This window comes from Nocardiopsis sp. ATB16-24 (genome assembly GCF_030271535.1).
In the GTDB taxonomy this organism is placed as follows: domain Bacteria; phylum Actinomycetota; class Actinomycetes; order Streptosporangiales; family Streptosporangiaceae; genus Nocardiopsis.
This window is the reverse complement of the sequence record NZ_JASCXJ010000004.1, coordinates 1-115,343: the sequence shown is the minus strand read 5'-3', so window position 1 is coordinate 115,343 and position 115,343 is coordinate 1. Positions and strand designations below refer to the sequence as shown.

Below are 115,343 nucleotides of genomic sequence, written 5' to 3'. Positions count from 1 at the left end.
AGCATCAACGAATGCCCCGGAGAAGTTTCGACAGCAAGAGTTTTAGAGTTGACGCATGTCGGGCAACCCATTGACCGGGATGCAGCATGCTTTGATCAGGGGAAACGCATCCACAAGGGTGCACCCGTCATACGGGCTACCCGGCTGCTGCACCGCGCGACAGACCCACGGACCAACTCAGCTACTGGATCCGCACAGATCTGCGAATGAGAGTGATTACGCCGCACCCAGGACATCGCGCACTTCGGGAATGTTGCGGAACCGATCCAGAGCCCTTCTGACGACGCGAGCGCGTTCGTTGGTGCGCTCGCTGCCCAGACCATTGGCGATCTCCAGCATGCGACAGGCAACCTCGGCTGCCGCTTCGGGCTCGTTGGCGTCCGCGTACGCAACCGCGAGCCAAGCCAGATACAACGCCAGTTCCCGACCATGAGCGGTGTCGTACTGGGACAGCACGTCGTTGAGCAGCGGAACCGCACGCAAAGGCCGGTGAAGCTCGGTGTACGCGCGAGCCTCCATGATCTGGAGTTCGCCCTCATCGACCCAGTCCAACCAGGCCGGTTCCTCCTCATCACCCTGGTGGGCCAGGGCTTCAGCGGCTTCTCCCCGAGCACGCATCACCGCACGTGCCTTCTCGACCTTGGTGTGCGCCCAGGCGCCCCGGTGCCAGAACAACACACGATCCCGCGCAGGAACGCCTGGGCATTCCTTCGAAAAAGAATTCACTCGGCATCACCTCATAGTCGCTTATGAGGGAAAACGGCGAGTGCCCACAAGGGAAGCCCCTCCCAGCGGGGAACCGGTGGGAGGGGCTGGGCATCCGAGCCGTGCGAGGTCAGAGGTAGCGCTTGGGAAGATCGTCCCTCCGCAGCTCGGAGAAGGTGATCATCTTCTGGCCGGGGCGGATGAGGACTGCGCCGCCGTTGGCGAAGAAGAGCGTGCCACGCTTCTTGAGGTTGAGCAGGCCGACCGCCGAGCACAGGACCTGTCGGTAGGTGACTCGCTCAACCCCTTCGGTTTCTGCGAGGGTGTCGGCGACCTCGGGCGGGACCTCCGCGAGGTAGCGAGGGAACTCATGTGAGCTCATGTCACCTTCTCCCCCGCCTCGGCGATCTCCAGCACCGCCAGTACCCGGCGCACCATGTCCCGCTCCTGCCCCATGGGCAGACCCTTCTCCGTCTCCCACACGTCCTGCTCGGTACGGAACGGCTCCCAGAGCCAGAACCAGAACCAACCGCCCTCCGCCCTGGACAGGCGGACGTGCTGACTCTGCTTCCCCTTCTTCAACTCGACCACCTGGCCGGGGTGCGGCAGCGCCTTCAGGCCGCTCTCATCAGCCCAGTGGCACAACCGCTTGGCTGCTTCCCTCGTTTCCGACATGAGTGGTTCCTCCCTGGTTATCCCGGAACCCATTCAGGTGTCGTGGGTTAAGTTCTCCGGTGATCCCAGCTTGAGGAACCCATTTCTATCTGGGAAGTGATGTCACCAAGCCTCCCAACACTGATAGATCTGTGTGCAAAGAGGTTATGGCGAGGTTGTGAAGGGTGGTCTATCGGTGAAGAAGAAGGTGAAGCCGCACGCCAAGAAGTGGGGAACGGAGCTGAAAAAGTATCGGACCTCAGCCAGCAGGACACAGGCTCAAGTGGCTTCCAGGATCCAAGCGACAGGCACGCTGATCAGCGGTTTCGAGAGCGGAACCCACTGGCCCAGCCGAGACAAGGTCAACCTCATCGATGACTTCCTCGGCGCGGACGGAAAGCTCGTAGAGCTGTGGGTGAAGCTCAGCAACCGGGAGTCCTATCCCAGCTTCCTCTCCGAGTTGGTGAAAGCCGAACCGGCAGCGACGCACATCCGTGAGTTCCACCCCCTGGTCATCTCCGGGTTGCTCCAGACCAGGGCCTACGCACGGTCCCTGGCCAGGGCCTCCAACCGCTTCGCTCCACCCGAGGCGGTAGAAGAGATCGTCGAAGGACGGATGCGACGCCAGCGAATCTGGGACAGGCCGGATCCGCCCAGGGTCCACAGCATCGTCAATGAAGCCGTCCTGCTGGCTCCTACCGGAGGGGTGGAAGTCATGGTGGAGCAGCTCAACAAACTGATCGAACTGGTGGAATCCCATAGGCTGGGGTTGCAGATCGTTCCCTTGAAGACCGGCTTCCACCCCGGCCACACCGGCATGCTGGTCCTGATGTCCTTCGACGGCCAGCCGGACGCCCTGTACCTGGAGAACGCCCTATCAGGCAGCATGTACCACGGCCCGGAGGTCGAGGAGGCTCACGAGCTTTTCGGTGAACTACTCGGAGTAGCCTGGTCGCCAGAGGTCTCCTTGGAGCGTCTACGCACGATTAGGAAGGAGTTCCGCGATGGAACTCACCAAGGAATGGCGTAAGTCTTCCTACAGCGGAGGAAACGGCGGTCACTGTGTAGAGGCCAAGCGAACCTCTGACGGTGCCGCCATCCGAGACACCCAGAACCGTTCCCTCGGCCATGTCGAAGCATCGCGGCTGGAGTGGGGAGCACTCCTCACGGCCGTCAAGGGTCCGGCCGCATAGAGCCGCCTCCTCCCCCACACACCACCCCCGCCAGTGGCATAAGCGCCACGAATCTCCGTTCTTCTGCGGGCCCTGCCGCTTCTAGCGGCAGGGCCCGCAGTGCGTACGCACGCCTCCCGCCCCCCACCTGAACCCGATCAGGCCCCCCAATCGCGACCAGAAGGTGAAACCCACCCGCGAGAAGGGACCCCGGTGTGGAACACAAGGTCGCGTACTCCGTCCAGGAAACCGCCCATGCGCTGAGCCTGGGCACCACCGTCAAGAAGCTCATCGCCACCGGACAGCTCCCCTCCGTCCGCGTCGGCCGGCGACGCCTCGTCCCCCGCTCCGCCCTGGAGGCCTACATCAACCGCCTCGTAGAGGACCAGGCGCAGGCTTAGGCTGGACGGGACCGTTCCCGGGGAAGACGAGGAGTGGTGCCCAGAACACCACGCAAGCCCACCAGGGCAGACCTGGCCGACCGACCCGACGTGTCGGTCTACCTCGACAAGGCACGCCACCTCTGGCGCGCGGAGATCCGCCTCCGGCAGGACCCGCACACCGGCCGCTGTCAGGTCAAGAAGATCAGCAGCAAGAACAAGTACACCCTCTACGACAAACTCGCCCAGGTCCTGGAAGCACTGGACCAGGCGTCAACTCCCCCGCCCGCTACACCGTCGTCGACTGCGTGGCGGAGTTCCTGCGGGACCAGACCGCCGACCTGGCACCCACCACACGCGATAACTACACACGGTTCGCGCGTACGCACATCACCTCCTACCTCGGCCGATACCTTCTGGCTGAGTTGCGGGTGGTCGATGTGCTCGCCTGGCTCCGGGGCCGCGAACCGCACCTGTCCTCGCGGACGCTGCGGCTGGTGCTCAACCTGCTGGAACGCGCCATCCGCTACGCACAGGTCCAAGAGATGGTGGCCCGCAACGTCGCCGAACTCGCACGGCTGGACCAGCGCGGCAGGCTCAAGAGCGACAAACCCGGACGGCCCTCCAAGTCCATGACACTGGAACAGGCCGTGGCAGTGCTCAAGGCGGCGGAAGGCACGCGGTGGTACGCCTACCTGGTGCTCTCCATCGTCACCGGAGCCCGAACCGAGGAGATCCGGGCGTTGACGTGGGAGCAGATCGACACCAACGGCGGGGCCCCCACGATCCACGTGTGGACCTCGGTGCGAGGCGACGGGGACACCAAGACCCAACGGTCACGGCGCTCCCTGGAACTGCCCCGCATCGCCATCAAAGCGATCACCGCCCACAAGACGATGCAGGCCCGAGAACGTCTCGCGGCGGCCGGACTGTGGCAGGACAACGATCTGGTGTTCTGCACCAGGCACGGGACACCACTGGACCACCACAACGTCCTGCGGGACCTGCGCACCATCGTGAGAAAGGCAGGACTCGACCAGAACGAATGGACAGCGCGCGAGCTGCGCCACACCCTCGTGTCGCTGCTGTCGGACCACGGCGTGAGCATCGAAGAGATCTCACTCCTCGTGGGCCATGACGCCACCGACACCACCGAACGCGTCTACCGCCACCAACTGAGGCCGGTACTTCGCTCCGGAGCACGGGCGATGGACGCCATCCCGCACGACGTGGACCGACGGCACACCCGACCCCGGTTCAACCCCACCTGCACCCCACCGAGGACGCAGAAAAGGGCCCGTCTGACGACGAGCCCCTTCGTGAACCGCTACTGCTCTGTCGGGACGGCGGGATTTGAACCCACGACCCCTTGACCCCCAGTCAAGTGCGCTGCCAAACTGCGCTACGTCCCGTGTGTCGCGTGAACGCCTTCGCAGCGCCACCAACAGGTGAAACTGTATCGCATCCGGCGCACCACTCGGACCGCCCGTCCTCACCGGAACACTACGGGCGGAGGGGGTCCGACGCACCAGGGCCCTTCATCAGGTGCTCCTCGCGCCCCCCGCATGGAGACACCGGCGCAGGGAACCACGAGCACGGCGATGAGGGACCTTCCCTCCAGTGCGGTCCCCCCGCGCCTCCTTCCCGGGGGACCGGCCCCCGAAGAGCGTCACCGCCACCTCGAACCTCCCCCGGCGATGCCGAGAGCACGCGGGATCGGCACCGTGCGCCCAAGGCCGTCTCCAGGCGACCCGAGGCAGACTCGCAGGCGGGCGGGACGCCTGTCGCCGGGCCGGGAGGCGGGCAAGACTCCCTCACAGGCGCGGGGGCGCCGCTGCCATGGCAGCGGCGCCCCCACCGTTGACGCGCACCCATCGTCGCGCCGTGCCACCGGGCGTCAGATGATCCGGCGGCCTTCCTGGCGGGCCTCACGCCATTCCTTCAGGAAGCCGCGTGCGATGAAGAACAGCACCGCCGCCACGATGGCGGGCCACACGAGCACGTAGGCGGTCAGGGTCAGAGTCGTCATGGTCTCTCCTTCTCGTCAGTGCGTCGGAGCGGTGTCGTCGGTCTTCTGGTCCTCCTCAGGGTCGAAATCGCCGACGCGCTTGTCGATGAGGGCGAAGTCGAAGTTCTTGCTGTTGCGGAAGGACATCAGGTAGCAGACCAAGGTGCTCACCGAGTAGGCGACGAGCGAGCCGCTGAGCACGTGGTAGTCGTGCAGGAAACCGATCACGAACGGCGCGGAGACGACGATGGAGATGCCGCCGACCCACTTGGCGGTGCGTAGGCCGAAGAAACCGAAGGCCATGAGACCGAGGATCACACCGATACCGATGACCGAGAGGACGTCCACGCCGAGGTTGACGAGGAGGTTGTCCGGCAGCATCTCGAAGCGCACCGGAATGAACACGGCCATGGCCGCCAGGGTGCCCACGGTGAAGGCGGCGTTGGTGACCTTGCCCCAGTAGAAGGAGGCGATGACCGGGAAGACCAACGCGCCCCACAGCGCACCGACGAAGACCAGCAGGTCCAGAATGTTCATCTGGCCGCTGGCGAAGTACAGCGCGGCGCCGGTGGCGACGATCATCGTGACGCGGCCGACCAGGAGCATCGTCTTGGGGTCGGCCTTCTTGCGCCCGGCCACGTTCTGGCCGTAAACGTCGGCCATCATGATCGACGACAGCGCGGACAGGTCGGAGTCGGCGGTCGAGGACAGCGACCCGATGATCATGATGAAGAAGACGCACAGCAGGATGGGGCCGAGATAGGTGGTGGCCAACTGCGGGATGAGGTTGTTGGTGTCCCCACCCACAGGCTCAAGACCCAGGTAGAGGGCCATCACACCGAGCATGCCGATACCGATGACGGTGGCACCGTAGCCGATGGTGGCGGTGATGAAGGTGGGCTTGATGAGGTCCTCACGCACGGCGAAGAGGCGCTGGGCGATGGTCTGGTTGCCGATCGCGTAGGCCAGGACCGCGGCGATGTAGGGCGCACCCTGGTGCAGGAAGGCCTCGGAGGAGAAGAAGTTCGACTGCTGGGGGGTGAGGTTGGTCGCACCGGCCTCGAACATGTCCGGTCCGCCGGCGGCGAAGAAGACCACGGGAATGATGACGACCACGGCGCCCAGCATCGCCATGACCTGGGCGAAGTCGGTGAGCACCGACGCCCGGAAGCCTGACCAGAGCGTGTAGAGCAGTACGCCTGCGGCCATCACGAGGATGCCCTGGGTGAAGGTGAAGGGCGAGAGCATCGCCACCAGCGCTCCACCGGCGATGAAGTTCGAGGTCAGGGAGATGAGGCTGCCCACGACGTTGGAGCCCGCCAGCATCAGCTGGCTGGAGCGTCCGTGCCGGGCATACATGACCTCGGCGAGTGTGTGCGCACGAGGGGCGACCGCGCGGATGCGACGGCCGAAGGGGTAGATGAACAGGATCATCAGGGCACCCCAGAGCCCGTAGTGGATGGGCCCGGAGATCCCGTAGGTGTATCCGGAGGTGGCCGAGGCGTACATCGAGGACGCCCAGATCCATGTCGCCGTCATGGAAGCGGCCGATATTCCGAAACCGATATTGTTACCGGCGGTCATGTAACCGTCGGCGTTTTCCTTCTTCTTGCTGATGAGGATCGACATCAGCATCGTGCCGCCGAAGAACAGCACGAGCAGAAGAATAACGACGGAGGCGCTGAGCTGTTGGCCCTCCGAACCCATTGTGTTCCTTCCTTCGGGCGGGCGCCGGACGGCCCGCACCACCTTTCGGGCACGCACCGACCCCGGGGGGCACCAGCCTGCGAGATGTTCGTACGCAGGGCATCCGGCTGTGGTTCCACAGATGCGCGCAGCCCCGGCCGCTGACCAGCGGGGCCTTGACCGGATCCCCCGCCGGGCAGGCGTCGCCCTCCTGGATGTCACAGGAGTGGCTGGGGGTACCAGCAAGAAAGACCATAGCAAACAGGTCAAAATGCCCTAAAGGCGAGTGCCCCAGAACACAAAGTCAGGTCACAGAATGGCAAAAACGGGAGATGATCCTGTGATCTTCCCGTTGCAGAAGAACCTGAAGAAAGGCTCGAAAAACCGTTTCCAGGGATGCGGAAAACCGCCAGAATACGGGCGGTGCGCGCCTATTCTGACGCCTTCCTCCGGGCCCGAGGGCCTCGATGGGGGCGCGCCTTCGCGACGCCGTCCGAAGCGGGGGCGCTCTCGGCGGTGATCCCGTCGCGGGACACGGCATTACTACCCGTCATCCCCGAGGGCAACCCCCACTCAAGAGAGATCTCTGTCACATCAACGTCGTCCGCTGTCACCGCCGTCCTTCCCGGCGCGGAGTGCCGAACCGGTGACGGCCGGCTCACCTCTCCCGCTCCTCCAGGAGCTTCCTGAACCACTCGGCGGCGGCGTTGGCCACTTCCTCCAGGGCGCCCTTCTCCTCGAACAGGTGTGTGGCGTGGGGAACGACGTGGATCCGGGTCGGTCCGCTGATCCAGTCGGCCGCCTCCTCGTTCATCCTGAGCACCTCGGTGTCCTCCTCGCCCACGATCAACAACGTCGGGGCGCGCACCACTTGCAGCGCCGCCGTTCCGGCGAGGTCGGGACGCCCCCCACGCGAGACGACCGCCTCCACCGTGTCCGCGCGCTCGGCCGCGGTGCGCAGGGCCGCGGCGGCCCCGGTGCTGGCTCCGAAGAGACCGATGGGGGTCCCCCCGGTGTCCTCGTGGGCGGCCAGCCAGTCCACCGCGCCCGTGAGTCGGCGGGTGAGCAGGTCGATGTCGAAACGCTGCCGCGCGGTCGTGGCGTCGACGCGTTCCTCCTGGGGGGTCAACAGGTCGAAGAGGAGAGTCGCGATCCCCGACCGGTGGAGTTCGTCGGCCACCGCCTGGTTGCGCGGACTGTGCCGCGAACTTCCGCTACCGTGCGCGAAGGCCACCACCGCGGTCGCCCCGGGGAACATGGTCAGCCGACCGTCAAGCTGCGCGCCGGAGGTGCGCACCTTCACGTCGCGAGCGGTCATGGTGCTCTCCCTTCCTCGGAACCGGGGATCCGCGGGCTCGCGGATCACGGCGGCCCGGAGACCTCGGGCCGGTTGTCCCCGCGTGGAGCGTCGTTCCGGGCCCGCCGGGGGCACCGGCGAAGCCAGGACAACACCTCCTCGTCGGTGACCTGGGGAAACTCCTCATACCACAGGCTGACCGCACCGAAGTCCGGTGGTGCCTCCACACAGATGACCTGGTCGCACACGTCGGCGAGCGCGTGCACGGCGCTCGGCGCCCCGACGGGAACGGCCAGGGCGAGGGAGGCGGGATCCTGCCGACGCAGGGCGGTCAGCGCCGCCCGAGCGCTCATACCGGTGGCCAACCCGTCGTCGACCAGGACGACGTCGCATCCGCTGACCCGAGGGCCGGGTTCGCCTTCGCGATAGACCCGCACACGCCGCCGCGCCTCGGCCTGTTCGGCCCGGACCGACGCGGCCAGGTCCTCCTCGGAGAGCCCCAGCAGTCGCAGCGATTTGTGGTCGAACAGCGGCGGCCCCTCGGCCGTGGTCGCGCCGATCGCCGTTTCGGGGCTCCCGGGGATCGGGATCTTGCGTACGACCACCACGTCCAGGGGCAGATCGAGTCTTTGGGCGACACGCGCGGCGACGGGCACCCCACCACGTGGCAACGCCAGCACGAGCGGATACGGCCTGTTCTGCCCCTCCACCACGCGGGCCAGTCGCTCGCCCGCCTCTCGCCGGTCGTGGAACATCTCGCTCACCCCGCTCGGGCGGGTACGGGTCCGCCTCCGCAGGCCGACTCCCCCATGTCCTACGGCGCGGTGCGCCGCCTCCGCGGCACGGGGCCGGCCGTCTTCTCTCGTGGGTTGCGCTACCCGCGCAGAGCAGACGTACACCCTGCTTCCAGGGGTCCCCCGCCCGGCCGCCGCGGTGAGGCGTCCCAGCTCACCGGCTCCGATGGAGGAGACCGATGGGAGGCCTGGGGTGGTCGTGACCGGGGTCCTGCTAGCAGCCCCGCCGTACCGGGGACCGTCATGCCTCCGCGACCGGGCGGACGGGTCGGCTAACGCGCCACGCGGTAGCGGAGGTAGACGACTCGTGAATCGAAGGTGCGGGTCTCGACCGGTTCCAGGTCCACCCGGCGCTCGTGCGGGGAGAAGAACGCGATGCCACCGCCGACCAGCACCGGGTGGACCCTGAGCCGGTATTCGTCGATCAGACCCGACGCGGCTGCCTCGGCGGCGAGGGTCGCGCCACCAATCGCGATGTCGCCGTCCCCCGGTTCGGACCGCCACCGTCGGATCTCCTCCGCCAGGCCGGCGGAGGCCAAGCGGGCGTTGCCTCGCACCTTTGACAGCGATCTGGAGAACACCACCTTGGGCAACGCCCTCCAGAGCGCGGCGAACTCCAGCGTGGAGAAGCCGAGCGAGGGGTTCTGGTCGACGGATTCCCAGTACAGCATCGTCTCGTACAGCCGTCGTCCCATCAGGTGGACATCGGCCTTTCTCACCTCGTCGGTGGCCAGGCGAAAGACCTCCTCGTCGGGCGCCGCCCAGTCGAAGCGACTGTCCGGCCCGACGACGTAGCCGTCCAGGGAAACACCCATCGCATACGTCACGTTGCGCATCAGAAGTCCTCCTCGATGAAGATCTCGACGGTACGACCGCCCCGGAGGCAGAACTCATCGCGACACGGGATCCCCTGGACCGAGTCATTCCACGAGGTCATCTCGTTGAGAAGGCCTCCCCGCGCAGACGACGGGCGCCCCTCCACCGGTCTGCACAAGGGCAGAGGGCACGGTCGAAGCCGCGTGGGAGTCGCCTCGTCCTCGTGCGGGGTCGCCCTACGCCGGCCCGAGCACTCCCCTACCGGCCGTTCGGGCGCTTTCGACTCGCCCGCGCCGGTGTCTCATCGAGGAACCGGCGCGGTGATCGCGTGCGGCGCTCGGCGTCATGGTCATGGGCACCCTGCTCAGGGCCGTCTACCGGCTGCGGTCGGATCTTCCCCTGGACCTGCCCACCGACGTGCGCGTCGCGGCCTTCGAGGACGTCGGTTCTGCCAGAAACGCCGCCGAGCGCGTGGACCCCGAGTCGGCCCGAGTCGTCGTCGACACCGCGCGGGAGGCCTTCGCCACCGCGTTCAACACCGTGGGATACGTGTGCGCGGCCGTCGCCGTGGGGCCGGCCGTGCTCGCCGCCGTCGGCCTTCGGGGAGAGCGCACCGCACGGGCGGAGGAACCCTCCTGAGCACGGCGGTGCGCCGGGCCGGTTCCGTCCCTCACACGGAGGAGGGCTCCGCCACCGGTGAGCGCAGTTCGGCCACGACCTGGCGCGCGACCGTGCGGCCGGCGCGGTTGGCGCCGATCGTGCTCGCCTGGGGACCGAAACCCGCCAGGAACAGGCGGGGGTTGCGCGTGGACCGCCCCTTGTCGACACGGACACCGCCGCCGGGCTCACGCAGACGCAGCGGAGCCAGATGGGTGAGTTCGGCCCGAAACCCCGTCGCCCAGATGATGGCGTCCACCGGCGCGAAGGAGCCGTCGGACCAGCGGACACCGTCGGGCTCGATCTCGGAGAACATCGGCCGGGCGACCAGGACCCCGCGCTCCACCGCGGCCATGTTCTCGGGGGTGGCGGGCAGACCGGTGCCGCTGACGATGCTCGGAAGCGGTCGCCCCGCGCGGGCGGCCTCGTCCGCCTGACGTACCGCCTCGATGCCGCGCGCCTCCTCGACGAACTCCACGGGGCGGCGGGTCGTCCAGATCGTGTGCGCGGCCACGCCCTCCAGTTCCTTGAGGAACCCGACCGCGGAGGTTCCTCCGCCCACGACGAGCACCCGCATGCCGGCGAAGTCCTCGGCCGCGCGGTAGTCCGGTGTGGAGATCTGTACGCCGCGGAAGTCCGCCGCGCCGGGGAAGTAGGGACGGAACGGCCTGGTCCAGGTCCCACTGGCGTTGACCAGTACCCGCGTACCGATCTCACCTCGGTCGGTGGTGACGAGGAAGCCGCCGTCGTCGCTCTCCCGGACCTCGGTGACCTCGACCGGCCGCAGCACCTCCAACCCGAACTCGCGTTCGTAACGCTCGTAGTAGTCGCGTACGACGTCCCGTGCCGGGCGGGTGGAGTCGGCGGTGGCGAAGCTCAGCCCCAACTCCCTCATACCGGGCAGGTCGTCGACCTTGTGGGCGATGCCCAGACGCAGCGACTCCCAGCGGAACTGCCAGGCGCCGCCCGCCTCCGGGCCCCGGTCCAGGACCACGAAGTCGACCCCCGGTGTGAGGCCGAGGCGCCTCAGGTGCCAGGCCACCGACAACCCGGCCTGGCCCGCGCCCACGATGACCACGTCCGTGGTCTCCGGCGGTGTCGGGGCGGAGGAGCTCCCGCGTTCATGGGCCGTCGGTGCGTCGTCGCCCGCCTCCCTCGTGCCGTCGTGACCGTCCGGCCTCCGTGTGACCGTCCGCCCTGCTCGCACACCTTCCCCTTTCTTCGTCGGTCCTCATGGAGGAGGAACACCGCCGAGGCGGAGTTCATGCCTGTCCCCCACGGGCGCGGTGTGCGAGGGCTTCGACGGCGCGGGCGGAGGGCGGGCTATCTTCCGGTGAAGGTCGGCCTGACCCGGTCGAGGGATGCAGCGATGCCCACCTTGTTGTCCTCGGTCTTGAAAAGACGCACCTGCTCGGCGACCTCGCGTTCGAAGGCGCCCGGCAACGCGGCGAGCAGGTCGGCGCGCATCGTCGCCTTCATCGAACGCACCGCCAGCGGTGCGGCGGCCGCGATCCGGTGGGCGTGGTCCATGGCCGCCTCACGCACGGCCTCCTCCTCGACCAGGAAGTCGGCCAGACCGATCGCGTGGGCCTCGGTGCCGGTGACCCGGCGGGCGGTGTAGAGCATGTCGGCGGCCTTCTGTTCACCGACGATCCAGGGCAGGGAGACGCTCAGGCCGAACCCCTGGTGCAACCCCAGAAGACCGAAGTTGGCGTGGAACCGCGAGGAGGGCGCGGCGACCCGGAAGTCCGCGGCGCACGCCAGACCGAGTCCGCCGCCCACGGCGGTTCCCTGGACGGCGGCGATCACGGGCACCGGGAGCGAGAACAGGCGCAGCCCCTCACCGTAGATGGCGCTGAGCGTTCTGCTCGGATCGTCACCGACCCCGTCCGCCGCGAAGTCCACACCCGCACAGAAGTTCCGGCCCTCCGAGCACAACACCAGCGCCCGGCACCGATCGGCGAGCTCCTCGGCGGTGTCGGCCAGCTCCTTGAGGAGCCCGTGGTCGAAGTGGTTGTGGGGCGGCCGGTGGACCTCCACGACGCCGACGTGCCCGTCGACCCTGACGGACAGCTCCTCGCTCATGTGACGCCCTCCGGGTTGTTCGAGGTGATCGCCCTGAGGTTACCGCCCGGTACCGCACCGGTTCCGACCACCCCCGACGAGGTCGTACGGCACCGGCCCCCTCTACCGTCCACGTCCCTCCCCCGTGGTGGGCCTCCTCCGGGCGAGCGGGACCACGGCGATGGCGGCGGCGGAGAACATCGCGCTCACGGCGAAGACGGCGGGCAGACCGGCGAGGGTGATCACCGCCGCCATCAACACCGGGGTGAGGGTGGTGCTGACACCTTGGAGCCAGTTCTGCACGGCCAGGGCCCGGCCCGCCCACGACGCTCCGGCGATCTCGGCCACCGAGGTGAAGGTCAGGCCGTTGTGCCAACTGGTCAGGGACAGGCAGGCCAGGACCAGGGGCACCGCCGTCCAGGTCCAAACAGCGGGGAGCACGGCGAGCAGGAGCAGGCAACAGGTCGCGACCGCCGCGAGCCACCGGACCGGACGCATACGGTCCCCCATGCGGTCCGACCAGACACCGAACAACAGGCGCCCGCCCGCCCCCGGTATCTGGGCCAGCGCGACCACGGCACCGGCCGCGGGCGGATCCCACCCCTGTTGCTCGACCAGGTAGATCAGCGCATAGGTCATCATGGTGACCTGCGCCACCCCGAGGAGCATGCTGACTCCGTGGACCCGCCAGATGGTCCACCGCCGATAGGGCGATCCGGGCTCGGCCACGGCCTGACGAACCTCCCCCGTCACGGCCGGTCCGGCCCGGACAGGAGCGGAGGGAGCCGAGGGGATCGCGAGAATGAGCGGGGTCACCAGCAGGGCGAGCCCCGCGGGAAGAGACATCGCACCGGCGAAACCCCAGGCGTCGGCGGCGGTGGGCAGCACCAGGGAGGCGAGTCCGACCCCCAGAGGAAACGCGGACTGGCGAACCCCCATGGCCAGGCCGCGCTCGTGGGGAGCGAACCAGACGAGGACGAGCCGCCCGCTCGCCGCGTTGACCGGCCCCGCCACGGTCCCTACCAACAGCAGGACCGCACCCGCGGTCCACAGACCCGTGACGATCCACAGCACCCCCAGGGCGCCCGCGGTGAGCAGAAGGCTCAGCGCCATCGTCACCCGCTCGCCGACGCGATCGATCACCAACCCCCAGAGCAGCAGGGTCAGCAGGAGACCGAAGGAGGGGATTCCGGCCAGCAGGCCCGCCTGCGCGGTGGTGACGCCGAAGGCCTCCCGTAGTTGGGGCAGGACGATGGGGACCCCGAACATCGCGCCCACACTGGCCACCTGCGCAACCATGCCGATGGACAGGATGACCCAACGATTGCGAAGGAGCATCAGCTCAGCCTAGACACACCACTCTCTCCGCCGTACCGGCCCCTCTCAGGACGCGTCCTGAGAGGGGCCGCCACCAGGGTGGCGGAGCGGTTCGGGAGGTCGGCAGGGCCGAAACCCGGCCGACCTTCCCGGCAGACCCCTCACCCGTGACGGCGCGGCGTACGGCCTCCGCCCGAGAGCAGGGAGAACAGTTCCGCCGTGCGATCCCTGCGTCCCCAGGCGATGAGGGCGAACAGAACGACGAGGACGAGCGGGGTGTACCAGAAGCCCGCGCCGATCACGGTGACCTCGTAGACGAACGCGCCGATCATCAGGGCGATGAAGGCGAGCGCGGTGAGGCCCGACAGCACGGGGATCAGCAGGCCGATGGCGCCCGCCAGCTCCAGGGCGCCCACCAGGTACATGAACCAGTCGCCGTAGCCGATCACGTCGAAGGTCGCGGCGGCGGACGGGTGGCCGGTGAGCTTGGGGTAGGCGCTGGCGACGGCGAAGAACAGCGCGAGCAGGACCTGGAGCGTCCACAGGGCGACGTTCAGGACGCGCCGGGAGGTCGCGGTCTTCGTTGCGGGTTCGTGTCGCGTGGTCATGGTCTGCTCCCACCGTGTGTGCCGTTCTCACCCGTACCGACCCTCGCTCGGCCTCGAAGTCATCGGGCGCGCCGGAAGTTTCCTCGCATGTGCCGCCCTCTTCCGCCTCCTTCGCCCCGGCGGGACCCTCCTTCTCCTTCGAAGGGACGCCTCCCTCAGACGTGGAACGGCACCGTCGTGACGACGACCTTGGGAAGTGGACGGAACGCCTTCCGAAGCCGGGCGGCGGTGTGTCCATGCAGGAGGCGGTGCGACCAACGTCGGACGACGATCTCCGGAAGGATGACGGTCAGGGTCAGGTCCGGGCGTTGGCGGTGCAGGCCCTCGATGTAGTCGACCAAAGGTGCGACGACCACCCGGTAGGGGGAGACCAGCACCTCCAGGGGCAGGTGACCGCCCCACTGCCTCCAGTACTCGCCGAAGCGGCCGTACCTCCGCTTCTCTCGCTCCGCACTTTTGCAGTGTGGGCACTCTTTCACACTCGCCTTTACGACGTAGATCAAGAAGTGAACCTCACAGGCGCCCCCGGGACGGACCACAGACGCCACCCGAACCCCACCGGAGACGAAGAAAGAGGCCCGCCATCCGGCGAACCTCTCTCTGAACTGCTACTTCTCCGTCGGGACGGCGGGATTTGAACCCACGACCCCTTGACCCCCAGTCAAGTGCGCTGCCAAACTGCGCTACGTCCCGTGTGCGATGGCCGCCCTCCGGGCGCCGCCGACGGCAAGACTCTACCGCATCCGCGCGACCGTCCGCACCACGGCCGACCTTCCTCGGCCCGGACCGTGGAGCGAGGAACCCCTCCCCTCTCCACCACGTGTCCGCTCGGTGACCCACCGTACGGGAGCGGTCCGCAGGACTCACCACGGGAGTGGGCAAGAACGGTCAGGCGCGCACCGTCCCGCGCCGAACATACTGTTGCCATGAGCGAGCCCACCCCGGGACGGGACCGCCTGCGCGAGCTGCTCGACGCGGTCCTGGACGAGGAGAACACCCACCTCACCGACATGGCGGACCAGGCCTTCACCTCGCCGTTCCACTTCACCCGCCGGCTCAGGCGTGACATCGGCGAACCGCCGGTCGCGCTGCGCCGACGGGTGCTGCTGGAGCGCGCGGCCTGGCAGATCAGCCAGGGCAGTAGTGTCACCGACGCCGCGTTCGCGGCCGGGTACGCATCGGTCGAGGGGTTCACGCGTGCCTTCGGACGCGCCTTCGGGCGCCCTCCCAGTTCCACCACACCGGGCAGCGGCACCTGGCTGCCCGCACCCAACGGCATCCACTTCCACCCGCCGATCCACCTGTGGGTCGAGGAGAACCCCAAGGAGCGGCCCGGCATGGACATGATCGCCCTCCAGGTCCACCACGACGTGGACGACACCGCCCACCTGCTCGACCTGGCCGCGGAACTGCCGGAGGAGTCCTACCGACGAACGCTCGCCCCCGGGCAGAAGGTCCTGACGTGGGACGGGCCGGAGGAGTCGATCGCGGCCGTGCTCGAACACCTGGTGTGGAGCAAGGAGACCTGGCTCGCCTCGATCGACGGCGCGGACCTTCCCGACCGGGGCGCGGACGACGTCAAAAGCCTGCGCGAACGGCACGCGCGCGTGGGACCGCGCTGGATCGCCGTGGTCGACGACATCGGACGGCGCGGGGCCTGGGGCGACCGGCTGATCGACGCTCTGTGCGATCCGCCCGAGAGCTTCGTGCTGGGCAGCGTCGTCGCGCACGTGTTGACCTTCTCCGCGCACCGCAGGCAGCTCGTCCGCCACATGCTGCGCACGGAGGGCGTGGAGGCGGACCACGGCGACCCCATCTCCTGGTTGCAGGAACGACACCACGACGGAGGCACACGATGAGCAGGACGGTCTACAACACGGCGACGAGCCTGGACGGCTTCCTCGCCACCGAGGACCACTCCCTGGAGTGGCTCTTCGCCACCGACGACGAGGAGGCCCTGGACGAACAGGCGGAGTTCATGAAGGGCATCGGATCGATGGTGATGGGCGCGAGCACCTACGAGTGGATCCTGCGCCATGAGGGTGACAAGCCCTGGCCCTATCAGATCCCCGCGTGGGTGCTCACGCACAGGAAACTGCCACGGGTGGAGGGCGACGTCCGTTTCGCCGCCGCGGACACCGACCAGGAGCTGCGCGACCTGCACGGGGAGATGGCCGAGGCCGCGAAGGGCCGTGGCGTATGGGTGGTCGGCGGGGGCGGGATCGCCGCGGACCTGGCCCGGCTCGGCCTCCTGGACGAGGTGGTGGTGTCCATCGCCCCGGTCACCCTGGGGTCGGGGCGTCCGCTGCTGCCGGAGCGGGTGGACCTGCGGGTGCTGGAGGCGCGCCGCTCCGGGGACTTCGCCTGCGCCCGCTACGAGGTCGTCCGCCCCTGAACCGGCCGTTCGGGCCGGGCGGTCCTTCGGTCTTCCTCCAGCTCGCGCAGGCGTGCGGCGACCGCGGGGATCTCGTTCTCGGTGAAGACGGCGATGCCGTGGTCCGCCAGCAGGCGCGCGGTCACCCCTTCACCGGGCCTCTTGTGCCCGGTGAAGGTCCCGTCGTAGACCTCGTGCAGCCCGCAGGAGGGACTGGACTCCTTGAGCAGGGCCACACCAACCCCGTGCGCCCGCGCGGTGGCCAGCGCGGCGTGGGCGCCGTCCACGAAGTGCCCTGTGACGTCCCGCCCGTCGGGGGTGAGGATCCGCGCCCGTCCGGCGAGTACGTCGGCGGCGGTCGCGCCCGGCTCGATCTCGGCGGGCGGGCGGGGCACCGGCAGGCCGCCGGCGACCTCGGGACAGTGCACTACCAGGCGCCCTTCCCTCCGCCATTCCTCCACCAGTGCGTCCTCAACTGCCTTGGCCCGCCCGTCGTAACGGACTCTGCGCCCCATCAGGCAGGCGCTCACCAGGATCCTGTGCACGGTCTCCCCCTCACCGGCCCACGGCCCGGACGTTGTGTCCCGCCGGGGCCCGGCCCTCGCAGGCGAGCCCCGGACCACGCCCTACCGGCGGCGCTGCTTGCGGTCCTGCCGGACACTGCCCTTGGAGGCGCGCCCCGGAGCGGCGCCCTTCTTCTCACGGATCCGCATGCTCAGATGCACCGGGGAGCCCTCGAACCCGAAGTCCTCCCGCAGGCGCCGCTCGATGAAACGTCGGTAGTTCTCCTCCAGGAATCCGGTGGTGAACAGGATGAAGTGCGGTGGCCGGGTGTCCGCCTGGGTCGCGAACAGGATCTTGGGCTGTTTGCCGCCGCGCGCCGGTGGCGGGGTGGCGGCCACCAGTTCCTTGAGCCAGTTGTTGAGCTGACCGGTCGGAACACGCTGGTTCCATCCGTTCAGGCTGGTCTCGATCGCCGGAACCAGCCTTTCCATGTGGCGTCCGGTCTTGGCCGAGACGTTCACCCTCGGAGCCCAGGAGACCCGCGAGAGCTGGCGGTCGATCTCCTTCTCCAGGTAGATGCGGCGCTCCTCGTCCAGGATGTCCCACTTGTTGAAGGCCAGGACCAGTCCGCGGCCGGCCTCCACCACCTGCTCGACGACGCGGATGTCCTGCTCGGCGAGGGGTTCGCTGACGTCCATCAGCACCACGGCGACCTCCGCCCTCTCCAGGGCCGTTCCCGTGCGCATGGTGGCGTAGTAGTCCGCGCCCTGCAAGGCGCGGAACCGGCGCCGGATACCGGCGGTGTCGATGAACTTCCAGGTCTTGCCGCCCAGTTCGATCAACTCGTCCACCGCGTCACGGGTCGTGCCCGCCACCGAGTCCACGACCACCCGGTCCTCACCGGCCAGGCGGTTGAGCAGGCTGGACTTGCCCACGTTGGGACGGCCCAGCAACGCGATACGGGGCGTGTCGTCCTCGTCCTCGTCGCTTTCTCCGACGGGCTGTTCGGGAAAGAGTGCCACCAGCGCGTCCAACAGATCGCCGGTGCCTCGCCCGTGCAGGGCGCTGATCGGATAGGGCTCCCCCACTCCGAGCTGCCACAGGTCGAGCGCGTCCGCCTCCTGGAAGCCGCCGTCGACCTTGTTGGCGGCCAGCACGACGGGGCGCTTGGTCGAGCGCAGTACACGGGTGACCGCGGCGTCGGCGTCGGTGATACCGACCGTGGCGTCCACCACGAACAGGATGACGTCGGCGGTCTGGGCGGCGTACTCGGCCTGCCGGGCGACCATGGCGGCCAGGCCGCTGACACTGGTCTCCCATCCCCCGGTGTCCACCAGGGTGAACCTGGTGTTCTGCCACTCGGCGTCGTAGGCGACACGGTCACGGGTCACGCCCGGCACGTCCTCCACCACGGCCTCACGGCGGCCGATGATGCGGTTGACGAGGCTGGACTTGCCCACGTTGGGTCGTCCGACCACGGCCACCACGGGCTGGGGCGCGGCCTCGGCCGCGGCGACGCCGTCATGGCCGACGTCGGAGATGTCGAAGTCACTCATGTACCACTCCCGGTGCTTGGTCCCCGCGCGCCCAGGATGCGTGCCGCGAGGATGCGAGACGCCGACCGGCGCCGAGGAACGGCGCGGGCCGGCCACGGGCGCCCACGACGCCCGTGTACGGACCACGGAGGGAGGGCCTCCGTGGGTGTTCGTGTGCTCCCCGCCGGGGAGCCTCCGTCATCGTTGACGGACCTCGTCGGCCAGCTTGACGATGAGCGCGACGACCTCGTCCAGGGTCAGGCCGGTGGTGTCGAGCTCGGTGGCGTCGGCGGTCTGCTTCAGCGGGGAGTGCGCCCGGCTGGAGTCCAGTTCGTCGCGCCGGACCAGGTCGGCCTGGGTCGCGGCCACGTCGGTGTCGCGGATCTCCTTGCTGCGTCGCTGGGCGCGAGCCTCGGCGCTGGCGGTCAGGAACAGCTTGACCGGTGCCTCTGGGGCGACGACGGTGGTGATGTCCCGGCCTTCGACCACGATACCCGTGCTCTCGGCCCTGGCGGCGGCGATGATCTCACGTTGAACGCGCACCATGCGCTCGCGTACCGCGGGAACGGCCGAGACCGCGCTCACGTTGGCGGTGACGTCCTTGCTCCGGATCTCGGTGGCCACGTCGCGGCCGTCCACCCTCACCGTGGGCGCCTCCGGGTCGGTCCCCATGACGATCTCGGGTCGTTCGACCAGGGCGGTGACGGCCTCGGCGTCGTCGACGTCGACCCCGTGCTCCAGCATCCACCAGGTCATCGCCCGGTACATGGCTCCGGTGTCGAGATAACGCAGTTCACGCGCTTTGGCCGCACCTTTGGAGGTACTCGACTTGCCCGACCCGGAGGGGCCGTCGATCGCGATGACGATGCCCTCGGTGTTGCCCTGCCCGTTCACTGCCCCTGCTTTCCACTGCACCGCGGCCCGTCCGCGCCGCCTGCCTGCCGTTGCCGACGCTCAAGCCTACCGGTGCGTACTGGACGCAAAGTACGCAACCGGATCCGGTCGAGGGCGTACACGCGTTCCGACCCGTCGAGGGTTTCGTCTCCGTCCCGGGCCGGTCCTCACACCCCCGGGTGGACCGACCAGCCGTCGGCGGCCAGCGCGCGCGCGAGCGTGTCCACGGCCGCGGGCAGCACGTACACCTGCGCCACACCCAGCGGCAGCCCCGGGGTGTGTTCGATGCGTACGTCCTCGATGTTGACCCCGGCCTCGGAGGCGGCCGCGAACAGCCGTCCCAAAGAGCCCGGCTTGTCGGGGATGACCACGGGGATGACCGTGTAGTCGGGTCTGCTGACCGTGCCGTGCTTGCCGGGGATCCGGTCGTGCCCGGAGCGCCCGCGCTCCAGCAGGTCGCACACCGGTTCCCGCGTCCGGTCGTCGGCGGTCCGCGCCACTCGGCTCAGGGCGTCGGCGGTCCGCGCCAGGTCGGCCGCCATGGCGTGCAGCACCTCCGCGACCGGAGCCGCGTTGTGCGTGAGGATCTCGGTCCACATGGCGGGGTCGCCACCGGCCACCCGGGTGACGTCGCGCACCCCTTGTCCCGCGAGGGCCAGTGCGGTCTCGTCCCCGTGGAGCAGGCGAGCCGCCACCGCAGAGGACGCCACGTGGGGGGCGTGGGAGACCAATGCCACGGCGCGGTCGTGCGCCCGCGCCTCCAGTAGCAGGGGATCGGCGCCGCACATCCGTGCCGTCTCGGCCACCACGGCCACGGCCTGGGGGTCGGCCTTGTCGGTGGGGCACAGTGCCCACGAACGTCCCAGGAACAGGTCGGCGCGGGCGGCGCCGGGGCCCTGTTTCTCCCGCCCTCCCATCGGATGACCGGGGACGAACGTGGCCATGTCACAGCCCAGGCGTTCGGCCTCGGCCAGCACACTGGCCTTCACGCTGGCCACGTCCGTGTACACGTGTGCCAGCCCCCGTTGCTGTGCCTCGTGCAGCACCGCCGGGACGACCGCGGGAGGGGCGGCGATGACCGCGAGGTCGGCGGGGGGCGAGGGGAGCCCTGTGGTCTTTGGCAGGGGGCGTCCGGCGCCCAGGTCGCAGGCCAACCGCAGGCAGGCGTCGTCGGGGTCGGACAGGGTGACGTCCACGTCCCGGGAACGCAGGGCGAGCGCCACCGACGTCCCGATGAGTCCGGTGCCGATCACCGTGACCCGGCGCACCGCGGGCTGCTGCTCTTCGCCCCTTCGTGCGTCACTGGTGTTGCTCACTTCTCTCCCGCCTCCGACGTGCACTGCTTCCAGCGTAACGGCCGGCGGCGGCCCCGGACCGGGGACGGGTGCCGACGCCCGCGGACCGGCCCGGGCGGGGACTACTGCGCGATGTCCAGCCGCAGAGCCTGGGCCCCTCGCAGGTAGACGTGCTGGAGCTCCGAACGCGGCTTGTCGGTCTCCACGTGCGCCATGAGCCGCACCACGCGCGGTAGGGCGTGCGGGACGGAGATCTCGGTGGAGCACATCAAAGGGACATCGGTGAAGCCCAGTCCTCGTGCGGCCAGCGCCGGGAACTCGCAGTTCAGGTCGGGGGTGGCGGTGAAGAGTACACTGATCACGTCGTCGGTCTCCAGCCCGTTGCGCCGCATCACCTCGGAGACCAGTTCGGCCGTGGCCTCCAGTACCTGTCCGCGTTCGTTCGCGTCGACCTGTACCGCACCACGGATAGCCCGTACCGCCACGTTCGTTCCCGCCTTGTCGTTTCGTCGTGCCGCCCCAGGAACGGGGAAACGGCGGCCACCGCCCGGACGTGCCGGAACGACGACCGCCGTCAACTGTATCTACAGGCCGGCGGCCTCGTAGAGTTCACTCACCTCGCGTGAGGTCAGCGCCCGCATCGTGCCCAGTTTGAGGGTGTGCAGGCCGACCGGACCCACTTGGGTGCGGGCCAGGTCGGAGACCGGGTGTCCCACGGCCTCCATGAGGCGACGCACGATGTGCTTACGCCCCTCGTGCAGCCGGATCTCCACCAGCGCCTTGGGCGGCTCGTTGTCGACCACGCGGAAGGAGTCGACCTCGACCGGGCCGTCCTCCAGTTCGACGCCCTTTTGGACCTGGCGCACGACACGGTGCGGCACCGGTCCGGGGACCTTGGCGATGTAGGTCTTGACGACCTTGTAGCGCGGGTGGGTGAGCCGGTTGGCCAGTTCGCCGTCGTTGGTCAGCAGGATGAGACCCTCGGTCTCGGTGTCCAACCGCCCCACGTGGAAGATCCGCTCCTGGGTCTGGCCGGTGTAGTCGGCCAGGGTGGGACGTCCCTCGGGGTCCCACATGGTGCTGACGACGCCGCGTGGCTTGTTGAGCGCGAAGTACAGCTTGTCCGGAGCGGTGACCACGCGCATGTCGTCGACACGGATCTCGGAGGTCCGCGGGTCGACCCGGGCTCCGAAGCGGCGCACGATCTGACCGTCCACGCTGACGCGTCCGGCCGCGATCATCTCCTCGCTGGCGCGACGGCTGGCGACGCCGGCCGCGGCGAGGGCCTTCTGCAAGCGGATACCGCCCTCGACGTCGACGTAGGTGTCGCGGTCCTCGCCGGTGTCGCGATCCTCGTCCTTGGGGTCGTATTCGGCGCGCAGGGCGGCGAGCCGTTCACGGGCGGCCTTGGACAGTTCGCTCTCGCTCGCGGGACCGTTCGCCGGTGCCGCGCCGCGCTTGTCCACACGCTCGCTCCGAAGACCGCCCCCACCGCCGGTGGCGCGTCCACCGTCGAAGGAGCGCCGGTCGCGGGAGTCGCGAGAGCCACGCCGGTCACGGTCGTCCCGACCGCCATGGGGCCGACGTTCCCGACCGTCCTCGAAGGAACGACGGTCGCGCGTGTCGCGTCCGCCACGGAAGTCCTCACGACCACCACGACGGCCCTGATGCCCACCACGGTGATCACGGTCACTCCGGCCACCGAACGACCGGCGGTCGTCACGGTCACGGAAATCACGACCGCCCCGGTGGTCACGATCGTCCCGACCACCCCGGAAGTCACGCCGTTCCCGGTCGTCACGACCCCCCTGAGGCCGACGCTCCCCGAAGGAACGCCGCTCCTCACGATCGCGGAAGTCACGCCCGCCCGGACCGCGTCCGCCGCGCTGTTCGTCCCGGCCTCCTCCGAAACCGCCGCCGCGCCGGTCGTCACGGTCACGGAAGTCACGACCGCCCCGGAAACCACCCGGGCCCCGGTCATCGCGATCGCGCGTGTCGCGTCCGCCACGGAAGTCCTCACGACCACCACGACGATCCTCGCGCCCACCACGGTGATCACGGTCACTCCGGCCACCGAACGACCGACGGTCGTCACGGTCACGGAAATCACGACCGCCACGGTGGTCACGATCGTCCCGACCACCCCGGAAGTCACGCCGTTCCCGGTCGTCGCGACCCCCCTGAGGTCGACGGTCCCCGAAGGAACGCCGCTCCTCACGATCGTCGCGACCGCCTCTGAAGTCTCGTCCGCCGCGCTGGTCCCGGTCTGCCCGGTGACCTGCGCGGTCTCGTTCGTCACGGCCGCCGAAGGAACGGCGGCCGTCCCGGTGACCGCCTCGGGGACGCTCGTCCCGGCGGTTCCGGTCGTCGCGGCGGCCGGAGCCTCCGCGGTCGTCGTAGTCGCCGCGCTCACCGCGCGGGGCGTCGTCCCGCGCACCGCGGGAACTGTTGTCAGGTGTGCTCACCGGTGTCGTCTAGACCTTCGATGTCGTCGGGGAGGAACGGTGCCAGATCAGGTAGCTCGTCAAGGCTTCGCAGGCCCAACCGTTCCAGGAAATAGGAGGTGGTCCGATACAGCAGCGCACCGGACTCGTTGTCGTGTCCGGCCTCTTCGATCAGGCCCCTCAGTACGAGGGTACGCATAACCCCGTCGCAGTTGACACCGCGCACGGCGGAGACCCTGCCCCGGGAGACCGGTTGCCGGTAGGCCACCACCGCCATCGTCTCCAGTGCGGCCTGGGTGAGCCGCACCTCCTGCCCCTCCCGTAGGAAGTGCTCGACGACGTCGGCGCATTCGGGGCGCGTGTACACGCGCCACCCCTCGGCCACCGCGCGAAGGTCGAAACCCCGGCCCTGCGCGGTGTATTCCCGGGACAGGTCCTCCAAGGTGCGGGAGACCACGGTGACCGGCACGTCCATGGCCCTGGCCAGGTCGTACTCCGACACCGGCTGATCCACCACCATCAGCACCGCCTCCAGGTCCCGGCGCAGTGTGGGCGGTGCGCCCTCCCCCGCTCCTTCGGCGTCCTCCCCCGGGGTCGCCACGTCCTCGGCGGTCATCGGTGTTCCTCCTTCGGGTCCCCGGCGTCGTCGTACTCGCTGTCCAGTTCGACCTCGCCCTCGCCGCCGGTCCAGCTCACGACCAGCTCGCCCAGGGGCTCGGGTTGGTCGAAGACCACGTTGGCGGCCCGGTACAGCTCCAGCAGTGCCAGGAAGCGTGCGATGACCTCGAAGGTACCGGTGCAGGCGGCCGTGAGTTCGGCGAAGGTCATGCTCCCGTGTTCACGTAGTTGGGCGACCATCAGTTCGCCCTGTTCCCGGACCGAGGTCTTGGGCTGGTGGATATGGGTGACCGGCACGCTGGGCGGTTCCTTCGGAGTGAACACCATCGCGGCCAGGGCGGCGAACTCCTGGGGGCCCAGCTTGAACAGCACCTCCGGTCGGAGTCCGGCGAAACGCTCCTCCAGCGGCACGGCACGCGCGTAGCGGCGCCCCTGCACCGACGAACGCTCGCGCATGAACGAGGCGACCTCCTTGTAGGCCCGGTACTGCAACAGTCGGGCGAACAACAGGTCGCGGGCCTCCAAGAGCGCGAGGTCGGCCTCGTCCTCCACGTCGCCCCGTGGCAGCAGGCGGGCCGCCTTCAGGTCCAGCAGGGTCGCCGCGACCAGGAGGAAGTTGCTGGCCTGGTCCAGGTCCCAACCGTCGCCGTGCGCCCGGATGTGCGCGATGAACTCGTCGGTGACCTTTGACAGGGACACCTCGGTGATGTCCAGCTTGTGCTTGGAGATCAGCGCCAGGAGCAGATCGAAGGGTCCCTCGAAGTTGTCCAGGTGCACCTGGAAGGTGTTCTCGTCCGCCTCTGTCTCGGCGTCCACCGATGTGCGTTCCACCACCATGAGAGCGGCCCCACGTCGTCTCGCTCATCCGACTTCTCTTCCGGACGGGGCAGGCCCCGGATCGGGTCCTCCTCGCCGCCGACCGTGCCAACCGACGGGGGCGCGGACGTGCCCGCCCCCGCACCGGCTCCGTTCCCCCACCGCACGGCTCCGCCTCGGGCACGTGATCCGAACCCGACACCGCCGTCCCGACCACGGGTCGCCGCGTGCGTCCCCTCACCCGGGCCGCCGTTCCTCAAGCTAGCACCGACTCCGGTCACCGCGACCGGGTTCGGCCGCCCTTGGTCCGCGCCCCTACGAGGAAGGTGTCACCGGCACGTATGCGCCGGTGACACCCTCGTCGCCTCCGCCGAACCGGTATCCCCTCCGACACCGGTGCGGGCGGTCACTCCTCGCTCAGCCTGCGTACCAACATGCTGGACGATCCGTGCTCCTCGAAATCGGCCAGCAGCACCGCGACGGCCTCCCGGACGAGGCGACCACGATCGGCCGCCAGGCCGTGTTCCGCGCGCAGTGACAACCGGGTCTGTTCCAGGGCCAGCAGTTCGGGGCCGGAGATGTAGACGGTGATCTTCTCGTCATGACGCTGACGTCCGCTCGGTTTGGGCGCGCGGCGCACCTTCGTGCCGGACGTGCCCTTGGCCTTGCTCTGGGACCCACCACCGGAGCGCGTCGACGACTCGGCCTTCCTGCTCTTGCGTTCCGGTGCCGTGTACTGGCGTTCGGTCTCTTCCGGCGCCTCCTCGGCGCCGCTGGGACGGAAGAACAGTTCGTCCGCCCCGGGTAGGGTCACGCGCCGCGACCGCTGAGAGGCCACCTCGCCAGCACCTCCTTGGCCAGCTCCCGATAGGCGTTGGCCCCGGCCGAGGAGGAGTCGAACCTGGTGATGGGCTCGCCCGCCACGGTGGCGTCCGGGAAGCGCACGGTCCGGTTGATCACCGTGCTGTAGACCTTGTCGCCGAATCCGTCGATGATCGTGGACAGGACCTCGCGCGCGTGGAGTGTGCGCGGGTCGTACATGGTGCCCAGGAACCCGTCGATGACCAGGTCCTCGTTGAGCCGCTCCTGGACCTTCTGGATGGTGTCCATGAGCAACGCCACACCGCGCAGCGCGAAGAACTCGCACTCCAACGGCACGATGACGCCGTCCGCCGCGGTGAGGGCGTTGACCGTGAGCAGGCCCAGCGACGGTTGGCAGTCGATCAGCACCACGTCGTAGTCGTCGATGACCGGTCGCAGCGCGCGGCCGAGCATCTGCTCGCGCGCCACCTCTCCGACCAACTGGACCTCGGCGGCCGACAGGTCGATGTTGCTCGGGATCAGGTCCAGGCCGTCGACGTCGGTCTTGAGCAGGACGTCCTCGACCGCCACGTCCCGCTGCATGAGCAGGTTGTAGACGGTCAGGTCGAGTTCGCGCGGATCGAGTCGGCCCAGGCCGACGGAGAGCGCTCCCTGCGGGTCGAAGTCGACCAGTAGGACCCGTCTTCCGTACTCGGCGATCGCCGCGCCGAGGTTGATCGTCGTGGTGGTCTTACCGACCCCGCCCTTCTGATTACAGAGTGCTACAATCCGTGCCGGGCCGTGTTCGTCCACCGGCTCGGGTTCCGGATAGGTTCGCTCGGGTCTTGAGGTGTGCAGATCAACCCCCGTGTTGCGTGTCGTCCTCCACGGGTCGGTCACCGGGTCGGCGAGCACCTCTTCGCCGACGGGCGCGGGGTTCGCATCCTCGTCGTACTCCCAGTTCACAACCCTTGACCTCCCCTACGGATCGGCCGCGGCTCCAAGGGACACCGTGCTCCTGGGCCTGGCCGCCGTCGGAAACTCAATATGTCGACAGCAACGTACCGCTGTGCGGCGACTCTAGAACGCCGACACGTCGCACTTCAATGAAACCTACGGGTAGAATCCCACGCCTTCGCCACGGGGGGAAATCGAGGACGTCGTCCCTGGTCGTCCGTGTGTCCGTTCCCCCCGGCATCGTCGTTCCTTTCAACGCCGTGCTCTGGGGTGGCTCGAGGCGTACACCTCTCGTAGATGTTCCACCGTGACAAGTGTGTAGATCTGGGTTGTGGTGACCGAACTGTGCCCCAGTAATTCCTGGACGACGCGGATATCCGCGCCTCCGTCGAGAAGATGGGTGGCGAAGGAATGGCGCAGTGTGTGCGGTGAGACGCCCTCGACCCCGGCGCGTTCGGCGACGATCGTCAGGACCCCCCAACCGCCCTGACGGGTGAGCCTGCCGCCGCGGGCGTTGAGGAACAGGGCCGGGACGCCCCGGCCGGACGCCGCCAGGGTCGGTCTGACCCGCACCAGGTAGGCGGAGAGCGCCTGTCGGGCGTAGGAGCCCAAAGGGACCACCCTCTCTCTGCCGCCCTTGCCCCGAAACCTCACCAGTCCCACGGAGTCGTCGTCCTCCACCGCGTCGGCGACGTCGTCCACGTCCAGTCCCACGGCCTCCGAGATGCGCGCCCCCGTGCCGTAGAGCACCTCCAGCAGAGCGCGGTCGCGCAGGGCCAGCAGTGCGGCTCGCTCGCCGGAGGCGGGCGCGTCGGCGGGCCCGGCCGCGGACAGCAGGCGCTCCACCGAGGCCAACGGCAGGGCCTTGGGCAGGCGCATCGGCGCGGACGGCGGGGAGACGTCGGCGGCGGGATCGGTCGGGGACCATCCCTCACGTACCGCGAAGCGGTGCAGGCCGCGCACGGCCGCCAGGGCACGTCCGGTCGAGGCGGCGCTGAGCGGAGGGTGTTCCTCGTCCCCCTCCCGCAGGCTCCTGAGGAAGCCGCCGACGTGACCCCGGTCCACCTCCTCCGGCGCACGTACCCCTTGTGCGACCAGATGGGAACGGTAGCGGTACAGGTCGCGCCGGTAGGCCATCAGGGTGTTGGCGGCCAGGGCACGCTCGGCGCTGAGATGGTCCAGGAAGGCCGAGCACATGTCGGCCAGCGGTCCCGACTCCAGCGGCTCCCGCGCACCGGACCGGGGTGGGCGTTCCTCGGCCACGGGTCAGGCGGCTCCCGGTTCGCGCAGGGAGGCGAACCCGTCGGCCGCCGCGGCGTGGGCGGCGAGGATGCCGATCACCGTCGCACCGTTGTGCAGTCCGCCCGTCATGACCAGCCGCACCGCCTCCTCCAGAGGCACCCATGCGGCGACGAGGTCGGCCTCCTCGTGCTCGCGCTCGAAGTCGATCTCCTCCGCCGGCACCGTCGCAAGGTCCCGGGCCAGGAACACGTGGATACGTTCGTTGGAGAACCCCGGGGAGGGGAAGAAGTCGGCCAGTTCGTGCCAGCGTCCGGCGCGCAGGCCCGCCTCCTCCAACAGTTCGCGTCGGGCGGTGGCCAGGGGTCCCTCGCCCCGCACGTCGATCAGCCCGGCGGGCAGTTCCCACAGGGTGTGGCGGGTGGCGTGGCGGTACTGGCGTTGCAGGAGCACCCGGCCGTCGTCGTCCAGGGCCAGGGCCACCGCGGCGTCCGGGTGGTCCATGTAGTCGCGGGCGGCCACGGACGTGCCGTCGCCCTCGCTGCCGACCATGCGCACCCAGTCCGTGCGCATGCCCACCACGGGGCTGCGGAAGCGTTCGGCGGACCGTTCCACCGGCCATGACGCGGGGGCGTCCGCGATCTTCGCGTCCGCCCCCGTGTTGCGGGTCGTGGGGGTGTCACCGGGCATGGATCCCGCCTCTCACGCTCTCGTTTCCCACCCCTACGTCCCTGGTCAGGCGTTGCGGTGCGCCAGTGCGGCCGAGACCAGGCCACGGAAGAGCGGGTTGGCCTTGGTCGGGCGGGAGCGCAGTTCCGGGTGCGCCTGGGTCGCGACGAAGAACGGGTGGGTGTCCTGGGGCAGTTCGACGTACTCCACCAGCTTGCCATCCGGGGAGAGGCCGGAGAACACCAGACCCGCCTCCTCCAGCTGGAGACGGTACCCGTTGTTGACCTCGAAGCGGTGACGGTGTCGCTCGGAGACCTCGGCCGCGTCCTCGTACAGCTCGCGGACCAGGCTGCCCTCGACCAGGGCCGCCGGGTACATGCCCAGGCGCATGGTCCCGCCCATGTCACGCTCTCCGGCCACGACGTCGGCCTGGTCGGCCATGGTGGAGATCACCGGGTCCTGGGCCTTGTCGTCGAACTCGGTGCTGTTGGCGCCTTCCAGGCCAAGGACGTTGCGGGCGTACTCGATGACCATGGCCTGAAGGCCCAGACAGACGCCCAGCAGCGGCACCCGGTTCTCCCGCGCGTAGCGGATGGCCCCGATCTTGCCCTCGATGCCGCGCACTCCGAAGCCACCGGGGATGAGGATGCCGTCCGCGCCGTCGAGTTCGGCCGCGGCGCCCGAGGGGCTGGCGCAGTTGTCGCTGGCCACCCAGCGGATGTTGACCCGGGTGTCGGTGGCGAAGCCGCCGGCGCGCAGTGCCTCGCTGACCGACAGGTAGGCGTCGGGCAGGTCGATGTACTTGCCGACCAGGGCGATGGTGACCTCGTGGGCGGGCTGGTGCACACGACGCAGCAGTTCGTCCCACTCGGTCCAGTCCACGTCGCGGAAGGGCATGCCGAGGCGTCGGACGACGTAGGCGTCCAGGCCCTCACGGTGCAGGACCTTGGGGATGTCGTAGATGGAGGGGGCGTCGGGGGTGGAGACCACACCGGCCTCGTCCACGTCGCACATGAGGCTGATCTTGGACTTCAGGCTCTGCGTGACGGGGCGGTCCGAACGGCACACGATGGCGTCGGGCTGGATGCCGATACTGCGCAGGGCGGCCACGGAGTGCTGGGTGGGCTTGGTCTTCATCTCCCCGGCGGGACCGAGGAAGGGGATGAGGGACACGTGCAGGAAGAAGCAGTTGTCCCGACCGATCTCGTGGCGGATCTGACGGACCGCCTCCAGGAAGGGTTGTGACTCGATGTCGCCGACCGTGCCGCCGATCTCGGTGATGACGATGTCGACGTCGGGGGCGTCCATCGCGTAGATGCGCGCCTTGATCTCGTTGGTGATGTGAGGTATCACCTGCACGGTGTCGCCGAGATAGGCGCCTTGGCGCTCCTTGGCGATGACGCTGGAGTAGATCTGGCCGGTGGTGACGTTGGCCGTGGCGGACAGCTCGGTGTCCAGGAAACGCTCGTAGTGGCCCACGTCCAGGTCCGTCTCGGCCCCGTCGTCGGTGACGAACACCTCTCCGTGCTGGAAGGGGTTCATGGTCCCGGGGTCGACGTTGAGGTAGGGGTCGAGCTTTTGCATGGTGACACGTAGGCCGCGCGACTTCAGGAGTCGTCCCAGGCTGGAAGCGGTCAGGCCTTTGCCGAGACTGGAGGCGACGCCGCCAGTAACGAAGAGGTGCTTGGTACTCGCGGCGGATGCCAAAGTGATGCTCCCGTGGTTCGAGTGGCTACGGCGGGCTCGGCTCGGGCTGAGCGGCCGTGCGGCGGTCCGGTTGCGGGCGGTCGGGCCGTCGCTCCGGCCGCCGGACTCCACGGGGCACCAGGATAACAGGCCACCCGTCCGTCCACACCGGGAAACCTCCCGTGCACCTCGTCGCCTCCCTCCCCTCACCGGTGGGATCGGCCCGAAAGGCTCTCCCACAGCGGCTTTGCGGAGTTCGGCCCGCGCCCCACCTCGACGGCGGGAGACGAACGCCATACGGACACGACGCGGTGACGGCGGCACGGGGCCGGGTCGCGGCGGCCTTCTCAGGCGGGGAACCCCCCGGCACGCCCCAGGTAGGCGGGGGGCCGCTTGTCCAGTCGCTCGCCCATCCACGCACCCAGGGCGGCGGCGTCGGACATGCTCACTCCCGTGTGCAGGCCGCTGCGGTGCAGCATGTACAGCAGGTCCTCGGTGGCGATGTTGCCGGTCGCGGCGGGTGCGAACGGGCATCCGCCGAAGCCGCCCAGGCTGGAGTCGAGCACCCTGACCCCCCCGTCCACGGCGGCGAGCGCGTTGGCGTAACCGGTGTTGCGGGTGTTGTGGAAGTGGCAACGCAACCTGCGGTCTCCGGCGACCTCGCCCACCCGGGCCACCAGGTCGGTGACCTGACGGGGCACGCCCACGCCGATGGTGTCGGCCAGGGCGATCTCCACCGCACCGGTGTCGGCGACCCGACGGACCACCTCCACCACCTGTTCTGGCGGGACCTCCCCGTCGAAGGGGCAGCCGAAGGCGGTGGAGACGGTCACGCTCAGCGGAACGCCCGTCCCGGCGAGCGCGGTGTCGATGTCGGTGAGGACGTCGAGCATCTCCTGGACCGTGCACCCCTGGTTCCGTACGCAGAAGCCGTCGGTGGCGGGCACCGCCACGTTGACCTCCGACACCCCGGCCGCCACCGCACGGTCCAGGCCTCGCCGGTTGAGTACCAGACCGATGTGGGAGACCTCCGGCGCGCGCTTGACGCCGGCCATGATCTCCTCGGCTCCGGCCATCTGGGGGACCCGCTTGGGGTTGACGAAGCTGACCGCCTCGATACGGCGGACCCCGGCGGACACCGCGCGGTCGATGAGTGCGATCCGATCCTCCACCGAGAGCGTCCTCGCCTCGTTCTGGAGCCCGTCACGCGGCCCCACCTCGACGATCTCGACGTGCTCGGCACCCTCGGGTCCACGGTCGTCCACGGTCATCGTCCCTCACCTTCCACGCGCCACCTGCTGCTCTTGCGCCCCGCTCTCCTTCGCCGCGGCGTCCGCGCACCGCACGGCGTTCCGTGTCCGTGCGCTCCCGGCGCCGCGAGTGACCACGGCGGGGGCTCCCGTGGCACGTCCCCGGTCAACGCAGGGCCAGCGCGGGGCGGACCTCCCAGGTCGTCCACACCGGGCGATAACCCATGCGGTGCCAGAACGGCCCCGACAGCGGGTTCATCGCCGCGTAGTTGAGTACCGAGACACTCACACCATGGCTGTCCAGGGCCTGGTGCGCCTGGCTCACCAGCGCGGTGCCGATCCCGTTGCCGCGCTCCTCGGCGGCCACGACCCCGTAGCCGATGTGCGCGATCGGACGCGCGTTGACCAGTGACTTGGCCCAGCGGGAGCGTTCGGGCGGGGAGACCCAGATCAGTCCCACCGCACGACCGCGCCGTTCGGCCAGCCAGATCCAGGAACGGGACCGGTTGAGGGCGCGCGCCGCGACCTTGCGGGTCTGCTCGGCCGTGTCCGGTTGCAGGAAGACCCCGCCGAAGTGCTGCTCGTAGCGGTGCTCCTCCATCAGGAGGCCGACCACCTGGGTCAGATCACTGCGGTCGGCCAGCCTTATCGTCACATCGCGCGGCGGCAGCGACGGGGGCACTCCGCGACGACGCGGCCGGGCGGCCAGCACGGTGTAGGGCTGTAGGCCGTGACGCTGGAGGGGGATGATGCCGCACACGTCACGGGCGGGCCAGCTCACCAGGGCCGCCGACTCCGAACCGGTTCCGGTCGGCAGTTCCTCCAGCTGGTCGCGCCAACTGGTCAGCAGGGAGTCCAGGGCTCGCGCGGGGTCGGGGCCGCCGACGATGGGGGTGAGCCAGTGCTGGTCGGGCACGCCCCATATCCGCCCCACCTCGCCGGGCTGGTACCAGGTGTAGTGCATCGTGCCCGCGGCGACCTCGCGCCCCTCTTCGTCGCTGACGGTCAGGAGGGGATAGGAACCGGGGGCGAAACCCACGGGTTCGGGCAACAGGGGATCCGCGGCGGCCCAGCGCTGGGCGGCCGACCACACCAACGGGTGCAGGCCGATGTCGCCCCCGGGCGACTCATCATGCCGCACCCGCGCGACATAACCGCTCATCCACCCCTCCCCTAGCGGGTCCTCACGTCGAACGCGCGGTCTCGGACCGGCACCGGACGGCGCGTGCAGCGCGCTCGACCATCACGCCGCCCTGGCGGGACCGGTTGCACCGCAGACGGAATGAATCGACCGTACCGCCTCAGACACAACCAAAGAGACGAAACCGCCGATTGTAATCAATAATTCACTCCGCGTCGCCGCGCTCTTCCGACCTCACCCGCGTGCCCGCCGAACATGACGCGAACAGACGCGCACCACGGTAACGGATCAAGGACCATCCTCGGGCGCCGGGGCGGTCCCAGCGTCACGAGACCCTCGACGGAACCGGGGTCGCACGGCTCACTCGCGGGCGACGCCGCCCTCGGTCACCGTGGTGTTGCGCCCGTGGTTGATGACCTCCGGGTCACCGGAGGAGAAGGAGACGGTGTTGTCCACACCGATCAGGACGATCTTGTCCGCCGAGCCCACGTCGACGGTGGAGCCGCGGCCGGTGGCGCGCACCAGTCCACAACCACCGTGCAGCACCACGACGGCATGGTCGGCGGTGACGATGACCTCGCGGTTCGCGCAGTCCTCGCTCACCCGGGCACCGTCGTCGACGACGATCAGCCTCTCGTCGTCGCTGACGTTGTGGTCGGGGATGACGGCCTCGTCGGCGGTGTCACCGGTACCGGGGGCACCGCGAGGCTGTTCGAGGTCCTCCTCGCCGAAGGCCAGACCACAGGCGGAGACAGGGGAGGCGAGCAGCAGGCAACCACCCACGGCCACCAGAAGCCGAACCTTCATGTTCCCCCCACGACCGGACATCCGGCAATTGCGACATACAGCTTGCGCGAGGCCAAGAGTATGTCACGTGGAGGTAACCGCGCGACCTCATCGTTGTCGAGATGTTCACGACCCGAGACGCACCGGAGTGCCGTTTCGGACCTCGGAAGGCCCCAAACGCCGCCCCATGCCGTCGGACCTCACTTCAACCCGACCGTGTCCATGCCGCGAAGCTCACGTTTGAGCTCGGCGATCTCGTCACGCAACCTGGCCGCCAGTTCGAATTGCAGATCGGCCGCCGCCTGGTGCATCTGCTCGCTCAACTGCTCGATGAGCCCCGCCAACTCCGCTCGCGGCATGTTCGACACCTCCGCCGAACGCTCGCCCAGCGCGGGCACCGGGGAACGTCCGCCCTTGGCGGCTCCCCGGTAACCGGTGGCCATGAGCTCCTCGGTGTCCACGGCCTCGCGGTTGAGCGCGTCCAGGATGTCGGCGATCTGCTTGCGCAGCGGAGTGGGGTCGATCCCGTGCTCGGCGTTGTAGGCCAACTGCTTCTCCCGACGCCTGTTGGTCTCGTCGATGGCCGCCCGCATCGAGTCGGTGACGTTGTCGGCGTACATGTGCACCTGGCCCGCGACGTTACGCGCCGCGCGGCCGATCGTCTGGATGAGCGAGGTCTCCGAACGCAGGAAACCCTCCTTGTCCGCGTCCAGGATCGCCACCAGCGACACCTCGGGCAGGTCCAACCCCTCACGCAACAGGTTGATGCCCACCAGCACGTCGAACTCGCCCATCCGCAGCTCCCTCAGCAGCTCCACCCGACGCAGCGTGTCCACCTCGCTGTGCAGATAGCGCACGCGGATGTCCAGTTCGGTGAAGTAGTCGGTGAGGTCCTCGGCCATCTTCTTGGTGAGCGTGGTGACCAGTACCCGCTCCTCGCGCTCGGCCCGCACGCGGATCTCGTGCACCAGGTCGTCGATCTGTCCGTCGGTGGGCTTGACCCGCACCTCGGGATCGACCAGGCCGGTGGGGCGGATGACCTGTTCCACCACGTCGCCGCCGCTCTGCCCCAGCTCGTAACGGCCCGGCGTGGCCGACAGGTAGATGGTCTGCCCGATCCGCTCGACGAACTCCTCCCACTTCAACGGTCGGTTGTCCAACGCCGAGGGGAGCCGGAACCCGTGCTCGACCAGGGTGCGCTTGCGCGCGGCGTCGCCCTCGTACATCGCACCGATCTGGGGAACGGTCACGTGCGACTCGTCCAGCACGAGCAGGAAGTCGTCGGGGAAGTAGTCCAGCAACGTGTGGGGCGGGCTGCCCTGTTCACGGCCGTCGAAGTGCCGTGAGTAGTTCTCGATACCCGAACACGTGCCCAACTGGCGCATCATCTCCAGGTCGTGGGTGGTACGCATACGCAGCCGCTGGGCCTCCAACAACCTGCCCTGGGCCTCCAGTTCGGACAGCCGCTCGGCCAGTTCCGCCTCGATCGAGGCGATCGCACGCTCGGTGCGCTCCTCGCCCGCCACGTAGTGGGAGGCGGGGAAGATGAACATCTCCCGGCTCTCCCCCAGCACCTCACCGGTGAGCGGGTGCAGGGTGAGCAGGCGCTCGACCTCGTCACCGAACATCTCGATGCGGATCGCCAGCTCCTCATAGACCGGGATGATCTCGATGGTGTCGCCGCGCACGCGGAAGGTGCCGCGCGTGAACGCGACGTCGTTGCGGGAGTACTGCATCTCCACCAGGCGGCGCAGCAGGTCGTCACGTTCGACCTCCATGCCCACCTCCAGCCGTGCCATACGGTCCACGTACTCCTGGGGGGTGCCCAGACCGTAGATGCACGAGACCGAGGCGACCACGATCGTGTCCCGGCGGGTGAGCAGGGAGTTGGTCGCCGAGTGTCGCAGCCGCTCGACCTCGTCGTTGATCGAGGAGTCCTTCTCGATGTAGGTGTCGCTCTGGGGGACGTAGGCCTCGGGTTGGTAGTAGTCGTAGTACGACACGAAGTACTCGACCGCGTTGTGGGGCAACATCTGGCGCAGCTCGTTGGCGAACTGCGCCGCCAGGGTCTTGTTGGGCTGCATCACCAGGGTCGGTCGCTGTAGCCGTTCCACCGTCCAGGCCACGGTCGCCGTCTTGCCGGTACCGGTGGCGCCGAGCAGCACGGTGTGCGGTTCGCCCTCTTTCACTCGCCGGCTGATCTCGGCGATCGCCTTGGGCTGGTCCCCCGCGGGGGTCATCTCCGAGACCACCTCGAAGGGCGCCTCACTGCGCTTGATGTCGCTGACCGGTCGCACGTCGCCTCTTCTCCCCTCGCGCCGCGGGCCACCCCACGCCCGCGTGTTCCTCATCCTCCAACGCTACAGACCGCCTGGGACATCCCCGGCCGGCCGAGGGGTACAGGGTTACCATCGGAACCAGCGCTGTGTCCGAAGCGAGGTGCCAGCCGTGCCACACCCCTCCAGACCGACCTTCGACCCGGACCTTCCACCCCGCGTGGCCGCACGTCTACGCGCCCGTCCCGAGAGGCTGATCCCGGCCTCGGCCCGCCCCTCCCGGGGGCCCACATGGCGGCAGGGGGCCGCGCTCACCGCGACGGGGTGCTCCTCCCTCGCCGTGCTCGCCCTGCTCTTTCCGGCGGCCAACGCCCTTCTGTTGCCACTGCTCTGCCTGGGCACGACCGTGGCCGTCATCGGCCTGCTCTGTCTCAGGAACTCCTTCAGCGACGACTGGGCCGACGTGATCATGCACGCCTTCTGGGCCCTGCCCGCTTCCTTCCTCGGGGTCTTCGGCGTCCGAGGGCTGCTCGAACAACTCGTCGGTCCGCTCGGCGCGGTGGTGCCCGGCGATCCCGCCACCGCCGTCCTCTACCTGACGGCCGCAGCGGTCGGAGCCGGGTCCATCATGCGTCCCGGTATGGTCGCACGCCTTGCGGCGGAGAACACCGACCACTACGTACTGCCGGAGGACTTCGGACGCCCCCACCACGCCGGTCGTCGGGAGGAGCCCGAAGCGCACCTGTTCGCCCTGCTCCAGCAGGCCACCGACCGGGTGGAGGAGGGCATCAGGGTGCTGGGCTCCTCCTTCGACGCCGGCCACACCCTGCCCCTGCTGCGCGAGGAGGAGTGGCGCATGTCCCAGGAGTTGTTGCGCCTGCGCTCCCTGCGCAGGGAGTTGCTGCTGCGCAAACGCGAAGCGGTCTCCGAGAAGGTCACACGGGCGCTCGCCCCCCAGGAGGAGGCGATCTCCCGTGCCCAGGCGGCCCTCGCCGAGCGGGTCGCCGTGCCGGCAGGCTACGGCGAGCGCGTCCACGCGGCGGTGACCGCGCACCGCGAGTGGGAGCAGTGCCAGGAGATCGCCGACCGGGCCGCCGACTACGCCGACCTGGCGCTGTCCTCGTCCCAGGACACGATGCGCACCGAGGAGATCGACGACAGCCTGCTCAGCGTCGAGGCCGCGCACTCGGTGCGTGAGGAACTGGTGCGCGAGGCCGTGGACGCCGGTTCGTCCCTGTCCGACGCCCTTCGCCGAGGTCGGGGAGACGGGCGAGCCGAGGAGGGCGGTTGAGTCCCTCGGGAGCTCTTCCGGGTCGGTTCGGACAGGACGCCCGTTCGGCTAGGTGCGGGCGAGCAGCTCGCGCCACACCTGGGCCACCCGCTTCTTGAGCTCATCGAACGTTCCGGAGTTGTCGATCACCAGATCGGCCGCGGCCAGGCGGGTCTCCCTGTCCGCCTGTGCCCGGATACGCGCCCACACCTGGTCGCGCGGCATGCCCCGGCCGGTGGCCACCCGTTCCACCCTGACCTCGTCGGGGGTGTCGACCACGACCACGACGTCATAGAGCGATCCCAGGTCGTTCTCCACCAGCAACGGGACGTCGTAGACCACGACCTCGGTCCCGGAGGCCTTAGCCTCCTCCATGAGTCGGGCGCTGCGCTCGCCGACCAGGGGGTGCACGATCGCGTTGAGTCCGGCCAGACGCTCCTCATCGGCGAAGACGATCTCGCCCAGCCTCGCCCGGTCCAGCCGACCCTCCGGGGTGAGCACCTCCTCCCCGAACTCGTCGACCACCGCGGCCAGTCCGGGGGTGCCGGGTTCGACCACTTCTCTGGCGATGGCGTCGGCGTCGATGACCACGGCGCCGTGGGCGGCCAGTTCGGCCGCGACCGCGCTCTTTCCCGAACCGATGCCACCGGTGAGTCCCACTGTGAGCATGAGGAGAACCCTAGACGACCGTTCCCCGTCCGATGACCGTGCCCCCATCCGTCGGCTTCGGCATCAGTTCCTTGCGCATGTGCACCAGGACCAGGTGGTCGGCGACGCGTTCACGGGAGGTCTCGGTGTATCCGAGTCCCCGGTAGAGCCGTTGCGGGCCCGCGTCCTGGGCCCCCGTGGACAGGGTGAGGGAGGTGAGCTGAGGATGGCGCTCCCGTAGCCGGTGTTCGAGGTCCACCAAGAGAGCGCGTCCGATTCCACGGCGGCGCAGGTCGGGGGCCACGGCCAGGCGGGCGACCAGCGCTCCGGTGCCCCTCACCCGCGCGCGGACCGTCCCCACCGACCGTGTCCCGGACACCGCCTTGAGCACGAGGACGTCCTCCAGACCCAACAGCCTCTCCACTCTGCCCAGGCTCTCGGTGAGCGGTAGGACGAAGGGGTCTCCCAAGGCCTGCGCCTCGTCGACGAACGCGGCCCGTTGCAGGGTGAAGATCTCTCCGGCGTCGGCGGGGACGGCCTGGTGGATGTCGAACACGTCTCCTCCTCGACGCGCCCCCGTTCCGGAGGCGCCCCACCGACCCTACGACGCGGACGCCACGGGATCCGCCCCCCGCACCGTGGAAGGGCGAAGGGCCGCCCCCTCCGGAGAGGGAACGGCCCTTCGGGGCTGTCAGCGCGTCCTCACGGACCCGCGGTCTAGGACTCGCCGCCCGCGAGCTTCTCGCGGAGGGCGGCCAGGGCCTCGTCGGAGGCCAGGGCGCCGCTGGAGGACTCAGAGGACGAGGAGCCGGCGCTCGTGCCGCCGGTGTAGTCCTCTTCCTCCTCCGGAGCGGGCGCGTTGGCCGCGTCGGCCTCGGCCGCGCGGGCCTCCTCGACCTGCTTGCGGTGAGCCTCGAAGCGGGCCTGGGCCTCGGCGTAGCTGCGCTCCCACTCGTCCCGCTGCGCCTCGAAGCCCTCGAGCCACTCGCCGCTCTCGGGGTCGAAGCCCTCGGGGTACTTGTAGTTGCCCTGCTCGTCGTACTCCGCGGCCATGCCGTACAGGGTGGGGTCGAAGTCCACCTGGTCCGGGGAGACGCTCTCGTTGGCCTGCTTCAGCGACAGGCTGATGCGGCGGCGGTCGAGGTCGATGTCGATGATCTTGACGAAGATCTCGGTGCCGACCTGGACGACCTGCTCGGGCACCTCCACGTGGCGCTCGGCCAGCTCGGAGATGTGGACCAGGCCCTCGATGCCCTCCTCCACGCGCACGAACGCACCGAACGGAACCAGCTTGGTGACCTTGCCGGGAACGACCTGGCCGATCTGGTGGGTCCGGGCGAACTGCTGCCACGGGTCTTCCTGGGTCGCCTTGAGCGACAGGGAGACGCGCTCGCGCTCCATGTCCACGTCGAGGACCTCGACGGTGACCTCCTGGCCGACCTCGACGACCTCGCTCGGGTGGTCGATGTGCTTCCAGGACAGCTCGGACACGTGCACCAGTCCGTCGACGCCGCCCAGGTCCACGAACGCACCGAAGTTGACGATCGAGGAGACGACGCCCTTGCGGATCTGGCCCTTCTGCAAGGTGTTGAGGAAGGTCTGGCGGACCTCCGACTGGGTCTGCTCCAGCCAGGCACGACGGGACAGGACCACGTTGTTGCGGTTCTTGTCCAGCTCGATGATCTTGGCCTCGAGCTCGCGTCCCACGTAGGGCTGTAGGTCGCGCACGCGGCGCATCTCGACCAGGGAGGCGGGCAGGAAGCCGCGCAGGCCGATGTCGAGGATGAGGCCGCCCTTGACGACCTCGATGACGGTGCCGGTGACGACGCCGTCCTCTTCCTTGATCTTCTCGATCGTGCCCCAGGCGCGCTCGTACTGGGCGCGCTTCTTGGACAGGATCAGACGGCCTTCCTTGTCCTCCTTCTGGAGGACGAGGGCCTCGACCGGGTCGCCGACCGCGACGACCTCACCGGGGTCGACGTCGTGCTTGATCGAGAGTTCCCGGGAGGGAATCACACCCTCGGTCTTGTAGCCGATGTCGAGCAAGACCTCGTCTCGATCGACCTTCACGATGGTGCCCTCGACAATGTCACCGTCGTTGAAGTACTTGATGGTCTCGTCGATCGCCGCGAGGAAGGCTTCCTCGGACCCGATGTCGTTGACCGCTACCTGGGGTGTCGAGGTGGCCTCGGTGCTGCTCGTCATTTGTGGGTGGACTCCGGATACGGACAGATTCAGAAGATGGGCACGCGTGGATTCGAGCCCCATCGACCCCTTCCGGAGGGTGAGAAGCAGGGTCGGGACGACTCAAGAGTCGCCTGACCACCGTCCGCCGGGTCCGGAGAGACCGATCGGGCAGCGCCGTACGCCGTCCAAACCGGGGACAGCGGACGCCAAAACGAACCCACAACGCTCAGACCAGAGTATGAGACAAGGGCGTCCTGGTCAATCGGAACCCCGGGCAGCCAACCCGACGTAGACCGCAATGGCGGCAATTTACCCGAGCATGGTGGCCAAGATCAACTGGAGGGTACTCCCACGTCCGGACGGCAAGTCGTGTTCGGGGCCGGGAAGCGACACCCCTCCGACGAGAGTGTGACGGAAAACACAAAAGACCGTACGGGGCGGAGTCGCGGTCACTCCATGGGGGGACGGGAACGTGACCGTTTGACGGCGCCCCGTCGCTTCTTGGCGTCCAACCGACGTTGCTCGGCCCTTCTGCCGGGGCGCGTGGGGCGCCGCTTGCGTGGAGGCGCCGCCGTGGCCTCCTCCAACAGGGCGGCCATCCGCTCCCTGGCCTCCTGCCGGTTGCGGAGCTGTGAGCGGTGCGTCTGCACCGTCACCGTCAGCACGCCGTCGACCAGGCGTTCACCGAGCCGTTCGAGCGCACGTCGGCGCCGTGTGTCCCCCAGGGCGGTACAGGAGACCACGTCCAACGACAGCGACACCCTGGTGTCGGAGGTGTTGACGTGCTGGCCTCCCGGCCCCGAGGAGCGCGAGAAACGCCAGGAGAGCGCTTCGGCGGGAACGGTGACCGGACCCACCTGGAGTCCTTCGGTGGCCCTGCCTCGCGCCGTCACCGCTCCCGCCTCCTCACGCCGTCGACCCACGCGCCGCGCCGTCAGTGCGCGGCGTCGTGCCAGTTCTGTCCGCTGCCGACCGAGACCGCCAGGGGAACACGCAGATCATAGGCCGAACCCATCTCGTGCGCCAGGATGTTCTCGACCTCCTCGCGCTCGCCCGGAGCGACCTCCACCACGAGTTCGTCGTGCACCTGAAGGAGCACCCGGGAATCGAGGCCGCTCTCGGTCAGCGCCGCGTCCACCTGCAACATGGCCACCTTGATGATGTCGGCCGCCGACCCCTGGATGGGCGCGTTCAACGCCATGCGTTCGGCCATCTCCCGACGCTGCCGGTTGTCGCTCGTCAGATCCGGCAGGTAACGGCGACGCCCCAGGATCGTCTCGGTGTAGCCGACCCTACGGGCCTCCTCCACCACCGAGTTGAGATAGTCGCGCACGCCCCCGAACTCCGCGAAGTAGTCCTCCATCAGGCCCCTGGCCTCCTCCGGGGTGATCCCCAGCTGCTGGGACAGACCGTAGGCGCTCAGCCCGTAGGCCAGGCCGTAGCTCATCGCCTTGATCTTGGAGCGGGCTTCGGCGTCGACCTCCTCCACCTTCACCCCGAAGACCTGTGCCGCCATCTGCGCGTGGAAGTCGTATCCGCTGTTGAAGGCGTCGATCAGCGCCTGTTCGCCCGACAGGTGCGCCATGATGCGCAGTTCGATCTGGCTGTAGTCGGCGGTGAGCAGTTCCTCGAAGCCCTCCCCCACGACGAACGCCCGTCGGATACGGCGTCCCACGTCCGTGCGGATCGGGATGTTCTGCAAGTTGGGATCGGTGGAGCTGAGCCGCCCGGTCGCCGCCACCGTCTGGTTGAAGGTGGTGTGGATGCGGTCGTCGTCGGCGATCGTCTTGATCAGCCCCTCCACCGTGGTGCGCAGCTTGGTCTGGTCACGGTGGTGCAACAGGAGCGAGGGGAGCTCGTTGTCGGTCTGCGCCGCCAACCACGCCAACGCGTCGGCGTCGGTGGTGTAGCCGGTCTTGATCTTCTTGGTCCTGGGCAGACCCAGTTCCTCGAACAGAACCTGCTGGAGCTGTTTGGGAGAGCCGAGGTTGAACTCGCGGCCCACCACCTCGTGCGCCCGCTCCACCACGCCGCGCGCCGCGGCGGCGAACTCGCCCTGGAGGTCTTCGAGGTAGGCGCGGTCGGCCGCGATCCCGGCCCGCTCCATGCGCGCCAGCACGTCCACCAGGGGCAGCTCCACCTCGTGCAACAGATGGGTGCCGCCCCGCTTGTCGAGTTCGGCCGCCAGCACGGCGGCCAGGTCGCGGGTGGCGCTCGCGCGCACGGCCAGCAGGTACCGGTCACCGGACTCGGCCTCGTCGTCCGTGCCCAGGTCCAGTGTCAGTTGGTCTCCGGAGGGGGTCTCCTCCAGTTCCCGACCCAGGTACCTGCGGCACAGGTCGGACAGGTCGAAACGTCGCTGTCCCGGCTGAACGAGATAGGCGGCCAGCGCCGTGTCGCTGATCACCCCGCCCAGCGTCCATCCGTGCGCTCCCAGCGCCAACGACAGACCCTTGTACTCGTGTACCGCCTTGGGCCGGTCGGGATCGGCCAGGAAGGCGGCCAGCGCCTCGGTGTCGGCCGGGTCCAGCACGGTGGGATCGACGAAGACGGCCTCCCCCGTGGGCACGCTGATCGCCAGCGCGTCCACACGTCCGGTGCCCGCGCCCCACGTACCGTCCACCGCCAGCCCGGCGGGGGCCGTGGGGGTGAGGGTGTCGCCGGCGGGGGCGGCGTGCCGGTTCAGCCAGGTGGCCAGTTCACCGGTCCCGGCCACGGTCAGGTCGACGCGAAGACCCTCGGTCCCCGCGGTCGCGACCTCCTCTTCGCCCCCGTCCAGCCGAATGACGGAGTAGAGGCGCTCACGCAGGTTGGAGGCGAACTCCAGGTTGTCGAAGAGTGCGTCGATCCCGGCCCTGTCGGCCTCGCCCAGACCCAGTTCCCTGACGTCCACGCCCAGTTCCACGTCCGTGGCCAGAAGGTTCAGACGCTGGTTGCGCAGCACGTCGTCCAGATGGTCACGCAGGTTCTGCCCCGCCTTGCCGGTGATCTCGTCGGCGCGGGCGACCAACTCGTCCACGGATCCGTACTTGGTGATCCACTTGGCCGCGGTCTTGGGACCCACACCGGGCACACCCGGCAGGTTGTCGGCCTTCTCCCCCACCAGGGCGGCCAGGTCGCGGTAGCGCTCGGGGGGGACACCGTACTTGTCCTGTACCGCCGCGGGGTCCATGCGGCGCAGATCCGACAGGCTCTTGCCCGGATAGAGGACGGTGCAGGAGTCGGTGACCAGTTGGAAGGCGTCACGGTCCCCGGAGGCGATGAGCACCTCCATCCCCGCCTCTCCCCCCTGATGGGCCAGGGTGGCGATGACGTCGTCGGCCTCGAAGCCCGGCGCGGACAGGTTCGTAACACCGATCAGTCGCATGAGGTCCTGGGTGAGCGGCACCTGGGAGGGGAAGTCGGGCGGTGTCTCGGAGCGGCCGTCCTTGTAGTCGGCGTACTCCTCGTGCCGGAAGGTGGGGCCCGACAGGTCCCACGCCACCGCGACGTGGGTCGGTTCCTCGTCGCGCAGTAGTTTGACCAGCATCGACGTGAAGCCGTAGACGGCGTTGGTCGACTGCCCGGTACTCGTGCCGAATTTCTCCACCGGCAGGGCGAAGAACGCGCGGAAGGCCATCGAATGGCCGTCCAGGAGGAGGAGCCGGGGTCGCCGGCCACCGCTGCCGGAGGGGGCCGCTCCGCCTGTGGCGGCTCCGGCCTGGGATGTCTGCTCGGGGGTCTCTCGCTTGGTCACCACAAGCAGATCCTAGGATGCGGGGTGGACACTTCGCGGCCACACCGCGGGAACGACGGGGAGGACGGGCTCGGAGGCGGGACTCCCGCGACGTCCGCAGCAGGCCTTCCTCCCATGCGATCGGAAGGCACACCTATGACGACGGACTCCGAGGCGATGCGGCGGATGCTCGACGGCGGCTCCCTGTCGGGCGGCCTGGGAGAGCGCATGGGCATCGTGGTCACCGAGGTCTCCACCGAGCGCGTGGTGGGGCGCATGCCCGTCGAGGGCAACGTCCAGCCCTTCGGGCTGCTGCACGGGGGCGCCTCGTGCGTGTTGGCCGAGACCCTGGGGTCGATCGGCGCCACGGCCCACGCCGATCGTTTCGGGAAGGTGGCGGTCGGCATCGAGATCAACGCCACCCACCACCGTTCGGCCACCGAGGGATACGTGACCGGGGTGGCCACGCCGGTGCACCTCGGTCGGACCCTGGCCACCTGGGAGATCGTCATCACCGACGAAGAGGACCGCAAAGTGTGCACGTCCCGACTCACCTGCATGTTGCGAGAGATGCCGACCGCGTGAGGAAAGTCGGTTAGGCAGGGAAAACGGAAGAACGCGGCGTCGGGCTTTTCGGACGAGGTGAAGTTCCTCCACGCGAAGAAGGAGTGCTTCACGACTCCGCGCAGTCCGACTGAAGCCCTTCACCCGACCGTCTCTCGACGGTCGGGCTTCGCCGTGCGCACCTGTCGCGACAGTTCGTCCTCCCACGCCTACGGATGGCCGCGATCTGTGCAAACGCCGCCCCTGGGACGGCGCCGATGACTACAGAGCCATAACAGCATGACAGCGAGTCGGCACCAACGACCTGTCCCCGCTTTCCGAGTCGGAAGTTTCGTGATTAAGCTCCGCTAACGCTCCTGATTAAGTCATGCCACACATCGCGGACATCAGGAAGCACGTCCATCAGCACGCGCGTCCATCTCAGCGCGTGTTTCGCCGGTTGAACGGAGTTACCCACGATCATGGCAAGCAAGAAGGTCCTAGGCCTCGCTGCCGCAACCGCGGCCCTTGTCCTCGGCCTGACCGCGTGTGGCGACGATGGCAACGGTGGCGGCGACGGCGACGGCGGCGGCGACCAGTTCACCTACGGTCTCCTCTACCCGCAGACCGGTAACCTCGCCTTCCTCGGCCCGCCCCAGATCGCCTCCGTGGAGTACGCGATCTCCGAGATCAACGAAGCCGGCGGCATCCTCGGCACCGAGGTCCCCGAGGTGATCCAGGCCGACGAGGCCGGTGACAGCGCCCAGGCCAACGAGGCCGCCAACTCCCTGGTCTCCGACGGCGTCAACGCCGTCATCGGCGCCGCCGCCTCGGGCATGACCCAGGCGACCTACGACACCATCACCGCCGCAGAGATCGTCCAGTGCTCGGGCTCCAACACCGCGGCCGAGCTGAGCAACATCGACGACAACGGCTACTACTTCCGTACCGCGCCCAGCGACCTGCTCTCCGCCGTCGTGATGGCCCGCAAGATCGTGGACGAGGGCTACCAGAGCGTGGCCATCGTCGCCCGCGCCGACGACTACGGCGGCGGCTACGCCAGCGCCCTGGAGCAGGAGCTGGAAGGCCTGGGCGCCGAGGTCGTCACCAACGACACCTACGACCCCGAGGCCACGACCTTCGACTCGGTCGTCAACAACGTCGGCAACAAGGAGCCCGACGCCGTCGCCCTCATCGCCTTCGAGGAGGGTGCGCAGGTCATCGCGCAGATGCTGGAGGGCGGTGTCAAGGGCGAGCAGCTCTTCGTCACCGACGGCCTCAACGACCCGAGCCTGGGTGAGACCGTCAACCAGGACGACCCCGACAGCGTCAACGGCATCACCGGCATCGCCCCGAGCGCGGACAACCCGGACTTCAACAGCGGGCTGACCGAGTTCGCCCCCGACCTGACCGCGTTCCAGTTCGCCCCGCAGATCTACGACTGCGTCGTCGCGATCGCCCTGGCCGCCGAGGCCGCCGGCAGCGTGAACGCCTCCGACTACGTGGCCGAGCTGCCCAACATCAGCCGCCCGGAGGGCACCGAGTGCACCTCCTTCGCCGAGTGCCGGGACCTGCTGGCCGACGGTGAGGAGATCGACTACCAGGGCGCCAGCGGCAACATCGACTTCGACGACAACGGCGACCCGACCGCCGCGACCTTCGAGATCTTCCACTACGGAGACGACGGTCACGAGATCCTCGCCTACGAGGAGCACTCGCTGAACGACTAGTGGACGAGGCTCGGGTCCGAACCACTCGGGCCCACCGCCTGACCGTCGAGCGACCGCCGAGAGCGCCCCGGGAGAACCCGGGGCGCTTTCGTGTGCCGTCACGGGCGGAGGGACGACCCCTCCGGCGGAGACGCCGCTCTCGGAATGGGGGCGCCCCCGTCGCCGGCCCACCGGAGGAGGGGTCGCGGGACCGTGCGGTCCCGTGGACGGTCACCCCGACCAGCGGCGGGCGATGTCGGCGGCCAGGGCACGCAGCTCCTCCGCCGAACGGCTCATGGCGGCCTCCACCGAACCTGCGGACTCCACCAGGGAGTAGGTCTCGGTGATCCCGGCGACGGCGGCCTCGGCACGGCCGACCTTGACCACTCCGGCCGCGACGACACAGGGGACGCCGTGCTCACTGGCGGCCCGGGCGACGCCGTGGGGAAGTTTGCCCCTCAGGGACTGGGAGTCGAAGGAGCCCTCCCCCGTGATGACGAGGTCGGCGCCGGACAGCCGCTCGGCCAGCCCGACGGAGGCGAGCACACGACCGACACCGGACTCCACGGTCCCGCCCAGAAGGAGCAGGGCGAAACCCAGACCGCCCGCCGCACCGGCACCGGGGATCCCTCGGACGGTTCCTTCGGGGTCGACCCGGTCGGCGAAGGCCGTCAGGGCGACGTCGAGGCGCTGCACCTGGTCGGCGTCGGCGCCCTTCTGCGGGCCGAAGACGGCGCTGGCGCCGTGGATGCCGAGCAGGGGATTGTCGACGTCGGTGGCGGCGACGAGGCGGACCCCCGCCAGGGCGGCGCGGGCCGGTTCGAGGTCGAGGTGGTCGACCGGTTCGGCCAGGGCGGCGCCGCCCTGGCCCAGGTGACGGGTGGGCGTGGCCCCGAGGGCGGCGAGGAACCCCGCCCCGGCGTCGTTGGTGGAACTTCCTCCGAGGCCGACGACCACGGTCCGGGCACCGGCGTGGATCGCGTGGGAGACCAGTTCGCCCACTCCACGGCTGGTGGTGCGGCCGGGGTCGCGCTCGTCGGCGGGGACCAGGTGGAGGCCGCACGCCTGGGCGCTCTCCACATAGGCGGTGTCGTCGTGCAGGAGGTACTCCGCGACCACGGGTGCGCCGAGGGGACCGGTCACCTCGGCCTGGTGGACCTTCCCTCCCAGTGCGGTGTGCAGCACCTCCACGAACCCGGGGCCGCCGTCGGAGAGCGGAAGCAGCTCCGTGCGAGCGGAGGGGTCGGTCCGGTGCCAACCGTCGGCGAGGGCCTGGGCGGCCTCGAGCGCGGAGAGAGTGCCGGCGAACTTGTCAGGAGCGATGAGGATACGCACGGCCCCAGTGTGCCAGGCCACATTCTTCGGGCTCGGAGCAGCCCTGGGCGGAACCGTACGCCCCTTCTCAGAGCCCGGGCGCCCCGTAGACGGGGAACCACCGGGAGCGGTCCTTCTCCAGCGGCAGGTCGTCGCCGATGGCCGCCTCGATCTGGAGTTCGAGGGCGTTGTCACGGCGCCGTCCGGCCCCTGTGGGGGCGAAGGGGTAGAACGTGCCTCGCTTGTAGAGGTAGACCAACGCCAGGGAGCGCTCCCCGTCGGTGAAGCCGACCAGGGAGCACAACAGTGAGGGCCCGTACCCGTTGGCCTCCAAGGTCGAGTTGACGGCGTGCAGATCGGTCACCAGGCCGGTGATGTCGGGAGCCGCCTCCGCGCTCCGAGCGGCCGGGTCCGAGGCGCGGAGCACGAGCCAGGTGTAGCCGTAGTCGTCGGTGGTCTGCTCCACGGGCGGCCCCTCCCCGGCGTTGAGCAGTTCGGTGACGTCGCGCTCCAGCTCGGCGAAGGCGGCGCCCTCGGACGCTCGGAAGGCGACGGAGCCGGTCCCGACGGGGTGGAAGCCCGACGCGGCCCGTAGGGTGACCGCTGCCGAAGGCAGGCCGAACAGGGCGTCGAGGTCGGGCTTGGCCGGTGCGGAGCGCCCCAGGAGGGCTCGCCAGAAACTCATCGTGCTCCCTTGGTCCTTGAGGTCGTGGTGGAGCGGGATCGGTCCCGTCCGGTCGGCCGGGGTCGGTCGTGTCAGGCTCCTCGGCCGAGTTGTCGGGAGATGTCGGACAGCTGTGCCAGGCGCTGTTGCACGGGCGGGTGGGTGGCGATCAACTGACCGAGACTGAACCCCCTACGTGAGAAGGCCGGGGCGAAGAAGAACGCGTTGAACGGCTCCACCTGGCGCAGGTCCCGGGTGGGGATGCGGGCCATGTCCCCGGTGATCTTGGTCAGGGCGCTGCCCAACGTGGACGGCCGTCCGGTGAGGTAGGCGGCGGCGCGGTCGGCGGACAGCTCCCGGTAGCGGGACAGCGCACGGGTGAGGAGGAAACTGAGCGCCCAGGCGACCGCGCTGACCAGGACGACCAACAGGGCGACCACGGCCGGCGCCGGGCCGCCGTTGTTGCTGCGCGCTCCCCCGGTGAACATGGCGAAGCGCAGTCCCGCCTGGGTGAGGAATCCGGCGACGATGCCGAGGAACCCGGCGATGGTCATCACCATGACGTCGCGGTGGGCGACGTGCGACAACTCGTGGGCCAGGACCGCCTCCAGCTCCGGGCCCTCCAGGCGACGCATGAGGCCCGTGGTCACACAGACGACCGCGGACTTTTGACTGTGTCCGGTGGCGAAGGCGTTGGGCACGTCGGTGTCGGCGATCCCCACACGGGGCTTGGGCATGTCCGCCATGGCGCACAGCCGGTCGATCATGGCGTGCAGTTCAGGCGCCTGTTCGGGGGAGACCTCTTTGGCTCCCATGGAGAACATGGCGATCTTGTCCGAGGCGAAATAGCTGAACAGGGCGAAGCCGACGACGATCAGCACGACCAGCCACACGTTGAGGCCGGCCAGGATCAGTCCGGCGATGAAAGCCGCGTAGACCAGAGCGAGCAGGCTCATGGTCATCACCATGCGGGTGGTCAGCCCTCGGTCAGCTCTGAACTTGGAACCGGCCATGCCGTGGTCCTTCCCGCCGACGCTTCGACTGTCTCGGAGTCTGGTTCGCACAGGTGGGAAAGGGCGGGCGGCCCCTCGACGTGCCGCGGTGCCACCGCCACGGGACCCGCACTCCCCCTGCTCCGGCCCCTACCCCTCCAACGGAGGAGAATCCGGCCGCGGTTCCCCGCACGTGCCCCGAAGGCGACGGCTCCCGGGTACGACGGGGCCGCCGTGACCCCGAAGGTCACGGCGGCCCGGAAACATGCGCACGCAGGCACCGAGTGCGGCTCGACCGGCCGTGGCCTGGCCTGTCGGGCCCACCCCTCTCGTCCTGGAGCGCACCTGGACGGAAACGGTGCGCCCGGACGTGTCCCGTCCTAGCCGGGGATGAGTCCGTCGTCCTGCAGCATCTGCCGCACCTCCTCCATGGTGGCGTCGGCGTGCGGAAGGATGAACTGTGAGGGCTCCAAGGCGTCGGGCGGCAACGGCCTGCCGTCCTCGCGCACCTTCTCCAACAGGTCGTGGAGCGCCTGGCGGAACGTGGCCTCGTCGCCCGACTCGATGGCCGACTCCAGCGCGGAGTCGAAGGAGTTGAGCAGGTCCAGGTCGGCGTCGGTGAGGTCGAGCTGCCCCTCACCCATGATGCGAACGATCACGCGCCCTCCCGGTTGCCCGTGTTGCCGGTGCCGTTACCACCCTCGATCTGGGGGGTGGAGGCACCGCCTCCGCCTTCGAGCTCCATCTTCATGCGCTCCAGCTCGGCCTCGACACCGGTGGTGCTGGCCATGCGGTCGAGCTCGCTCTGGATGTCGTCCCGGGCCGTGCCGGTGACGTCGTCGAGCGCACCCGAGGCGAGGAGTTCGTCGACGGCGCCCGCACGGGCCTGCATCTCGGCGGTCTTGTCCTCGGCGCGCTGGACGGCCATACCGACGTCGCCCATCTCCTCGGAGATGCCCGAGAACGCCTCGCTGATCTGCGTCTGGGCCTGGGCGGCGGTGTAGGTCGCCTTGATGGTCTCCTTGCGCGTGCGGAAGGCGTCCACCTTGGCCTGTAGGCGCTGCGCGGCCATCGTGAGCTTCTGCTCCTCGCCCTGGAGGTTGGCGTGCTGCTCGCGCAGGCTCTCGATCTGCGAGGCCAGTCCCGAACGCCGGGTCAGGGCCTCGCGGGCGAGGTCCTCCCGACCCTGGGTCAGTGCGGCGCGTCCTTGGTTCTCGAGCTTGTTGGACTGCTGCTCCAACTGCTGGATCTGAAGCTCGACCCGCTTGCGGGAGGTGGCGACGTCGGCCACACCACGACGCACCTTCTGCAAGAGCTCAAGCTGTTTCTGGTAAGAGTAATCGAGGGTTTCCCTTGGGTCCTCGACCGAGTCCAGGGCCCTGTTGGCCTTGGACTTGAAGATCATCGAAAGTCGCTGAAACACGCTCATCGGCGTGGCCGTCCCCTTCTCGGTGCGTACATCGGCTGTTCCCAGCGGGCGCTTTGCCCAACCCTACGCGGTCTGGTCCGCGGTCGCCATAAAACGACGAGCGGCTACCCTGTGGGTGTGTTCCGACGTCGTTCCGCTTCCGCAGACACGGATCCGGCCACTGCCGAATCCGCCAGCCCCGAGGCCACTGAGGCCACCCAACCTAAGGGATACACCCCTAAGAAGGGTGTCCCCACCCCAAAACGCAGGGAATCCGAGCCACTCCCACGCAAACCACTCAAGGCGCCCGAGACGCGCAAGGAGGCCTATCGGGCCTACCGGGAACGTCTCGAACGTCAACGTGGGCGCGGTCCCGCGAGTTCCAGCGCCCTCAAGGGCGTGCCCAAGGACGAGGCGCGCTACTACCGCCAGCAGGACATGGGTGAGGCCCGCGCCTTCGCTCGCGACTACGTCGACTCGCGCCGTAGCGCCAGCGAGTTCTTCCTTCCGTTCTCGATCGTGATCATCGCCCTGTTGTTCATCAACGACCCGCTCTTCCAGGTCGGGGTGGCCTACGTCGCGTGGCCGCTGATGATGGTGACCATCGTCGCCGAGGGCGTCATGACGGGCCGCACGGTCAAGAGGCGCGCCTCCGAGTACTTCCCCGACGACCCGACGGTCAAGGGCGCCGGGATGTACGCGGCCATGCGTCAGTTGCAGTTCCGTCGTCTGCGTCTGCCCAAACCGCGGCTGAAGCTCCGCGAGGACCCCACCCCGCGCGGCGTCCGTTAGGGAGGTCCCGGCACCCTTCGGGACGAACGGGACGGGGCGCGTGGCGCCCGGCGCCCGCCGCGGACCACCCCGTCGCCCCGGTGGGAGCGTTCTCAGCGCGGGGGGGCGGGAGCTCGCGAGGTGCCGTGATCGCCTACTAGAGTGCCCGGCATGGAATTTCGGCATCTAGGCAACAGCGGTCTCATGGTCAGCGAGATCGCCTACGGGAACTGGCTCACCCACGGTTCCCAGGTGGAGGAGGACACGGCCAAGGCCTGTGTCCAGGCGGCCCTGGACGCCGGTGTCACCACCTTCGACACCGCGGACGCCTACGCCCAGGGCAGGGCCGAGGAGGTGCTCGGTCGTGCGCTGAAGGGTCAGCGCCGGGACGGGTTGGAGATCTTCTCCAAGGTCTTCTGGCCCATGGGCGAGGGCAAGAACGACCGGGGGCTGTCCCGCAAGCACGTCATCCGCAGCGCGGAGGACTCCCTGCGTCGCCTGGGGACCGACTACCTGGACCTGTACCAGGCGCACCGGTTCGACCACTCCACCCCGTTGGAGGAGACCATGCGGGCTTTCGAGGACCTTGTCCGTCAGGGCAAGGTCCTCTACGTCGGCGTCTCGGAGTGGCGCGCCGAGGAGATCGAGAGGGCCCTCAAGATCGCCGACGAGATGGGGTTCGACCGCATCATCTCCAGCCAGCCGCAGTACAACATGCTCTGGCGGGTCATCGAGTCCGAGGTCGTCCCGCTGTGCGAGCGTGAGGGCATCGGGCAGCTCGTGTGGTCGCCGATCGCGGGAGGCCTGCTGACCGGCAAGTACAAGCCCGGCCAGGAGCTGCCCGCCGGTTCCCGCGCCGCCGACCCCACGACGGGGCGCTTCCTCCAGAGCCACCTGGAGGACCAGGTGCTGCTGGAGCGTGTGCAGGCGTTGGAGCCGCTGGCCGCCGAGGTCGGCCTGTCACTGGCCCAGTTGGCCGTGGCCTGGGTGTTGCAGAACCCGAACGTGTCGGCCGCGATCATCGGCGCCTCGCGTCCCGAGCAGGTGGAGGGCAACGTCAAGGCCGCCGGTGTCGAACTCGACCAGGGACTGCTCACCCGCATCGACGAGATCCTCGGTGACAGCGTCCAGCGTGACCCCGCGCTGACCAAGAGTCCCGAGAACGTCCGCGGCTAGCCGGTCCTTTCCGGGTCCGTCGGGCTCCGGTCACCCGAGGTGGCCGGAGCCTTCGTCGTCCTCGACCACGGGCCCGCTCCCACGACGAGGGCCGCGGCCCCGGTGTCGGGGGCGCGGCGTCCGGGGCGGGCGTGTCCCGGGCCGGGCGGGGCCGAAAGGGGTTCGCTCTACTCCACCGGTTCGAGGGACATCTCGTAGACCTTCCCCTCCTCCTCCCACAGGGCGACCCGGTCCACACCGCCCTCGACGAGCTCTCGCCAGTTCTCACCCAGCCAGCTCTCGGCGTCGCCCCGCGAGGTGAACGACTCCGAGGGCAGGTCGCTCTCCGCGGGTTCGGAGCCGTCGGCCTCGTAGTACCGCCAGGTCCACGCCATGTTCGGCCGCTCCTTCGTGAGGCGGGCCACGGTGCCGGTCACCGTGATCCTGTACCGAGCTTAACCAAAGCGTGGCCGAGCATGCGGTTTACTCATGTGGGTGCGTATCCGTTTTCTGGGGACGGCGGGACCTTCGGGATGGCCCGCCCCGCAGTGCACCTGCGCCTCCTGCAACAAGGCCCTGGCCGAGCGACGTCTCCCCCTTCGGGTGACCGTGGACGACCGCTTCCGCGTTCACGAGGGGGGTGTCGTCGGTTCTCCGCCCCCCGGGTACTCGGTGACGCACACCCCCGACGGCGTCCTGGTGGAGGGCGCCGACGGAGGCAGGCTCCTGTACGCGCGCACGGGCCCCTCCCCCCTCCCCGGAGTTCCACCGGTGCGGGCGCGGCCGGAGGGTTCCTCCGGTTTCTCCTCGGTCCGTCCCGAGCGGCAGGTGGACATGGCCATCGTGGACGTCGCCCAGCGCCCCGAGACCATCGGCGAACTGCGCCGCTCGGGGGTGGTCGGGGCGACCACGGCGGTGGTGGCGGTCGGCGGCGACCACCGTGTCCGTTCCCCGCAGGAGTTCGCCCGCCGGGCACGGTTGTGGGGAGCGCTGGTACCGGGGGACGGCCAGGTGCTGTCCTGTCCGCCCACGGTGTGGCCGCGATCGCGCCCGCCCGGCCCGTACCGCACGCTGATCACCGGAGGCGCGCGTTCGGGCAAGTCCACCGAGGCCGAGTTGCGCCTGATGGGCGAGCCCCAGGTGCTGTACGCGGCGACCGGCCCGGCGCCCGACCCGGCGAAGGATCCCGAGTGGGCCGAGCGCGTGGACCGGCACGTGCGACGTCGCCCCCGATGGTGGGACACCGAACAGACCACCGACCTGGTCGCGGTGCTCGGACGATCCCGGGGGGCCGTCCTGGTGGACTGCCTGGGCACGTGGTTGGCCGCCGTGATGGACGATGCGGGGTTGTGGGAGGAGTCCCCGCCCTCCGACGCCGAGGAAAGAGTGGAGTCCGCGATGCGCGGGCTGACGGAGGCCTGGCGGACCACCCGGGCCTATGTCGTGGCGGTCACCAACGAGGTCGGCTCGGGGGTGGTCCCCGCCACTCGGGCGGGGCGGTTGTTCCGCGACCACCTGGGACGGCTGAACCAGTGGGTGGGGGCCGAGTCCGAGGACGTGGTGCTGGTGGCCGCCGGCCGCGTCGTGGAGCTCACGTGACCGGTGGGACCGCCGGGCGTGCCGGTGACCCCGCCCGGCGTTCGGGCCCCGCGGACGCCCTGGCGGGGCTTCGGATGGCGTGGGGGACCTTCACCGTCCTTCCGGTACGCGCGGGCCGGGTCGACCGCGCCGCGGCCGGCTGGGCGATGGTGTCGGCTCCCGTGGTGGGCGCGTTCCTCGGCGCCTTGGCCGGCGTGGTGGCGGCGGTGGGTACGGTCGCGGGATGGTCCGCTCCCCTGGCCGGTGTCCTGGCGGTGGGTCTGACGGCCTTGCTGACCCGAGGGCTGCATCTGGACGGGTTGGCGGACCTGGCCGACGGCCTTGGCAGCGGCCGTCCGGCCGAGGGTGCCCTGGAGGTGATGAGGCGTTCCGACATCGGGCCGTTCGGGGTGATCACCCTGATCCTGGTCCTGGCCGCACAGGTGCTGGCCCTGGGTCGGTTGGCGGAGGCCTCACCGCAGGCGGTGGTGGCGGGCGCGGCGGTGGCCGGGGCGGTGGGCCGACTGGCGGCGACCCTGGCGTGCACCTCCCGTGTGCCCTCGGCCCGCGCGGAGGGGTTGGGCGCCTTCGTGGCGGGAACCGTACGCCTGCCCGGAGCACTGGTGGCGACCGTGTTCACCCTGGCTTTGTGCCTGACCGGTCGGGCGCACGCGCCGGGGTTCGCGGTGGTCTGTGTCCTGGCCGCCGCGGCGGGCCTACTGGTGGCGGCCGGCCTGCTGCGTCGCGCGGTGCGGCGACTGGGCGGGATCACCGGTGACGTTCTGGGCGCCTTGGTGGAGTCGGCGTCCACGGCGGCCCTCGTGGTGGCCGCGGCGGCCTCCACCTGAGACGGGTCGTTCATCGGTGTGCCGGTTTCTCGGTGATGAACACCAGAGTCGACCGCCAACAGGCGTTTTTTACCTTTTTCTGGCTTTTGCACCCTTTCCGGTGTCGTGATCATCACATTTTTTCACACAGGGTTTCACAGGCTCCGCACCCGGGAAACCGGAGTCGCCCCTGGTGATGGCGCACAATGCCCCCCGTCGGCGACCAGAGCCCTCCTCAGCGCCCGCGCGCGTGAAAGCCGTCCCCGGTGACCCCGAGGCGCGGTGGTCGCGCACAGGGCCACGCCAGAGCCCGGGGCGCCGCGTCGCCGCCGGTCGTGTGAGGCGACTAGCATCGGGACCGTGAGCACGTCGTTGTCAGTAAATACGGAGTCCCCCAGTTCGCTCGACGCCGACGCGGTTGTCGTCGGTTATCACTCCGGAGGCGACGCTCCGGAGCCCGCGTCGGGCGCTCATGACGTCGATGCCGCCTTCTCCGGCGGCCTCGCCCAGACCTTGTCGCTTCTGGGAGCGAGCGGCACACCGGAGGAGGTGCACACCATTGCCTCCCTCGGAGCCGTCAAGGCCCCGGTCGTCGTCGCGGTCGGTCTCGGCCCGGCGCCCTCCGACGGCCCCGTCGACCCCGACATCCTGGCCCGCGCAGCCGGCGTCGCGCTGCGCTCCCTGAGTTCGCGCCCCGAGGGCGCCGGTCGCGTCCTCCTGGCCCTGCCCGCCCAGAGCGAGGCCGAGGCCGAGGCCGTGGCCCTCGGCGCCTGGCTCGGTTCCTACTCCTTCGGCCGCTACCGCACCGGCGAGGGCAAGAAGGGCGACACCACCACCGAACTGGTGCTCGCCTCCTCCTCCGCCGGTTCCCAGAAGGCCGTCGAGCGCGCCACCGTGCTGGCCCAGGCCGTCATCCTCGCGCGCGACCTGGTCAACACCGCGCCCACCGACCTGGTCCCCGAGGACCTGGCCGCCACCGCCCGGGAGGTCGCCGAGCAGGCGGGTCTACAGATCGAGGTCCTGGACGAGCGCGCCCTGTCCGAGGGCGGGTACGGTGGCCTGATCGGTGTCGGCCAGGGTTCGGCCAACCCGCCCCGTCTGGTGCGCCTGTCCCACACCCACCCGGAGGCCACCCGGACCGTCGCCTTCGTCGGCAAGGGCATCACGTTCGACTCCGGCGGCCTGTCCCTGAAGCCCGCCGGGTCCATGGACTGGATGAAGTCCGACATGGCCGGCGCCGCCTCCGTGCTCGCCGCCATGCGCGCCATCGCCGCCCTGAACCTGAAGGTCAACGCCGTCGGATACCTGGCCGTGGCCGAGAACATGCCCAGCGGCACCGCCCAGCGCCCCTCCGACGTGTTGAACATCTACGGCGGAAAGACCGTCGAGGTGCTCAACACCGACGCCGAGGGTCGCCTGGTCATGGCCGACGCCCTGGTGCGCGCGCAGGAGGACGAGCCGGACCTGGTGGTGGACATCGCCACCCTGACCGGAGCCCAACTGGTCGCCCTCGGCACCCGGGTGTTCGCCGTCATGGCCAACGACGACGACGTGCGGAGTCAGGTGGTCTCCGCCGCGAGCACCGCCGGCGAGGCCTCCTGGCCGATGCCCCTGCCCGAGGAGCTGCGCTCGGGGCTGGACTCCTCCGTCGCCGACATCGCCAACGTGTCGAGCGAACGTTGGGGCGGCATGCTCTCCGCTGGCGTCTTCCTCAAGGAGTTCATCGAGGACGGCGTCAAGTGGGCGCACCTCGACATCGCGGGACCGTCCTTCAACCAGGGCGGCCCGTACGGCTACACCCCGAAGGGCGGCACCGGTGCGGGCACCCGCACCCTGGTCCGCATCGCCGAGGAATACGCCGAATAGTCCCCACGGAGAGGGCGGGCCTCCCATGAGCCGGAACGCCCGCCCCTTCCGGTCACCGCGGCCGTGAACTCCGTCCCCGGTCCGGGCACGGCCCATCACCCATCACCAGCCACCACAAAGGAGTTCGTTCCCGTGAGTGAGAGCGGCGGCACCTTCGACCTCGTCGTCCTTGGCGGCGGCAGCGGCGGCTACGCGGCGGCACTGCGCGCCGCGGAGCTGGACATGAGCGTCGTCCTGATCGAGAAGGACAAGCTCGGCGGCACCTGCCTGCACCGAGGCTGCATTCCCACCAAGGCCCTGTTGCACTCCGCCGAGGTCGCCGACTCCGCCAAGGAGAGCGAGACCTTCGGTGTCAAGGCCTCCTTCGAGGGCATCGACATCGAGGCCGTGCACAAGTACAAGGACAAGGTGGTCAACGGCCTCTTCAAGGGTCTGACCGGCCTGGTCAAGGCACGCAAGATCACCCTCGTGGAGGGTGAGGGCAGGCTGACCGGCAAGGACGAGGTGACCGTCGACGGCACCGTCTACAAGGGCCGCAACATCCTGCTGGCCACCGGCTCCAAGCCCAAGACCCTGGGCCTGGACATCGACGGTGAGAAGGTCATGACCAGCGACCAGGCCCTGGACCTGGACCGCGTTCCCGAGTCGGTCGTCGTCCTGGGCGGCGGTGTGATCGGTGTGGAGTTCGCCAGCGTGTGGCGCTCCTACGGCGCCGACGTCACCATCGTCGAGGCACTGCCCCACCTGGTGCCGGCCGAGGAGGAGTCCAGCTCCAAGCTGCTGGAGCGGGCCTTCCGCAAGCGCAAGATCAAGTACGAGCTGGGGACCCCGTTCGAGTCGGTCAAGACCACCGACTCCGGGGTGACCGTCACCCTCCAGGGCGGCAAGACCCTGGAGGCCGAGGTCCTCCTGGTCGCCATCGGCCGTGGCCCCGTGTCGGAGGGGCTGGGCTACGAGGAGCAGGGGCTGACCCTGGACCGCGGCTTCGTCCAGGTCGACGAGAACCTGCACACGGGCGTGGGCGACATCTACGCCGTGGGCGACCTCATCCCCACCCTCCAGCTCGCCCACGTGGGCTTCGCCGAGGGCATCTTCGTCGCCGAGCACATCGCGGGGCAGAACCCGCCCGTGATCGACTACGACGGTGTCCCCCGCGTCACCTACTGCGAGCCCGAGGTGGCCTCCGTGGGCCTGACCTCCAAGGTCGCCAAGGAACGCGGTCACGACGTGGTGGAGATGAACTACAACCTCGCGGGCAACGGCAAGAGCCAGATCCTACAGACCCAGGGTGCGGTGAAGGTCATCGCGGAGAAGGACGGCCGTGTACTGGGCGTCCACATGGTCGGCAGCCGCGTGGGCGAACTGATCGCCGAGGGCCAGTTGATCTACAACTGGGAGGCCCTGCCCTCCGAGGTGGCCCAGCTGATCCACCCGCACCCGAGCCAGTCCGAGGCGCTGGGGGAGGCGCACCTGGCACTGGCGGGCAAGCCTTTGCACGTCCACGACTGACCGCACCACCCGGGGGCGGGCCGTTGAAGGGCCCGCCCCCACACATCCGCGCTGCCCGATCAAGGGGTCGGGCAGAGATCGCGCCCAGATCCAACGAGGGACCCATGCCGACAACCGTTTCCATGCCTGCCCTGGGTGAGAGCGTCACCGAGGGGACCGTCACACAGTGGCTGAAGAACGTGGGCGACACCGTCGAGGTGGACGAACCGCTCCTTGAGGTCTCCACCGACAAGGTGGACACCGAGATCCCGTCACCGGCCGCAGGCGTGCTCACCCAGATCCTCGTCGAAGAGGACGAGACCGTGGAGATCGGCGCCCAGATCGCCGTCATCGGCGACGAGGGGGAGAGCGCCGCCGGGAGCGACGACGACACCGGGGCCGAGGCATCGCAGCCCGCGGCCGAGGCGGAGCCCGAGCCGGAACCCGAGCCCGAAGCCGAGGTCGAGCCGGAACCGGAGCCCGAGCCCGAGTCCGCCCCCGCCGCGCCGCAGGAGTCCTCCTCCAGTGGCCCGACCACGTCGGTGACCATGCCCGCCCTGGGTGAGAGCGTCACCGAAGGGACGGTCACACAGTGGCTGAAGAACGTGGGCGACACCGTCGAGGTGGACGAACCGCTCCTTGAGGTCTCCACCGACAAGGTGGACACCGAGATCCCGTCACCGGCCGCAGGCGTGCTCACCCAGATCCTCGTCGAAGAGGACGAGACCGTGGAGATCGGCGCCCAGATCGCCGTCATCGGCGGTACCGGCGACGAACCCCCGGCCGTCTCCGAGGCTCCCGCTCCGCCCAGGGCCGAGCCGGAGCCCGAGCCCGCCCCCGAACCGGAGTCCGAGCCGGAACCCGAGCCCGAGCCGGAGCCCGCCGCTCCTCAGGCGGCGAAGCCCGCGAGGGACGAACAGGCCGACGAGGGCCCGTCGGTGGACGTCGAGACGCTCAGCGGCACCGGTCGCGCCTCGGGGACCGACGCCGGGGCCGAGGCGTACGTGACACCACTGGTGCGCAGGCTCGCCGCCGAGCACGGCGTGGAGCTGAGCAGGGTCAGCGGCACCGGCGTGGGCGGACGCATCCGCAAGCAGGACGTGCTCAAGGCCGCGGAGGAGCGCAAGAGCGCCAGTCCGGCCGCCGCCTCGACCCCGCGCCAGGCGACCACCGACACCTCGCTGCGCGGCCGTACCGAGAAGCTCACCCGCCTGCGCCTGTCCATCGCGGACAGGATGGTGGAGTCGCTGCACGTCTCGGCCACGACCACCCAGGTCATCGAGGTGGACGTCACCAAGATCGCCCGGCTGCTCGAGCAGGTCGCCGAGCGCGGTGACGACTCGCTGGACTTCTTCCCCTTCTTCGCGCTGGCCACGGTGGGGGCCCTGCGGGCCCACCCCAAGCTCAACGCGGTCATCGACGGCGACCGGCAGGAGGTCACCTACCACGACGTGGAGAACCTCGGAGTGGCGGTGGACACCGAGCGCGGCCTCCTCGCCCCGGTCGTCAGGGAGGCGGGCAGGCTCGGCCTGAGCGAGCTCGCGCACAAGATCACCGACCTGAGCGAGCGTGCGCACACCGGCAGGCTGGGCCCGGACGAACTGGGCGGCGGTACGTTCACCATCGCCGAGACCGGCAACACCGGCGCACTGTTCGGCACGCCGATCATCAACCAGCCCCAGGTGGCGATCCTGAGCACCGGCGCGGTCGTCAAGCGTCCCGTCGTGGTCGCGGACCCGTCGATGGGCGGCGAGGTGATCGCGGTGCGCTCGATGGTGTACCTGTCGCTGGCGCACGACCACCGTCTGATCGACAACGCCGACGCCGGACGCTTCCTCCAGACGATCAAGGAACGCTTGGAGGAGGGCGCCTTCGAGAGCGAGCTGGGCCTGTCCTAGCACAGGAGTGCGGCCCGGCCGGGTCGGACGCCGTGGAACGGCGTCCGACCCGGCCCCCTTCTTCAGGCGCGCCCGATTTGACCTCAAGCGCACTTGAGGTCCTAGCGTGGGACCGTCAGAATCCACGGTGCGTGGCGCGGCCCTCCCCCTGACCCGGGCGACGTCAGCCCGCCCGCGCCCGCTTCCCGCGGGCCGAAACCCGCACCAACAGCAAGGACCCCATGGACAACCTCCGGATCACGGTCATCCTCGGAGTCAACCGCCGGGGCCGAACCGGGATCGCCGTCACGCGCTGGTTCGCCGAACTCGCCGTCAAGTACCCGGACCCGACCGTCGAATTCACCTTCCTGGACGTGGAGGACATGGGGGCCGGCGACGGGCACGGCGGGCCGATGGCACCGGCAGCGGCCCGGACCCTGGCGGATTCCGACGGATACGTGGTGGTGACTCCGGAGTACAACCACGGTTATCCCGGTGAACTCAAGAGCACCATCGACGCCGCTCGCAAGGAGTGGTTCGGCAAGGCCGTGGGGTTCGTCTCCTACGGCGGGATCTCGGGGGGACTGAGAGCGGTCGAGCAGTTGCGTTCGGTCTTCTCCGAGCTGCACACCGCCACGATCCGCGACACGGTCAGCCTGCACAACGCCCACGCGATGTTCGACGGCGACGGGGAGCCGGTGGTGGACATGTCGGCGTCCGAGGCCGCCGTGGAGCGGATGTTACGCCTGCTGACCTGGTGGGCCCTGGCTCTGCGCGAGGCCAGGGAGCGCCGTCCCTATCCGGACTGAGAACCCTTCTCCCGTGGACGTCGGGCACGGGAACGGTGGCTCGTGAGACGTTCGGAAGACACCGCGTGACCGCTTTCGGCGCCTCTTGCACTGCACCGCTGGAGGGTGGACGGGGCGGTGCCTCCCGGCACCGCCCCGTCTTCCTACCCCACCAATCACCATCCCCTGATGATCCCCATCATCAAAGGTCTGAGAGCGGGCACGCGCCGACCGACCCGACGGCACGTCGCCCACAGTAGCCCCGCATTGACACGGAGTTCCTGTCACATGTTCAACGTAGAAGACACAGGCACCTCTCCGCAGCGCTTTCGTGGAAAAAATCGAAGAAAAACCCGCAGGCGACGTGGGAGCACACCTTTGCCTGCCTCTTCCAGGCGATTCGCGAAGCCCGAGGGGTAGATCCCCGAGCATGAGAGTGGCGATCACGGGGGTATCAGGACTCATCGGCGGGGCGCTGGAGGCGTCCCTGCTCTCCGACGGGCACACGGTGGTGCGCATGGTGCGGCACCCGCCTCGGGGGCGGTGTCCGGCCGGTGTGGAGGAGGCGGAGTGGCGTCCCGAACAAGGACGCGTCGACACCGTCGCCCTGCACGAGGCCGACGCCGTGGTCCATCTGGCCGGAGCCCCGATCGGTCCGGCCCTGTGGACACGACACAGGCGCACCCTGATCCGGCGCAGCAGGGTGCGCGGCACGAGGACCCTGTGCCGGGCCCTGGCCGACATGAGGCGGCCCCCACCGCGTCTGCTGACCGCCTCGGGAGTGCACTACTACGGTGACACCGGAGGGAGGACGGCGACCGAGGACGGCCCGCCGGGAACCGGTTTCCTGGCCGAGGTGTGCCGGGACTGGGAGGAGGCCGCGGCCCCCGCCCGCGAGGCGGGTCTGTCGGTGGCCCACATGCGCATCGGGGTGGTGCTCGACCGTTCGGGCGGCCTGTTGCGCGCCCTGCTCCCGCTCTACCGAGCGGGACTGGGTGGAAGGTTGGGGCCGGGAACGCAGTACATGAGCTGGATCTCCCTGCGCGACCAGATCGGGGCGATCCGCTTCCTGTTGGAACATCCGGAGATCACCGGGCCGGTGAACGTGTGCGCGCCCGAGCCCGTCGACAACGCGGACTTCTCCCTGGCCCTGGGGCGGGCCCTGGGGCGTCCGACCCCCCTCCCCGTTCCCGCCATGGCGATGCGCGCGGTCCTGGGGGACTTCGCGGAGGAGACCGTGCTGACCGACCTCAGAGTGGTTCCCGAACGTCTGATGAAGGCCGGATATTCCTTCGAACTGCCCACCGTGGACAGTGCCCTATCCGAGGTCCTGGCCCGACCCGCACCCACCGCCGGGGCGTAAGGTGGGGGATGTGAGTGATCTCGTTTACGCATGGCTGGGCGACGCTCCCGTCCCTTACCACCAGGGATGGGACTTGCAGAAGCGGCTCCACGAGCGCCGCGTCGCCGACGAGGTGGACGACACCGTCCTGTTCTTGGAACACGAACCCGTCTACACGGCGGGAAAGCGCACCGGGAAGTGGGATCGTCCCATCACCGACCCCGGCGCGCCGGTCGTGGACATCGACAGGGGCGGCAAGATCACCTGGCACGGCCCCGGACAACTGACGGTGTACCCCATCGTCCGGATTCCGGACCCCGTGGACGTGATCGCCTACGTTCGGATGCTGGAGGAGGCCATCCTGCTCACGATCGCGGAGTACGGTCTGACCGGCAAGCGGGTGGAGGGTCGCACCGGGGTGTGGTTGGACGCCGATCCCGACCGCGGTCTGATCGAACGCAAAGTGGCCGCCATCGGTTGCCGGATCGCTCGCGGAGTCGGTATGCACGGGCTTGCCCTGAACTGCGACAATGATTTGTCGTGGTACGACCGGATCATCCCATGTGGGATCACCGACGCCGGCACGACCTCGCTCTCCGCCGAACTGGGACGCGGGGTGACCGTGGCCGACGTCAGGCCGCGGATGGAGCGCCATCTGGCCGACGTCCTCGGTGCGGACGGTTACAGCCACACCGACGGCGCGGAGCTGCTCTCCGGCGTCACCGTCCCCGGACGACACACCACACCATGAGCCAGTCCCCGCAGGGACGCGTTGCCCCCACGAGGGGCGTGAAGAGTCCCCGCGACGGGACGCAGAAGGGAACGGGTTCACGTTGACCATCGCTCCTGAGGGCCGCAAGCTGCTGCGCGTGGAGGCGCGCAACAGCGAGACCCCCATCGAGAAGAAGCCGCCGTGGATCAAGATCAAGGCGCACATGGGGCCCGAGTACACCGAGCTCCACTCCCTGGTCAAGAACGAGGGCCTGCACACGGTGTGCCAGGAGGCCGGGTGCCCCAACATCTACGAGTGCTGGGAGGACCGCGAGGCCACCTTCCTCATCGGCGGCGACCAGTGCACGCGACGCTGCGACTTCTGTCAGATCGCGACCGGCAAGCCCACCGCCCTGGACCGCATGGAGCCGACCAAGGTCGCCAACTCCGTGAAGACCATGGGGCTGCGCTACGCCACCATCACCGGTGTGGCCCGTGACGACCTGGAGGACGGCGGCGCCTGGTTGTACGCCGAGACCGTCCGCAAGATCCACGAGCTGAACCCGGACACGGGCGTGGAACTGCTCATCCCCGACTTCAACGCCGAACCCGACCAGCTGGCGGAGGTGTTCGGTTCGCGCCCGGAGGTCCTCGCGCACAACATCGAGACGGTGCCGCGGATCTTCAAGCGCATTCGGCCCGGTTTCCGTTACGAGCGCTCCCTGAAGGTGATCACCGAGGCCCGTGCGGACGGCCTGGTCACCAAGTCGAACCTGATCCTGGGCATGGGCGAGACCCGTGAGGAGATCAGCGAGGCGATGCGCGACCTGCACGAGGCCGGGTGCGATCTGCTCACCATCACCCAGTACCTGCGCCCCTCCAAGCTGCACCACCCGATCGACCGGTGGGTGAAGCCCGAGGAGTTCGTGGAGCTGGGCAAGGAGGCCGAGGAGATCGGCTTCGCCGGTGTCATGTCGGGTCCGCTGGTGCGCTCCTCCTACCGCGCCGGACGCCTGTACAAGCAGGCGAAGGAGAAGCGGGAGGCCGAGAACGCCGCCCTGACGAACAACGCGTAACGGGTTTTCCGCCCGAGTCGTGACCAACCTGGAACGGTGGCCGCATGGCCACCGTTCCTCATGTACGAGCACGCCCACATATCCTGGTGAGGACAGGCGCCTTGGCGGCGCCGGAGGGCACCGCACCCACGTTGACCGCGAAGAGGAGGCAAGGCAGCCAGGGACCCCGTCGTCCCCGTCGACCCGGCATCGGCGCGCTGCCTGAGAGCACGATGGCGAAAAAGGGTTCACAGAACACCGCCAAGGGCAAGGACGGTGCCGAGAAGCAGCCGGGCCGTCTGAAGCAGATCGGCATGGTCGCCAAGGTCGTCCACCAACAGAGTCCGCGGAGCATCCCGCTCGCGGCCCTCGTGGCCGTGGTCATCCTCGCGGCCTTCGTGGGCATCGGCGTCTGGACCGGCTCGTGGATCCTGTGGCCGCTGACGGGCCTGCCGATCGCCTTCCTGGTCGGCTTCATCATCTTCACCCGCTCCGCGCAGCGTGTGCAGTACAAGCTCTTGGACGGACGTCTGGGCGCGGGGATGGCGATCCTGGACAACATGCGCGGTAACTGGGTGGTCGAACCCGGTGTGGCGGCCAACAAGCAGATGGACGTCGTTCACCGCGTGGTGGGCCGCCCCGGCGTGATCCTGGTGGGAGAGGGGGACCCCAACCGCCTCCGGCCGTTGATCGCCGCCGAGAAGAAGCGCGTGGCACGGGTGGCCTACGACACCCCCATCTACGACATGAAGGTCGGCAACGGCGAGGACCAGGTGCCGATCTCCAAACTACAGCGCGCCCTGGTCAAGCTGCCCCGCAACCTGGACAAGGCCGGGACGGCGGAGCTGAACTACCGTCTCAAGGCGCTTCCGCCCAAGATGCAGATGCCCAAGGGCCCCCTTCCCAAGGGCGGCAAGCTGCCCAAGGGCCTGCGCGGCCAGATGGGCGGCTAGCCGCACCGCCTCCTCGAACGCGGACGGGGCCGTCGTACCGACAGGTGCGGCGGCCCCGTCGCCGTGCGCGACCCGGTCGAGCTGGTGGCCGTGCAGGGCTTCGGGTCGGCGACGGTGGCACCGACCCCGTGCAAAGAGCCGGGCGGGCGTCACGTCCCGCTCGTCCACAAGCCCGCCCAGGTGCGCGTGGACACCGCCGCCCTCGTGGGCCGGCGTCCGAGGAGCCCCTCGGCGTCCGCCCGACTCGGCACCTCGGCGCAGGGGTGCGGCGAGCGCGACGGGGACGCCTCCGACCGGGACCGAGGGCAGGAGGCCGCCTTCGTGGGGGAGGGCGGAGAAGGAGAGGACGGTGTTCCCCTGCTTCGCCGCCCGGCTCCCCAGGACGGCCCGTGCGCAGCCCGGGAGGACGACGAGGACGCGTCCCAAGGAGCACGGAGCCCGCTCATGGCGGGGACGGAAGCAGAGTGCGGCGGAGGGGGAACACCTCTTGTCCGCCCTTGGCCAGAACGCCGACTCGGCCTCCGGTCGAGTCGGCGGACGAGGTAAGGGGTCCCGCGCGTTCTCGGTGACGCGCAGGGGCCGAACGCGGGTCGAGGGAAGGTCAGTCGCAGGAGACGGAGTCCTCGGCGGCGGAGGTGGCTCCGAGCCCGGCCAGCGGATCCGCCTCCCCCTCGTCACCGCCTCCAGCGTCACCTGCGCCGTCTCCGGAGATCCCCGCCCAGTCTTGGCCCATCACCAGTTCCAGCTCCTCTCCGAGGTCGGGGACCTCCTCCACCTGGGCGACGGCCAGGACCGAGGCCAACTCCTCGGCGTGGGCACGCCGGTCCGGTCCGTGGTAGACGGTGGTGGCTCCGGGCAGCCGCTCGACGGGGTTACCGGTCTCGGTGACGTCGAATCCGTACTCGTCGGCCAGGATGGGTTCGACCTGTCCGGCCAGCCCGTTGATCCCCGTGTTGTTGAGCAGTCGCACGGACACGTCGCCGGGTTCGACGTCGGACTCCTCGGTCTCCGAGGCCCCTTCCCCGTCCTCCTCCGGCAGCACCTCCCCGGCGGCCACCGCGGCGAACAGCTCCCGGGCGGCTCCCTCGTCGAGCGCGACCCTGTTGTTGTCGCTGGGGGCGTCGACGACCGGCACGGTGACCATCGTGATCCGACTCAGGTCGACCTCGCGCATGGAGATGGCCAGCTCGGTCATCTCGTCGACGTTGAACCCGTCGTCGGTCACCATGCTGTCGGTGACCGAGCGCATGAAGTCGTAGAGCATCGTGGGACTGGACAGGACGTCTCCGCTGGTGACCTCACGCAGGATGGCGCCGATCATCCTCTGCTGGTTCTCGATCCGGTTCAGGTCGCTGCCCTGCGCCGTGCTGTCCCGGGAGCGGGCCAGCCCCAGCGCCTGTGCCCCGTCGAGGGTCTGCACTCCCGCGTCCAGCGTGATGTGGGCCTTGGGGTCGTCGATCGGTTCGGGAACGCACATCTCGACCCCGCCGATGGAGTCCACGATCTCCTGGAAACCCGCGAAGTCGACCATCACCATGTGGTCCAGATGGATGTCGGTGATCGTCTCCACCGTGTTGCCCTGGCAGTCCATGCCGCCGTAGGTCATGGCGTGGTTGATCTGGTCCACCGTGCCGGCGGACACGCCCGGGGCCTCGTCCCTGGGCTCGCAGTCGGGCAGCTCCACGACCAGGTCACGGGGCAGGTTGATCATGGTCACCCCGCCCTTGTCCACGTCGATGCTCACCACGACCAGCACGTCGGGGCGGATGCCGTGCAGTTCGTTGTAGGAGGCGTCCTCGCCCGCGCGCTCGTCCGTGCCCAGCAACAGGATGTTGTGGATGCCCTCCGCCTGTGCGGGGCGGTCGCCCCAGGCGTCGGTGTTGATCTCTTCCGTGTCGATACCGAGGGCGTCGCGGTATCCCGCATAGACGGTCAGGCTCGCCGCGATGAGCAGACCGGTCGCTCCGCACGCCGCCCACTGGCCGAGACTCATCTTCCCGGCGGACGCCGAGGACATGTTTTTGGGAGTCAAGGGGAACCTGCGCTTCGGTATGGGACGGAGACCTGTCCGGCCGGAGGGAAGGCGCGCACCGTACGCGGCGACACGGACGTACCGGCCGGATGCTATCGGAAGGTACGTACTGTGTCAGCCCACCACCGGCCCGCCCCGGTCAGCAGGCGCTCTCCTTCTTCTCGGCGGTGGTACCGCCCAGGTCCTCCGTGATGGACACTCCGGACCCGGAGGAGCCGCCTCCTCCGGCGAAACCGGACCAGTCCTGCCCGATCACCAGTTCCAGGTCCTGGGAGAGTCCCGCCTCCTCGGCGGTCTGCGCGTTCTCCAACGAGCCCGCCAGCAGGTCGGCGGCGGCCTCCTGTCCCGGCGCGTAGTAGACCGTGGTGGCCTCGGGGAAGCGTGCGATCGGGTTGCCCGTGCCGGTGACGTCGTACCCCTCACCGAGCAGGACCGTCTCCACCTCGCCCGCCAGCCCTTCGATGGTGGTGTTGTTGAGGATCTCCAGGGAGATCTCCGCGGGGGCCGGCGCCTCCTCGGCCGTCTCCCCCTTCTCCTCCTCGGCCTCCAGGTAGGTGCCGGCGTTGATCGCCTCGAACAGGTCGGCGGCGTCGGGCTGCCTCATGATGAGCCTGTTGGCGTCGTCGGGGTGCTGGCCGTTGGGCACGGTGACGAACTGGATACGGCCGAGATCGACCTCGCGCATGGAGATGGCGATGTCGGTCATGGTCTCGACGGTCAGTTCCTCGTCGGTGGTGACCGAGTCGGTGACCGCTCGGAGGAAACCGGTGATGGTCATCGGGCTGGTCATGACCTCGCTGCTGAGCACCTGGCGCAGCATCGCGCCCATGAACTCCTGCTGACGGTCGATACGGGACAGGTCGCTGCCGTCGCCCTGGCCGTAGCGGGAGCGTACGTAGCCCAGCGACTCCTCGCCGTCGAGCGTCTGTAGGCCCGCGTCCAGTTCCAGGTGCGCCTTGGGGTCGTCGACCGGTGCGGGAATGCACATCTCCACGCCGCCGATGGCGTCCACCATGTCCTTGAACCCGGCGAAGTCCATCATGACGAAGTGGTCCAGGTGCACTCCGGTGACCTGTTCCACGGCCAACCACTGGCAGCCGATGCCGCCGAAGGTCATCGCGGAGTTGATCATGCCGCTGTGCGGGTTCATCCCCTCATAGCCCTCGACCGCCTCACAACCGGGCAGATCCACCACCAGGTCGCGGGGCAGGTTGACCAGGGTGGCCGCGCCGTTGTCGACGTTGATGCTGGCGATGAGCATGGTGTCGGGCCGCTCGCCCTCGGCCTCGCCGTAGTCGGCGTTCTCCCCCGAACGGACGTCGGAGCCGATGATGAGCAGGTTCATCACGCCCTCGACGCTGGTGGGCCGGTCCCAGGCGTCGGTGTCCACCTGTGCGGTGGTGATGTTGCCGACGATCCCCTGGTACCAGCCGTAGCCGCCGAGGCTGGCGATGATGGCCAGGGCCGTGGCGACACAGGCGGTCCATTGGCCCGCGGACATCCGCATGGCGCTGAGTGCGCCCGAGGGGCGGGGGGCAGAGCGTTTTCCAGCCATGCGAACCTTCGGAGGGGGTGACGGGAGCCGGGGTGGGGACTCGCGGAAGAGCGTGCCCATCTCGGCCGACCCCGGGCAGGAGATGAACGGATGTTAACAGCAGCTCGGGACATGTGCGCACATACGTGCGCATACTTCCCCTGTTCGGGGCGCCCCTGCCGGCGACGTCAGTAGCGGGTGGCGACCGTTCCGGCGGCCCTGTCGTGCAGGCCCCGGGTGTCACGGTCATAGATCACGGCGGGGATGACCAGGCACAACAGCAGGGTACGCACCGTCATGGAGACGAACCAGGGCCAGGAGCGCTCACCGGTGGCCTGGATGCCGACACCGACGATACGACGACCGACGCTGGTACCGAAGAGGGTCAGCAGGAGGATGTTCATCGCCGCGAAGATGACGAGGGCGGTGTTGTTGAGCAGGGAGACGACCTCTTCCTGGGAGGTCGCGCCGGAGCCGATGATCCCAAGGCCATAGGCGGTCCCGGCGAGCATGAGGGCCAGCAGCCAGTCCAGGGCCAGGCCGGCCAGGCGTCTCATGACACCGGGCACCGAACCGCTACCGCTCTCGGGCAGACCAAGACGGTTGCCCCGGTACCGGAAGTCGTCCCCGGGGGTGGTGGCGGCGTTGCTCGGGCTCTCGTCACTCATGTCTCCACGGTATCCGCGCCAGGGCCCCACCCGTCTCCGGGGCGACCGGGCCGCCGTGGAGTGCCCCGCCTTCTTTCGGGGCAGGGGTCGGAACAGATGTCGCGGAATGCCCCGTTTTCCGCCCTCCACGCGGCGAGACCCCCTGGTCATACCGTGTGTCCTGCGGAAACATCCGGATCCGTAACATGCAGGAAACAATCGAGACATGGCACGGAAACCGCCCCCTCCTAACGTCGACGACGAAGCCGGGAGGCGGTGCTCGACCCGACACGTCCGTGATGGTGCGGGCCGTGGTCCGCCGTCTCAGCCATCTGTACGGAGGTTCGTTGTGTTCAGTAACGTCGACGAGGTACTCGCCTACATCCGGGACGAGGACGTGAAGTTCCTCGACGTACGCTTCACGGACCTGTTCGGAGGCGTGAACCACGTCACCCTACCGGTCGAGAACGTCGACGAGTCCACATTCACCGACGGGCAGATGTTCGACGGCTCCTCGATCCGCGGCTTCCAGGCCATCCACGAGTCCGACATGCTGCTGCTGCCCGACCTGGCCACCGGCGTGCTGGACCCGTTCCGCAAGCACAAGACGCTGAACATGACGTTCTTCGTCCACGACCCGCTGACCCTGGAGTCCTACAGTCGCGACCCGCGTAACGTCGCCCGTAAGGCCGAGGCCTATCTGCGCGGCTCGGGCGTCGCCGACACCGCCTTCTTCGGCGCCGAGGCCGAGTTCTACATCTTCGACGACGTCAAGTTCGAGACCCGGTCCAACACCGGCTACTACGAGATCGACTCCATCGAGGGAGCCTGGAACACCGGCTCCTCCATCGAAGGCGGCAACCGCGGTTACCGGCCGCGCTACAAGGGCGGCTACTTCCCCGTCGAACCGGTCGACCACTACAGTGACCTGCGCTCGGACATGGTCCGCGCCCTGATCGACGCCGGTATCGAGGTCGAACTCCAGCACCACGAGGTCGGCACCGCGGGCCAGGCCGAGATCGGTATCAGGTTCGGCACCCTGCTCCAGCACGCGGACACCGTCCAGCTGTACAAGTACATCGTCAAGAACGTCGCCAACGCCGCGGGCAAGACGGCCACCTTCATGCCCAAGCCGCTGTTCGGTGACAACGGCTCGGGCATGCACTGCCACCAGAGCCTGTGGAAGGACGGCGAACCGCTGTTCTTCGACGAGTCCGGCTACGGCCAACTCTCGGACACGGCCCGCTACTACATCGGCGGTCTGCTCCGGCACGCGCCGGCGCTGCTGGCCTTCACCAACCCGACGGTGAACTCCTACCACCGTCTGGTCCCCGGTTACGAGGCGCCGATCAACCTGGTCTACAGTCAGCGCAACCGCTCCGCCTGCATCCGTCTGCCGCTGACCGGCGCCAACCCCAAGGCCAAGCGCATCGAGTTCCGCGTGCCGGACCCGTCGGCCAACCCCTACCTGGCCTTCTCCGCCATGTTGATGGCCGGCGTCGACGGTGTCCGCAACAAGATCGAGCCGCCGGAGCCGGTCGACAAGGACCTGTACGAGCTGCCCCCGGCGGAGGCCCAGGCCATCAAGACCGTTCCCGCGTCCTTGGACGGCGCCCTGGAGGCCCTGGAGACCGACCACGAGTTCCTGCTCGAAGGCGGTGTGTTCACCAAGGACCTCATCGAGACCTACGTGGACTTCAAGCGCACCGAGGAGATCGACTCCCTGCGTCTGCGACCGCACCCGCGCGAGTTCGAGCTCTACTACGACATCTGATCCCGAGGGGGCCGACGGTGCCTCGGGGATGTCCCGAGGCACCGCCGGATCCGGGGGTCGAGGACCCTCGAAGTCCCGGCGGCCCCGTCCGCGTCCGAGCGGCCCGCGGCGGCATCGAGACCACCGCCCCGCCGGGTGGGCACCGGTCCGGGACCGTGTGTGGCCGTCGGGGTGGCCCACGGTTACCGTTGACGCGTGGCAAGGGACGGAACAACGAACATCACGGCGGGCGCGCTCGCCAGGCGTGGCTTCAGCGACAGCACCCGGGCCCTGCGTCTGTTGGTCGAGGCCGGCCTGGACGTGCGGGCCGACACCGAGGTCATCACCGCTCTTTCCGTGGCCCCCGACCCCGACCGGGCCCTGTTGGGACTGCTCCGGGTCCTGGAGGCGGACCCGGACCCCTCGGCGGTCCTGGACGCCCTACGCGAGGACCGGGACCTGCGTGACCGGCTGTGCAGGGTGCTCGGCACCAGCACGGCCCTGACCGACCACCTGGTGCGCCACCCGGGACACTGGCGGGAACTGCGGGGCGCCGACGCCGCTCGCTCGCCCGAACCGGACGAGGTGCGCCGAGGGCTGATGCACACCGTGGGCGCCGACCCCCACAGCCCGCGACCCACCGCCGACCCCGCCGTGACGGAGGACGGCTCCCTCACCTCCCTTCGCCGTCTTCTGCGTGTGGCCTACCGCAAGCGGGTGCTGCGTCTGGCGGGACGGGACCTGAGCGGTCTGTGCACGGTGGACGAGGTCGCCGCGGAACTGGCCGCCCTGGCGGCCTCGATGCTGGACGCCGCCTTGGCGGTGGCCCGGGCCGAGCATCCCGAGGACGCCGCCCTGTGTCGCCTGGCCGTCATCGGCCTGGGCAAGTGCGGCGGCCGTGAACTGAACTACGTCAGCGACGTGGACGTGGTCTTCGTGGCCGAACCGGCCGAGACGCCCGGTGCGGAAGGGACGGTGGACGAGCAGAGGGCGATGCGCGCGGCGACCCGGCTGGCCACGGCGATGATGCGTCTGCCCTCGGAGACCGACGCCGAGGGCACCCTGTGGGAGGTGGACCCGGCTCTGCGTCCGGAGGGCCGCAACGGGTCGCTGGTGCGTCCGCTGTCGGGGCATCGCGCCTACTACGAGCGTTGGGCCAAGACCTGGGAGTTCCAGGCACTGCTCAAGGCCCGTCCGATCGCCGGCGACAGGGAACTGGGTCGGGCCTACATGGAGATGATCTCCCCCATGGTGTGGAGTGCCGCGAGCCGTCCGGGTTTCGTGGAGGACGTGCAGGCGATGCGCCGCCGGGTCGTGGCGCACATCCCGGCGGGAGAGGCCGAGCGCGAACTGAAACTGGGCCGGGGCGGGCTGCGCGACATCGAGTTCTCCGTACAGCTGCTACAGCTCGTGCACGGACGTACCGACGAGCGGCTGCGTTCGGGCAACACCCTGGAGGCGTTGGCCGCACTGTCCGAACACGGGTACGTGGGCCGTACCGACGCGGCCAGGCTGGCGGAGGCCTACAGGTTCCTTCGCCGCTTGGAGCACCTGTTGCAGCTGGAGCGGCTGCGGCGCACGCATCTGATGCCCGATCACGCCGTGGAGGAGGGGTCCGAGCGGCTGCGCCGGCTGGGACGTGCGCTCGGGTTCACCTCCGACCCGGTCAGGGAGCTGACCGACGCGCGCCGCCGGGTGTCGGCGAACGTGCGGCGCCTGCACGAGAAGCTGTTCTATCGACCTTTGCTCAACGCGGTCGCCCAGTTGCCGAGTGACGAGGCGCGGCTGTCGCCGGAGCAGGCCAGAGACCGTTTGGAGGCGTTGGGATTCGTCGACCCTGGAGGAGCCCTGCGCCACCTGGAGGCACTGACGTCGGGCGTCTCGCGACGTGCGGCGATCCAACGGACGCTGTTACCGGTGATGCTGGACTGGTTCTCCGACGCCCCCGATCCTGACGCGGGGCTGTTGGGGTTCCGTCAGGTGAGTGAGGCGCTGGGCACCACGCCGTGGTATCTGCGTCTGTTGCGGGACGACGTGCGGGTGGCCGAGCGCATGGCGTGGTTGCTGGGTACGAGCCGCTACGTGACGGATCTGCTGCTGCGTTCTCCAGGTTTCGTCGCGACGTTGGCCGATGACGCCGACCTGGTGCGCCGTGATCCGAAGATGCTGGCGGCCGAGGCGTTGGCCGCCCAGCGCCGTTACGACACGGCCGAGGAGTCGATCGCGGCGGTACGCGCGCTGCGTCGCCGCGAACTGTTGCGCACGGCCGTCGCCGACCTGTTGGAGGTGTCGTCGGTCGGGGAGGTGGGCTCGGCGCTGACCGACATCGCGGCGGTGACCATGGAGGCCGCACTGCGCCTGGCCCAGAACCACGTGGTGGCGGCGTCCGGGGACGAACCGCTCACGCGGGTGTGCGTGGTGGCGATGGGCCGGTTCGGTGGTGGCGAGCTGACCTACGCCAGTGACGCGGACGTGATGTACGTGCACGATCCCCTGCCCGGGGTGGACACGGGTGCGGCGACCAGGCAGGCACTGGCGATCGTGCGCGAACTGGCGCGGCTGTTGGAGATGCCGGCCGCGGAGCCTCCGCTGAGGGTGGACACCGATCTGCGTCCGGAGGGGCGCAACGGCCCGGTGGTGCGCACCCTGAGCGCCTACGCCGCCTACTACGAACGCTGGTCCCAGGTGTGGGAGAGCCAGGCGCTCCTGCGCGCCACCCCCGTGGCGGGGGACCCACGGCTGCGTGAGGCGTTCACCACACTGGTCGATCCGATCCGCTACCCGACGGGCGGCGTCGACTCCTCGGCGGTGCTGGAGATCCGCAAGCTCAAGGCCCGCATGGAGGCGGAGAGGCTGCCCCGTGGAGCCGACCCCACCCTGCACACCAAGCTGGGACGGGGCGGGTTGTCGGACGTGGAGTGGGTCGTCCAACTGATCCAGCTGCGTCACGCCCACGCGTATCCGCGGTTGCGGACCACGGGCACACTGGAGGCGCTGGAGGCGGCGGTGGAGGCCGGCCTGGTGGACGAGGAGGACGGCGACGTCCTGGCGCACGCCTGGAAGATGGCCTCGCGTGTGCGTGGGACGGTGATGCTGGTGCGCGGTCGCGGCGGCGACTCCCTGCCCACGGACCTGCGGGTACGTGCGGCGGTGGCGGAGGCGATGGGGTACCACAGCGGGGAGGACGAGGAGGGGGACTGGGAGGGTCCGAGCGAACAACTGACCGAGGCCTACCTGCGCGCCACCCGCCGAGCTCGTGCCGTCATGGAGAGGACGTTCTACGACGACTGAGCGGACCGGGCGGGTTTGCCCGACTTCAGGGTGCGGAAGAGGCATGGAAGGGCACCGGTCCCGCGTTCCCGTCGATCCCGAGGGCCGCTATCGTCCCGGTGTGGGAGCCGGCCGGGGTGTGACATCTCCCCGGTTCTCGGAAAGGGGCCTTCCGTGGCGGCCTCTTGACGGGCGGGGTGTGGCATGCGCGGCGCGGCCCTTGAGGGTGGTGGAGGGTGACGGGCGGGGGACACCACGCGCGCGGCGCGACCTTTGAGGGTGGTGGAGGGTGACGGGCGGGAACGCCGGCCCTCGAAGGACACGGCGCACGGGAAGGTCCTCCCGTGGGCCGCGCACAGAGAGAAGATCGGGTTTGCGTACGAACATCCCACCCCACGATGCCCCAGGGTCGGACCGGGCCAGGGGTATGCCCACCTGGCTGCCCCGCGCCATGATGCTGGCCCTGTGGATCGCCACGGCCTTCGGCGTCGCACTGTGGCTGTTCGTCCAGTTGCAAGACCTCATCATGTTGCTGTTGATCTCGTTGTTCCTCGCTCTGGCGTTGGAGCCCGCGGTCAACTGGCTGCATCGTCATCGGTGGCCGCGTGGGATCGCCACCGGAATGGTGATGCTGCTCGTGGTGCTGCTGGTGGTGATGTTCCTCACCACGCTGGGGTCCATGCTCATCGGACAGGTCCTGGCCTTCGCCTCCGAGGTCCCGACGATGACCCGCGCCGCCCTGAACTGGTTCAACACCACGTTCAACACCTCCTACTCCCCCACCACCCTGCTGAACGAGATCTCCAGTGCCAGTGGTGTGGTCGAGCAGTACGCCTCCCGGATCGCCGGGAACGTCTGGGGGGCGGGGACCACCGTCCTCGCTCTGCTGTTCAACGGGCTGGCGATCGCGCTGTTCACCTTCTACCTGTGCGCCGACGGGCCGCGTTTTCGTCGGGTGATCTGCTCGGCCCTGCCTCCGAAGACCCAGCGCGAGGTCCTGCGGGCCTGGGAGATCGCGATCGCCAAGACGGGCGGCTATCTCTACTCCCGGGCGCTCCTGGCCCTGATCTGCTCCGCCGCGCACTACCTCGTCCTGGTCGTACTGGACATCCCCTTCGCCTTCGCCCTGGCGTTGTGGGTGGGGGTGCTGTCGCAGTTCATTCCGACCATCGGCACCTACATCGGCGGCGCCGTCCCGGTGCTCGTGGCGTTGTTGGAGGGCGTGTGGCCCGCGGTGTGGGTCCTGGTCTTCGTCATCGTCTACCAACAGTTCGAGAACTACCTGCTCCAGCCCCGCATCACCGCCAAGACGCTGGACATGCATCCCGCTGTGGCGTTCGGCTCGGTCCTGGCGGGCCTGGCGGTCCTGGGCGCACCGGGGGCGTTGCTCGCCCTGCCCATCGGCGCGAGCCTACAGACCTTCCTCGGTATCTACATCCGGCGGTACGAGGTGGAGGAACATCCCCTGCTCCCCACCACCGGCGAGGAGTCGTCCGAGACCGACCAGGGACCCCCCACCGACGTCGAAACCGGCTTCTCCGCCCAGGCGCCGGAGGACGGCCTCGACGAGGAGCGGTCGAGGGGGCGCCGGGGTCCGGCGTCTCCGTGAGAGTCCCGTGAAGCGCCTCCCCCGAGGCCGAAGGACCCGGGGGAGGCATTGGTGCCGCCCCGCGAGCGGGGAGGCGGGACGGCGCCGGCCGTCAGCCGCTGCGCCAGGTCACCGTGGTGGCGGGACCGACACGGTTGGCGCCGGACTCCCACTCCACGTTCCCGGCCCCGTCGACCTTGACCAGCTTCCACTCGGTGCCCTCACCGATGGGCGCGGTACCCGACCACACGGGATAGGTCGACTCGTCGGTGGACAGTCTCGCCCCATCGGACGGGTTCCACGACCCGAGTTCGGGGGTGGATCCGACCACGTACACCTCCTGGCCGTACCGTGTCTCCACCGTGGCCGAGATGTGGACCTGGCCGGGCGCTCCCGGGTCGGTTCCACCGCCGCATCCCTTGGGGTCGTCACAGGTTCCACCCACGTGCAGGGCGACTGCTCCGTCGGCGGGGACCCGGGCGTTGATCCGGCCGTTCGCGACGGTGAAGGTGCCGCCGCCCGCCGCGTTCTCGTAGCTGCCGTCGGGAAGACCGGTCTCGGCGTTCAGGTTCCAGACGCCGCCTGAGGCGTTGAAGGCGGCGAAACCCCTGTCACCGCGATCGAAGGCCACACGTGAGGACCCTTGCGTGGCGCGTTCGATGAGCGGGGCGTCTCCGACCGCGTTACGGAAGGCGGCCATTCCGGCGACCGCGGGGGCGCGGTGTTCGCAGATCCAGTCGGAGTCGGAGCAGTCGGCGTCCTCGGTGATCCACCCCGCGGGGTTGCCGTTCACCTCTCCGATGCTGGGCGGCCCCTCGGTCTCGTTGCCCTTGAAGTCGTAGCTGGACATGACGACCGGGGTGCCGTAGGGGTGGGCCAGCATGAAGGCGGTGGCCAGGTAGTAGCGGTCACCGTGCACGTGGGTGAGAGTGGGTTCGTAGCGCTGGGTGTCGTGGTTGTCGACGAACACGACGGCCTGGTCGGAGGTGAGCCCGCCGTAGTCGGGCATGGAGGTCAGACCGGCGATGTCGCCTCGGGAGAAGCGGGAGGACACGTCGCGCTTGTAGTCGAAGTTGGTGACCTGTCCGTAGGGCGTGTAGGCGGTGTAGGGGATGGTGGCGTCACCGTAGACCTCGTGGTAGACGTGCGGCTTGCCGCCGAAGCCCGGTACGTCGTCGAGCCGTCCGAAGATCGCGCCGATGTCCTCCTCGGGCACGTGCTTGGAGGCGTCCACGCGAAAGCCCGCCACCCCGAGGGCCACCAGACCGTTGAGGTAGCGCACGAGTTGTTCACGGACGTGGGGGGAACCGGTGTCGAGGTCGGCCAGACCGAGGAGTTGGCAGTTCTGCACCTCCTGCTTGTCGTTCCAGTCGGAGATCTCCTCGTAGCAGGGGCCGAAGTGCTCCTCGGTGTAGGCGGCGGTGCCGTCGCCGAACAGGTCGGTGTGGTGGTACTTGGTCCACTCGGTGCCGTTGCTGCCGGTGCCGGAGCCGTCTCCGGTCATGTGGTTGACGATGGCGTCGACGTAGATCTTCACGCCGTTGTCACGACAGGTGGCCACCATCGTGGCGAACTCCTCCGCGGTGCCGCGGCGGGTGTTGTCGATGCTGTAGGAAACGGCCTGGTAGTCCTGCCACCAGGGATGGTTGCCGCCCTCCGCGTAGGGGATGACGACGTGCTCCTGGGGCGGGGAGACCTGTACCCCGCCGAAGCCGTGGGGGCCGAGGAACTCCGCGCACTCGTCGGCGACGGAATCCCAGGTCCATTGGAAGAGGTGGACGATGGTCTCACCGTTGTGGCCCTCCGCCGAGGTGGCGGAGACGGCTTCGGCCCTGGGTGAGTCCTGTCCGAACAGCGTGGGAGCCGCTAGCAGGCCGGCTCCCACCACGATCGCCCCGGCCACGGCGCCGAGTCCGGATGGCTTCATCTGCGCTCCTTGGGGGAAGGTGCGCGGTGGGGTTTCCACCCCACCGCCACATCCTTGCAGAGACTGCAAGAGTTTGCGTGGGAATGACGAACGTAACAGAAGTGATCGCCCTTGTGAACAGGCGAAGCCGAGCCCGCCCCTTCCTTTACGGAGCGCGACTTTTCCCGTCCTGAACTGCTCGAACGTGAAGCCCGGCGGGGGCTTCGATCACGGAGGCGCCTCTTCCCCTCCCTTCCTGAGCTGGGCGAACGGGCATGCGCTCCTGTGAGGAAAGAAGTGAAAAATCTTGCGCAATCACTGAAAGACACAGAAAAACCGGTGGCGGCGCGGAACCTTGGAGGGGTCCGTACCGCCACCGGCCGGGGTCGGAGGGAGAGCCGAGGGAGGCCCTCCGACGTCGGGGGTCACCAGAAGACGGCCACACCGATGTTGAGGACGGCGAGCACGCCCGCGATGACGGCGAGGTTCTTGGCGGGTTTGCGCAGGTTCAGCACGCCGACCACCACGACGGCCAGCGCGATGACCAGCTTGACGCCGATCTTGACGTGGTTCATGTCGGCGAGGTCGGCCATCTCGGCGACTCCGACCAGCAGCAGACCGGTGACGAACTGGAGCAGGGCGCTGTGCAGCAGGACCTTGGTCGACTTGGTGTTGTCGGTCATGACCTGCATGAGGAATCCCGCGATGATGCCCGCGAGGCCGAGCATGTGCAGGAAGACGAGGGCGGAGTAGATGATGTCCATACCAAAACACTACTACGACCTGTAGTTTTCAACCCCGCGCATATGACACACTGACGTAACGGATCCTGCGGAAACACCACGGACCGTACCGGGCCACGCGCACCGGCACTTCTTCCCCTCACCTTCGCCCCGGCACACTCCCGCGCCGCCACAGCACCCACACCAGACCGGCCGCCACGGCCACCACGACCACGCCCGCGACCCGCAGCGGACCACCGGCGTTCGCGTACTCCGACATCCGCCATCCCACGGTCGCCTCGGTGACCACCACCGTCCCGCTCGCACACGCGACCGGCTCGGCGGTGCGGTCCAGCAACAGGCAGGCCGTACTCATCAGACGTTCCCGCCCCTGGGTCTCCTCCGGAGCCCGCACCCGCACGGTGTACTCCGATTCCTCCCCCGCGGGCACCCTCACCCGCCAGTTCACGATGCCCTCGTTGACCACCCCCTCCTCACCGACCTCCAGGATCTCCAGTGCCTCGGGGACGTGTTGGGCGAGCAGGGCCTCCTCCACGTCCTCCCCGTCGTCGTTGGTGACCGTGGTGCGCAACGTGAGTTCGTGTCCCGGCCGGGAGGGCTCGGCCCCCGCCTCCAGAACCAGTGCGATCCGGGTGGCCGGACCCGCCCCGCCTCCGGGCGGTACCTGTGGCACCCCTCCCCCGTCGTCGGCGTACGCCGGAATCGCGGCCGTCCCCACCATCACACCGACGGCCGCCATCCACCCGCACACCGCGCTCCGCCGACTCCTTCGGGCGATCCCGACCATCCCGCGCCTCCCACGTGTTCACGACTCGACCCCCCAAGACAACTATGAGTGACCATTCAAAAGCATGCGGTGACACGCGTTCTCGGGCAGGACTCCCTCGCTCGCTCCGGCCGGAATCCGGCGGTCCCCTGGTGGGGGCGACGTGGCCGCCCCGCCCCTCGGGCACGGCCGTGCCCCGGTCCGGATCCTCGGAGACGGCCCGCCGCCCCCGGTGACAGGGGCTCCCCGCCCGCGGTCGGGTCTTCCAAGGCGAGGGGACCTCACGAGGTGAGGACTCCGTACGGGTCGAGAACGGCGAGAAGGACGCACCGAAGGGGTCGGGGCGCGTGTACGGAAACGCCCCGGAAACATCCGCGGGGCAGACTGGCCCCGCAAGACCGTGTCCGGCCCGGTTCCGCGTACGGTGGGAGAGGCGGGACCGACCGGCGGTAAGGAAGGCTGACCTTGAATCGACAGCAGGAATTCGTGCTCCGTACGTTGGAAGAGCGCGACATCCGGTTCGTGAGGCTGTGGTTCACCGACGTGCTCGGCTACCTCAAATCCGTGGCCGTCGCCCCCGCGGAACTGGAGGCGGCCTTCACCGAGGGCATCGGGTTCGACGGCTCGTCCATCGAGGGGTTCGCCCGTGTCTACGAGGCCGACATGCTGGCCCAGCCGGACCCCTCCACCTTCCAGGTCCTGCCCTGGCGCAACGAGCCGCACGGCACCGCCCGCATGTACTGCGACATCCTCATGCCGGACGGTTCTCCGTCCCCGGCCGATCCGCGCCACGTGCTCAAGCGTCAGCTCGGCAAGGCCTCCGACCTGGGGTTCACGTTCTACACCCACCCCGAGATCGAGTTCTACCTGTTGGAGAAGATGCCCGAACCGGGTGAGCCGCCCGAACCCAACGACCTGGGCGGCTACTTCGACCACACCCCCCACAACAGCGCACACGACTTCCGGCGCAACGCCATCAACATGTTGGAGGCCATGGGCATCTCCGTGGAGTACAGCCACCACGAGGCCGGCCCCGGGCAGCAGGAGATCGACCTGCGCTACGCCGACGCGCTGACCACCGCCGACAACATCATGACCTTCAGGCTCGTGATGAAGGAGGTGGCGATGGAGCAGGGTGTGTACGCCACGTTCATGCCCAAACCGTTCACGCAGTACCCGGGTTCGGGCATGCACACGCACCTGTCGCTGTTCGAGGGCGATCGGAACGCCTTCTACGAGCCTGGCGCGGACTTCCAGTTGTCCAAGGTGGGCCGCGGTTTCATCGCGGGTCTTCTGCGGCACGCCGACGAGATCACGGCCGTAACCAACCAGTGGGTCAACTCCTACAAGCGTCTGTGGGACGATCCGACCGCCTCCGCCGGCATGGGCGGTGAGGCCCCCGCCTACATCTGCTGGGGGCACAACAACCGTTCGGCGCTGGTCCGCGTACCGATGTACAAGCCCGGGAAGTCCAATTCCAGCAGGATCGAGCTCCGTTCACTGGACACCGCCTGCAACCCCTACCTGGCCTACGCCGTGGTCCTGGCCGCGGGCCTGAAGGGGATCGAGGAGGACTACGAACTGCCTCCGGGCGCGGAGGACGACGTGTGGGCTCTGACCGACGTCGAGCGCCGCGCGCTGGGTATAAGGCCCCTCCCGCAGAGCCTGGACGAGGCACTGCGGCTCATGGAGAACAGCGAGCTGGTCGCGGGAGCCCTCGGCGAGCACGTCTTCGAGTTCTTCCTGCGCAACAAGAAGGCGGAGTGGAAGTCCTACCGTCGCCAGGTCACCCCCTACGAGCTGGAAAGGTACCTGCCGACACTGTGAGGGTCGGCAGGATCGGGCGCGCGAAGGCGTGCCCCACGAACGAGGATGCCCCTATGTGTCCGCTCCCACGTCCGTCCCTGGTGGCCTCCACCTCCACCCTGGTGCTCGCCTCCTTCCCGTCGGCCGTGCCCCCCGCCCCTCATGGCGCGTCGTCGGTGGTCCCCGAGCCCGTGGAGCCGCCCGGGGTGCGGTTCGCCACGTTCAACGCGGCGTTGTCCCGTCCCCGGGCGGGGATGCTCCTGGAGGAGTTGGCCGCTCCCGATAACGAGCAGGCGCGCAACATCGCCGAGATCATCCAACACGTACGGCCCCACGTGTTGCTGGTCAACGAGTTCGACCACGACGAGGCGGAGACCGGTCCCCACCTGTTCCAGGACAACTACCTGTCCGTGGGGCAGCGGGGGGCCGGGCCCATCGAGTACCCGTACGTGTACACCGCGCCGGTCAACACCGGAGTGGCCTCGGATGTGGACCTCGACGGCGACGGTGAGGCGGTGACCGAGCCGGGAAGCCTCGCCTACGCCGCCGACGCCTTCGGTTACGGCCTCTTCCCCGGTCAGTACGGAATGGTCGTGTACTCCATGTATCCGATCCTCACCGAGCGGGTGCGCACCTTCCGGACCTTCCGTTGGGCGGACATGCCCGGGGCGCTCCTGCCCACCGACCCCGCGACCGGAGGCCCCTACCACTCCCCCGAGGCCCTCGCCGTGTTGAGGTTGTCCTCCAAGAGCCACTGGGATCTGCCCCTCGACCTCGGGCGGGGCCGCCGGGTCCACTTGTTGGCCGCCCACCCCACCCCTCCGGCCTTCGACGGGCCCGAGCGGCGCAACGTGCTGCGCAACCACGACGAGATCCGTTTCTGGGCCGACTACGTCACCCCTGGGGCGGGTTCCTACATCTACGACGACCAGGGAGGGTATGGCGGTCTCCCCGCGGACGTTCCCTTCGTCATCGCCGGGGACCTGAACGCCGATCCCGAGGACGGCGACGCCCACCCCAAGGCCATCACCCGGCTCCTGGAGCATCCCCGGGTGGTCGACGTGCGGCCGTCGAGCCAGGGCGGTCGTGGCGCGGCACGGGGCCAGGGAGGCACCGGCGAAAGGCATCGGGGCGATCCGGGCATGGCCAGCGCCGACTTCGTCGACGAGCCCGGTCCCGGAAATCTGCGTGTGGACTACGTGTTGCCCTCACGGGATCTCGTGCCCCGGTCCTCGGGGGTGTTCTGGCCGACCGTGGACGATCCCCTGTACCGCCTGACCGGCGATCGCCCCTTCCCCAGTTCCGACCATCGACTGGTGTGGGTCGACCTGGTGTGTCCTTGAACGGACGGGCCTTCCCGGTGGGGTGACCGCGAAGGCCCGTCGTCCGGTCCTTTACGACGGCGCGGGGTCTGGTGGATCGTCCGCGGGGACCTCGACATGGACCATGATGCCGTTGGCCGTGGCGGTGACCTTCCCGTGCGCGCGGATCTGACCGGAGACGAAGACCTTACGGCCCTCCACCCGCTCCACCCAGGAGGTGATCTCCAGCGGGGTGAACAACGGCGTGGGACGGTGGTACTCCACCTCCAACCTGGCGGTGAGGCCGGGCGCGGTCTCGATGACGGAGGCGCTGCCGACCGCCTGGTCGAGCAGGGCGGCGATCCAGCCTCCGTGGACCAGCCCCGGCGGGCCCTGGTAGACGGTGTTGAGCGTGACCTCCCCACGCAGTCCCCGGGAGGTGCGTTCCAGGACGAGCGGAGGGGCCGCGGGGTTGGTGTCACCGGCGACGATGTTGGTGATGGTGCCGTACTCGTGGTCCCCGCTCTGGAGGTCACGCTGGACCATCGTGCCGATCTGTCGGCGTGCGACGTTCAGTTCACCGGTGATGGCCTCGACCGTGGCAGCGGCCTCGGCGAGGGTGTCGCCGTCGACCTCGGTGTTGGCAACGGCGTCGATCAGGTCGTGGACGCGGGCCACGAGAGAGCGGAGCTCGGGGGGGATCTGAGCCTGCTCGACCACCGGTAGACCGAAGATTCGGCGATCGGGGCGCTCGGCCACCGGCTGCGTGTTGACCGTCATGTGTTCCTCGTCGGATCGGTGTGTGCGTGGGTGGCCGGGAGCGCCACCGCCAAAACCGAATCTTACTCGGTAAGGGTTCGGCCTCACCTGGCACGCACCTGCCCTCCCCGTCACAGGACACCGAGACGAGGAACACTCCCTCACCGTCGACCCAGCTCGCGCACCATGTGCATGTGCGGGATCCCGGCGTCCAGAAACTCCTCACCGTGGGCGGTGTAGCCCAAACGTGTGTAGAAGCCCAGGGCGTGGGTCTGGGCGTGCAGCTCCACCCTGTCCAGTCCGCGCTCACTGGCCCGCTCCTCCACCGCGCGCACCAGGGCGACCCCGGTGCCGTTCCCACGCCCCTTGGGCAGGACCGCGAGACGGCCGAGAAGACCCGTGCCACCGCCCAGGTCCACCAGACGGACCGTGCCCACGGGCACACCGTCGACCAAGGCCAGGAAGTGGTCGGCGGCGGTGTCGCGGGAGTCCCACTCCTCCTCCACCGGCACCTGCTGCTCGGCGACGAACACCGCGCCCCGGATGACGAACACTGCGGCACGGTCTCGCTCGTCGCGTGCCAGGCGGATCTCGGTCGTGGTCATGAACGAAGGCTAGTGCCACGGTGGAGGAGACCGTCCGCCGACCCCTGTGAGCTGCGACGTCACACCGTGGAAGGACGGATCCACACCGACGGCCTCCCTAGACTCGGGCACGTGAAACCCTTCTCCGTCCTTCGTTCGCCCGCGGTGCGCGACGGCATGGGGATCGGCGTCGCCGTGGGCGTCGCCGGTCTGGCCTTCGGCACCGCGGCCGTGGCCGCCGGACTGTCCCCGGCACAGTCCGTCTTCGTCAGCGCGTTCATGTTCACCGGAGCGTCGCAGTTCGCCTTGGTGGGCGTGGTCGCGGGCGGGGGCAACCTGGTCGCGGGGGCCATGGGCGCACTGCTCCTGGGCGCCCGCAACACCCTGTACGGCCTGCGTCTGGCGGACCTGCTGGGGTGGAGGGGCGCCCGGCGGGCCCTGGCCGCGCACGGCGTGATCGACGAGACCACGGCGGCGGCGCTCGCCCAGCCCGACCGGGAGTCCGCGCGCACCGCTTTCGTGACGACCTACATGGTGTTGGGCGGCTTCTGGGTCACCACGACCCTGATCGGTGCGCTCGCCACCGAGCGTGTGAGCGACATCGACGCGTTCGGCCTGGACGCGGTCGGTCCGGCGATCTTCCTGGGCCTGCTGTGGCCGCGTCTGCGTTCGGGCGGCCTCCGTACCTGGTCGATCGCGATCCTCGGCGCCGGTCTGGCCCTGGCCACCACACCGGTCCTTCCTCCGGGGGTCCCGGTGCTGCTGGCCGCCTCGGGCGCGCTGATCGCGCTCATCGGCCCCGACGACGGGGCGGGTACGGCCTCACCGGAGCCCGAAAGGGGAACGGCGCGAGGGGAGGCGGGCTCGTGACCCTGTGGATCGCGCTCATCGCCACCTCGGTGGGCTGTTACCTGCTCAAGTACGCGGGCCTGGCCGCTCCCCGACGCCTCCTGGACAACCCGTGGCTGCGCCGCTTCGCGGTCGCCGTGCCCATCGCGCTGCTGGCCGCGCTGATCGCGGTGGAGGCCCTGCGCGGTGACGGCCAGGCACTGGCCTGGGACACCGCCCGAATGGCGGGGGTGGGCGCCGCCGTCCTCGCCCTGATCCTGCGTGCGCCCTTCCTCGTCGTGATCATCGTCGCCGCGGCCACGACGGCGGCGCTGCGCGCCCTCGGGGTCGGCTGACCCCGGACGGGTCTCGCCCACGGGCCCCTCGCGAAGGCTTCGGGGGTGCTCTGCCAGGGAGCGGGGCATGCGGTGCGGCCATCGGACCACGGACCGTGAAGACCCCGGCCCCGCCGTCCTTGACCGCTCAGGGACGGCCTGCCAGAGTCGGCCGCATGCGCCTTCTCGGTGTGCTCCGCCTCACAAGGGCCGTACCCGGAACGCGCCGAGTGGACCTTGCGACGATGGAAGGGACCCCGCCTTCATGGCCACAGCCGCCGACCGCTCCCCACCGCCCACCGACACGGCCGCGCACGCGGTGGCGGAGGTCCTTTCCGCCGCCGGGGTCAGCCGGTGTTACACCGTCCCCGGTGAGAGTTTCCTGGAGCTCACCGACGCGATCGAGCAGCATCCCCGCATGCGGCTGATCTCCACCCGACACGAGAACGGCGCCGGCTTCATGGCCGAGGCCGACGCCAAGCTGACCGGTGTCCCCGCCGTGGCGGCGGCCACGCGAGGTCCGGGCGCCGCGAACCTGGCGGTGGGCGTGCACACCGCCATGCAGGACTCCACTCCCATGATCGTCTTCCTCGGACAGGCCGAGACCGAGCGGTTGGGCAGGGAGGCCTTCCAGGAGGTGGATCTCACGGCGTTCTACGCTCCCCTCACCAAGTGGTCCACCACCGTGCACCGAGCGGACCGGCTCGCGGAGACCACCGCCAGGGCGCTCCGGGTGGCCACGACCGGAAGGCCGGGGCCGGTCGCCATCGCGGTGCCCGGCGACCTGTTCGGGCAAAGGGTCGGCCCGCAGGATCCCCCCGAACCGCCGGTGGTCCCCAGGCCCGTTCTCGGTGAGCAGGCCCGCGACCGGTTGGCGGGCTGGTTGGCCAGGGCCGTGCGTCCGGTGATCATCGCCGGCGGAGGCGCGCGCGGGGCCCGTGAGGACCTGGTCCGGGTCGCCGAACGCTTCAACGCCGGCGTGTACGCCGCCTGGCGGCGCCAGGACGTGTTCCCCAACGATCACCCGCTCTACCTCGGCCATCTGGGTCTGGGCTGTCCGCCCGCGGTGCTGAACGCGCTGGCGTCGGCCGACGCGGTCCTGGTGGTCGGATGTCGAATGAGCGAGACCACCACACAGGGGTACCGACTGCCCGAGTCCGACGGGCGTGTCCGGGTCGCGCAGATCGACATCGACCCGGCCCAGGTGGGCGCCACCAACAGTCTGTGGTTCGGTGCGGTCGCCGACGCCCGGACCGCCCTGGGCGAACTCGCCGAGGCGTCCGTGCGGGTCCCCTACCGGGACTGGAGTTCGGCCCGACGGAACTGGGTGGCCTCCGCCACCGTGCCGCCCGAGGCCGCCGAGCACACCGGCCCCCTCCTCCACCCGTGGTCGGTGATCGCGGGCATGCGCGCGTCCTTGCCGGAGGACGCGCTGCTCACCAACGACGCGGGCAACTTCGCCTCCTTCCTGCACCGTGGCTGGTGGTTCCGGCACCCCCGCACCCAACTCGCGCCGACCAGCGGAGCCATGGGCTACGCCGTGCCCGCCGCGGTGGCGGCCAAGATCGCGGCTCCGGACAGGACCGTGGTGGCGGTCGCCGGCGACGGCGGCGCCCTGATGACCGGCCAGGAACTGGAGACCGCGGTGCGGGTGGGCGCGCCCGTCACGGTGGTGGTGTTCCAGAACGGGCTGTACGGCACGATCGCCATGCACCAGGCCCGGCAACTGGGACGGATCGCGGGTACCCGGATCAGCGGCCCGCTGGACCTGGCCGGGTTCGCCCGGTCCCTGGGCGCGCGGGGCGCGACCGTGCACACCAGGGAGGAGCTGGAGAAGGCCCTGGCGGAGTCGGTGGGCGCGGACCTGCCCACCCTCGTGGACGTGCGGACCGACCCGGAGGTGATCAGTCCGGGTTCCACTTTGTCGGGGCTGCTCGACGGTCGGGGCTGAGACGTCCGGCCCCGGTCTCCGTGCCGGGGCCGGACGCCGTCAGGTGTAGGCGGTCGCGGCCTCACGCAGAGCCCGGACGGTGGCGCGGATCGCCGGTCTGCGTGAGGCGTCGGTGCACCAGAACACGTACACCTGGCGGATGAGGGCCGGTTGCACGGGCACCACCCTCACCCCCTCGGGCAGGGGACCGCGCCCGAGTCGGGGCATGACGGCGGCACCGATCCCGGCGGCGATGAGCGTGAGCTTCGTCTGGTGCTCCTCCACGTTGTGGATGATCCTGGGTTCGCCGCCGCGCGCCCGGATGATGCCGTGCAGCCAGTCGTCACAGACCGAGCCCCGCGACCAACTGATCCAGGGCAGGTCGAGGATCTCCTCCCATTCGAGGAGTTCACGGTGGGCCAGGGGGTGATCTGCCGGCAGGGCGATGTCGCCGACGTCCTCCATGAGGGAGGCGCGACTCATACCGGCGGGCAGGTTCAGCGGAGAACCGACCCAGTCGACGACCATGGCCAGGTCCGCGTCCCCACGGGCCATGGCGGACACGCTCTCGTACGGCTCCTCCTCGTGCAGTTCCAGTCTGAGACCGGGATGGGCCTCCTTCAGGGAGGCCAGCGCGTGGGGAAGGAGGCCCCGGACGGCCGTGGGCGTGGCGGACAGGCGCAGGTGTCCGGTCACGTCGTCGCGATGCGCCTCCAGGTCGGCCTCGGCCCGCTGCACCATGGACAAGATCTTGGCGGTGTGCTCGACCAGCAGTTCGGCCGCGTCGGTGAGTCGCACACCACGGCCGTTGCGTTCGACCAGGGGCTGCCCGACCTCGCGTTCGAGCTTGGCGAGCTGCTGGGAGACAGCGGAGTTGGTGACGTGGAGGGCCTCGGCCGCGGCGGTGAGCGAACCGTTGACCGCGATGGTGTGGAGCACGCGGAGCCTGTCGACACTGAGCATGTAAGGAATGCTAACGCCGAAGCCAGGAAACATGAAGTAGACCTAAGACAAGGGGAAGAGGTGGAAACATCCCATGTCCCGTGCTCCGCACGCCCTCCCCCGCCGGCTCTCTCCGCACCGCCGCCTGACCGACTGGCGCGCCGGGTCCGCCCTCCTCGCCCTGGTCTGGGGCAGGAGCTTCATGTTCGTCGAGACCGGAGCCCAGGCCCTCTCCCCGCGCAGCTCACCCTGGGTCGCAGGACCACCGGCGCCCTTGCGTCGCCGGGCTCCACTGGTGCCGGCGGTCCTTCCGCACACGAGGGCCCCACGGAGATCACATGGCAGGTGGCGCCGGCGGTGGGGTTCCCGAGCGTCCTCGGAACCGGTCTGGCCCCCATCCCGCGATACGCGGTCGTGCGCGAGGCAGGGGCGACCGTGGCGACCACGGTCACCCCTGTGGCTCCGGTGGTGGCGATCGCCGCCGGGATCGTACTGATGGGCGAGGCACCGACCTGGAACCGGCCGCTGGGCGCGATGGTCGTCGTTCCGGGTACCGCCCTGTGCCAGGGCGTGGTCCGCCTCCCACGGCCGACACCACCTGGTCCGGGGAGATGAACGACGCGACGGCGTTCCGGCGGGAGCGGGCCGCGCCGCACCACGACCGACCTCTCAGTCCCGCCGCAGGATCTCGATCGCGGCGGCGAGGTCGTCGGGGTAGGGGCTGGAGAACTCCACCGGGCGACGTTCGGTGGGGTGCTCGAAACCCAGCCGCACCGCGTGCAGCCACTGACGGCGCACTCCCAGCCGCTCGGCCAGCGTCGGGTCGGCACCGTAGAGCATGTCGCCCACACACGGGTGCCGCAGGGCGGACATGTGCACCCGGATCTGGTGGGTGCGCCCCGTCTCCAGGTCGATCTCCAGCAGGCTGGCGGAGCGGAAGGCCTCCTGCGTGTCGTAGTGCGTCACCGACGGGCGTCCGCCCGCGACCACGGCCCAGCGGCCGTCACCGGACGGATGCCGGTCGATCGGCGCGTCCACGGTGCCCCGGAACGGGTCCGGGTGCCCCTGCACGAGGGTGTGGTACCGCTTGTCCACGGTGCGTTCCTTGAACGCACGCTTGAGCACGCTGTAGGCGGTCTCGCTCTTGGCGACCACCATCAGACCGGTGGTGTTGGCGTCCAGACGGTGCACGATGCCCTGGCGCTCGGCCGCTCCGCTGGTGGCCACCCGCACCCCCGAGGCCAAGAGGCCCTCCAGCACGCTGGGCCCGGTCCAACCGACCGTGGGATGGGCGACCACGCCGACGGGTTTGTCCACCACGATGATGTCGGCGTCCTCGTGCACGATGCGCATCCCGGGGACGGGCTCGGGACGGGGAACCGGGGCGGTGGGCGGTGGCGGGAGGGTGATGTCCAGCCATGCCCCCGCGTGGACGCGGTCGGACTTGCCCGCCTCCGAACCGTCGACCAGCACGCTGCCGTTCACGATGAGTTCGGCGGCACGGGTGCGGGACAGGCCGAACATGCGGGCGATGGCGGAGTCGAGCCGATCGCCCTCCAGTCCGTCGGGCACGGGAAGACCACGGGTGTCGCTCACCGCTTCCTCCCTTCGGTCTCGTCGTCCTCTCCGGAATCCTCGCCGCCCTCGCGCTCGTCCACGGCGATGGTGCCGTCCAGGTTGATCCCCTTGAAGGTCAGCGCCACCACCAGGACCGCGCCCACGACCACACACGAGTCGGCGATGTTGAACACCGGCCAGTTCGGCAGCCGGATGAAGTCGACGACGGCGCCCTGGAAGGGGGCGGGATCACGGAAGAAGCGGTCCACCAGGTTTCCGGCGGCCCCGCCCATCATCAGTCCCAGCGTCAACGCCCACCACAGACTGCGCACCCGCAGTCCCATGTAGCCGATGGCGATGACCACGAGACTGGCGATGCAGGTGAACACCCATGTGAAGTTCGTGCCCATGGAGAAGGCGGCGCCGGTGTTGAACACCAACGTGAACCGCAGGAACTCTCCGATGACGTCGACGCTCTCCCCCACGGAGAGGTTCGCCAGGGCCAACTCCTTGGTCAGGAGGTCGACGCCGATCGCGGTGAGCGCCACGAGCAGCAGGAGGGGATACCTGCGCGGTCGGACGCCGGCGTGGTCGGTCGTGGTCATGTTCTGGTCCCCGGAGGGCTCTACCTCAGTCAGCGACGCTCCTCGCGCTGTTTGCAGGTGACACACAGGGTGGCGCGCGGAAAAGCCTGGAGACGGGCCTTTCCGACAGCCTGTCCGCACGACCGACAGATCCCGTAAGTTCCCGCGTTCATCCGTTCGATCGCCTCCTCGCTCTGGGCGAGCAGGTCACGAGTATTGTAGGCCAGAGCCAGCTCGTGTTCGCGCTGGAACGCCTTGGCCCCGGTGTCGGCGGAATCGTCCCCCGCCCCCTCCACCGGGTCCTCCAGCAGTTCGGCGAACCCGGCCTCGACCGCGCGGACCTCCCGTCTCGCGGCGGCGACGTCCTCCTCCAGCCGCGCCCGGAGCCGGGCGACCTCCTCGTGCGTCCAGGGTTCCTCCCCCGGTCGGACCTGCATCCTGGCGGCGTCGGTGGCCTCCATCACATCTCCTCCAGACGGCTCGGTCCCGCCGAACCCGCTGGTCACGGGTTCTGCCTGTGGACGGCACCGCGAGCGGTGCGGGCAGCGTAGGCAATCCCGCCGCCGCAAGGCAAAGACCCGGGCCGGACGGCCTGTTCAGAAAATCCTGCGGTAGCGCATCCGGGGCAGGACCACTCCGTTGATCGGCCCCTCCTCGGTGACGGTCCCGTCGGTTTCCCCGCCGTGGGGCATGGTGACGACCGCGTCCGAACGCGTCGACCCGTTCGCACATGGTGCGGGACCGGGGGGTCATCCCTGGGACGCGAAGCCCCCGTAGTCCTCCGCCAACGCCGCCAGATGGGGTTCGTCGAACACCGCGGAGCCGCCGTGCGGTCCCGTCCGCACCTCGATCACCCAGTCCACGTCCTCGGCGTCGTCCTCGCCCGCGAGCATGTCCCGGTGCACCAGGCAGGGCTCATAGCCCTGCTCCAGGAGTTGTTCCGCCAACTCCTCGGCGTCCTCCCGGTCCGACAACGTCACCAGGACCGCGCCCCGCACGTCCTCCACCACGGCGCTCCCTTCCGTGAACCGCGCAACGGGTTCCACCCGCTGCGTTATCCTGACTCCAGGTGTCGATGGGGACGAGTAGTGCTGGCCCCGACCGGACGGACACAGCCTAGAAGGCCTGATCCGACCAAGCGACCCGGGGGCGGTGCGAGCCCGGGGGCACGACCAGCACGAAGATCACCCCGGAGCCGCCGGAAGAACGGGCGGGCGCGCGCCGCACGCCCCAGTAGAACCGGCACAGCGCAACGAAGAGGGACCCGCCGTCCAACGGCACGGCCGGGGTCCAAGGAGGGTGGTACCGCGGGGCCGTGCGCCTCGTCCCTCCGTCAGGAAGATCCCTGATGGAAAGGTACGACGGTGGCCCACGACCCCCGGTCCGAACGGCGCGCACTGCCCCAGCTGCCCGCGCAGATCGACCTGCCCGCGATGGAGCGCGAGATCCTCGACCGATGGTCGAAGGAGAACGTCTTCCAGCGCTCGCTCGACCAGACCCGAGGCGGCCCCAACTGGGTCTTCTACGAGGGGCCTCCCACCGCGAACGGTCAGCCGGGTGTGCACCACGTCGAGGCCCGCGCGTTCAAGGACGTCTTCCCACGTTTTCGCACCATGCGCGGCTACCACGTGGACCGCAAGGCGGGATGGGACTGCCACGGTCTGCCCGTCGAGGTCGCCGTGGAGAAGGAGCTGGGCCTGTCGGGCAAGAAGGACATCGAGTCCTTCGGTATCGCCGAGTTCAACGCCCGCTGCCGTGAGTCCGTGCTACGCAACGTGGACGCGTTCACCGCCATGACCGAGCGCATGGGTTACTGGGTGAACATGGACGACGCCTACCGCACCATGGACCCGCAGTACGTGGAGTCCGTCTGGTGGGCCCTCAAGCAGATCTGGGAGAAGGGCCTGCTGGTCCGGGACTACCGGATCAGCCCCTACTGCCCGCGTTGCGGGACCACGCTGTCCGACCACGAGCTGGCCCAGGGCTATGAGACCGTCACCGACCCTTCGGTGTACGTGCGCTTCCCGGTGACCTCCGGCCCCCTGGCCTCCCCGGAGCACCCCACCTCCCTGTTGGTGTGGACGACCACCCCGTGGACGCTGGTGTCCAACACCGCCGTGGCCGTGCACCCGGAGGTGGAGTACGTCGTGGCCACCGACGGCCAGGAGCGCCTCCTCGTGGCCCGCCCGTTGTTCGAGAAGGTGTTCGGCGAGGGCTGGGAGCTCACCGGCGAGAGCTTCGAGGGCGACGAGATGGAGCGTTGGACCTACCAGCGCCCCTTCGACCTGGTGCCCTTCGAGGAGCCCGCCCACTACATCGTCCTCGCCGACTACGTCACGGTCGAGGACGGCACCGGCCTGGTGCACCAGTCGCCCGCCTTCGGTGCCGACGACATGCTCGTGTGCCGCGCCTACGGTCTGCCCGTGGTCAACCCGGTCCGGCCGGACGGCACCTTCGAGGCGGATCTGCCCCTGGTGGGCGGAACGTTCTTCAAGGAGGCCGACAAGACCCTGGTGCGCGACCTCAAGGACCGCGGTCTGCTCTTCCGGCACCTGGACTACGAGCACTCCTATCCGCACTGCTGGCGTTGCCACACCGCGTTGCTGTACTACGCGGTCCCGTCCTGGTACATCCGCACCACCGCGGTCAAGGACGAGCTCATCGAGCAGAACCAGGCCACCAACTGGGTTCCGGAGAACGTCAAGGAGGGCCGTTTCGGCGAGTGGCTGCGCGGCAACGTCGACTGGGCGTTGTCCCGTAACCGCTACTGGGGCACACCGCTGCCGATCTGGGAGTTCCCCGACGGCCGTCAGATCTGTGTGGGTTCCCTGGAGGAGCTGAGCCGCCTCAGCGGCCAGGACCTGTCCGCCCTGGACCCGCACCGCCCCTACGTGGACGACATCGTCATCCCCGACCCGGACGCCGACCCCTCCCTCCCCGAGGAACAGCGTGTGGCCCGCCGCGTGCCCGAGGTCATCGACGCCTGGTTCGACTCGGGGTCCATGCCCTTCGCCCAGTGGGGCGCCCCGCACCGCGACGAGGAGGTCTTCCGGGAGAACTTCCCGGCGCAGTACATCTCCGAGGCCATCGACCAGACCCGTGGCTGGTTCTACTCGCTGTTGGCGGTGAGCACCCTGGTGTTCGGCCGTAACTCCTTCGAGAACGTGGTCGTCCTCGGCCACATCCTCGCCGAGGACGGCCGCAAGATGAGCAAGCACCTGGGCAACGTCATGGAGCCCATCCCGGTGATGGACCGGCACGGCGCCGACGCGCTGCGCTGGTTCATGCTGGCCAGCGGGTCGCCCTGGGTGGCCCGCCGGGTGGGTCACGCCGCCCTGGAGGAGATCGTCCGCAAGGTGCTGCTGACCTACTACAGCACCGCGTCGTTCCTGACCCTGTACGCGAACGCCGGGCAGGGCTGGGACCACTCCATGCTGGACGCGGCTCCCCGACCGCAGGACCGACCGCTGCTGGACCGGTGGCTGCTGTCGGAGCTGAACGAGGTCGTGCGGGACGTCACCGAGGCGTTGGACTCCTTCGACACCGCCACGGCGGGTCGCCGCCTGACCTCGTTCGTCGACGACGTGTCCAACTGGTACGTGCGCCGCTCCCGACGCCGGTTCTGGGGAGGGGCGGACACACCCGAGGGCCTGGCGGCCTTCGCCACGCTCTTCGAGGCGCTGGAGACCGTCACGCTGCTCATGGCGCCCATCGTGCCCTTCCTGACCGACCACGTGTGGTCGGCCCTGCGTCGTCCGGACGCGCCGGAATCGGTCCACCTGGCCTCCTGGCCCAAGGTGCGCGAGGACCTCATCGACCCGGAGCTGTCCCGGAACATGGCGCTGACCCGGCGTCTGGTGGAGCTGGGCCGTTCCGCCCGGGTGGACTCGGCGGTGCGCACCCGCCAGCCGCTGGCACGCGCCCTGGTCGGCGCCCCCGGCTTCGCGGCCCTGCCCGGGCAGCTGCGCGACCAGATCGCGGACGAGCTGAACGTGACCTCGTTGGACGCCCTGTCCTCGGTGGGCGGCGACCTGGTGGACTACGTCGTGAAACCGAACTTCCGTGCGCTGGGCAAGCGTTTCGCCAAGCGCACGCCACTGGTGGCCAGGGCCGTCCAGTCCGCGGACCCGGCCGCCCTGGTGCGGCAGGTGCGTGACACCGGTTGGGCCCGGGTGACGGTGGAGGGCGAGCCGGTGGAGGTCAACTCCGACGAGATCCTGGTGACCGAGCAGCCGCGCGAGGGGTGGGCGGTGGCTTCCGAGTCCGGGGAGACCGTCGCTTTGGACCTCGACCTCACGCCGGAGCTGCGCCGTGCGGGCCTGGCCCGGGAGATGGTCCGTATGATGCAGGACGCCCGGAAGAAGAGCGGCCTGGACGTGTCGGACCGCATCGAGGTGTGGTGGTCGGCCACGGACGAGGTCACCGCGTCGACGCTCGACGAGCACGGTAAGGCGATCGCCGCCGAGGTGCTGGCCGAGGGCTTCGCCCCGGGCGAGCCGGCCCAGGACCTGTACACCGTCTCTTCGGAGGAGTTCGGTGTGGTCTTCGCGTTCCGCAAGGCCTGACGCACCCGTGAAGCCGAAGGGGCGCCGCCCACCTCGGGTGGGCGGCGCCCCTTCGTCGGTTCAGCGCTTCTCGTCGGTCTCCTCGTCACGGTCCACCGCGGCGGCGTAGGCGGCGACGGGTTCCTCCTCGGCCGGTCTCGCGGTGTCCTGCCGTTCCTCACGGACGAACTCCGCCGTCTCCTCGGCGTCGGGGTCCTCCTCCGGGCCGTCCTCCCGTTCCTCGCGGCCGGGGATCCGGTAGGCGAAGACCGCGGTCACGTCAGGGTCGGAGGACTGTTCGCCGTGGTCCTTCCTCGGATCCTCCGTGTCCTCGGAGGTCTCCTCTCCACCGTCCCCCCGCTCCCGGGGGCCCTCGTGGCCGTCCTCGGCGCCCCCCTCGTCCCGGGACACCTCGTCCTCGGACACGAGCGGGCCTTCGGAAACGTCCGGGGCGTCGACGCCCCCCTCGTCCTCTTCCTCCGAAGGACGGCCGGGGATCCGGTAGGCGAAGGAACGGGCCTCCTCTTCCTCCCCCACGGACGCGTCGACGTCCTCCTCGGCCTCGTCTACCCCACCGGGCGAGGACGCCTCCGGTTCGGGTTCCTCCTCCGCCGTCCCACTCTCGACGGAGGTGTCGTCGGAGGCGATGTTCTCGAAGGTTCCGGTGTCGTCGCCGTTCCGGTCCTTCTCCACGTCCTCGTCCTCGGACCGCGGAGGAGGGTCCTGGGCTTCCGGCGTCTTCTCCGTGACGGGATCGGCACCGTCCTCGACGGGTTCCCCGTCGATGTCGTCGGAGGATCCGGGGGCGTCGTGGTCGAGCGGGGACTCGTCCTCCTCGGACCTTGCGTCCCCGTCACGGCCCTCCACGTCGACGTGGTCCTCCGTCTCGTCGGAGGAGGAGCCCGAAGAGCCGTGGAAGGGCTCAGGGGTCTCCTGGGTCCGTTCGTCGTCGGCGGGTCGGGGGACGAACCCGTCGGAGACCTCGCCGTCGGCGAGGTCGTCCTGTTCCTCGGACGCCTGGGCCTGTGTCGGCCGGCCGTCCTCGGCGGGGGTCCGCCAACGGGAGCCCTCCACCGTCGGGCCGGTTTCGGCCGTGTCCGGTTCCGGCCAGTCCCGGGCCGTGGGGGTCTGCCAGCGGGGGACCTCGTACTCCGGATCCTCGTGGCCGGAGTCCTCACCCTCCGAAGTCGGCCACAGGGGAGGTTCGGACTCCGAAGCCTCCCGCACCGGCCCGGGGACCGGTACGGGCGCACGCCCGGAGTGCTCCGGTGCCACGTGTGCTCCCGCCGGTGCCTCGACACCGGAGAAGGCCGCGACCTGGACGGACGCCTTCCCCAAACCGCCCGTCCGATCCGGATCACCCCCGCCGAACCTGTCCTGGACGAACGCCCCCAGTAAGAGCAGAACGCTCGCGCCCGCCAGTCCCAGTGCGATGTACACCAGGACCGTCTCGGCCAGGAGCAGGGCGGCCGTGATGACGGCGATGGCCGCCAGCACCGCCACGGTAGCGAGGATGCTAAGGATCACGGGTCGACCAGGGCCTTTACACACGTTGTGCCGGAGTCTTCAGTTGTGCGGAGCACCATGCCGCCGGATCGTCAGCGACGCTCGTGCGGTGCCTCGCCCGGGTGGAATCCGCCGTGCTGGGCGGGCTCGGGCTGACCGAACGGGTTGGGTCCGTGCTGGAGAGAAGGCGTCCCACCGGACTGCGGGGCCATCGTCTGGAATCCCCCCGTGGTGTTGGGGTTCATCTCCTGGGCCTTCTCCTCCTCGCTCTTGAGCTCACGCAGCTGACGCTCGAAGTAGTCCTTGAGGCGGCTGCGGTACTCACGCTCGAAGTCCTTGAGCACGTTGACCTTGTGCTCCAGCTCCTCGCGCTGCTGGACGAGGCTTCCCATGACCTGGCGGTGGCGCTCCTGGGCGTCCCTGTCCAGGTTCTCCGAACGGGCGCGGGCCTCACCGATGATCTGGTCGGCCTGACGGCGGGCCTTGCCGAGGATGTCCTCGGACTCGTGGCGGGCCCGGCCGAGGGTCTCGTCGGCCTCACGGCGGGCGTCGGAGATCGCCTGGTCGGCGGTCTGCTGGGCCAGGGCCAGGACACGTGCGGCCGTGTCCATGTTCTCCTCGCCGCCCATGGCGAGGTTGGCGCCGGTCATCGGCATCTGCTGCTGGGCCGGAGGCTGCGGCTCGACGGCCTGCGGCGGTTGGACCGGCTCCGGGCGCATCTGTTCGTGCTGCTCGGGGCCCTGCTCCTGGAAGTCCTGCATACCGGCGTTGGGCACCTTGCCCCGCAGGCACTCGGCCAGCTTGCCGCGCAGTTCCTCGTTCTCCTGGATCAGTCGGTCGAGCTCGGACTCGACCTCGTCGAGAAAGGCGTCGACCTCTTCTTCATCGTATCCCGGCCGAAGCCGGGTGGTGCTGAACTGCTTGTTCCGCACGTCGGCGGGTGTCAGCGGCATGTTCGTCTCCTTGGCGCGCTTGGAGTCTGTCCGTAGGGACGCTACCTGATCGTGACCTTACGGCAATCCAGATCATGACCAAGACCACATAACGGATTCCGGGGCGGTTTTCCCGCCCCCCGTTCGCCTCCCTACTAGACGAAGGACCTGAGCACGGCCATCAAGATGTACACCCCGAAGAAGAGGACCAGGACGCTCAGGTCGAGCGCGATGCTCCCCAGGCGTACCGGCTTGATGAACCGACGCAGGAACCTCAGTGGCGGGTCGGTGATCGTGTAGACGACCTCAGCGATCACGAGCACGAACCCCGTGGGGCGCCACGTCCTGGAGAAGGACTGCACCATCTCCAGGATCACCCTTGCCAACAGCACGAAAATGAAGAGCTGTAGCAGGAAGAGCAGCACGGACAGGACGATACTCACGGTCGTTCTCCGACCCAATCTGTGGACAAATGTGATGTTCTAGCTCTGATTGAAGAACCCTCGCTCGGCGATCCGTGCCTTGTCCTCGGCGGTCACCTCGACGTTGGCCGGGGACAGCAGGAACACCTTGTTGGTGACGCGTTCGATACTGCCATGCAGACCGAAGATCAGACCAGCCGCGAAGTCGACCAGACGCTTGGCGTCACTGTCGACCATCTCGGTCAGGTTCATGATCACAGGCGTACCCTCTCGAAAGTGCTCTCCGATAGTACGCGCCTCGTTGTACGTGCGGGGGTGGAGCGTGGTGATTCGAGCGAGGTCGGCGGTGGAGGCGGTCGCCGTCGTACCACCGCGTCGTTCACCTGTACCCAGGTAGCCGCCGGTGTCCGTCACTGCGTCGCCTCGTACTTCCTCGTCCAGGGGGGTGCCGGCGTCCCGTTCGCGCTGGTCTTCCACTCCCTCGTCGAAATCGTCGAACTCATCATATTCGTCCGCATAGCGGTGATCGTAACGGTCGTCCTCCACGAGGCCGAGGTAGACCGCCATCTTGCGCATCGCGCCGGCCATCTCATGTCCTCCGTCGTCCCCGCGGCCTTCACCGCAGCCGACTCCTCCGTACTGACCCCTCCGGCCCCGTGCCCGGTGGCGCAGGCCCATTCGGGCGAACTCCACAGACGGGTTCCAAGGTCTATGTGGGGACATTACCCCACGATCGGTTCCCTGTTGCCGAGCAACGCCGCACCAAGTCGCAGGTGTGTCGCACCTTGCTCGATCGCCGCTTCGAGATCCCCGCTCATCCCCGCCGAGATCATCGTCGCCAGAGAATAGCGATCACGGACACGACCCGCGACCTCACGAAGACGTGCGAACGCGACGGAGGGATCACCCTCGCGCGGAGCGACCGCCATCACCCCTCCCAGGGTGAGCGCCTCGTGCTCCTCGATGCGCGCGGCGAGTTCGAGCGCGTCGTCGGGGTCCACTCCCCCTCGCGGACCGATCACCCCCGCGCGCGAGTCCTGATCCAGGTTGACCTGGATCAGGCAGGTCAACCGGCGACCCGCCTCGGCGGCGCGTCCTCCCAACGCCCGGGCCAGCCTGGCACGGTCCACCGAATGCACGACATCGGCGTAGGAGGCCACCGACTTGGCCTTGTTGGTCTGCAACTGGCCGACGAAGTGCCACGTCAGACCGAGGTCCGCGGTCTCCGCGGCCTTGGGCGCGGCCTCCTGGTCACGGTTCTCCCCCACGTCGGTCACTCCGAGCGAAGCGAGAATTCGCACATCGGAGGCCGGGTAGGTCTTGGTCACCGCGACCAGGGAGATCTCCTCGGGGCTGCGCCCGGCCCTGTCGCAGGCGGCCTCGATCCTGTCGCGCACGGCGGCGAGTCCGGCACGGACCTGTTCGACGCGGGCGGGGTCGGGGTGTGTCACGGTCTTTCCTCCTTGGACGGGTCGCGCTGCCGGCCCGTACCTTCGTACGACTACACGGAACCGGTGCGCCGCCCGGCACCGGGGAACCGGCCGTTCCGACGGTCCACGGGGCGTGTCCACCGGGGGACGGTCAGGTCCGCCAGACGAAGGACGCGAACCTCCCGGTCGGCGCGTCCCTACGGTGGGAGAACAACTCGGGGCTCTCCAGCGTGCAGCGACCGTCCACCCTGATGTCGTCGACGCCCGCACGGCCCAGCTGGGCGGTGACGGCGGCGCGCATGTCCACCCCGGCGGTGCCCGCGCGGGTGGTACAGGCCGCCTCGGGGGTGTCCCGAGCGGTCTCCCGCCTCATCTGTGGCGGCACCTCGTAGCACCCGCCGCAGATGCCGGGGCCGAGGAAGGCGGTGATCCGGTCCACGCGCGCCCCCTGCCCGACCATGGCCGAGACCAGGTTGGCGGCCACACCGTGTGCGGTGCCAAGACGTCCGGAGTGGGCCGCGCCCCACACCCCCGCGTGGGCCTCCACCGCCAGAACGGGCAGGCAGTCCGCGGAGAGCGAGGCCAGGACGAGATCCGGGCGGGTGGTGACCACGGCGTCGCAGACGCCCACGACACCGGGTGCGGCGGCCACGAGGACGTCGGGGCCGTGCACCTGGTCCATCCACACGACACGGTCGGCGTCGAAGCCGAGGTCGCGTGCGGCGATCTCACGGTTGGCGAGCACCGCCTCCCGGTCGTCTCCCGAGCCCAGTCCCAGGTTGAGCGAATCGTACGGTGGGACGCTCACGCCTCCGTGTCGCTCTGTGACGGCGGCGCGGAAGCCGTGCCCCAGGTCGATGACGTCGCCCATCCGTTCGTGTCCTCCCCGGTCTTTCGGGACGGGGCTCCCCGGCCCGGTCCCACGGGCGGGCCCTGGATCCGGCGCGGGCGCCGTCGATCCCGCCCGGACACGGGTCACGAGGAGGAAAGGTCCGGCCCCGCCGTCCCCTCGGTCCAGGACACTACCACCGCCCTCCGGCTCCTTCCGAAGGAACGGCCCCGCCCGGCCGGCGGCCCTTCGCCGCCGGGCCATGGCGGTCTACTTCAGGAACTCCGGTACGTCCAGGTCGTCAGGGTCGTCGAAGATGACCCGGCGCCTGGGCGTGGGGGTCTCTCCACGTTGCTCGGCGGTGGAGTCGGTGACGGCGTGGACACGGCCGGACCGGTCCTCCTCCGTCGTGGACTCCTCCTTCCCCGTCCGTGACTCCTCGGCCGGGGCCGGCTCGGCGGGAGGGGTCTGGGCCGGGAAAGAGGTCGTGCCGCGGGCGGGGGTCCACGTGCCCGGGCCCGCTTCGGCCGGGTCGGCGTCCTTGCGAGGAGCGGGTTCGGTGGGAGCCGGGCGCTGCTGGCTCGGCTGCCGGCTCGGCGGCGTGGACGGACGGACCGCCTCGGAGGCGGACTCCTCCGGACGGTTCTGAGTGATCCACGGCATACTGGTGGCCGACGTCCGGTTCGCGTCCGAGGTGGCGGGCGCCGCCGGTGCGGACGGCTCCTCCTTACCGGACGTGATGCCTGCCTTGGGGACGTCGGCCTCAGGAGGGTCCACCGGTCGACGCTCCCTGACGATCGGGGCGGCGACCTCGGGTTCGTCGAACCCCGCCGCTATGACGGTGACTCTGACCTCGTCGCCCAGGGCGTCGTCGATGACGGCGCCGAAGATGATGTTGGCCTCGGGTGCCGCCGAGTTCGCGACGAGTTGCGCCGCCTCGTTGATCTCGAACAGACCCAGGTCGGAGCCGCCCTGGATGGACAGCAGCACGCCGTGGGCACCGTCGATGCTCGCCTCCAGCAACGGCGAGGAGATCGCCATCTCCGCCGCCGCGACCGCTCGGTCGTCCCCGCGCGCGGAACCGATGCCCATGAGCGCCGAACCCGCGCCGGACATGACCGATTTGACGTCGGCGAAGTCCAGGTTGATCAGGCCCGGTGTGGTGATCAGGTCCGTTATGCCCTGCACACCGGAGAGCAGTACCTGGTCGGCCGCCTTGAACGCGTCCAGGACGCTGACCTGGCGGTCGGAGATGGACAGCAGCCGGTCGTTGGGGATCACGATGAGTGTGTCGACCTCCTCTCGGAGCATCGCGATTCCCGACTCGGCCTGGGTGGCGCGCCGCTTGCCCTCGAAACCGAAGGGACGGGTGACCACGCCGATGGTGAGGGCTCCCAGGGAGCGGGCGATGTTGGCGACGACCGGCGCGCCGCCTGTTCCGGTACCGCCACCCTCACCCGCGGTGACGAAGACCATGTCGGCCCCCTTGAGGACCTCCTCGATCTCCTCACGGTGATCCTCGGCCGCCTTGCGTCCGACATCGGGGTTGGCTCCGGCGCCCAGGCCACGGGTGAGTTCACGACCGACGTCGAGCTTGACGTCGGCGTCACTCATCAACAGCGCCTGGGCATCGGTGTTGATGGCGATGAACTCGACGCCCTTGAGCCCCTCTTCGATCATCCGGTTGACGGCGTTGACACCGCCGCCGCCGATGCCGACGACTTTGATGACCGCGAGGTAGTTCTGCGGTGCTGCCACGACGAGGGGCCTTTCCGCTCGCATATGCCGTTCGGCGACCGTGTCCGGTGGCTTCCGTACCACCGGACACGGCCGGACCGGCATCCAGTTCTACAGTGTGCGTTCCGGGCTCCCCGGCGGGTCGTAGGCGACTCCGTGGCCGGGGAACCCCCGGGTCGCGGGTACCGCTGCCCCTTCCGTCTCCGGCCGGTGTGATCCACCGTGAGACGGGAGAGAGCGGTTCCCGCGTACCCGAAAAGCTCGTTTTGCTGTTTCTTTGCCGTTGGTTGTGCTTCCCGACAGTAAGCGGACCGCCGACCACGGGCAACCGATGATGACCTCAGCCTAACGTCGTACGACGCGGGGAGGCGATGTGCGCGCCCGGCGCGTCGCGTCTGGAACGTCCCGCGCACCGTACCGGAGCCGGTCCGCGCGCCTTCACCCCGGCCTGCCCGGCCCGGCCGGGACACGGGTCGTCCGCGCCCGTCGCGCCTCTTCCTTTTGCCGTACCTGGCGACCACTTCACCTGATGATGGCCAGATCAGGGACCGACACGTCGTACACGCGCCCCTCACGCGGGGGGTGCTCGTCCATGAGCACCCCGAGGATCTCGCTCTTTTCGGCCGTCCCTTCGGGGGAGCCCCACTCGACCAGGGAGCCGTCCCCGAACTCGACGGTGATCATGTCCGGTGCGGTGGCGTCGATGAGGTGGATCCGGGCGATGAGGGAGTCCGGTACGCGTTCGACGATGTCGGCGGCGGCCCGCACGGCGTCGTTGCCCTCGACCTCCCCGGTGACACGCACCAGCGGATGGGCGTCGGGGCGTTCGGGCGAGTCCTCGATGCGTACGCCGTCCCCGTCCACGAGCCGGTACTCCTCCCCCGCCCGAACGGCCAGCAGGGGTCGTCGTTCGATCACCTCGACCTCCAGGGTCGCGGGCCACCCCCGCGTGACCGTGGCCGACTCCACCAGGGTCAGGGACTCGGCCCTGGCACCGCTCTCCTCCAGGTCGACCCTGAGCAGGGGGGTGCCCGTGGCCACGTCCACGGCCGCGACCACCTCCTGGGCCGAGACCCTCTCCACCCCGGTGACCTGGACGTCGCGGACCACGAGCAGACGGGACCCCAACAGGATCCAGGTGACCACGCACACCAGCAAGACCACCAGCAACGCCACGAAGGCGGCCTTCCAAGGGTCGGACATCCGACGCGCTCCGGGCTCTCCGGCCGTCTCTTCGCGCTCTACCTCCACCTGTGTCCTCCCTGGCTCATGCTCGTCCCACGTGGCGTCCCGGGCCCGCGATGCCGAAGGTTCCCGCCCTCGGGGACTTTCGAACACGATGGCTCCGCCCCGGAGGTCGGCCGCGGCCTCGACGGGAAGGGGCGCACGCGAGCACGACCTCGGGGCGTCGGAGGAAGGAGGGCTCGGCGAGCGCTCCCTAGCCGTCCCGCACGTCGTCGGCCGCCTCCGCGACGGCCTCCACGATGCGCGGGCCCAGGTCGGTGACGTCGCCCGCGCCCATGGTGAGCACGAGGTCCCCGGAGCGGACCAACGCGGCCACCTTGCGCACGGCCGCCTCACGTCCGGGAACGTAGTACACGCGGTCATGGGCGACACGGGAGGTGATGAGCTCTCCGGTGACGCCCGGTTCGGGGTCCTCCCGGGCGGCGTAGACCTCCATCACCACGACCTCGTCGGCCAGGCTCAGCGCGGCGGCGAACTCCTCGGCGAAGAAACGGGTACGGCTGTACAGGTGCGGCTGGAACAGGGCGACGACCCGTCCTCCGGCGTGCTCTCGGCCCTCCTCGCGCGCCTGTGCGGCGAAGGACTCCAGCGCCGCCCGGCCGGCGTGCAGGTCGGCCTCGATCTCGGTGGGGTGGTGGGCGTAACTGTCGTAGACGGCCACGCCCCCCGCCTCGCCCTTGGGCTCGAAGCGGCGCGCCGCTCCGGCGAAGTCGGCGATGCCCTCCACCGCCACCTCCAGGTCGTGCCCCAGCTCGTCGGCGACCGCGACCGCGGCCGCGGCGTTGAGCACGTTGTGCCGACCGGGAACGGCGAGGGTGCCCTCGACGGGTTCGCCTCCGGCGGGCCGGATGGTGAACTCGGTGGTGAAGCCGCGCGCCCGCACCCGGCTGACCCGGTAGTCGGCGTCCTCCGCCTCACCGTAGGTGACCACCTTCTTGCCGCGCTCGCGTCCGAGTTCGGCCACCCGACGTGCTCCCGGGTCGTCGACGCCCACGATGAGGGTGTGCTCGACCCGGTCGACGAAGGAGGCGAAGTTGGCGTGGATCTCCTCGATGCCGCTGTAGTTGTCCAGGTGATCGGCTTCGACGTTGGTGACCACCGCGATCTTCGGGGAGAGCATGAGGAAGGAGCCGTCGCTCTCGTCCGCCTCCACCGCGATGACGTCGCCGACACCGGCGTCGGCGCCGAGGCCGGTGGTGACCAGCTTGCCGCCGATCACGTAACCGGGCTCCGCCCCCAGGTGCTGGAGCACGACCGTGAGCATCGACGTGGTGGTGGTCTTGCCGTGGGTCCCGGAGACGGCGATGCCCACACGGTCCAGCAGCAGCGCGCCCAGGGCCGCGGCCCTGGGCAGTACGCGCAGGCCCCGGCGACGCGCCTCGACGAGTTCGGGGTTGTCCTCGCGGATGGCCGAGGAGACCACGAGCGTCTCGGCGGTGCCGAGGTTCCGGGCGGCGTGACCCACATGGACCTCGGCGCCCATCTCCTCCAGCTCGCGCAGGGTTCGGCTGTCGCGAGCGTCGCTTCCGGAGACTTCCACGCCCGACTGGAGCAGGACACGGGCGATACCGGACATCCCCGCGCCGCCCAGACCGATGAAGTGCGTACGCCCGAGCTTGTCGACCGGTACCGGTTCGGTCCGGGGGACGAGGCTCATCGTGCGTCCTTCCCGTCGTCGTAGAAGGCCGCCTCGTCGCCCTCGTCCTCGGGCACCGGTATCTCGGGGGTGGGCTTGTCGCCGAGGGCGATCGCCCTGACCTCCCTGGCCAGTTCCATGTCGGCGTCCCTGCGCCCCATCCGAGCTGCCGCCTCGGACATGGCCACGACCCGGTCGGTGTCGGTGAGCAGGGGGATGAGGTTGTGCACGATCCACTCCACGGAGATCTCCGCGTTGTCGACCATCAGACCACCGCCCGCCTGGACGATGGGCTCGGCGTTCAGTGCCTGCTCACCGTTGCCGATGGCCAGCGGCACGAAGGCTCCGGGGAGGCCGACGGCGGTCAACTCGGCACAGGTCATCGCGCCCGAGCGGCACATGGCCATGTCCGCGGCCGCGTAGGCCATGTCCATGCGGTCGACGTAGGGCACCGCGACGTAGGGGATCCCGTCCTGGGTGAGGTCCTGCGGCTCCTCGGCGTTCTTGGGTCCCACGACGTGCAGGACCTGGACACCGTTGTCGCGGAAGGCGTCCCGGGCGGCGTAGGCGGTCTCGTTGATGCGCTGGGCGCCCTGGGAGCCGCCGAAGATCAGCAGGGTGGGCAGGTCGTGGCGCAGACCGAAGTAGGCGCGTGCCTTGTCGCCCATGGCCAACCGGTCGAGCGTGGTGATCTGTTGGCGCAAGGGGATGCCGACGAAGCGGCCGTTGCGGATCTGGGTGTGGGGATGACCGGTGTACACGTGCGGGGTCAGGCGCGCGCCCAGACGGTTGGCCAGGCCCGGCAACGGGTTGGCCTCGTGCACCACGATGGGGATACGCCTGCGCCTGGCGGCCAGGTAGCCGGGGGTGGCCACGTACCCGCCGAAGCCGACGACCACGTCGGCCTGCAACCGGTCCAGCTGTTCGCCGGCCGCGCCGAGCGCGCCCGCGAGCTTACCGGGGACGGTGAGCAGCTGGGGGGTGAGTTTGCGCGGCAGGGGGACGGCCGGGATCAATCCCAGCTCGTAGCCGCGCATGGGCACCAGCCGGGTCTCCAGACCCCGCTCGGTACCCAGGCAGAGGATCTCCGTACTGGGGTCGATGCGCCGCAGCGCGTCCGCAAGGGAGAGTGCGGGCTCGATATGCCCGGCCGTGCCGCCTCCGGCGAGGGCTACCCTCATCGTCGCCGATTCCTCCTTGGACCGTCACCCGCCGTGACGGGTCCGTTTCTGTGCTTGGCCGTTGTCCCGCCACCACGTGCGCCCGCCGTACGCGAGCCGCCTGCCGTGGCGGCGCGCCTGGAAGGTGCGGCACCGACGCGGTTGTTCACCGAGGCCGCGACGTTGTCCAGACCCAGCCAGCTTAGAGCCCTTTGCGGCCAACTCGGACCTCTGGCCGCCAGGGCCTTGTACGCCTGTGGTTCGGTCTTGGCCAGGGCCAGGAGGACACCGAGGGCCGTCATGGTGGTGATCAGCGACGAGCCCCCGTAGGAGACCAGGGGCAAGGGGACCCCCGTGACGGGCAACAGGCCGATGACCGCGCCCACGTTGATCATGGCCTGTCCCAGGATCCAGACGACGATGGCGAAGGCGGCCAGGCGCGGGAAGGGTTCCTTGACGCGGAAGGCCACGCGAAGCCCCGCGTAGCCCAGCACGCCGAACAGCATGAGGACCAGCAGGGAGCCGAGCAGACCGAACTCCTCCCCGATGATGGCGAAGACGAAGTCGGACTCGGCGAAGGGCAGGAACCCCCACTTCTCACGGCTCTCGCCGATGCCGACCCCGAGGAGCCCGCCGGTGCCCAGGGCGTAGAGCCCGTGCAGGGACTGCATGTCGGAGCCCAGTGGGTCGGAGCCGGGGTCCAGGAAACTGGTCACACGCGCCATGCGGTAGGGCTCGACGGCGATGGCGATCACCGCAAGGCCCAGGACCAGGCCGAACATCGCCACGAAGAGCCTGCCCGGAGCGCCCACCACCCACAACAGGCCCAGGAAGGTGATGAGGAAGACCAGGGCCGTGGACAGGTTGGAGCCCAACAGCACCAGCAGCACCAGCAGGCCACAGCCCGGCAGGAGCGGGATGAGCAGGTGCCGCCACTCGGTGAGTTCGCGCAGTTCGTCCTTGCGGGCCAGGATGCCGGCCCCCCACAGCGCGAAGGCGAGTTTGGCGGGCTCGGAGGGCTGCACGACCAGGCCGCCGATGTCCAGCCACCGTGTGGCCCCGTTGATCTCCACGCCCTGGAAGACGGTGAGCAGCAACAGTGCCGCGGACACGATCATCGCCGGGTAGCCGATCAGGCGGAAGACCTGCTGGGGCATGTGTGAGGCGAGGAACATCAGGGGAAGACCGATGACCGCCGAGACCAACTGCTTCTGGAACATGGAGAAGGCCGAGCCGGTCTCGGTGATGGAGTTGACCATCGTGGACGACAGCACCATCACCAGACCCAGTCCGATGAGCAGAACGCCGGTGCCCAGGATCAGGTAGTAGGACGTGAGCGGCCGGTCCAGGGACCGGGCCCACTCCCTCCACAGGGTGCGCTCACGCCCCTGTGCCTGCGCGCGCCCCCTTGTCACCCTCGTCGCCGCGCGCTCCTTGGAGCGAGCCGTCCTGGGAGCCGCCGTCGTCGCCGCCATCCACACCCTCCGCACGAGTCAGCGTCCCCATACTTGCGTAAGCGTGGGCGGGGAACCGCGGACATTTCCCGCGTGTTGGCCATCTTTGGCCGTGAAGACGGTGACGGAGGGCACGCCGGTGGTCTTCCGCGCGCCCTTCATGGCGTACGGTCACACGGCGCGCACTCAGAGCATGCGTTCGACGGCCTCGGCGAAGAGCCGTCCGCGTTCCGGATAGTCGGTGAACATGTCCATGGAGGCGGCGGCCGGCGCCAGCAGTACGGTGTCGCCCTCCTGCGCCAGGGAGGAGGCCGCCGCGACCACCTCGTCCATGACCGTGCGGCCCTCGGGCACGCCCTCGGCCTCGACCTCGATCAGGGGGACCTTCGGCGCGTGCTCGGTCAGGGCTCGGCGTAGGCGCGCGCGGTCGGCTCCGATCAGCACCGCGCCCCGCAGCCTGTCGGCGGCCATCCTCACCAGCTCGTCGACCTCGGCGCCCTTGAGCAGGCCGCCCGCCACCCAGACCACGGACGGATAGGCGCCCAGTGACGCGGCGGCGGCGTGCGGGTTGGTGGCCTTGGAGTCGTCGACGTAGTCGACGCCCCCCACGGTGGCCACGAAGGCGATGCGGTGCGGTTCGGGCTCGAAGGCGGCCAGTCCGGCGCGCACCGACCCGGGCGCCACCCCCACCGAGCGCGCCAGCGCGGCGGCGGCCAGGGCGTTGGCGACGTTGTGCGGTGCGGCCGGGCGCACGTCGTCCAGTGTCGCCAGCTCCTCCGCGTTGTCGTGCGGTTCGGAGACGAAGGCGCGGTCCACCAACAGGTCCTCGACCACGCCGAGTCCGCCGGCCTTGGGGGTGTCCGGCCCGAAACCCACCATCGGGGCGTGCGGGTCGCCGTCCTCCCGGGCCAGGCGTGAGGACCAGTCGTCGGTGGTGTTGACCACACGGATGGTGCCGCGTGCGAACACCCGACCCTTGGCGCGGGCATAGGGTTCCAGTCCACCGTGCCAGTCCAGGTGGTCGGGGGCCACGTTGAGGACGACCGCGGCGTGCGGGCGCACGCTGGAGGACCAGTGCAGCTGGAAGCTCGACAGCTCCACGGCCAGGATGTCGTGGACGTGGCCGTCGGCGTCGGGCAGGACGGCGTCGATGACGGGGGTCCCGACGTTGCCGACGGCCAACGCGTCACGGCCGTCGGCGCGGAGCATGGCCTCCAGCATCCGCACGGTGGTGGTCTTGCCGTTGGTACCGGTGACGGCCAGCCACACCTGGTCGGCGGGTTTGAGTCGCCAGGCGAGCTCGACGTCGCCGATGACCTCGATCCCGGCCTCGGCCGCGCGGACCAGCAGCGGTGATGTGGGCCTCCAGCCGGGCGAGGTGACGACCACGTCGCAGTCCTCGGGCAGGGGGGTCCCGCCCAGGATCACCTCGGCACCGGCCTCGCGGAGCGCGTCCGCGACCGGTCGGACCGTGTCGTCGTCCCGGCCGTCGACGACGCTCACGCGGGCTCCGCGGGCCAGGAGCGCCCGGGCGACGGGAGGCCCCGAAACGCCCAGCCCGGCGACGCAGACCTTCCGTCCGTCGAAGGCGTCCGTGCTCCCGGAGTTCTTCGTCGACGTGTTGCGGGTGTCGTCCACCGCGGTCACCTCGGCATCCATTCCAGGTAGAAGAGCCCGATGGCGATCGCCACGAACAGGCCCTGGATGATCCAGAAACGGATCACGATGGTGGGCTCGGCCCAGCCCTTGAGTTCGAAGTGGTGCTGCAACGGCGCCATGCGGAACACACGCTTGCCGGTGAGACGGAAGGAGGTGATCTGGATCATCACCGACAGGGTGATGATGACGAACAGACCGCCGATGAGCAGCAGCAGGAGCTGGGTGCGGGTGGTGATGGCCAGGCCGACGATCAGACCGCCCAGGGCCAGGGAACCGGTGTCGCCCATGAAGATCTTGGCGGGCGGGGCGTTGAACCACAGGAAGGCGATACAGGAGCCGAGCACGGCGGCGGCCACCACGGCCAGGTCCAGGGGGTCGCGGACGGTGTAGCAGCTGTCGGACAGGTAGGCCACGCAGGACTGGCGCAGCTGCCAGTTGCCGATGATGACGTAGGCCACCAAGGACAGGATGGTCGCACCGGTGGCCAGACCGTCCAGGCCGTCGGTGAGGTTGACGGCGTTGGAGAAGCCGACGATGAGGAACAGCGCCCAGAGGACGAACACGCCGATCATCAGCGGGGGACCGAAGTCACGGAGGAAGGACAGGCTGGGGGCGGCGGGGGTGTAGCCGTAGCCGTTGGGGAACATGGTGACGCCGTAGGCGAAGCCCACGCCCACGATGGCCTGACCGACCATCTTGGCGCCACTGCGCAGACCCAGGCTGCGGCGTTTGTAGATCTTGATGAAGTCGTCGAGGAAGCCGACGCATCCCATACCGACGAACAGGAACATCACCAGCAGGCCGGAGGCGGTGGGCCCGGAGGCGGAGGGCTGGATCAGCCACAGCACCAGATGGGAGCCGAAGTAGCCCACCACCGCGCCCAGGATGATGACGATGCCGCCCATGGTGGGCGTGCCCTGCTTGGTCTTGTGACCCTCGGGGCCGTCGTCGCGTACCTCCTGGCCGAACTTGAACCGGTACAGCAGTTTGATCAGAGGGGGCATCAGCGCCATGGAGACGATCAGCGACAGCGCTGATGCGATGGAGATGCCGATCACTGGACATCCCCCTCGGTGATGAGGTCGATGACCCTTTCGAGCGCTGCCACGCGTGATCCCTTCACAATGACGACGTCTCCTGTGCGCAACCGTTCGCGCAGCGCCGTTGCTGCCTCAGAGGCGTCCGCGACCCGGACGCACTCGCCCTTCCACAGGCCCTGTCCGGCCAGATCCTCGGCTCCGACCGCGATCCCCTCGGCCGCCTCGCCGACCACGATCAGGTGGGCCACGCCGGTGGCGGCGACCAGCGCACCGATCTTCTCGTGTTCGGCGCGCCCCTCTTCGCCGAGCTCGGCCATGTGGGCCAGCACGGCGAGGGAACGGCGTCCCTCGGCGAGGGCGCCCAGAGTGGTCAACGCCGCCCGCATGGACTCGGGGTTGGCGTTGTAGGCGTCGTTGACCAGGGTGGCCCCCGCGTGCTCGGTGACCTCCATGCGCCATCGACTGACCGGGGTCGCGGCGCCCAGGGCCTCGGCGATCGCGTCGATGCCCATACCGAGTTCGTCCGCGACGGCCGCGGCGGCCAACGCGTTGGAGACCTGGTGGGCGCCGACCAGGGTCAGGTCCACCCGGGCCCGGCGCCCTCCCAGGTGGAGGGTGAAGGAAGGCGCGCCCGAGCCGCCCAGGACCACGTCGGTGGCGCGCACGTGCGCCTCCTCGTCCAGCCCGTAGGAGACCACGCGCGCCCGGGTGCGCGAGGCCATCGCGCTCACCTTCGGATCGTCGGCGTTGAGGATCGCGACGCCGCCGTCGGAGGCGGACGGGAGCGACTCGACCAGCTCGCCCTTGGCCTTGGCGATGGCGTCGCGGTCGCCGAACTCGCCCATGTGGGCGCTGCCGACGTTGAGGACCACACCGATCCTGGGCGGTGCCACACCGCACAGGTGGGCGATGTGTCCGATGCCGCGCGCGGCCGTCTCCAGGACCAGATGCCTGGTGTCGGTGTCCGCACGCAGCACCGTGAGGGGGTGGCCGATCTCGTTGTTGAACGAGCCCGCGGGGGCCACGGTCGGTCCCCTACGGCTCACCACCTGCGCGATGAGGTCCTTGGTTGTGGTCTTGCCCGAGGATCCGGTGACCGCGATGACCTCGGTCCGTTCCGCTCCGCGTCGGGGGTCGCTGAGCTCCTGGGCGGTGTACCGGGCGAGTCGGGCCAGGGCGTCGACGACGCCCTCGTCCCCTCCCTCGGCCAGCAGGTGCGGTGCGTCGACGGGCCGGGAGACCAGTGCCGCCACGGCTCCGGCCTGGATGGCGGCGGCCGCGAAGTCGTGTCCATCGACGCGCTCACCGCTCAGGGCGGCGAAGAGCACGCCAGGCGTCGCCTGCCGCGAGTCGATGATCGCTGGGCCGTCGACGACGGCGTCGGGGCGCGCTGATCCGCCGATGGCGGTTTGGGTGATCTCAGCGATCCGATCGAGCGTGAGCGCGATCAAATCCACTCCTCATGTCAGGCCCGGGTCCACGGCGTCACAGAGGCGGCTGGCCACCCGGCCGGAGTCAGGTCAGGGGATGGCACCGCGGAGACCGTGCGCGGGATGCCGCACCGGGCCCACCTGGACCGCACTGGCGGGCTACGCCATGGACGCCACCGTGGGCGGTTGGGCTGCGATTGCCGGACCTACCTTAGAACATGTTGGGGCGTCCGGGGTCCCGCCGAGCCCTGTGCGCAGCAATATGCTCCACTTCGTGACCGTCGGCGCGCGCCGTACCGGGTCCACGGGCGCCGGGGCGCGGTCCACGACCACGCCCCGGCGGGACGTCACCGGCCTGGAGGGGCGACCCGTCAGGCCTCCCCGGGGAGCCTGTGGACGTCCTGGAGGGCCACGCCCAGGCGTTCACGGGCGCTCATGCCGAGGTGCTCCTCGATGGCCGTACGCAACACCTCGCGGTCGTCGAAGGGCAGCACCTCGCCCTTGACGTACTGACCGGTCTCGTGTCCCTTGCCGGCCACCACCACCACGTCGCCGGGACGGACGCGTTCGACGGCCAGGCGGATGGCCTCGGCTCGGTCGAACTCCACCGTGACGCGCGCGCGCTGGTCCTCGGGGACCTTGGTCACCCCTTCGAGCATCGAGGCGGCGATGGCGACGGGGTCCTCGGTGCGGGGGTTGTCGTTGGTGATGATGAGCCGGTCGGCCAGACGCGCGGCGGCCTCTCCCATGAGCGGACGTTTGGCGCGGTCACGATCTCCTCCGCAGCCGACGACCATGGTCACCGCGCCTTCGGTGGTGGCGCGCAGGGCGTTGAGCACCGCCTCGATGGCGCCGGGTTTGTGGGAGTAGTCGACGAGCGCGGTGAAGTCCTGGGAGACGTGCGCAACGTCGCGTGCCACGACCGGCTCCATGCGACCGGGCACGCCGGGGGCCGCGGCCACACCGGCGATCGCGCTCTCCAACGGCAGACCGGCCTCGACCAGACCGACGATGGCGGCCATGGCGTTGGAGACGTTGAACGGGCCGGGCAGGGCGACGGAGGCGGAGGCCTCCATGCCACCGGGCCCGACGATGCGGAAGGTGCTGCCGGTGGCGCCCAGGTCCACGTCCACGGCCGTCCAGTCGGCTTCCATTGCGGTGGCGGGGTCGGCGTCGGTGTGGCCCTCCACGGCGAAGGTGGTGACGGGGACACGACCTTCGGCCCGCACCATGTCCACGAGCGCGCGACCGAAGCGGTCGTCGGCGTTGACCACCGCGATGTCGCAGTACTCGGGCGTGAACAGTCGGGCCTTGGTGTCGAAATAGTCGCGCAGGTCGGAGTGGAAGTCCAGGTGGTCCTGGGACAGGTTGGTGAAGATCGCGACGTCGAAGTGCGCGCCTCCGACCCGCCCCAGGGCCAGGGCGTGGCTGGAGACCTCCATCGCGGCGGCGGCGACACCGCGCTCGCGCATGAGGGCGAACAGGCCGTGCAGGTCGGTGGCCTCGGGGGTGGTGAGGGAGGAGTCGACACGCTCGTCGCCCACGCGCATCTCCACCGTGCCGATCAGACCCGTGTGCATCCCGGCGTGGCGCAGACCCGATTCGAGCAGGTAGGTGATGGAGGTCTTGCCGCTGGTACCGGTCGTCCCGATCAGCAGCAGTTCCCGCGCGGGCTCCTTGAAGATCCAGGAGGCGGCCTCGCCCAACGCGGCCCTGACGTCGGAGACCACGATCACGGGCAGACCGGTGGCCACGGCCCTGTCCTCGCCCTCGGGGTCGGTGAGGACGGCGGCGGCACCGGCCTCCGCGGCCTGGGAGGCGAAATCCGCGCCGTGTACGCGGGTGCCCGGTACCGCGACGTACAGGTCGCCGGGGCCCACTCGTCGTGAGTCGTGGGTGATCCCCCGGACGTGCACCTCCCTGTCGGGTACCTCGGGGGGCCGGTCCTCGCTCAGATCCGGGCGCAGGAGGACGGCGTCCGGCCCGAGCAGCGTCGCGAGGGCGGACAGAGGACGAAGTGGCGTGTGTTCAGGTCGCATTACCGGTGGCACGTGTGGAGGGTAACCGTTGTGGAGGGCCCGTCGGTAATTTCCACGCTGCGTCGGCGCCGGTTTCCCCGAGCGGGTGCCCGGCGCACGCGGTTCGGAGCGGGCCGGGCGGTTCGCCGGTCTTCGTCGCTCTTACGCTGGAGGAGACCTCGAACCGGGGAGGGGCCATGGGCGGATCATCCGTGGACGAACGTCCGCTGGTGCTCGACGGAGGGCTGGCGACCCGCCTTGAGGCCTACGGTTGCGACCTCGGCGGCGGGCTCTGGTCGGCCCGACTCCTGGCCGAGGCACCCGAGCTGATCCGCCGGGCGCACCGCGACTACTTCGAGGCCGGCGCGGACGTGGCGATCGCCGCCGGGTACCAGGCGAGCGTGTCCGCGTTCATCGCGCGAGGCCGGGACAGGGCCGAGGCCCTGGCGTTGATCGCCCGGTCGGTGGAACTGGCCCGGGCCGAACGCGACGCCTTCGGCTCGGGCCTGGTGGCGGCGGGGATCGGCCCCTACGGAGCGGCCCTGGCGGACGGCTCGGAGTACACCGGCGATTACGGTCTGGACGAGGAGGACCTGTACTCCTGGCACCGGGAGCGCTGGAGGGTGCTCGCCGACTCCGGAGCCGACCTGATCGCCTGCGAGACCATTCCGTCACTGCCCGAGGCGCTGGCCCTCGCCCGGCTGCTGGAGGAGACCCCCGGTGCCCGTGCCTGGATCAGCTTCTCCTGCCGGGACGGCGGACGCATCAGCGACGGCACCCCCATGCGCGAGGCGGCCCGTGCCCTGGCCCCGCTCCACACCGCGGGACGTCTGGTGGCGGTGGGCGTCAACTGCACCGCCCCCCGGCACGTCCCGGCACTGGTGCGCTCCGTGGCCGAGGTGGGCCTGCCCACGGTGGCCTACCCCAACTCCGGCGAGGTGTGGAGTCCCGCGCGCCGGAGCTGGACCGGCACGAGCGACCCGGAGGAGTTCGGGCGGGCCGCCGCGGGTTGGCACGCCGCCGGAGCCGTGCTCGTGGGCGGATGCTGCCGCACCGGCCCCGAGCACATCAGGGCGGTGCGCGCCCACCTGGGCCTTTCCGGCCCCGCCTAGAACCCTGCTTACGTCGGGGCGGCGGGGTCCTTCCGTTCCGGCGCCCACGGGGTCGTGAAGGGCCACGGTCCGGGGCCCGGTGCGGCGTTTCGTTCGTCACCCACGTGCCGGGGCATCACCTCTAGCCGGCCGATTCGTCCTCGAACAACCGGATGGCGGGCGGGTCGGTCTCCGTCGGCGGGACCCTCAGCGTCTTCAGGGCGAAGGACATGATGTCGTTGAACACCGGTCCGGCGGCCTCGCCGCCGTAATAGATCCCCTGGGGGTTGTGCAACACCACCTGCACCACCACCTGCGGATCGTCGGCGGGCGCGAAACCGGCGAAGGTGGCGGTGTAGCCGCCGCCCTCGTAGCTTCCGGTCTGCGGGTCGAACCGGTTGGCCGTGCCGGTCTTCCCGGCGACCCGGTACCCGTCGATACGCGCCTGGGGAGCGGTGCCCTCGTCGCTGGTGACGGCCTCCAGCATCAGGGCGAGCCGTCGGGCGGTCTCCTCGCTGATCACGCGCCGCCGCTCGGGTTCCTCCACGGGGGTGAACTCCCCGTCGGGGTCCACGGTCCCGGCGACCACCCGGGGGTCCACCCGTACCCCACCGTTGGCGATGGTGGAGTACACCGACGCCATCTGCGCGGCGTTCACCGACAGACCGTGTCCGATGGAGACCGACGGCAGTTGGGTGCCCCACCAGCTCTCCGGTTCGGTGAGCACCCCCGCCTCCTCGCCCGGCAGGTCCAGTCCCGTCGGCTGACCGAGCCCGAAGTCCTTCATGTAGGAGTGCAGGGTGTCCGCCTTCACCTCGTCGGCGATCTTGATCGTGCCGACGTTGCTGGACTGGGCCATGATGCCGTTGACCGTGAGGCGCTGGGTCCCGTTGTCGGTGGAGTTACGGAAGGTCCGGTCGTAGTACTCGATGCTGTAGGGCACCGTGTACACCGTCTCCGGCGTGATCAACCCCTCCTCCAGCGCGGCGCCCAGGGTGATGACCTTGTTGGTGCTGCCGGGTTCGAAGACCTCGCTCACCGCACCGTTGGCCCATTCCCTCGGTCCGCTGTCGGAGATGTCGCCCTGGGCGTAGGTGGGATAGTCGGCCATCGCGAGGATCTCGCCGGTGCCGACACGTTCCACGATGACGCTGCCCGCCTCGGCGTCCAACTCCTCGACCCGGTCGGCGAGGGTCTGGGCCGCGTACCACTGGATGTCCCGGTCCAGTGTCAGTCGCACGTCCTGTCCGGGCACCGGCTCCTGGGCCAGACCGCCGGCCATGGGGATCTGGGTGCCGCCCAGCCCCACCTCCACACGGCGTTTGCCCGCCTCGCCGGCGAGGATCCCGTCGAGATAGCCCTCCAGGCCCTCCAGGCCGTGCCCCTCGTCACCGACGAAACCGATCAGGTCGGCGGCTCCGGTCTCCTCGGGGTAGACCCGCTGGTAGTCGACCTCCGAACCCAGACCCGAAAAGCCCAGACCCTTCAGCTCCTCCCACTCTTCGGGCAGGACGTCGTGGGCGACCACCTGGTAACGGCTGGGGCGGGCGTCCACCTTGGTCGCGACCTCGTCCTCCTCCAGGTCGAAGCGGTCGGCGAGCTCGTCGACGAGCCGGGCGCGTTCGTCCTCCTCCACCTCCTCCGGGTCGACGAAGACGGTGCGCACCTCCAACGACAGCGCGAACGGAGCGCCCTCGGCGTCGGTGATCCGGCCTCGCAGGGTGGGGATGTCGATGGTCTGTAGACGCGTGTTGGAGGCCGCCTCGGCGTAGTGGTCGGCCTCCAGCCCCTGGATCTGGACCAGGCGTCCGGCGAAGAGCAGCAGGACCACCAGGATCAGGATCCCGCCGACCTTGATGCGCCTACGCGGCTCGCCTCGCCGGAAGGTGCGGCGCAGCAACGGAGGGAGGGGAGGAGGTGACGCCGGACGTCGTCGGGGGCCACCGCCGGTGCGGTCGGCGCGCGCCTCACGCGGGCCCCTGGTCTGGGCGCGTGCCGAGGGGCGCGGGCGTGCACCGGCCTCGGGGCGGCGCGGTCCGCG

104 protein-coding genes and 2 tRNA genes are annotated in these 115,343 nt (G+C 69.5%); 33 read left to right on the top strand and 73 right to left on the bottom strand.

Annotation, left to right across the window (positions count from 1 at the left end; translation table 11 throughout):
* Positions 1-216: 216 nt before the first annotated feature.
* From PFX91_RS06745 to PFX91_RS06735, 3 genes are all read right to left on the bottom strand, one after another.
* Complete coding sequence (locus PFX91_RS06745; protein WP_285730240.1) at positions 217-678, bottom strand: NsdA family TPR-like regulatory protein; 462 nt, start codon at positions 676-678, stop codon at positions 217-219.
* Between the two features lie 157 nt (positions 679-835).
* A complete protein-coding gene (locus PFX91_RS06740; protein WP_285730238.1) occupies positions 836-1,087 on the bottom strand; it encodes a hypothetical protein in 252 nt (83 codons plus the stop codon).
* Positions 1,084-1,380 (bottom strand): hypothetical protein, encoded by a 297-nt coding sequence (locus PFX91_RS06735; RefSeq protein WP_285730236.1) that lies wholly within the window; start codon positions 1,378-1,380, stop codon positions 1,084-1,086. The genes PFX91_RS06740 and PFX91_RS06735 overlap by 4 nt, the downstream gene beginning before the upstream one ends.
* Positions 1,381-1,555: 175 nt before the next feature.
* Here PFX91_RS06735 and PFX91_RS06730 point away from each other — a divergent pair, with 175 nt between their 5' ends.
* From PFX91_RS06730 to PFX91_RS06715, 4 genes are all read left to right on the top strand, one after another.
* Entirely contained in the window at positions 1,556-2,389 is an 834-nt protein-coding gene (locus tag PFX91_RS06730; protein WP_285730235.1) for a helix-turn-helix domain-containing protein, read from the top strand.
* On the top strand, positions 2,364-2,552 hold the full coding sequence (locus PFX91_RS06725; RefSeq protein ID WP_285730234.1) for a DUF397 domain-containing protein: 189 nt from the start codon (positions 2,364-2,366) through the stop codon (positions 2,550-2,552). Before PFX91_RS06730 ends, PFX91_RS06725 begins: the two co-directional genes overlap by 26 nt.
* Before the next feature lie 194 nt (positions 2,553-2,746).
* Entirely contained in the window at positions 2,747-2,932 is a 186-nt protein-coding gene (locus PFX91_RS06720; protein ID WP_285730232.1) for a helix-turn-helix domain-containing protein, read from the top strand.
* A gap of 122 nt (positions 2,933-3,054) precedes the next feature.
* A complete protein-coding gene (locus tag PFX91_RS06715) occupies positions 3,055-4,284 on the top strand; it encodes a site-specific integrase (RefSeq protein WP_285730466.1) in 1,230 nt (409 codons plus the stop codon).
* Here PFX91_RS06715 and PFX91_RS06710 read toward each other — a convergent pair.
* From PFX91_RS06710 to PFX91_RS06685, 6 genes are all read right to left on the bottom strand, one after another.
* Positions 4,250-4,323: transfer RNA gene (locus PFX91_RS06710), tRNA-Pro, on the bottom strand. The two genes, PFX91_RS06715 and PFX91_RS06710, sit on opposite strands and share 35 nt — an antisense overlap.
* 485 nt (positions 4,324-4,808) lie before the next feature.
* Positions 4,809-4,940 carry a putative transporter small subunit gene (locus PFX91_RS06705; protein WP_285730230.1) on the bottom strand — a complete coding sequence of 44 codons (132 nt, stop codon included), beginning with the start codon at positions 4,938-4,940 and terminating at the stop codon, positions 4,809-4,811.
* A 15-nt stretch (positions 4,941-4,955) separates the two neighbouring features.
* Positions 4,956-6,626: a sodium:solute symporter family protein gene (locus tag PFX91_RS06700; protein WP_285730229.1), complete on the bottom strand. Its 1,671-nt coding sequence runs from the start codon at positions 6,624-6,626 to the stop codon at positions 4,956-4,958.
* A 637-nt stretch (positions 6,627-7,263) separates the two neighbouring features.
* Positions 7,264-7,923 (bottom strand): dienelactone hydrolase family protein, encoded by a 660-nt coding sequence (locus PFX91_RS06695; protein ID WP_285730227.1) that lies wholly within the window; start codon positions 7,921-7,923, stop codon positions 7,264-7,266.
* A 44-nt stretch (positions 7,924-7,967) separates the two neighbouring features.
* Complete coding sequence (locus PFX91_RS06690) at positions 7,968-8,657, bottom strand: phosphoribosyltransferase (protein WP_285730465.1); 690 nt, start codon at positions 8,655-8,657, stop codon at positions 7,968-7,970.
* 311 nt (positions 8,658-8,968) lie between these two features.
* On the bottom strand, positions 8,969-9,532 hold the full coding sequence (locus PFX91_RS06685; protein WP_285730225.1) for a dihydrofolate reductase family protein: 564 nt from the start codon (positions 9,530-9,532) through the stop codon (positions 8,969-8,971).
* Positions 9,533-9,857: 325 nt separating this feature from the next.
* On the opposite strand from PFX91_RS06685, the gene PFX91_RS06680 reads away from it, so the two are divergent.
* Positions 9,858-10,151 carry a hypothetical protein gene (locus tag PFX91_RS06680; RefSeq protein WP_285730223.1) on the top strand — a complete coding sequence of 98 codons (294 nt, stop codon included), beginning with the start codon at positions 9,858-9,860 and terminating at the stop codon, positions 10,149-10,151.
* A gap of 31 nt (positions 10,152-10,182) precedes the next feature.
* Here the strand turns inward: PFX91_RS06680 and PFX91_RS06675 are convergent, their stop codons facing one another.
* The 6 genes from PFX91_RS06675 to PFX91_RS06650 all read right to left on the bottom strand — a co-directional run bounded on the left by PFX91_RS06675 (position 10,183) and on the right by PFX91_RS06650 (position 14,851).
* The gene (locus PFX91_RS06675; RefSeq protein ID WP_285730464.1) at positions 10,183-11,247 is read right to left on the bottom strand and encodes an NAD(P)-binding domain-containing protein; all 1,065 of its coding nucleotides are present in this window, start codon (positions 11,245-11,247) and stop codon (positions 10,183-10,185) included.
* Positions 11,248-11,492: 245 nt separating this feature from the next.
* The gene (locus PFX91_RS06670; RefSeq protein ID WP_285730222.1) at positions 11,493-12,254 is read right to left on the bottom strand and encodes an enoyl-CoA hydratase/isomerase family protein; all 762 of its coding nucleotides are present in this window, start codon (positions 12,252-12,254) and stop codon (positions 11,493-11,495) included.
* Positions 12,255-12,356: 102 nt separating this feature from the next.
* Positions 12,357-13,571: an MFS transporter gene (locus tag PFX91_RS06665; RefSeq protein ID WP_285730221.1), complete on the bottom strand. Its 1,215-nt coding sequence runs from the start codon at positions 13,569-13,571 to the stop codon at positions 12,357-12,359.
* A 140-nt stretch (positions 13,572-13,711) separates the two neighbouring features.
* Positions 13,712-14,158, bottom strand: a complete 447-nt coding sequence (locus PFX91_RS06660) for a DoxX family protein (protein ID WP_285730220.1) — start codon at positions 14,156-14,158, stop codon at positions 13,712-13,714.
* 155 nt (positions 14,159-14,313) lie between these two features.
* The gene (locus tag PFX91_RS06655; RefSeq protein ID WP_285730219.1) at positions 14,314-14,637 is read right to left on the bottom strand and encodes a hypothetical protein; all 324 of its coding nucleotides are present in this window, start codon (positions 14,635-14,637) and stop codon (positions 14,314-14,316) included.
* 140 nt (positions 14,638-14,777) lie between these two features.
* Positions 14,778-14,851, bottom strand: a tRNA-Pro gene (locus PFX91_RS06650).
* A gap of 233 nt (positions 14,852-15,084) precedes the next feature.
* Here PFX91_RS06650 and PFX91_RS06645 point away from each other — a divergent pair.
* Complete coding sequence (locus tag PFX91_RS06645; protein WP_285730218.1) at positions 15,085-16,017, top strand: helix-turn-helix domain-containing protein; 933 nt, start codon at positions 15,085-15,087, stop codon at positions 16,015-16,017.
* Positions 16,014-16,553, top strand: coding sequence for a dihydrofolate reductase family protein (locus PFX91_RS06640; protein ID WP_285730217.1), 540 nt, complete (start codon positions 16,014-16,016; stop codon positions 16,551-16,553). The genes PFX91_RS06645 and PFX91_RS06640 overlap by 4 nt, the downstream gene beginning before the upstream one ends.
* Here the strand turns inward: PFX91_RS06640 and PFX91_RS06635 are convergent.
* The 18 genes from PFX91_RS06635 to uvrB form a co-directional block, all read right to left on the bottom strand.
* Positions 16,532-17,077 (bottom strand): 2-thiouracil desulfurase family protein, encoded by a 546-nt coding sequence (locus tag PFX91_RS06635; RefSeq protein ID WP_285730216.1) that lies wholly within the window; start codon positions 17,075-17,077, stop codon positions 16,532-16,534. The two genes, PFX91_RS06640 and PFX91_RS06635, sit on opposite strands and share 22 nt — an antisense overlap.
* A gap of 81 nt (positions 17,078-17,158) precedes the next feature.
* Positions 17,159-18,592 (bottom strand): ribosome biogenesis GTPase Der, encoded by a 1,434-nt coding sequence (gene der / locus PFX91_RS06630; RefSeq protein ID WP_285730215.1) that lies wholly within the window; start codon positions 18,590-18,592, stop codon positions 17,159-17,161.
* A gap of 177 nt (positions 18,593-18,769) precedes the next feature.
* A complete protein-coding gene (gene cmk, locus PFX91_RS06625; protein ID WP_285730214.1) occupies positions 18,770-19,465 on the bottom strand; it encodes a (d)CMP kinase in 696 nt (231 codons plus the stop codon).
* A gap of 167 nt (positions 19,466-19,632) precedes the next feature.
* Positions 19,633-20,781 carry a prephenate dehydrogenase gene (locus tag PFX91_RS06620; protein ID WP_285730213.1) on the bottom strand — a complete coding sequence of 383 codons (1,149 nt, stop codon included), beginning with the start codon at positions 20,779-20,781 and terminating at the stop codon, positions 19,633-19,635.
* Positions 20,782-20,882: 101 nt separating this feature from the next.
* Complete coding sequence (gene aroH / locus PFX91_RS06615; protein WP_285730212.1) at positions 20,883-21,245, bottom strand: chorismate mutase; 363 nt, start codon at positions 21,243-21,245, stop codon at positions 20,883-20,885.
* Between the two features lie 99 nt (positions 21,246-21,344).
* Positions 21,345-22,055 carry a pseudouridine synthase gene (locus PFX91_RS23240; RefSeq protein ID WP_502888268.1) on the bottom strand — a complete coding sequence of 237 codons (711 nt, stop codon included), beginning with the start codon at positions 22,053-22,055 and terminating at the stop codon, positions 21,345-21,347.
* Entirely contained in the window at positions 21,998-23,197 is a 1,200-nt protein-coding gene (locus PFX91_RS23235) for a hypothetical protein (RefSeq protein WP_502888267.1), read from the bottom strand. Before PFX91_RS23235 ends, PFX91_RS23240 begins: the two co-directional genes overlap by 58 nt.
* A gap of 14 nt (positions 23,198-23,211) precedes the next feature.
* Complete coding sequence (gene scpB / locus PFX91_RS06605; protein WP_285730209.1) at positions 23,212-23,820, bottom strand: SMC-Scp complex subunit ScpB; 609 nt, start codon at positions 23,818-23,820, stop codon at positions 23,212-23,214.
* A complete protein-coding gene (locus PFX91_RS06600) occupies positions 23,817-24,659 on the bottom strand; it encodes a segregation and condensation protein A (RefSeq protein ID WP_285730208.1) in 843 nt (280 codons plus the stop codon). The genes scpB and PFX91_RS06600 overlap by 4 nt, the downstream gene beginning before the upstream one ends.
* A gap of 385 nt (positions 24,660-25,044) precedes the next feature.
* On the bottom strand, positions 25,045-25,452 hold the full coding sequence (locus PFX91_RS06595; RefSeq protein ID WP_285730207.1) for a hypothetical protein: 408 nt from the start codon (positions 25,450-25,452) through the stop codon (positions 25,045-25,047).
* Entirely contained in the window at positions 25,449-26,405 is a 957-nt protein-coding gene (locus tag PFX91_RS06590) for a ParA family protein (RefSeq protein WP_285730206.1), read from the bottom strand. Before PFX91_RS06590 ends, PFX91_RS06595 begins: the two co-directional genes overlap by 4 nt.
* A 243-nt stretch (positions 26,406-26,648) precedes the next feature.
* The gene (locus tag PFX91_RS06585) at positions 26,649-27,593 is read right to left on the bottom strand and encodes a site-specific tyrosine recombinase XerD (RefSeq protein WP_285730462.1); all 945 of its coding nucleotides are present in this window, start codon (positions 27,591-27,593) and stop codon (positions 26,649-26,651) included.
* A gap of 69 nt (positions 27,594-27,662) precedes the next feature.
* Positions 27,663-28,325, bottom strand: a complete 663-nt coding sequence (locus PFX91_RS06580) for an NUDIX domain-containing protein (RefSeq protein ID WP_285730205.1) — start codon at positions 28,323-28,325, stop codon at positions 27,663-27,665.
* A 45-nt stretch (positions 28,326-28,370) separates the two neighbouring features.
* Positions 28,371-30,011: a CTP synthase gene (gene pyrG / locus PFX91_RS06575; RefSeq protein WP_285730204.1), complete on the bottom strand. Its 1,641-nt coding sequence runs from the start codon at positions 30,009-30,011 to the stop codon at positions 28,371-28,373.
* A 326-nt stretch (positions 30,012-30,337) separates the two neighbouring features.
* Positions 30,338-31,261 (bottom strand): hydroxymethylglutaryl-CoA lyase, encoded by a 924-nt coding sequence (locus tag PFX91_RS06570; RefSeq protein ID WP_285730203.1) that lies wholly within the window; start codon positions 31,259-31,261, stop codon positions 30,338-30,340.
* Between the two features lie 145 nt (positions 31,262-31,406).
* Entirely contained in the window at positions 31,407-32,402 is a 996-nt protein-coding gene (locus tag PFX91_RS06565) for a GNAT family N-acetyltransferase (protein WP_285730202.1), read from the bottom strand.
* 339 nt (positions 32,403-32,741) lie between these two features.
* Complete coding sequence (locus PFX91_RS06560) at positions 32,742-33,188, bottom strand: DUF3060 domain-containing protein (protein WP_285730201.1); 447 nt, start codon at positions 33,186-33,188, stop codon at positions 32,742-32,744.
* A gap of 179 nt (positions 33,189-33,367) precedes the next feature.
* Positions 33,368-35,464 (bottom strand): excinuclease ABC subunit UvrB, encoded by a 2,097-nt coding sequence (uvrB, locus tag PFX91_RS06555; protein ID WP_285730200.1) that lies wholly within the window; start codon positions 35,462-35,464, stop codon positions 33,368-33,370.
* 151 nt (positions 35,465-35,615) lie between these two features.
* On the opposite strand from uvrB, the gene PFX91_RS06550 reads away from it, so the two are divergent.
* Positions 35,616-36,734: a hypothetical protein gene (locus PFX91_RS06550; protein ID WP_285730199.1), complete on the top strand. Its 1,119-nt coding sequence runs from the start codon at positions 35,616-35,618 to the stop codon at positions 36,732-36,734.
* Positions 36,735-36,782: 48 nt separating this feature from the next.
* On the opposite strand, the gene coaE is transcribed toward PFX91_RS06550, so the two are convergent.
* The 5 genes from coaE to polA form a co-directional block, all read right to left on the bottom strand.
* Complete coding sequence (gene coaE, locus PFX91_RS06545) at positions 36,783-37,382, bottom strand: dephospho-CoA kinase (RefSeq protein ID WP_285730198.1); 600 nt, start codon at positions 37,380-37,382, stop codon at positions 36,783-36,785.
* Between the two features lie 10 nt (positions 37,383-37,392).
* Positions 37,393-37,917, bottom strand: a complete 525-nt coding sequence (locus PFX91_RS06540; RefSeq protein ID WP_285730197.1) for a GNAT family N-acetyltransferase — start codon at positions 37,915-37,917, stop codon at positions 37,393-37,395.
* 161 nt (positions 37,918-38,078) lie between these two features.
* A complete protein-coding gene (rpsA, locus tag PFX91_RS06535; RefSeq protein ID WP_285730195.1) occupies positions 38,079-39,566 on the bottom strand; it encodes a 30S ribosomal protein S1 in 1,488 nt (495 codons plus the stop codon).
* Between the two features lie 431 nt (positions 39,567-39,997).
* Positions 39,998-40,441, bottom strand: a complete 444-nt coding sequence (gene arfB / locus PFX91_RS06530) for an alternative ribosome rescue aminoacyl-tRNA hydrolase ArfB (RefSeq protein WP_285730193.1) — start codon at positions 40,439-40,441, stop codon at positions 39,998-40,000.
* Between the two features lie 41 nt (positions 40,442-40,482).
* Positions 40,483-43,287: a DNA polymerase I gene (gene polA, locus PFX91_RS06525; RefSeq protein WP_285730192.1), complete on the bottom strand. Its 2,805-nt coding sequence runs from the start codon at positions 43,285-43,287 to the stop codon at positions 40,483-40,485.
* Positions 43,288-43,419: 132 nt separating this feature from the next.
* Between polA and PFX91_RS06520 the strand changes: the two genes are divergently transcribed.
* Together PFX91_RS06520 and PFX91_RS06515 are read left to right on the top strand one after the other, a co-directional pair.
* Entirely contained in the window at positions 43,420-43,848 is a 429-nt protein-coding gene (locus PFX91_RS06520; RefSeq protein WP_285730191.1) for a hotdog fold thioesterase, read from the top strand.
* 440 nt (positions 43,849-44,288) lie between these two features.
* Entirely contained in the window at positions 44,289-45,536 is a 1,248-nt protein-coding gene (locus PFX91_RS06515; RefSeq protein WP_285730190.1) for an ABC transporter substrate-binding protein, read from the top strand.
* 210 nt (positions 45,537-45,746) lie between these two features.
* On the opposite strand, the gene PFX91_RS06510 is transcribed toward PFX91_RS06515, so the two are convergent.
* The 5 genes from PFX91_RS06510 to PFX91_RS06490 all read right to left on the bottom strand — a co-directional run bounded on the left by PFX91_RS06510 (position 45,747) and on the right by PFX91_RS06490 (position 49,914).
* Entirely contained in the window at positions 45,747-46,850 is a 1,104-nt protein-coding gene (locus PFX91_RS06510) for a glycerate kinase family protein (protein WP_285730188.1), read from the bottom strand.
* A gap of 67 nt (positions 46,851-46,917) precedes the next feature.
* Positions 46,918-47,514, bottom strand: coding sequence for a PspA-associated protein PspAB (gene pspAB, locus PFX91_RS06505; RefSeq protein ID WP_285730186.1), 597 nt, complete (start codon positions 47,512-47,514; stop codon positions 46,918-46,920).
* 71 nt (positions 47,515-47,585) lie between these two features.
* Complete coding sequence (htpX, locus tag PFX91_RS06500) at positions 47,586-48,506, bottom strand: zinc metalloprotease HtpX (RefSeq protein ID WP_285730184.1); 921 nt, start codon at positions 48,504-48,506, stop codon at positions 47,586-47,588.
* 359 nt (positions 48,507-48,865) lie between these two features.
* Positions 48,866-49,144, bottom strand: a complete 279-nt coding sequence (pspAA, locus tag PFX91_RS06495) for a PspA-associated protein PspAA (protein WP_285730183.1) — start codon at positions 49,142-49,144, stop codon at positions 48,866-48,868.
* Positions 49,141-49,914 (bottom strand): PspA/IM30 family protein, encoded by a 774-nt coding sequence (locus PFX91_RS06490; RefSeq protein WP_285730182.1) that lies wholly within the window; start codon positions 49,912-49,914, stop codon positions 49,141-49,143. The genes pspAA and PFX91_RS06490 overlap by 4 nt, the downstream gene beginning before the upstream one ends.
* Before the next feature lie 117 nt (positions 49,915-50,031).
* Between PFX91_RS06490 and PFX91_RS06485 the strand changes: the two genes are divergently transcribed.
* Positions 50,032-50,685, top strand: coding sequence for a DUF3043 domain-containing protein (locus PFX91_RS06485; protein WP_285730181.1), 654 nt, complete (start codon positions 50,032-50,034; stop codon positions 50,683-50,685).
* Between the two features lie 150 nt (positions 50,686-50,835).
* Entirely contained in the window at positions 50,836-51,840 is a 1,005-nt protein-coding gene (locus PFX91_RS06480; RefSeq protein ID WP_285730180.1) for an aldo/keto reductase family protein, read from the top strand.
* 167 nt (positions 51,841-52,007) lie between these two features.
* Here PFX91_RS06480 and PFX91_RS06475 read toward each other — a convergent pair whose 3' ends face one another.
* Complete coding sequence (locus PFX91_RS06475) at positions 52,008-52,214, bottom strand: hypothetical protein (RefSeq protein ID WP_285730179.1); 207 nt, start codon at positions 52,212-52,214, stop codon at positions 52,008-52,010.
* 208 nt (positions 52,215-52,422) lie between these two features.
* On the opposite strand from PFX91_RS06475, the gene PFX91_RS06470 reads away from it, so the two are divergent.
* The 10 genes from PFX91_RS06470 to PFX91_RS06425 all read left to right on the top strand — a co-directional run bounded on the left by PFX91_RS06470 (position 52,423) and on the right by PFX91_RS06425 (position 64,304).
* The gene (locus tag PFX91_RS06470; protein WP_285730460.1) at positions 52,423-53,418 is read left to right on the top strand and encodes a bifunctional adenosylcobinamide kinase/adenosylcobinamide-phosphate guanylyltransferase; all 996 of its coding nucleotides are present in this window, start codon (positions 52,423-52,425) and stop codon (positions 53,416-53,418) included.
* 74 nt (positions 53,419-53,492) lie between these two features.
* Positions 53,493-54,245: an adenosylcobinamide-GDP ribazoletransferase gene (locus PFX91_RS06465; protein WP_285730458.1), complete on the top strand. Its 753-nt coding sequence runs from the start codon at positions 53,493-53,495 to the stop codon at positions 54,243-54,245.
* 339 nt (positions 54,246-54,584) lie between these two features.
* Positions 54,585-56,090, top strand: coding sequence for a leucyl aminopeptidase (locus PFX91_RS06460; protein WP_285730178.1), 1,506 nt, complete (start codon positions 54,585-54,587; stop codon positions 56,088-56,090).
* Positions 56,091-56,222: 132 nt separating this feature from the next.
* The gene (lpdA, locus tag PFX91_RS06455) at positions 56,223-57,599 is read left to right on the top strand and encodes a dihydrolipoyl dehydrogenase (protein ID WP_285730176.1); all 1,377 of its coding nucleotides are present in this window, start codon (positions 56,223-56,225) and stop codon (positions 57,597-57,599) included.
* Between the two features lie 104 nt (positions 57,600-57,703).
* Positions 57,704-59,476: a 2-oxoglutarate dehydrogenase, E2 component, dihydrolipoamide succinyltransferase gene (gene sucB, locus PFX91_RS06450; RefSeq protein WP_285730174.1), complete on the top strand. Its 1,773-nt coding sequence runs from the start codon at positions 57,704-57,706 to the stop codon at positions 59,474-59,476.
* Between the two features lie 221 nt (positions 59,477-59,697).
* A complete protein-coding gene (locus tag PFX91_RS06445; RefSeq protein ID WP_285730173.1) occupies positions 59,698-60,264 on the top strand; it encodes an NADPH-dependent FMN reductase in 567 nt (188 codons plus the stop codon).
* Positions 60,265-60,673: 409 nt separating this feature from the next.
* Positions 60,674-61,606 carry a TIGR01777 family oxidoreductase gene (locus PFX91_RS06440; RefSeq protein WP_285730172.1) on the top strand — a complete coding sequence of 311 codons (933 nt, stop codon included), beginning with the start codon at positions 60,674-60,676 and terminating at the stop codon, positions 61,604-61,606.
* 10 nt (positions 61,607-61,616) lie between these two features.
* Complete coding sequence (gene lipB / locus PFX91_RS06435; protein WP_285730171.1) at positions 61,617-62,336, top strand: lipoyl(octanoyl) transferase LipB; 720 nt, start codon at positions 61,617-61,619, stop codon at positions 62,334-62,336.
* Between the two features lie 82 nt (positions 62,337-62,418).
* Positions 62,419-63,372, top strand: coding sequence for a lipoyl synthase (gene lipA, locus PFX91_RS06430; RefSeq protein WP_285730169.1), 954 nt, complete (start codon positions 62,419-62,421; stop codon positions 63,370-63,372).
* 212 nt (positions 63,373-63,584) lie between these two features.
* Positions 63,585-64,304 (top strand): DUF4191 domain-containing protein, encoded by a 720-nt coding sequence (locus PFX91_RS06425; RefSeq protein ID WP_285730166.1) that lies wholly within the window; start codon positions 63,585-63,587, stop codon positions 64,302-64,304.
* Positions 64,305-64,905: 601 nt separating this feature from the next.
* On the opposite strand, the gene PFX91_RS06420 is transcribed toward PFX91_RS06425, so the two are convergent.
* From PFX91_RS06420 to PFX91_RS06410, 3 genes are all read right to left on the bottom strand, one after another.
* Positions 64,906-66,297, bottom strand: a complete 1,392-nt coding sequence (locus PFX91_RS06420) for an LCP family protein (protein ID WP_285730457.1) — start codon at positions 66,295-66,297, stop codon at positions 64,906-64,908.
* Between the two features lie 178 nt (positions 66,298-66,475).
* Entirely contained in the window at positions 66,476-67,891 is a 1,416-nt protein-coding gene (locus PFX91_RS06415; RefSeq protein WP_285730165.1) for an LCP family protein, read from the bottom strand.
* Between the two features lie 167 nt (positions 67,892-68,058).
* Positions 68,059-68,538, bottom strand: a complete 480-nt coding sequence (locus PFX91_RS06410) for an RDD family protein (RefSeq protein WP_285730163.1) — start codon at positions 68,536-68,538, stop codon at positions 68,059-68,061.
* A gap of 328 nt (positions 68,539-68,866) precedes the next feature.
* Here PFX91_RS06410 and glnA (PFX91_RS06405) point away from each other — a divergent pair, with 328 nt between their 5' ends.
* The 3 genes from glnA (PFX91_RS06405) to PFX91_RS06395 all read left to right on the top strand — a co-directional run bounded on the left by glnA (PFX91_RS06405) (position 68,867) and on the right by PFX91_RS06395 (position 75,149).
* Complete coding sequence (glnA, locus tag PFX91_RS06405) at positions 68,867-70,291, top strand: type I glutamate--ammonia ligase (RefSeq protein WP_285730161.1); 1,425 nt, start codon at positions 68,867-68,869, stop codon at positions 70,289-70,291.
* A 219-nt stretch (positions 70,292-70,510) separates the two neighbouring features.
* Positions 70,511-73,561 carry a bifunctional [glutamine synthetase] adenylyltransferase/[glutamine synthetase]-adenylyl-L-tyrosine phosphorylase gene (locus PFX91_RS06400; protein ID WP_285730456.1) on the top strand — a complete coding sequence of 1,017 codons (3,051 nt, stop codon included), beginning with the start codon at positions 70,511-70,513 and terminating at the stop codon, positions 73,559-73,561.
* 406 nt (positions 73,562-73,967) lie between these two features.
* Positions 73,968-75,149, top strand: coding sequence for an AI-2E family transporter (locus PFX91_RS06395; RefSeq protein ID WP_285730159.1), 1,182 nt, complete (start codon positions 73,968-73,970; stop codon positions 75,147-75,149).
* Between the two features lie 91 nt (positions 75,150-75,240).
* Here the strand turns inward: PFX91_RS06395 and PFX91_RS06390 are convergent, their stop codons facing one another.
* From PFX91_RS06390 to PFX91_RS06380, 3 genes are all read right to left on the bottom strand, one after another.
* Positions 75,241-77,055 carry a carbohydrate-binding module family 20 domain-containing protein gene (locus PFX91_RS06390; protein ID WP_285730157.1) on the bottom strand — a complete coding sequence of 605 codons (1,815 nt, stop codon included), beginning with the start codon at positions 77,053-77,055 and terminating at the stop codon, positions 75,241-75,243.
* A gap of 404 nt (positions 77,056-77,459) precedes the next feature.
* Entirely contained in the window at positions 77,460-77,798 is a 339-nt protein-coding gene (locus tag PFX91_RS06385; protein WP_285730156.1) for a hypothetical protein, read from the bottom strand.
* A gap of 118 nt (positions 77,799-77,916) precedes the next feature.
* A complete protein-coding gene (locus PFX91_RS06380) occupies positions 77,917-78,564 on the bottom strand; it encodes a hypothetical protein (protein ID WP_285730154.1) in 648 nt (215 codons plus the stop codon).
* 444 nt (positions 78,565-79,008) lie between these two features.
* Here PFX91_RS06380 and glnA (PFX91_RS06375) point away from each other — a divergent pair, with 444 nt between their 5' ends.
* Both glnA (PFX91_RS06375) and PFX91_RS06370 read left to right on the top strand, forming a co-directional pair.
* Complete coding sequence (glnA, locus tag PFX91_RS06375) at positions 79,009-80,370, top strand: type I glutamate--ammonia ligase (RefSeq protein WP_285730153.1); 1,362 nt, start codon at positions 79,009-79,011, stop codon at positions 80,368-80,370.
* A 53-nt stretch (positions 80,371-80,423) separates the two neighbouring features.
* A complete protein-coding gene (locus PFX91_RS06370) occupies positions 80,424-81,692 on the top strand; it encodes an endonuclease/exonuclease/phosphatase family protein (protein WP_285730151.1) in 1,269 nt (422 codons plus the stop codon).
* Between the two features lie 51 nt (positions 81,693-81,743).
* Here PFX91_RS06370 and PFX91_RS06365 read toward each other — a convergent pair whose 3' ends face one another.
* Together PFX91_RS06365 and PFX91_RS06360 are read right to left on the bottom strand one after the other, a co-directional pair.
* Positions 81,744-82,430: a PaaI family thioesterase gene (locus PFX91_RS06365; RefSeq protein ID WP_285730149.1), complete on the bottom strand. Its 687-nt coding sequence runs from the start codon at positions 82,428-82,430 to the stop codon at positions 81,744-81,746.
* Between the two features lie 140 nt (positions 82,431-82,570).
* Entirely contained in the window at positions 82,571-83,014 is a 444-nt protein-coding gene (locus PFX91_RS06360) for a GNAT family N-acetyltransferase (protein ID WP_285730147.1), read from the bottom strand.
* Positions 83,015-83,170: 156 nt separating this feature from the next.
* Here PFX91_RS06360 and PFX91_RS06355 point away from each other — a divergent pair, with 156 nt between their 5' ends.
* The 3 genes from PFX91_RS06355 (at position 83,171) to PFX91_RS06345 (ending at position 86,107) form a co-directional block, all read left to right on the top strand.
* Entirely contained in the window at positions 83,171-83,863 is a 693-nt protein-coding gene (locus PFX91_RS06355) for an AzlC family ABC transporter permease (RefSeq protein ID WP_285730455.1), read from the top strand.
* Positions 83,860-84,177 (top strand): AzlD domain-containing protein, encoded by a 318-nt coding sequence (locus PFX91_RS06350; RefSeq protein WP_285730145.1) that lies wholly within the window; start codon positions 83,860-83,862, stop codon positions 84,175-84,177. Before PFX91_RS06355 ends, PFX91_RS06350 begins: the two co-directional genes overlap by 4 nt.
* A 244-nt stretch (positions 84,178-84,421) precedes the next feature.
* Positions 84,422-86,107: a thiamine pyrophosphate-dependent enzyme gene (locus tag PFX91_RS06345; RefSeq protein ID WP_285730144.1), complete on the top strand. Its 1,686-nt coding sequence runs from the start codon at positions 84,422-84,424 to the stop codon at positions 86,105-86,107.
* A 39-nt stretch (positions 86,108-86,146) separates the two neighbouring features.
* On the opposite strand, the gene PFX91_RS06340 is transcribed toward PFX91_RS06345, so the two are convergent.
* Positions 86,147-87,049 carry a LysR family transcriptional regulator gene (locus tag PFX91_RS06340; protein ID WP_285730142.1) on the bottom strand — a complete coding sequence of 301 codons (903 nt, stop codon included), beginning with the start codon at positions 87,047-87,049 and terminating at the stop codon, positions 86,147-86,149.
* Here PFX91_RS06340 and PFX91_RS23230 point away from each other — a divergent pair.
* Positions 86,969-87,643 carry an EamA family transporter gene (locus PFX91_RS23230; protein ID WP_502888266.1) on the top strand — a complete coding sequence of 225 codons (675 nt, stop codon included), beginning with the start codon at positions 86,969-86,971 and terminating at the stop codon, positions 87,641-87,643. The two genes, PFX91_RS06340 and PFX91_RS23230, sit on opposite strands and share 81 nt — an antisense overlap.
* Before the next feature lie 54 nt (positions 87,644-87,697).
* Here the strand turns inward: PFX91_RS23230 and PFX91_RS06330 are convergent, their stop codons facing one another.
* The 4 genes from PFX91_RS06330 to PFX91_RS06315 all read right to left on the bottom strand — a co-directional run bounded on the left by PFX91_RS06330 (position 87,698) and on the right by PFX91_RS06315 (position 90,179).
* Positions 87,698-88,624 (bottom strand): RluA family pseudouridine synthase, encoded by a 927-nt coding sequence (locus PFX91_RS06330; protein ID WP_285730138.1) that lies wholly within the window; start codon positions 88,622-88,624, stop codon positions 87,698-87,700.
* Positions 88,621-89,190, bottom strand: coding sequence for a signal peptidase II (lspA, locus tag PFX91_RS06325; RefSeq protein WP_285730137.1), 570 nt, complete (start codon positions 89,188-89,190; stop codon positions 88,621-88,623). Before lspA ends, PFX91_RS06330 begins: the two co-directional genes overlap by 4 nt.
* Positions 89,191-89,219: 29 nt before the next feature.
* The gene (locus PFX91_RS06320; RefSeq protein WP_285730136.1) at positions 89,220-89,630 is read right to left on the bottom strand and encodes a TraR/DksA family transcriptional regulator; all 411 of its coding nucleotides are present in this window, start codon (positions 89,628-89,630) and stop codon (positions 89,220-89,222) included.
* A 288-nt stretch (positions 89,631-89,918) separates the two neighbouring features.
* Positions 89,919-90,179, bottom strand: a complete 261-nt coding sequence (locus tag PFX91_RS06315; RefSeq protein WP_285730135.1) for a divalent-cation tolerance protein CutA — start codon at positions 90,177-90,179, stop codon at positions 89,919-89,921.
* 354 nt (positions 90,180-90,533) lie between these two features.
* Here PFX91_RS06315 and ileS point away from each other — a divergent pair, with 354 nt between their 5' ends.
* On the top strand, positions 90,534-93,734 hold the full coding sequence (gene ileS, locus PFX91_RS06310; protein ID WP_285730134.1) for an isoleucine--tRNA ligase: 3,201 nt from the start codon (positions 90,534-90,536) through the stop codon (positions 93,732-93,734).
* Positions 93,735-93,794: 60 nt separating this feature from the next.
* Here the strand turns inward: ileS and PFX91_RS06305 are convergent, their stop codons facing one another.
* From PFX91_RS06305 to PFX91_RS06235, 15 genes are all read right to left on the bottom strand, one after another.
* Positions 93,795-95,240 (bottom strand): hypothetical protein, encoded by a 1,446-nt coding sequence (locus PFX91_RS06305; protein ID WP_285730133.1) that lies wholly within the window; start codon positions 95,238-95,240, stop codon positions 93,795-93,797.
* Positions 95,241-95,311: 71 nt separating this feature from the next.
* Complete coding sequence (locus tag PFX91_RS06300) at positions 95,312-96,172, bottom strand: DivIVA domain-containing protein (protein ID WP_285730131.1); 861 nt, start codon at positions 96,170-96,172, stop codon at positions 95,312-95,314.
* Positions 96,173-96,306: 134 nt separating this feature from the next.
* Positions 96,307-96,594, bottom strand: coding sequence for a YggT family protein (locus PFX91_RS06295; protein ID WP_285730129.1), 288 nt, complete (start codon positions 96,592-96,594; stop codon positions 96,307-96,309).
* Positions 96,595-96,633: 39 nt separating this feature from the next.
* Positions 96,634-97,161, bottom strand: a complete 528-nt coding sequence (locus PFX91_RS06290) for a cell division protein SepF (RefSeq protein ID WP_285730127.1) — start codon at positions 97,159-97,161, stop codon at positions 96,634-96,636.
* A 134-nt stretch (positions 97,162-97,295) separates the two neighbouring features.
* Complete coding sequence (locus tag PFX91_RS06285; protein WP_285730125.1) at positions 97,296-98,024, bottom strand: YggS family pyridoxal phosphate-dependent enzyme; 729 nt, start codon at positions 98,022-98,024, stop codon at positions 97,296-97,298.
* Between the two features lie 130 nt (positions 98,025-98,154).
* Positions 98,155-98,874 carry a peptidoglycan editing factor PgeF gene (gene pgeF / locus PFX91_RS06280; RefSeq protein WP_285730123.1) on the bottom strand — a complete coding sequence of 240 codons (720 nt, stop codon included), beginning with the start codon at positions 98,872-98,874 and terminating at the stop codon, positions 98,155-98,157.
* A 228-nt stretch (positions 98,875-99,102) separates the two neighbouring features.
* On the bottom strand, positions 99,103-100,590 hold the full coding sequence (gene ftsZ, locus PFX91_RS06275; RefSeq protein WP_285730121.1) for a cell division protein FtsZ: 1,488 nt from the start codon (positions 100,588-100,590) through the stop codon (positions 99,103-99,105).
* Between the two features lie 501 nt (positions 100,591-101,091).
* Positions 101,092-101,772, bottom strand: a complete 681-nt coding sequence (locus PFX91_RS06270) for a cell division protein FtsQ/DivIB (RefSeq protein WP_285730120.1) — start codon at positions 101,770-101,772, stop codon at positions 101,092-101,094.
* Between the two features lie 235 nt (positions 101,773-102,007).
* Positions 102,008-103,471 (bottom strand): UDP-N-acetylmuramate--L-alanine ligase, encoded by a 1,464-nt coding sequence (murC, locus tag PFX91_RS06265; protein ID WP_285730119.1) that lies wholly within the window; start codon positions 103,469-103,471, stop codon positions 102,008-102,010.
* Positions 103,468-104,631: an undecaprenyldiphospho-muramoylpentapeptide beta-N-acetylglucosaminyltransferase gene (murG, locus tag PFX91_RS06260; protein WP_285730118.1), complete on the bottom strand. Its 1,164-nt coding sequence runs from the start codon at positions 104,629-104,631 to the stop codon at positions 103,468-103,470. The genes murC and murG overlap by 4 nt, the downstream gene beginning before the upstream one ends.
* Entirely contained in the window at positions 104,628-106,085 is a 1,458-nt protein-coding gene (gene ftsW, locus PFX91_RS06255; RefSeq protein ID WP_285730117.1) for a putative lipid II flippase FtsW, read from the bottom strand. Before ftsW ends, murG begins: the two co-directional genes overlap by 4 nt.
* Positions 106,086-106,250: 165 nt before the next feature.
* Positions 106,251-107,723 carry a UDP-N-acetylmuramoyl-L-alanine--D-glutamate ligase gene (murD, locus tag PFX91_RS06250; RefSeq protein WP_285730116.1) on the bottom strand — a complete coding sequence of 491 codons (1,473 nt, stop codon included), beginning with the start codon at positions 107,721-107,723 and terminating at the stop codon, positions 106,251-106,253.
* Positions 107,708-108,736 (bottom strand): phospho-N-acetylmuramoyl-pentapeptide-transferase, encoded by a 1,029-nt coding sequence (mraY, locus tag PFX91_RS06245; protein WP_502888274.1) that lies wholly within the window; start codon positions 108,734-108,736, stop codon positions 107,708-107,710. Before mraY ends, murD begins: the two co-directional genes overlap by 16 nt.
* A gap of 41 nt (positions 108,737-108,777) precedes the next feature.
* Entirely contained in the window at positions 108,778-110,214 is a 1,437-nt protein-coding gene (locus PFX91_RS06240; RefSeq protein WP_285730114.1) for a UDP-N-acetylmuramoyl-tripeptide--D-alanyl-D-alanine ligase, read from the bottom strand.
* Positions 110,215-110,564: 350 nt separating this feature from the next.
* Entirely contained in the window at positions 110,565-112,232 is a 1,668-nt protein-coding gene (locus PFX91_RS06235) for a UDP-N-acetylmuramoyl-L-alanyl-D-glutamate--2,6-diaminopimelate ligase (protein WP_285730112.1), read from the bottom strand.
* Between the two features lie 176 nt (positions 112,233-112,408).
* Between PFX91_RS06235 and mmuM the strand changes: the two genes are divergently transcribed.
* Complete coding sequence (mmuM, locus tag PFX91_RS06230) at positions 112,409-113,323, top strand: homocysteine S-methyltransferase (RefSeq protein WP_285730110.1); 915 nt, start codon at positions 112,409-112,411, stop codon at positions 113,321-113,323.
* 121 nt (positions 113,324-113,444) lie between these two features.
* Here the strand turns inward: mmuM and PFX91_RS06225 are convergent.
* Positions 113,445-115,343, bottom strand: a 1,899-nt coding sequence (locus PFX91_RS06225) for a peptidoglycan D,D-transpeptidase FtsI family protein (protein WP_502888265.1), incomplete at its 5' end; no start/stop codon positions are given.

Coding starts and splice junctions, on each gene's coding strand:
- PFX91_RS06740 (WP_285730238.1), bottom strand. CDS start 1,087: ATGAGCTCACATGAGTTCCCTCGCTACCTCGCGGAGGTCCCGCCCGAG.
- PFX91_RS06735 (WP_285730236.1), bottom strand. CDS start 1,380: ATGTCGGAAACGAGGGAAGCAGCCAAGCGGTTGTGCCACTGGGCTGAT.
- PFX91_RS06725 (WP_285730234.1), top strand. CDS start 2,364: ATGGAACTCACCAAGGAATGGCGTAAGTCTTCCTACAGCGGAGGAAAC.
- PFX91_RS06705 (WP_285730230.1), bottom strand. CDS start 4,940: ATGACGACTCTGACCCTGACCGCCTACGTGCTCGTGTGGCCCGCCATC.
- PFX91_RS06700 (WP_285730229.1), bottom strand. CDS start 6,626: ATGGGTTCGGAGGGCCAACAGCTCAGCGCCTCCGTCGTTATTCTTCTG.
- PFX91_RS06695 (WP_285730227.1), bottom strand. CDS start 7,923: ATGACCGCTCGCGACGTGAAGGTGCGCACCTCCGGCGCGCAGCTTGAC.
- PFX91_RS06690 (WP_285730465.1), bottom strand. CDS start 8,657: ATGTTCCACGACCGGCGAGAGGCGGGCGAGCGACTGGCCCGCGTGGTG.
- PFX91_RS06685 (WP_285730225.1), bottom strand. CDS start 9,532: ATGCGCAACGTGACGTATGCGATGGGTGTTTCCCTGGACGGCTACGTC.
- PFX91_RS06680 (WP_285730223.1), top strand. CDS start 9,858: ATGGTCATGGGCACCCTGCTCAGGGCCGTCTACCGGCTGCGGTCGGAT.
- PFX91_RS06670 (WP_285730222.1), bottom strand. CDS start 12,254: ATGAGCGAGGAGCTGTCCGTCAGGGTCGACGGGCACGTCGGCGTCGTG.
- PFX91_RS06665 (WP_285730221.1), bottom strand. CDS start 13,571: ATGCTCCTTCGCAATCGTTGGGTCATCCTGTCCATCGGCATGGTTGCG.
- PFX91_RS06660 (WP_285730220.1), bottom strand. CDS start 14,158: ATGACCACGCGACACGAACCCGCAACGAAGACCGCGACCTCCCGGCGC.
- PFX91_RS06645 (WP_285730218.1), top strand. CDS start 15,085: ATGAGCGAGCCCACCCCGGGACGGGACCGCCTGCGCGAGCTGCTCGAC.
- PFX91_RS06640 (WP_285730217.1), top strand. CDS start 16,014: ATGAGCAGGACGGTCTACAACACGGCGACGAGCCTGGACGGCTTCCTC.
- der (WP_285730215.1), bottom strand. CDS start 18,592: ATGAGTGACTTCGACATCTCCGACGTCGGCCATGACGGCGTCGCCGCG.
- scpB (WP_285730209.1), bottom strand. CDS start 23,820: ATGACCGCCGAGGACGTGGCGACCCCGGGGGAGGACGCCGAAGGAGCG.
- PFX91_RS06600 (WP_285730208.1), bottom strand. CDS start 24,659: ATGGTGGTGGAACGCACATCGGTGGACGCCGAGACAGAGGCGGACGAG.
- PFX91_RS06585 (WP_285730462.1), bottom strand. CDS start 27,593: ATGTGCTCGGCCTTCCTGGACCATCTCAGCGCCGAGCGTGCCCTGGCC.
- PFX91_RS06580 (WP_285730205.1), bottom strand. CDS start 28,325: ATGCCCGGTGACACCCCCACGACCCGCAACACGGGGGCGGACGCGAAG.
- PFX91_RS06570 (WP_285730203.1), bottom strand. CDS start 31,261: ATGACCGTGGACGACCGTGGACCCGAGGGTGCCGAGCACGTCGAGATC.
- PFX91_RS06565 (WP_285730202.1), bottom strand. CDS start 32,402: ATGAGCGGTTATGTCGCGCGGGTGCGGCATGATGAGTCGCCCGGGGGC.
- PFX91_RS06560 (WP_285730201.1), bottom strand. CDS start 33,188: ATGAAGGTTCGGCTTCTGGTGGCCGTGGGTGGTTGCCTGCTGCTCGCC.
- coaE (WP_285730198.1), bottom strand. CDS start 37,382: ATGCTCACAGTGGGACTCACCGGTGGCATCGGTTCGGGAAAGAGCGCG.
- rpsA (WP_285730195.1), bottom strand. CDS start 39,566: ATGACGAGCAGCACCGAGGCCACCTCGACACCCCAGGTAGCGGTCAAC.
- PFX91_RS06520 (WP_285730191.1), top strand. CDS start 43,420: ATGACGACGGACTCCGAGGCGATGCGGCGGATGCTCGACGGCGGCTCC.
- PFX91_RS06515 (WP_285730190.1), top strand. CDS start 44,289: ATGGCAAGCAAGAAGGTCCTAGGCCTCGCTGCCGCAACCGCGGCCCTT.
- pspAB (WP_285730186.1), bottom strand. CDS start 47,514: ATGAGTTTCTGGCGAGCCCTCCTGGGGCGCTCCGCACCGGCCAAGCCC.
- htpX (WP_285730184.1), bottom strand. CDS start 48,506: ATGGCCGGTTCCAAGTTCAGAGCTGACCGAGGGCTGACCACCCGCATG.
- PFX91_RS06490 (WP_285730182.1), bottom strand. CDS start 49,914: ATGAGCGTGTTTCAGCGACTTTCGATGATCTTCAAGTCCAAGGCCAAC.
- PFX91_RS06480 (WP_285730180.1), top strand. CDS start 50,836: ATGGAATTTCGGCATCTAGGCAACAGCGGTCTCATGGTCAGCGAGATC.
- PFX91_RS06475 (WP_285730179.1), bottom strand. CDS start 52,214: ATGGCGTGGACCTGGCGGTACTACGAGGCCGACGGCTCCGAACCCGCG.
- PFX91_RS06465 (WP_285730458.1), top strand. CDS start 53,493: ATGGCGTGGGGGACCTTCACCGTCCTTCCGGTACGCGCGGGCCGGGTC.
- sucB (WP_285730174.1), top strand. CDS start 57,704: ATGCCGACAACCGTTTCCATGCCTGCCCTGGGTGAGAGCGTCACCGAG.
- PFX91_RS06445 (WP_285730173.1), top strand. CDS start 59,698: ATGGACAACCTCCGGATCACGGTCATCCTCGGAGTCAACCGCCGGGGC.
- PFX91_RS06440 (WP_285730172.1), top strand. CDS start 60,674: ATGAGAGTGGCGATCACGGGGGTATCAGGACTCATCGGCGGGGCGCTG.
- PFX91_RS06425 (WP_285730166.1), top strand. CDS start 63,585: ATGGCGAAAAAGGGTTCACAGAACACCGCCAAGGGCAAGGACGGTGCC.
- PFX91_RS06420 (WP_285730457.1), bottom strand. CDS start 66,297: ATGAGTCTCGGCCAGTGGGCGGCGTGCGGAGCGACCGGTCTGCTCATC.
- PFX91_RS06415 (WP_285730165.1), bottom strand. CDS start 67,891: ATGGCTGGAAAACGCTCTGCCCCCCGCCCCTCGGGCGCACTCAGCGCC.
- PFX91_RS06410 (WP_285730163.1), bottom strand. CDS start 68,538: ATGAGTGACGAGAGCCCGAGCAACGCCGCCACCACCCCCGGGGACGAC.
- PFX91_RS06395 (WP_285730159.1), top strand. CDS start 73,968: ATGCCCACCTGGCTGCCCCGCGCCATGATGCTGGCCCTGTGGATCGCC.
- PFX91_RS06390 (WP_285730157.1), bottom strand. CDS start 77,055: ATGAAGCCATCCGGACTCGGCGCCGTGGCCGGGGCGATCGTGGTGGGA.
- PFX91_RS06385 (WP_285730156.1), bottom strand. CDS start 77,798: ATGGACATCATCTACTCCGCCCTCGTCTTCCTGCACATGCTCGGCCTC.
- PFX91_RS06380 (WP_285730154.1), bottom strand. CDS start 78,564: ATGGTCGGGATCGCCCGAAGGAGTCGGCGGAGCGCGGTGTGCGGGTGG.
- PFX91_RS06370 (WP_285730151.1), top strand. CDS start 80,424: ATGTGTCCGCTCCCACGTCCGTCCCTGGTGGCCTCCACCTCCACCCTG.
- PFX91_RS06365 (WP_285730149.1), bottom strand. CDS start 82,430: ATGACGGTCAACACGCAGCCGGTGGCCGAGCGCCCCGATCGCCGAATC.
- PFX91_RS06360 (WP_285730147.1), bottom strand. CDS start 83,014: ATGACCACGACCGAGATCCGCCTGGCACGCGACGAGCGAGACCGTGCC.
- PFX91_RS06355 (WP_285730455.1), top strand. CDS start 83,171: ATGGGGATCGGCGTCGCCGTGGGCGTCGCCGGTCTGGCCTTCGGCACC.
- PFX91_RS06345 (WP_285730144.1), top strand. CDS start 84,422: ATGGCCACAGCCGCCGACCGCTCCCCACCGCCCACCGACACGGCCGCG.
- PFX91_RS06340 (WP_285730142.1), bottom strand. CDS start 87,049: ATGCTCAGTGTCGACAGGCTCCGCGTGCTCCACACCATCGCGGTCAAC.
- lspA (WP_285730137.1), bottom strand. CDS start 89,190: ATGACCACGACCGACCACGCCGGCGTCCGACCGCGCAGGTATCCCCTC.
- PFX91_RS06320 (WP_285730136.1), bottom strand. CDS start 89,630: ATGGAGGCCACCGACGCCGCCAGGATGCAGGTCCGACCGGGGGAGGAA.
- PFX91_RS06300 (WP_285730131.1), bottom strand. CDS start 96,172: ATGCCGCTGACACCCGCCGACGTGCGGAACAAGCAGTTCAGCACCACC.
- PFX91_RS06290 (WP_285730127.1), bottom strand. CDS start 97,161: ATGGCCGGCGCGATGCGCAAGATGGCGGTCTACCTCGGCCTCGTGGAG.
- pgeF (WP_285730123.1), bottom strand. CDS start 98,874: ATGGGCGACGTCATCGACCTGGGGCACGGCTTCCGCGCCGCCGTCACA.
- PFX91_RS06270 (WP_285730120.1), bottom strand. CDS start 101,772: ATGTCCGACCCTTGGAAGGCCGCCTTCGTGGCGTTGCTGGTGGTCTTG.
- murC (WP_285730119.1), bottom strand. CDS start 103,471: ATGAGCCTCGTCCCCCGGACCGAACCGGTACCGGTCGACAAGCTCGGG.
- murG (WP_285730118.1), bottom strand. CDS start 104,631: ATGAGGGTAGCCCTCGCCGGAGGCGGCACGGCCGGGCATATCGAGCCC.
- ftsW (WP_285730117.1), bottom strand. CDS start 106,085: ATGGCGGCGACGACGGCGGCTCCCAGGACGGCTCGCTCCAAGGAGCGC.
- murD (WP_285730116.1), bottom strand. CDS start 107,723: ATGGATGCCGAGGTGACCGCGGTGGACGACACCCGCAACACGTCGACG.
- mraY (WP_502888274.1), bottom strand. CDS start 108,736: ATGGCGCTGATGCCCCCTCTGATCAAACTGCTGTACCGGTTCAAGTTC.
- PFX91_RS06235 (WP_285730112.1), bottom strand. CDS start 112,232: ATGCGACCTGAACACACGCCACTTCGTCCTCTGTCCGCCCTCGCGACG.
- mmuM (WP_285730110.1), top strand. CDS start 112,409: ATGGGCGGATCATCCGTGGACGAACGTCCGCTGGTGCTCGACGGAGGG.